Source organism: Subtercola vilae (assembly GCF_004923255.1).
Taxonomy (GTDB): domain Bacteria; phylum Actinomycetota; class Actinomycetes; order Actinomycetales; family Microbacteriaceae; genus Subtercola; species Subtercola vilae.
The window spans coordinates 1-91,877 of the sequence record NZ_QYRT01000014.1; the positions used below are offsets into that span (position 1 = coordinate 1).

Here is a 91,877-nt window from a genome sequence, read left to right on the forward strand (position 1 = left end):
GGCGGTCAGCGGGGGGTGACGGAGAAGCGGCGGAGGGCGAGGGCCGGGTTGGTGCGGCGGATGCCAGCGAGGCGGGCCGGGTCGAGGAAGGCCACGGCAACATCCGGCGCCGCCCCGATGGCCGAGAGAACGGCGCCCGTCGGGTCAAGAACCTGGCTGAGCCCCACCCCGCCGGGCGCGGTGTGGTCGGCAGCGGCCACAAAAACGGTGTTCTCGATGGCACGAGCGGCGAGCAGCGTGTTCCAGTGGCGCTCTTTGGTGGGGCCGGGAACCCACTCCGACGGTACGAGCACGAGGTCGACGCCGGCGTCGACCAGCCAGCGGGTGACCTCAGGAAAACGGAGGTCGTAACAGGTCTGCAGTCCGACGGTGAAACCTCCGAGCGTGAAGGTTTCGGGCGGCGCAACGGTGCCGGCGTGCATCCAGTCGCTCTCCCGGGCACCGAACGCGTCATACAGATGGATCTTGCGGTAGCTCGCGACGAGAACCCCCGCCGGGTCGAGGGCGACGAGGGTATTGAAGTAGTGGGATGCATCGCTTGACTCGATGACTCCGGCAACCAGGTGGATGCCCAACTCGGCCGCGATCACCCCGAGACCCTGCACGAACTCTCCGCCCCGCGGTTCGGCGGCGGCGAGCGCGCTCGGGCCGAGTGGTTCGGCGAAATGGGCGGAGTACTCAGGGAACACGACAAGCTGCGCCCCGCGCTCTGCCGCGGTGCTGGCGAGCGCGCGAATCGCGGTGAGGTTGGCGGCCTTGTCGTTGCTCGGGGCGAACTGCGCCACGGCGATCCCGAGCCGGCCAGAAGTATCGGAACTCATGGAGCAAGCCTAGGGGCGGGCGCGCGCGGTGGGAGTGGCCGCGGCCGGCGGGCGCAGGTACTGCGAGCGCTGCAGGTGGCAGGTGGCAGGTACGGGCGCGGGTGCGGGTAGCAGGCGCGGCCAGCGCGGTCTCGCCAGGCGGCGGAGACCCCGCGGCGCGCCGCGTAGAATCGTGTTCGGCCCCCTCCCGACGACGAAAGGCGCCATGATTCTCGACCGGCTCCCCTTCGAGCGCATCGACCGCCTGGCTGCGGGCCGAAACGCGGGCTACCGTATCGCCGACGATCAGCGGTCGCACCCGAGCACGCAGAAGGCCTTCACCGTCATCACGTGGCTGCTGGGCGCCGAGTTCGTGCTCGGTCTCACCGCGATGGCGACTGCAGCCATCTTGACGCTGAATCACGTCGACGTGCCGTGGCCGGTGTGGTTTCGCGGGCTCGTCGTGCTGGCAATCACCGTCACCCTCTTCTACTTCACCTGGCGGGCACGAGCCGGCTACTACTGGGCATACTCGCGACTGCGACTGTTCAGCAAGATCTTTCCGGTGGTGACGCTCGTCATCGCCGCGATTCCGGGGCTGTACCCGCTCTGGATGGTCACCGAACAGATCGTTTTCAGCCTGATTCTGTTCGGCATCGCCGAGTACCTTTCGAGTGATCACATGCGCGCCGCGTTCGTCAAGCCGTCTGCCGCCCGACTCTGAGCGGGCGCAGCCGGGGAATGACGTCGACGACCGGAGTGTTGGCTCTGTCATGAGTACGCAAACACTGACCCAAGAGAACCATGACAAGACCGTTGCCGACGGCATCGTTCTCATCGACTTCTGGGCTGCCTGGTGCGGCCCGTGCCGGCAGTTCGCCCCCGTCTTCGAGTCGACGAGTGAGAAGAACGCCGACATCACGTTCGCCAAAGTCGACACCGAAGACCAGCAGGCCCTCGCCGCGAGCTATGGCATCACCTCGATTCCGACGCTTGTCGTGTACCGCGACGGCATTCCCATCTTCGGGCAGCCCGGCGCCCTTCCCCAGCCCGCGCTCGAGAACCTCATCGAGCAGGTTCGCGGCCTCGATATGACCGAGGTTCGGAAGGAATACGACGAAGCCATGACCAAGCGCGCGGCCGAGTCGAACGGTGAGACCTCGACCGAAGTAGAGTAGTCGACAATTTCTCAGCTATGCTGGTGGATGCGTGCCCGGGGGTCATGCATTCATCCGCAAGCGAGAGAGATCAATGAAGATACCCACACCCGGGCAGTGGCGCACTGACGCGCAGCGCAGCCCGCAGCACAGCCCCCAACGCAGCCCGCACCGCAAATCACCGCGCATCGGCCGCCTCGGCCGCCGCATCGCCGTTCTCGGCGCCACTGCCGCGTTGGCGGCCGGCGTCATCACCCTGCCGAACGCGGCGCTCGCCTCCCCCGGTGACTCCCCCACCGTCGTGGCCATGGCCCGGCTGCAGATTCCCGACTGGCAGACGAAGGGCCCCGAGTGGCAGGCCTTCGTCAGGCAGCTCGACGAATTCAAGAAGATGGGCGGCACAGGAATCGAAGAAGACGTCTGGTGGGGCAAGGCGGCTCTCAGCCCCACCACCTACGACTGGGCGTACTACGACCAGACGTTCAGTGCGATCGTGGCCGCTGGGCTGAGCATCGTACCCATCATGTCGTTCCACTCGTGCGGCACCGGCGTCGGCGACTCCGGCGACTGCGCGACACCCATCCCCCTGCCCAGCTTCGTCACGGCACCGGTCAACTACGGCGGAATTCTCGGCACCCGGCCGGCCGACAACTTCTACCAGAGCGAGTACGGCAATGTCTCCACGCAGGCCGTCGCGCCCTGGGGTATGGCCGCCCCTCGGTCGTACCAGTACATGAAGAACTTCATGAACGCCTTCGAAGACCACTTCGGCGCCGGCTTCAGCACCAAGATCTCTGAGATCGCGGTGAGCACGGGCCCTGCGGGTGAATTGCGGGAGCCTTCGTACGACGCCCAAGACGCGGGTGTAGCGGGCACGCCCGGCTTCTTTCCGAACCGCGGAATCCTGCAGGTCTACAGCCCCGCGGCACGCGCGTCGTTCGTGCAGTGGGTTCTGGCGAAGTACGGTTCGGTGGCCGGTGCAGGGTCGGCCTGGGGCATCCCGGGCCTGACACTGTCGACCATCTCGCCGCCCGACGACCACGACCGCTTCTTCACGTCGGGGGCCTACCTGAATTCGAGTTACGGGCACGACCTCACCCAGTGGAACAACGAGTCGCTCGTGAACCACGGCCGCACCATTCTCGACGAGGCCATCGAGGCGTTCGACGGGTCGCTCGCCCACACCCCGCTCAGCATCAAGATTCCGGGCGTGCACTGGCAGACCATGGCGTCGAGCCCCATTCGCCGGGCGCCCGAGGTGGCAGCCGGGCTCATCTCGACGAATGTCGACGTGAACAGCGATGCCACCGGGCACGGCTACGACACCATTCTGAACATGGTGCACGACGCCGATGTGCACGGTGACGGGGTCAGCCCCGTCACCCACCACGTAGTGCTGCACTTCACCGAGCTCGAGAAGCCGAACATCGAGTGGGATGGTTCTGCGCACGCCTACTCGGCGGCGGCCGACCAGGTGGGGTGGATCGCCGACGCGGCGGCAGCCGAAGGAGTGCAGCTGAAAGGCGAGAACGCGCTCAACGGCGGTCTCTACAGCGACGGCGACGCCAGCTCACCGGGGTGGTCGCACATTCGTACCGCCTTCGACCGCGACCCCGTGAAGAAGTTCTCGGGCCTGACCGTGCTGCGGTTGCCCGACATCGCGAGCGGCGGTTTCGCCGAGACGGAGATGACCAACTTCATTCGCGACTACAAGTAGCCCACACACGAAGAAGCGGGCCCCGGATGACTCGGGGCCCGCTTCTTCGTAAAAGGTGTTCTGGGGTCAGGCGCCGTCGACGTGACGCAGAACCTGCAGCGGAATGAACACGCCCAGGCACACGGCCACGAGGCCCGACGAGAAGATGAGGGTGCCGAAGTCAGGAAACTGGAACGCCAGACCGAAAAGGTACATTCCGCCGATGAACAGCACCAGCGAGACAACGAGCGACACGACGGTCACCACACCACCGGATGACTGCCGAGATTCTACGGGGCGCTTACCTAGCTGTGACATGCCTCCATACTACGACAGAACAACTATTTCACCCGACGCTTGACACTACGACTCGCGCACAACGTCGCCCGGGGACTTGTCGGCGCGCCAGCCCCGCCAGACCGGCTGGCGCAGGTGCTGAGACGCGGTCCACTCGGCGAATTCGACCTCTCCGACAAAAGAAGGGCCATGAGAGGGGCCTCGAAACGGGTCGAGCCAGTGCGCGTCGGCTGCCACATCGCGCGGCACCTCGACGAAGGGGCTGGATGCCCGGCCTCTGCCCTCGAACCGCTCAGCCAGCCGCGTCACGTCGGCATCGCTGAACCCCGTGCCCACGCGCCCCACGTACTGCAGTTGCCCGTCGGAGCCCGGAATGCCCAGCAGCAGTGACCCGACCCCGCCCGCCCTGCGGCCTGACCCTGGGCGCCACCCACCCACGACGACTTCCTGCGTGCGGTGGTGCTTGAGCTTGACCCACGAATGGGAACGGCGCCCCGGGCCGTAGCTGCCGTCATGCTTCTTCGCCACAACACCCTCGAGGCCGAGCTGTTTGCTGCTGGCGAAGGCGGCATCGAAGTCTCCGGCAAACGCTGCTGGCACCACAACGAGTGAGCGGGCATCCGGAGTCACGGTGCTCTCGAGAAGGGCGCGGCGGGAATCGTACGTCTCACGCACCAGCGAGCGGCCGTCGAGGTGCACGATGTCGAACAGCACGAGGTGCACCGTGACGGCCGCGACGGCCCGCTTCACGTCGGCCTCGCCCTGCAGGTTCATGCGCTGCTGCAGGCGGCTGAAGCTGGGGCGGCCAGAGGGGTCGAACGCGACGATCTCACCGTCGACAACGGCTTCGTGCGAACCGAGGGCCGCGGCCAGCGGCACCGCCAGGTCGGGATACTGCGCCGTGATGTCGTGGCCGTTGCGGCTGGCGAGCCGCACACCGCGGGAGTCGAGCGTGGCGATGGCACGAATGCCGTCCCACTTCATTTCGTACGCCCAGTCGTCGGCGTCGGAGTGATCGGCGAAGTCGGCCGCCGCTCCCAGGGTGGCAAGCATGGGGGCGATCGGCTTCGCGGGCGTGTCTGCTGCCGCGAGCGCGGCGTTCAGGGCGGGCGCCTCGTCGTCGGGCTGCGGCGGGAGGTGCGCGTGGCGCTTCTCGCTCGCGGCGCTGTACTGGGGCTGCATCAGGTGGATCAACCAATTCTGCTCAGCCTTCGCGCCTTTACCGCTGCCGGTGTGGATGAGAGCGAACTTGCGATCGCCGCCGAGCCCGCCGGCCTTCGTGCCGTGCAGGGTGGCGATGATCTCGCGCCCGTCGCGCCACTTTTCGAGGTCGTAGGTTCCGGCATCCCAGATCTCGACCGTGCCGCCACCGTATTCATCCTTCGGGATCGTGCCCTCGAACGAGCCGTACTCGAGCGGGTGGTCTTCGGTCTGCACCGCGAGGTGGTTCTGCCCCGACTTGGTGGGCGGCCCTTTCGGAATCGCCCACGAGACGAGCACCCCGTCGTGCTCGAGCCGAAAGTCGTAGTGCAGTCGGGAGGCGTCGTGCTTCTGAATGACGAAACTGTTGCCGGCGGTGGTGGCCGGCCGGGCATCCGGAACCGGCTCAGGCGTCTTCGACGCATCTCGCATACTGCGGTAGGTGTGCAGACGGTCGGGCTGCTGGGCGTCGGGTACCGAGCCATCGACAGCGGGAGAGGCAGCACGCTGCTCCCCCAGCTGCTCCCCCAGCCCCTCGGCCAGTGGGTCGCCCCGCCGCTTCACCCTCGCGAGCACTTCGGTGTAGTCGAGCTGCGCGAGCGACGCCGACGCGAGCTCCCGCCACGTTCGCGGCGCCGCAACCGTCGGCCGCGAACGCCCCCGCAACGAGTACGGCGCCACCGTGGTCTTCGCGGCGCTGTTCTGACTCCAGTCGACGAGCACGCGGCCGACCCTCAGCGACTTCTTCATGTCGCTGACGACGAGTTCGGGATGATCGGCCTCCAGTACCCGCGCCAGCTCATGCGCCACGGCCGAGACCTGCTCCGAGCTCTGCGAACCGTCGAGCGCCGCATACAAGTGGATGCCCTTGCTCCCGCTCGTGACCGGAAACGGTTCGAGCCCCATGCCCTGCAGAATGGTGCGCGCGAACCGAGCCACCTCGGCGCATTCGGGCAGCCCCACGCCGTCGCCGGGGTCGAGGTCGAGCACGAGCCGGTCGGGGTTCAACGCAGCACCGGCCCGGCCGAACCGCCACTGCGGAACATGCACCTCGAGCGCGGCGATCTGCGCGAGCCAGGTGAGCGTGGCGAGGTCGTTCACCAGCGGGTACTCGTTGTCGTGGTCGGAGTGCGCAATAGTACGCCGCTTCACCCAGCTGGGCGTGCCGTCGTCGAGGTTCTTCTGAAAGAACATCTGGCCGGGGTGCGCCTCGGTGCCTACGCCGTTCACCCAGCGCTTGCGGGTCGCGGCGCGATCGCGCACGTGAGGCAGCATCACGTCGGCGATGGCCGAGTAGTACTGCAGAACATCCGCCTTGGTGGTGCCGGTCTCGGGGTAGAGCACCTTCTCGAGGTGCGTCAGTTTCAGCCGATGCCCGCCGACGCTGACGACGACCTCATCGCCCGCGCCCGCACTGGCACCGGCACCGCTCTTCTTCGTGGCCGCCATGGGCCCATCATGCCGCTGCCGGTTGTCAAGTCTCTAGCCTCTTGACACGCCGCGGGTGAACACTGGGCTCATGAGATCCATTTGGAAGGGCGCCGTCACGTTCGGCCTGGTGAACGTGCCCGTGAAGGTCTACAGCGCGACAGAAGATCACGACATCGAGCTGCACCAGGTTCACGACAAAGATGGCGGGCGCATCCGGTACCAGCGACGCTGCGACATCTGCGGTGAGGTCGTGACGTACGACCACATCGAGAAGGCCTACGACGATGGCGACAAGACGGTGATCATCACGCCCGACGATCTTCTGTCGCTGCCGGCCGAGAAGAGCCGGGAGATCGACGTGGTGGAATTTGTTCCGAGCGACCAGGTCGACCCGATCCGGTTCGATCGCAGCTACTTTCTCGAACCCGACTCGAAGTCGTCGAAAGCTTACGTGCTGCTGCGGCGCACGCTCGAAGAGACCGACCGCACGGCCATCGTGCACTTCGCGTTGCGACAGAAGACACGGCTCGCGGCCCTGCGCGTGCACGGCGAAGTGCTGCTGCTGCAGACGCTGCTGTGGGATGACGAGGTGCGCGCCGCGAACTTCACGGCACTGGATGATCACCCACGCGTCTCGGCGAAAGAACTCGAGATGTCGGCTCGCCTTGTCGACTCGTATTCGACCGACTTCGCGCCCGACAAGTTCAGCGACGACTATCAGGTGCAATTGCGTGAACTCATCGACGCGAAGCTCGCGAAGGGCGACTCGGTGAACACCGACGAGACGTTCGGTGAGGGCGACGAAGCCGGCAGCGGCGGCACCGACGAGAACGGCGGCGGCGAGGTTCTCGACCTCATGGAAGCGCTGCGGCAGAGTGTGGCGAAGAGTCGCGGGGCGAAGACCGGTTCGACGGAGGGTTCTTCGGCAGTTTCGTCGGCGCGTTCGCAGAGGAGTAAAAAAGGTGCCTAGTTGGTTGTCGCTCTAACGGTTTTCTCCCGGTTAACCTCACTACCCTGTGCATCGTGCCCCCCGAAAACAAGAAGACACTGACCGTCAAGCAAGAGCGAGAAGCGCGTCGCGCCGAGAAAGTCGAGGCGATGAAACGCGAGCAAGCCAAAGCTACTCGCAACCGCCGACTGCTTTTCGGCGGGGGGTTCGGGGCGATTGGCCTCATCATCGTGCTCGTGATCGTGTTTGTCGTCACCGGCGGAGGTTCGGCATCCGCTCCCGTAGCCACAAAAGCCGACGGGGTTCAGACTTTCACCGGGCTCACGCGCAATCATGTGACGGGCAGTGTCACCTACGCCCAGGTGCCACCGGTGGGCGGCAACCACGCGCCGGTGTGGCTGAACTGCGGCGTCTACGACCAGGCGGTTCCGAACGAGAACGCCGTGCACGATCTCGAACACGGCGCCGTGTGGGTCACCTACGACGCCACCCAGATCACCGGTGATACGCTGACGAAGCTGCGGGCAGAACTGCCGACCACCTACATTGTGCTGTCGCCGTATGTCGGCCTCCCCTCCCCCGTGGTGGCGTCGGCCTGGGGCGCTCAGATTCAGCTCACCGGCGTCGACGACACGCGCCTCGCCGACTTTCTGAAGACGTACTGGCAGTCGCCGAGCGCACCAGAGCCGGGCGCTGCCTGCACCGGCGGGGTGACTGCTCCCGGGCTGGTCTCGTGAGCCGGGCAGTAGACGGGTGGCGGATGCGCGTCGCGCTCGTTCTCGGAGCGGTGCTGCTGCTCGTGATCGGGCTGGTGGTGGGTCGGGTCACGACACCCGTGGTGACCTCGCCCAGTACGCTGAGCGCCGAGGCCGGGTTTGCCCGTGACATGCAAGTGCATCATCAGCAGGCGATCGACATGGCCCTGATCATCCGGGACCGCACGACCGACCCCGAGATTCGGCAGCTCGCCTACGACATCGCCACGTCGCAGGGCCAGCAGGCGGGGCAGATGTTCGCGTGGTTGAACCTCTGGGGGCTGCCACAGGTCTCACCTGTGCCCGCCATGACGTGGATGACCTTGCCTACGCTCGACCAATCGGCGGCCGGCCACGGGATGAACATGGGCACGGCAGCGGGCGCGACAGCGGTGGCGGGCGCGACGGCCGCTGCGAGCGCAGGCGCCTCGGCGCAAGCGGTCACCCCCGGGGCCGCCATGCCCGGGATGGCCACCTCAGCCGACCTCGCGAACCTGCAGACGCTCAGCGGAGTGCCGGCAGAGAAGCTGTTTCTCAGCCTCATGATCGCCCACCACCAGGGCGGGGTCGAGATGGCTGACGCGCTCGTGGCCCGCTCGACCAATTCAGACGTGCTGAGCCTCGCCAGCACCATCGTCACAGCCCAGACCAGCGAGATCGGCTACATGCAGCAGCTGCTCGCAGCTCGCGCCTGAGTCAGAGCCCTCCGAGGCGAACAGACGAACAACACGTAAACAGTGTGAAAACCCGCCTCGCCGGCTGCGACGCCCGACCGCGCATGACGCAGGATTTGGCAAGGGGCTGACATGCCGGTTCGGGGGTGATGCACTGTGATGATGATGATGGCTGCAGAGTGTTGGCGGGTGGAGCTTCGGGCTCGAACCCCGTGGGGGTGGCGCCGCGCCATCGGCTTGTCGCAGAGCCCCGCGTTCGACTTCTGCCGAGGCGCAACGGGCCTGTCTGACCTCATCTTCGTGTCGCTGGCCAACACGCGTGTCGCCCACATCGTGGCTGCCGGCGACGATGAGCAATCTGAGCGGATTCTCAGCACTGCGCGCCGGGAATTGCTGACGAGCTCGGCAGATGACTTCGCTCGCGAGTGGGGATTCCCCCCAGTCTCGTTCATGGAAGGCATTCGCAACCGCTGACCGTGGTTCCGTCTCTTTTCGGGGGCGGTTGTCTCTGCTTTGTAACCGATGGGGCGTCTGCCATTCATTCGGCGTTCGCCTTCGCTGAATAGGCTGTGATCGTGTTGAATGGCAACCCGACGCTGTCGGATATAGAACTACCCATCGCTGATGACGAGCAGGTCGAGTTTTGGACCAGCCACAATCGCTACGCACTGCGCAGCATTCAGGATGACTCGTGGCATCTGTTCAGGGTTGAGAACTCCGTTCAGCGCATCACGCATCATCTCCACGCTCGCGACAGGGAGTGGGTCGCCGCACCCACCGATGTGGGTCGAAACGTGCACGCCCCGAGCTGGCGGGATGCTCTTCGCCGCGTCGTGACCTAGCCTGCCGTGACGCGCTCGCTGAAACCTCGGTACACAGCGGTCTGCCGAGCAGCGATCGACTATTGCATGATGGTGGGCGCCGTGCAGTGCTACCGTAATCCCGAACGCGCTTCCCTAGACCCCGGCAGCCTGCCTTCGGAACAACTGCGGGGAGACGCATGCACACAGACACCACGGTGGCCACAGCGACGGTGAAGCCGCTGCCCGAGCACCTGGTTCGCCTGCCCGAAGATTGTTTCTGTCCCGAGGCGTGCCACGCCTTGGCATTGTTCGGGCATTCGCCCGACCCAGATCTTCGATTCAGCGAGGCCGCACTTCGCCGCTTCGGGCGACCGCGGCCTTCACTCAGTTTCGCCTCGGGTTCTTCGCTCGCACCATCGGGCATGCGGGTCTCATTCGACACACGCAGCTTTACTCGCCTCGAGGTGTTCTACGAACAGCCACGAAAGCGCTCCCGTGCACCAGCTGCGTCGATTCGTACCAGCCGCGTTCCTCAGCCGGTCGATGACGCGGCGTTTGCCGACCCGGGCCGATCGACTCTCACCGAGCATGCCGTCAGTTATCTCATTCGCAACGACATGCTCCCCATGAGGGTTCCTTCGCAGAGCGATCATCTCGACGCCTGGCACCGCGAGGTTCACCGGGCGACACACTATGTGTCTGACATGCGTCGCCGCGACAGCCACCTTGTGATCGACGGTGTCGAGCACCCCGTCACCCGAATCGAAGACCCGTTCGGCCGATGGGCTGCGGTCGTTTTCGAATACGGCCCCCACCGGGTCAGTATTGCCGGGGCATCACCTTTTCTTCGCCAGAATCTTCTGTCGATCAGCTCACGCCCACAATCGAATCGAGGAAATCTGTGAAGACGGTGGCGGTGTACAGCACAAAAGGCGGGGTCGGTAAGACGACGACGGCCGTGAACCTGGCATGGGAAGCATCTCAGGATTTTCGTGTTCTGCTGTGGGACCTCGACCCTCAGGGTGCCGCCACATTTCTCCTGCAGGTGAAGCCGAAGCTGAAGGGCGGCGTCGACGCGCTCATCGGCGGCAAGACCGGTGCCGCGAAGGCGATCAGGTCGACACGCTATGAGCGACTGGATGTTCTCCCCGCCGATGCGAGTTACCGCGACCTCGACCTGGTCTTCGATCACAACAAGAACTCGGTCGAACGCATAGCGAAGCTGCTCGAAACGATCTCATCTGACTACGACGTGGTCATCCTCGACTGCCCGCCCGGCTCGTCTCTGGTCGCAGAGAATGCTCTGCACGCCGCAGAGCTGATCGTGGTGCCCCTGGTGCCGTCGCCACTGTCGCTGCGATCGTTGGAGCAGGTCACAGAGTTCGTCTCGGAGTCGGCCAGCGCGCCGCAGGTCGTGGGCTTCCTGTCGATGGTCGATCGCCGAAAGACGTTGCACCGCGCCGCCGTCAGAGATCTTCCCCGGTCTTCTTCGACTGTCACCAACATTGTGGTTCCCAGCAGCGTCGTCATCGAACGGATGGGCACCGAACGCGCACCCGTCGGGGTCTATGCGCCCCGAACAGAAGCGGCGCACGCCTACAGCGAGCTGTGGGTGCGCGTGCAGTCGAGCATCAAGGCGAAGCAACGAAAACACCGCCACTGATCAGCTCTGGATGCCCATCCTTCGTTCATCTCCTGCTCACTTCACTCGTGAAGACTCTGTCTCATGATTGCAATGACGGGCACACTCCGCACGGCTGATGCGGTACACGCTATTCCCGAACTGGGGCAGACCCTCCGCCGAAACTACGAGCACATCTTGCTTCACACCGGGCAGATGCTCGTCGTCTTTCCGACGGTCGGAACAGTGCTGGTCACCGAGCAGACCCAGAAGATGAGATTCGATCTCGTCGCAGACTCCCGCATCGTCATCACGACCCGCATCAGCGCCCTCGAAACAGATCTCGCGAAACGCGCACCCGGCCAGACGCTTCGCCTGGAGTGGTGCCACTCTGGCGCAGTGCCCGTACCGTTTCGCTGACGTCAGCGTTTTCGGGTCGGGTCAGTTCTGGGTTTCGTTCTCACCCTGCTCGTACACGGTCGACGCCGAACCGATGATCTTCGCGTCGGGCTCGCCGACGATCGCGTGGTCTTTGTTCGCGTAGTCGAACAGCGAGAGCACGTGCCGCATCGCTTCGAGCCGGGCTCGTTTCTTGTCGTTGCTCTTCACCACCGTCCACGGCGCCGCAGTGGTATCGGTCTTCTCGAACATGGCCTCCTTGGCTGCCGTGTATGTGGCCCACTTGTCGAGCGACGCGATATCCATCGGTGACAGCTTCCACTGCCGTACCGGGTCGACCTGCCTGATGGCGAACCGGGTGCGCTGCTCATCTGCAGAAACCGAGAACCAGAACTTCACCAGGTCGATACCATCGCCGACGAGCATCTGCTCGAACAACGGCGTCTGCCGAATGAACTCGTCGTACTGATCGTCAGTGCAGAAACCCATCACGCGTTCGACGCCGGCCCGGTTGTACCAGGAGCGGTCGAACAGAACGATCTCGCCCGCGGCCGGAAGATGCTGCACGTAACGCTGAAAATACCATTGCGTCTGCTCGCGCTCGCTCGGCCTCTCCAACGCCACCGTGCGGGCACCCCGCGGATTCAGGTGCTCCATGAACCTCTTGATCGTGCCGCCCTTACCCGCGGCATCCCGGCCTTCGAACACCACGACGACGCGGCGCCCCTCTGACTTGACCCAGTTCTGAAGCTTCAGCAATTCGATCTGCAGCAAGCGTTTGTCGAGCTCGTACTCGGCACGATCCATGCGTGCGTTGTACGGGTACCCCTCCCGCCACGTGTCCACCACTGCACCGTCGCGTGCGACCAGCACGGGGTCATCGTCGTCGTCGTCGACAACCGTGTACCCGAGCACATCGTCGAGTTCGGGGGCCGCCGAGAAGAAGTAGTCGTTGTCCGTCACGATTGGGCATCATAAGCGGCCAAGACAACCAGAACATGAACAGCGAGGGTTGACTGTGAGAACCGCGAGACGACGCCTCGCCCTGCCCCTCAGCGCCGGCCTGCCAGGTGCAAACGGATCGCCCGATAGATCGCCCCGACGAAGACCACGATGACGCCCGCGAGTACGGCGCCCGGCGGCAGTGTCACGACGAGCGCAACACAGCCCAACCCGCCGAGAACCTGCAGCGCCCGCGGGTACCGGCGGCTGGTCTGAGTGAACGCAGCCACATTGGCGACGAGATAGTAGAGCAGCACCCCGAACGACGAGAATCCGATAACCGCTCGCACGTCGACCGTGAGCACGAGAACGCACACCGCTAGACCCAGAGCCAATTCGGCGCGATGGGGCACCCTGAATTGTGGATGCACCGCGGCGAACCAGTGCGGCAGATCATGATTTCGCGCCATGGCGAGACTCGTGCGGCCGATTCCGGTGATCAACGCCAGAAGCGCCCCGAGAGCGGCAATGGCTGCACCGACTCGCACGATGGGGGTCGCCCAGAACCACCCGCTCGCTGTCACGACGTCGACCAGGGGCGCGGCAGCCGACGCAAGCTGCTGGGGGCCGAGAGTGAGTAGTGCGACCACCGCGACCACGGCATAGACGACGAGGGTGCCCGACAGTGCAAGCAGAATCGCTCGCGGAATTGTGACGCTGGGATTCTTCACCTCTTCGCCAAGAGTGGCAATACGGGCGTACCCGGCGAACGCGAAAAAAAGCAAGCCAGCCGACTGCAGCACTCCGTACCAGCCGCCCGCGCCAACGTTCGCTGTCAGATCACGCAGTGGTTCTGCGTCTGTGGCCAACCCGGCGAGACCAGAGACGACGATCAGGGCCAACACGGCCAACACGAAGATGACAATGATGCGGGTGAGCTGCGCCGTGCGTGTGATACCGAAGTAGTTCACTGCCACGAGACCAAGAACCGCCAGAACGGCCACCGGCTTCTGCCACGACTCAGGAACGGCATAGGAGGCGAATGTCAGCGCCATCGCCGCGCAACTGGCCGTCTTGCCGATGACGAAGCTCCAGCCCGCCACGAACCCGGGCCACTCCCCCAGATGCTCCCGGCCGTACACATACGTGCCACCCGACGCCGGATGCTCCGCAGCAAGTTGCGCTGACGACGTCGCATTGCAGAACGCGACAACCGCCGCTATCGCGAGCCCGATCAAAAGCCCGGCACCTGCGGCAGCAGCAGCTGGCGCAAACGAGGCGAAAATGCCGGCACCGATCATCGATCCGAGGCCGATAGACACGGCGTCGACTGTTCCCAGTCGTCGAACCAAGGCCGGGCTGGCGGAGCTCGAACCGGTCGTCACTTCATACTCGATTGCACGGGCCGAACGTTACCATCCGAACAAAGACAGACCGCCGAAACGACAAAAGGCCCAGCCTGAGGGCCGAGCCTTTTGTCTTCTTGTTGCGGGGACAGGATTTGAACCTGCGACCTCTGGGTTATGAGCCCAGCGAGCTACCGAACTGCTCCACCCCGCGGCACAAGATGTAACACTACCAGAGGTTTTGCGTGCTCGTTACCATCCGGGCCTATTGGGCGCCCGAAGCTGCGATTGCGGCGGCCACAGCGTCTTTCAGCTGCTGGTCGGCGACGCCGTACGCTGTCCAGTCAGCGGCCTGAAGTGCCGCTGTGCGAGCCGTCAGCGCGGTCTGGGCGTCGCTGAGGGCCTTCTGGAGGGCCGCATTGTTCCCCGACGGAGTCGTGGTGGTGCCGCCGGTCGATGGCGTCGTAGGCGTCGTTGTGGTGGGGGTACCGCTGTCGCCGGCGGTCGCCCCGGAGTTTCCGCCGAAGAGATCGTCGAGTGCAGCATCCAGAGTGTCTTCGAAGGCGATCTTGTTACCGAAGCCGACGAGAATCTTCTGCAGCAGCGGGTAACTGGTCTCGCCACGCGACTCGACGTAGACCGGTTGCACGTAGAGCAGCCCCCCGCCCACCGGCAGGGTGAGCAGGTTTCCGCTCAGTACCTGGGTCGAGCCCTGTTTCAGAAGATTCAGAGCACCCGAGACGGTCGGGTCGGCGTTGAACTTGTTCTGTACCTGCCCGGGGCCTGGAACCGTGGCGTCTTTGGGCAGAGTAAGCAGCCTCAGCTTGCCGAAGTCGGCAGACTTCACCCCTGCCGTGTTTCCCGCGTTCGAGTCGACCGCCAGATACCCGTTCAGACTCTTGCTCGTGTCATCCCCGGTGAGGGGTATGAAGGTCGAGTACAGCGAGTACTCGGGCTGGTCTTGCCCGGGTACCTGCATCGTGAGGTAGTACGGCGGTTGCAGCGTGGGGTTCGCGGCCGTCGAAATCGGGTCGTTCGGCGTGGTCCAGGCGTCTTCGCGCGAGTAGAACGAACCCGAGTCAGTGACGTGGTATTGCCCGAGAATGGCCCGCTGCACCTTGAACAGGTCGGCCGGGTAGCGCACGTGCGCAATGAGCTGTGCACTCATGTCGCTCATCGGCTTGACCGTGGCCGGGAAGATCTTCTCCCATGTCTGCAGAATGGGGTCGGTGGCATCCCACGCGTAGAGGGTCACCTTGCCGTCGTAGGCGTCGACCGTGGCCTTCACCGAATTGCGAATGTAGTTGATGTTGTTGTCGACGGCGTACCCCGGCTTCGGCGTGTACGTGTCGGCAATCGCCGCGCTCAGCCCCTCTGTCTTCGAGTACGGGTAGTTCGACGACGTGGTGTACCCGTCGACGATCCACACGACGTGCCCGTCGACCACCGATGCGTACGGGTCGGAGTCGATCGTCAGGTACGGCGCCACCTTCGACACACGTGTCGCCGGGTCTCGGTCGTACAGAATCTGCGAGTTGCTGTTCACCGCCTCAGACAGGAAGATCTGCTCCGACTGAAACTTCAGCGCGTACGCGAGCCTGTTGAACACGTTGTCGAGCTTCGGGCCGCCGTCACCCGAGAAGGTCGTGTAGGTCTGGGATGCCCCACCGGTGCCCGACGGGTAGTCGAGCTCTGTCGGGCTGGTGCCCGCTGCGGCGCCCACAATCGAGTAATCGGGCGAATTCTCGCCGAAGTAGATGCGCGGTTCGTAGTCGCCGAGCACACCGGTCGACGGGATGCCCGATTCTGAGAACACCGGCTGCCCGTCTGCCGAGCGCTGGTTGCCGTAGGCGGCGACCACCCCGTATCCGTGCGTGTACACAATGGTCTGGTTGTACCAGCTCGCCGACGTGCCCAGCTGGTTCAGGTTCAGGTCTCGAACGCTGGTGACCATGTCTTGGGTCTTGCCGTCGATGGTGTAGCGATCGACGTTCAGTGCCTTCGGAAACTGGTAGTACTGCCTGAACTGCTGCAGCGCCGCGAACGTGCCGCTCACGAGCGCTGGGTCGAGAATGCGGATGTTCGACGTCGTCGCCGCGTCGGCACGAAGCGCGCCGGGCTCGGCCGTCGTGGTGGCGTTGTAGGGAATCACGTCGACGTTGCTGACGCCGTACGCGTCGCGCGTCAGGTCGATGTTGCGCTGGATGTACGGCGCCTCGAGGCTTCTCTCCGACGGCGCGACCTGGAAGCGCTGCACCACCCACGGGTAGAGCGAACCGAGTACCAGTCCGCTGACGATGAGCAGCGCCGTGCCGATCACGGGCAGGCGCCAGCGGCCGATGAAGGCCGCAAGGAGAAAGAGAACGGCCACGATGATGGCGATGCCCGCGAGAATCTGCAGTCCCGGGATGGTCGCATTCACGTCGGCATACGATGCGCCGGTGATCAGACCGCCGCTGTTCGACAGTGTGGCGAACTGGTCGAGCCAGATGCTCACGGCCTGCAGCAGCAGGTAGATTCCGGCGATGACGGCAATCTGCACGCGGGCGGTCTTCGACACGCGAACCTCTCGCTGGCCGAACCGGATGGCGCCGTACAGGTAGCTCGTGGCAACGGCGGCGATGCCGGCGATCAGCACGACGGCCGAAGCGAAGCCCACCACACCCTGCCAGAACGGCAGGTCGTACACGTAGAACGAGATGTCGAGGTTGAACTGCGGGTCGGTGCGCCCGAACGACGTGCGGTTCAGGTACATCAGGGCGACCTGCCAGCGCGACGCGCTCGAGACGCCCGCGAACAGGCCGAGCACAGCCGGAATACCGAAGGCGGCGAGGCGGCGCAGCGGCTCGACGACCTGTTGGTACCGGTCGAGTTGCGAGTTCAGCTTCGCGTAGACCGGCCGAAGACGAAACGCGATCTCGATGCTCGCGAACACCGGGATGGCCATCGCGAAGAAGCCGATGAAGAACATCACCAGGCCGGCGATCCACTGTGTGGTGAGCACACTCAGGAAGCCGAGCTGGTCGAACCAGAGCACTTCGGTGTACAGATTGGTGAAGACGAAGAACAGAATCGCGAGAACGGCGATGACCGCTATGGCGATCGCGATGACGGTTCGCGATCTTCTTGCGGGCTTCTGGGCTGTTGTAGAAGTCACGGTAAGCCTCTTGTGTTAGCTGTGGGTGTTCGCCCAATCTTAGACAGCCCACGCTGAGAACCCGCTGTCGGCAGCTATTTCGTAGCGGCCTGAACCGAGTCGCAGGTCGGCAGAGACCCCGTGTCACTGCCCGACGAGATGTCGGTGAGCGCGGTGATCGAATCGGTGAGGGTGCTCACAGCAAAAACGGTCAGCCCACTCGGAACGTGCCCCACGACCTCGTCGCAGTTCGAAGCCGGCGCGAGAAAATAGGTTGCCCCGCTCTGCTCGGCCCCGTACAGCTTCTGGCGGATGCCCCCAATGGCCCCCACCGTGCCATCGGCGCTGATCGTACCGGTGCCGGCCACCTTCTGCCCGCCGGTGAGATCGCCGGGGGTCAGCTGGTCGATGATGCCGAGTGCGAACATCATTCCCGCGCTCGGGCCACCCACGTTGTCGAGCTGAATATTCACGGTGAACGGAAACTGGTACGCCGCCGCTGCGGCGATACCGAGAAGAATCGTGCCGTCAGAGGCCTTCTGCGGCGTGATCTGCACGGTCTGCTGGGCGCCCGACCGCGTGATGACGAGCGTGGCCGGTGCGGCATCCCCGTTGGCCGTCACGGCCGCGCGCAGAGTGTCGACGCTGGTCACTGCAACGCTATTGACAGAATCGATGGTGTCACCGGCTTTCAGGATGTTCGTGGCCGGCGCGTCTGTAGCGACCTGTGCAACCGAAACCGTCGTGGTGAAAGCCGTGCCCATCTTGGTGAGCGCCGCGGCGATCGCCTCCTGCTGGCTGTTGACCATCTGCGCCTGGTTCTGCTGGTCTTGCTGCTCGACAGTGACCGTCGGCGGGTAGATCGATGCGACGGGAACCACCGCGCGGCTCTGGTCGAACCACGCCCCCACTATCTCTGCCCAGCTGGGCAGGCTTTCGGGGCTGCCTACTACCGAGACCGTGAGCATGTCGAGCGCACCCGAGGTGGGATAGGTGGTGGCGCCCGAGATGGAGATGAGCGGCACCTGGGTTCCGTCGTGGTCGCTGGTGCCGAGGGTGTTGAACACCGGCCCGGGCTGCTCGATGACATACGGCGAAGGAATGAAGCTCATCCCGAGCGCAAGCGCCAGCGCGGCGATGAGGCTGACCCAGCCGACTGTTCTGCGCTTCGAGCCGCGAGTGGATGCCCGTGCTGGCGCGGCTGGCGGTGCGGGCACAAGCACGGGCACTGGCTTCGCGGGCACGCCGGGCGTGGGCTGGTCGGTCTCGCTCACAAGAGCCTTTCACTGGCAGAAACGGAAGGGATCAGGCGTGTTCGCCACGGGCGCACGACCGAAGGGCCCAGCTTATGAGAAATCCCAGCTTCGAGAATGGGCCGGGGGCTAGCGTAGAACTCGATGCTGATAGGCATCATAGAAAGCGGTAAGACCGTGGGAGATGTGCGACCGTGAGTGACGAGCCAGACAAGAACCCCGAAGACGAATTCGCCGACATGCTGCGGCAGTTTCTGTCGGGCAACTCAGAGCTCGACCCGTCGAAGCTCGCGAGCGCGGCCGGGTTGCCCTCTGACCCCGCCGCGGTAGCCCAGCTCATGCAGCAGCTGCAGAACGCCATGCAGAACAGCGGCGACGGTGTCGACTGGAAGGTGGCACTCGATGCCGCCCAGCAGATCGCCGTACGCGAGACCTCGGTCAGCACGCCCGGCCAGCTGTCGGCCCTCGAGCAGGCGCTGCACGTCGCGGAACTCTGGCTCGACGAGGTGACCTACGTCGCCGAACTCGCCGCCACCCCCAAACTTCTCACCCGCAAAGAGTGGGTGACGGCAACGATGCCCGTGTGGAGCCAGGTTGCCGAGCCGGTCGCGCTCAGCATCGCCGATGCGCTCACCCGCGTGCTGAAAGACCAGGCTCCCGAAGAGCTGTCGGGCATGATGGCGAGCGCCAGCCAGTTGATGCGCAACATCGGCGGGGCACTCTTCGCCATGCAGCTCGGCCAGGTCGTCGGCCAGCTCTCCACCGAGGTCGTGTCGGGCGGTGACGTGGGCATCCCGCTCATGGGCGACCAGCAGGCGGCTCTCGTGCCCCAGAATCTCGCCGACTTCGGCGAGGGCCTCGACATTCCCGTCGACCAGGTGCAGCTGTACCTGTCGGTTCGCGAGATCGCGCACGCGCGCTTGTTCCGGCACGCCAAATGGCTGCGCCTGCACATGATCACTTCGATCACCGAGTTCGCCCGGGGCATCTCCATCGACACCGAGCGCCTCGAAGACCTCGCGTCGAGTTTCGACCCGTCGAACCCCGAAGAACTGCGCCAGGCCATGGTCAGCGGCGCGCTCATCCCGCCGAAGACCGAGGCACAGTTACAGGCCCTGGCTCGCCTCGAAACCACGCTCGCGCTGGTCGAGGGCTGGGTCGATGTGGTCACTGCCGCTGCTACCGTGCGGCTTCCCCGTCGCGACGCGGTGGCCGAGACGGTTCGCCGTCGACGCGCTACCGGCGGGCCGGCCGAGTCGGCCTTCTCCACGCTGGTGGGCCTTGAGCTACGCCCGCGGCGCCTCCGCGAGGCGGCGGCCATGTGGCAGGCCGTGACCGACGCAGTTGGCGCCGAGGGCCGCGACGCTCTGTGGTCGCACCCCGACGTCGTGCCGAGTTCTGACGACATCGACAACCCGCAGGCACTCGTTGCGCGGTTGCTCGCGGGCGAACCCGAGCCCGACGAGATGGATCTCGCGATCGCCGACTTCTTCCGCGCCGAAGAGGCCGGGCCCGTCGAGGGCGCGGCTGACGGGGCGATCGCCGACACCCTCGGCGATGCGCCGGCCGCTGAGACGAGTTCCGGTTCTGACCCTGACTCCGACCCGGCTGACCCCGACCCGGCTGATCGCGACTCGCGGGGCGACGACCGGCCCGATTCGGCGGCGCCGCCCGTCGTCTGACGCGGGTGAGTGGTGCGCGGGTGAGCGAAGCCGTGTTGGGTCGAGCGTGGCTGTGCTGCGCGAATCTGGGTTGTGGATAACTTTCTGAGCGATGCTCACCCAGCATGCATGATGGAGGTATGTTCACTCCTGCACTGCCCATTATTCTGAAACTCGACCCCCGCTATCCCGTCGTCTGGCGCTCCCCGACGGCCGTGCAGGTGGGTGTCGACCGCGCCACCGTACTGCTCGAGCACGTCACTGCGGCCGAAGAACGCATGTTGCACGCCCTCGGGCCGGGCGTCGGCCTCGATGGGCTCCGGATGATCGGCGAACGCGCCCGCGCAAGCCCCCGGGCCGTGGCGCGCTTTCTCGAGCGGGTCTCACCGGCACTCCTTGCGTCGCCCGGCCCCGTCTCTCGCCCGCTCACCGGCCAGCGCGTCCGCGTCATCGGATCCCTCTCGGCCTGCCGGCCCCTCCGCCAGCTTCTGGCACACCGTGGGGCTGAGCTCAGCGATGACGCCGGTGGAGCAGGTGACTCGGGCGACGCAGGTGAATCAGGCGACGCAGGCGACGCCGCGCCCATCGACCTTGCGGTTCTCGTGGCCGCGTGGGCAGTGCACCCGGCCGAGTCGGGGCGTTGGCTCCGCGCCGACATCGCTCATCTGCCCGTGGTGTTCGGCGACCGGGAGATTCGTATCGGGCCGCTCGTCGTGCCCGGGGCAGGCCCCTGCCTGCACTGCTGCGAGCGCGCGGCCATCGACGACGACCCGGCGTGGCCCGCCATAGCCGCTCAGCTGATGCGGCGCACCTCACCGCTCGACGAACCCTTCGCCATCGCCTCGATGCTTGCTCCGGCGGTGCGCGCCTGCATCGAAGCGATGGCAGGCAGCGCTCTCGAGGGCCGGGTACGTCACGTGCACCCCGATATCGGCCAGGTCAGCGAGAGCTGGCGGTTCGTGCATCCGGAGTGCGGCTGCCGAGCTCTGCCAGAAACCGGGAGGGCGCCCGAACCTGCGAGCGGCTCGCCCCCGTCTCGGCCCACGACAGCGCCAGGCGCTGGCGCGCCCGAGTGACCCCGACATAGAGCAGGCGTCGCTCTTCGTCGACCTGTTCGAGCGACGTGGCGTAGCTGATCGGCACGAGACCTTCGCTGAGGCCCAGCACGAACACCGTCGGCCACTCGAGCCCTTTCGCCGAGTGCAGCGTGGCGAGCGTGACGGCCGAGATGGTGGGTTCGTGCTGACCGGCCTGGCGTTCGAGCAACTCGTCGGTGAACACCCGGAAGGTGGTGCGCGGCGGCTGTTGTTCGGCGAGCCCCATGATGGCGTTCAGCGACTCCCACCGGTCACGGCCGGCACCGCGGCCTTCTGGCGGGCTCTGCGACCAGCCGAGCGAGCGCAGCACATCGCTCACCGACTTGAACAGCGGCTCGCCGGAGATCGAGACCGATGCGGCGCGCAACGACATCACGGCCTGCTTCACCTCGGGAAGGTCGAAGAAGCGCTGCGATCCGCGAATCTGGTAGGTCACCCCAGCCTCGGTCAGGGCTCCCTCGAGGGCTGCAGCCTGGGCGTTCATCCGATACAGCACGGCGATGTCTTCGGGTTTGGTGCCCTCGGTGATCAACCGCGCCACCGACGCGGCGACACCGCGCGCTTCGGCTGCTTCGGAGGGGTAGCCGGTGATGGCGGGCTCGAGGCCCCGCTCGATTCGACGGCCACCCTCGGGGGGCTCGGCGCCCTCCCCCGCCGCGCGCAGGTTGAGCGCGCCGGTGCGGCCGCGCATCAGCCGGTTCGCCGCATCGACAACTGCGGGGGTCGACCGGTAGTTCTGTTCCAGCCGCACCACCGTGGCGCTCGGATGCGCGGAGGCGAACGAGAGCAGAAAATCGGCTTTGGCGCCGGCGAACGAGTAGATGGTCTGGCTGGCATCACCGACCACGCAGAGGTCTTGACGGCTGCCGAGCCAGAGCGAGAGCAGGTGATGCTGAAGCGGCGAGACGTCTTGGTACTCGTCGACGACGAAGAACCGGTACTGCTCCCGTACCTGCATGGCCACCGAGGGTTCTGACTCGATCATGCCGGCCATCGACAGCAGCACATCTTCGAAGTCGAGCTGGCGTCGTTCGAGCTTGAGCGCCTCGTACCCGTTCTGAAGGTCGATCACCTGATCGACGCTCAGTGTGCCGGGCTGGCTGCGGGAACTCCGCGCGGCCACGGCATACGCGTCGACCGACATGTTCGAGATCTTGCGCCACTCGATCTCGGCAGCGAGGTCACGAAGCGAGGCAGTGTCGACCCGAAGTTTCAGGCCTTCGGCCACCTGCCCGAGCAACCGCGCCTTGCCTTCGAGCAGGCGCGGAACGTCGCCGCCCACCACCTGCGGCCAGAAGAAGTTGAGCTGCGCCAGAGCGGCACTGTGAAAGGTTCTGGCCGCCACACCGCCCGCGCCGAGCGGCCGCAGCCGCGAACGCAGCTCGGCCGCAGAACGGGCCGTGAAGGTGAGCGCCATGACCTTGTTCGGCGGGTACACACCGGTGGCGACACCGTACGCGATGCGGTGCGTGATGGCACGCGTCTTGCCGGTTCCGGCCCCCGCCAGCACACAGACCGGGCCGAGCAGCGTCTTCGCCACAACGCGCTGTTCGGCGTCGAGCGCCGAGAGCAGCGCCTCTGCTCCGGTTTCGGGCCCTGACCGGTCGTCGTCCAGCGCGCTCACCGAGACCGGCTGGGAATCGGGCCGCCGTACCAGTGCTCGAGAATCGCCCGCGCGATCGAAGCGGAGCCCGGCAGCAGAACACTCTGCTCGGGGTCGGCAAGGTCTTCGCGGCTGAACCAGCGAACATCCATGATCTCTTCGCCGTCAGGTAGCAGCGCGTCACCCGAGGTGGCCGGGTCGACACGCGCGAGAAAACCGCACATCAGCGAAGCGGGAAATGGCCAGGGCTGCGAGCCGAGGTACTGCGGCTCGAGAATGCGCACACCCGACTCTTCGAACACCTCACGAATGGCCGCTGCCTCGAGCGACTCCCCCGGTTCGACAAACCCGGCGAGAAGTGAGTAGCGGTTGGCCTCCCACAGCGCGTTCGAGCCGAGCAGTATGCGGTCGTGCTGGTCGACGATGCCCACGATGACGGCCGGGTCGGTGCGCGGAAAGATCTCGATGTCTTGAACCGGGCAGCGCCGCACCCAGCCTCCAGCCTCGGGAACCGTTTCGGCCCCACAGCGCGGGCAATGGGTGTGCGAACGGTGCCAGTTGAGCACACCGAGCGCCTCGGTGTAGGCGCCCGCATCGCGGTCGCTGAGTTCGACAGCAACGTTTCGCAGGTTCACCCAGTGCGTTTTGTCGGGGTCGAGGGCCAGCGCCGCCTCGTCAGAGAGAGTCACGGCGACCAGCCGGGTGCCGACGGGCTCTGCCGCATCGGTTGCCAGCGACAGACCGAGGTAGAGCTGTAACTCGACATCGGGCACGAGGGCAGCAGGTACGAATGCCAGCACCGGATGCTCAGAAGCACTGCCGCCCTCGCCCCGCGGCAACACGTCGCCCCAGTCGCTCGCACCCGCCTGCCCCGCGCTGAGCAGTGCCTGCCCGTCGTGAAGGGGAAGAACCCGTGTCGACTCGTCGGCCCACAGGCTCTCGAACAGGTTGGGTGTCAGCCGATAGGCATGATCGCGATCGATTTCATACCGTGACAGCGCGAGGGTGGGAAGCAAAGAAGAAGACATGGGTTGACCAATCGTGCGTGGCGAAAGCCGTGCTGCGAGGAAGCCGCCTTACCCTGTTAGGTATGGCCAGATCCTCTCTCACTCTAGCCGCGCTCGCCACTGCCGCCGTCGCTGGGCTCGACGTTGTTTCGACCACGCCGCTCAGCACAGGCCAGTCGGGCCGGTTCGACTCGGCGCTGCTCACCGTGCGCGGGGGTGACCAACTGGTCATCCGTGTTCCCGTCTCTCAGGAGGCCGAAACCGAGCAGTCGGGCGACCTCGTCGCGTTGCGCGCACTCACCGCCGGTTCCCGTGGGCGGTTGCCCTTTCAGGCCCCCGATTTTCGGGGCCAGGCACCCATCGGCGAGACCCGCGGCATGGTGTACGACTACATCCCTGGCTTCCAGGCGAACCTCGAAAGCCTCGACGCGAGCGTCGAACTGGCCGAATCGTTCGGGCGCGCGATCGCCGCCGTGCACTCGCTGCCCACCTCTGTGGTCACCGATGCCGGCCTGCCGGTCTTCAGCGCCACAGAGTCTGCACGGGCGGCCCGCACGGCGAAAGACCGCGCTGCGGCGACGGGCCGGGTGCCCACCGAGCTTCTGACGCGCTGGTCTGTCGCGCTCGAAGACAGCGCGCTGTGGCAGTTCCAGCCCACCGTCATCCACGGTTCGCTCGGCCCCGAATCGTTCCTGGTTGCGGGCGACCGCGTCACGGGCATCCTCGACTGGTCGAACTTCAAGGTGGGCGACCCCGCGAGCGACCTGTACTGGCTCAGCTCGGTATCGCGCGAAGAGTCGGCCACCCGGGTGTTCTCGGGCTACAACGTTGCCCGCTCGGGCCCGGTCGACCGGCAGCTGCGCAAGCGCGCGCGCCTCTACGCCGAACTCGAGATCGCAAAGTGGCTGGTGCACGGCTCCGAGCGGCGCGACGCCTCAATCGTTGACGACGCTGTGGGTATGCTGACGGCCCTCGCAAGCACGGCACAGGCCGACATTGTGAATCCGCTCTCGAGTGACACCGGGCGAGTGCTTGCGGTCGACGAAGTCGAGCAGATGCTCACGCAGACCCCTCGGTCAGACCCGATCGCCGCTCGTGACCACGCGAACGCGTCACGTATCTCCGACGACGACTGAGTTCCTACCGCTCACGCTGCCACTGCTCACGCTCACGCTGCCACTGCTCACGCTCACGCTCACGGTCCCATTGCTCATGCTCAGCTGCGGGCGACCCGCTGCCACAGCGTGAGCAGTTCGTCTTCGGAGTACACCCGAACGGGCGCGATCACCTCGTCGACGGCCACGAAGTAGAACACCGCGTCGATGAGGTCGGGGTCGATGCCCTTCCACCGCGCATACGCCAGACGGTAGAGCGCGAGCTGCAACTGCTTCACCTCGAGATCGTCGGCGTCGGCCGGGGCGCGCCCGGTCTTCCAGTCGACGATCTGGTACCGCCCGCCGCGCTCGAACACCGCGTCGATCTTGCACACCACGATGTTCTCGCCGAGCACGAGGTGAATTTCGACCTCCACCTCGGTGGGCGCGAGCCCGGCCCACTCCGAAGCCTCGAAGGTCGCACGCAGCTGGTCAAGGGCTGCCTCTTCGACGGCGTCGCCCGACTCGAGACCACCATCGAGATCGAAGTCGAGTTCACCGACCGCCGCGTCGAGCTGCTCAGAACCACCGATGATGCCGTACCGGTTCTCGACCCACGAGTGAAACCGGGTTCCGAGCCGCGTCTGGCGATAAGGGCGCTCGGGCATCGGGCGCCGAAGGCTCCGCAGCACGGCATCGGGGTCGGTCACATAGTCTTTGAACCGCGACGCGGCGACGCGGGTGGGAATGACGAGCGACTCGCCCGCGAGCGACGCCGCACGCTCGGCCAGGAGAAGGCTGATGGTGTGCGACCACTCCGTTTCTGCGGCGGCATCGGCGTCGAGCACCGCCTCGGCGGCGGCCGTCACGGCCGGGCGCCTCGAACCCAGCGCATCGAGCGGCCAGGGCACGAGCAGCTGCGACTGCGGCAGCGGATTCTCTTCACTCTCGGGGGCCTCGGGCAGGGCATCCGGAGCCAGCAGGCCGTGCTCGGCGAGCTCTCGCAGAAACAGGCCCGGCGCGCGCGGTTTCAGCTGGGCCGACCAGAACGAGCCGCTCAGCAGCAGGCTGTCGCGGGCACGGGTGACGGCCACATAGACCAAGCGGCGCTGTTCTTCTGCGTAACGGTCGACGATGTCGCCGCAGTAGACCTCTTTGGCCTTGGCGAATTCGGCCTGCGTGCTCGACGTGCGCCACGGCAGCACGGGTAGCTCTGAGGCGTCGCCCCGAAACTCGTAGGGCAGCTCGCCGAACGCCAGCCAGCCCTGCTTGCTCTGCGGCTTTCCGGGCAGCTCGTCTTCGACCATGCGAGGAACGCCCACGATGTCCCACTCGAGGCCCTTCGAGCCATGGATGGTCAGAATCTGAACCGTTCCCGGCTCTGGCTCGTCAGAGCGGGGGCTGAGCTTGTCGCGCTTCTCGGCCTCGGTCAGCCACGACAGAAAGGTGCCGAGGCCGGCGGTGGAGTCGGCGGCGAGAAACGAGCTGATCTGCTCGGAGAAAGCGTCAAGGCTCGCCTGGCCCAGATACGAGCGCTCGTTCGCAGCCACCTCGATGTCGAGCAGCAGTTGCTGCTTGACGAGGTTCACGAGGTCGAGCAGGTCAAGGCCCGTGCGTGTGCGGAGAAAGGCCAACTGCCTGCCGGCGAGGCGCAGGCGCTCGAGCCCCACCTCGGTGAAGCCGACGAGCGCACGATGACCATCGCGGGCCTCGCTCACGAAGTCGAGCGCATCGACCAGCGAGCGACCCTCGTCGGGCACCACCGAGCTGCGCAGCCGCTGCTTCACCTCGTCTTCGAGCTTCGCGAAGTGGTGGTCGCGCTCGGCGAGCCACGAGCCCACCCGGCTGAGGGCCTGGATGTCGCGGAGCCCCACCCGCCACCGGGCTCCGGTGAGCAGGCGCACCAACTCAGACTCGGCCGTGGGGTAGTAGATGACTCGCAGCGCCGAGACGAGGTCGGCCACGGCGGGCTCTTCGAGCAGCCCTCCGAGACCGAGCACGTGAAAGGGCACACCCTGCTCGGTGAAGGCGGTGGTGAAGGCGTCGATCTTCTTGATCGAACGGCAGAGCAGCGCCGCAGACTTCTGGCCGCCCTTCGAAGTCTTCTCGGCCAGCTTCTGCTTGAACCACGAGGCCACCTCGCGCGCTTCGTCGTTCACAGTCTCGCCGTACAGCGCGTCGAGTGTGCCGCGACCGGCATCTTGGCGGGGCTCGAGCCGGTGCACTTCGACGGGCGACGCCGCGCTGAGCGGGGCGACCAGGGTGTTGGCGGCATCGAGCACCCGTAGCGGGTTTCGCCAACTGGTCGACAGAGCAAACGCGAGCGCCCCATCGGGGTAGCCCGTGAAATCGGCGGCGAACGTGCCGAGGTTGGCCGCGCTGGCACCACGCCAGCCGTAGATCGACTGGTGCGGGTCACCCACCGCCATCACGGGCATGGCGGCGAACAGCGTCGACAGCAGGCGTGTCTGCACGACGCTCGTGTCTTGGTATTCGTCGAGCAGCACCACGCGGTACCGCTCTCGATACTCGGTGACCACGCGCGGCACTCGCTCGGTGATGGCCAGCGCGAGCGCGACCTGGTCGGAGTACTCCACGAACCCGCGGCGAACCTTCTCGAGCGCGTACTGGTCGGCGAGGTCGGCGAGCACGGGCAGCCCGCTCACGGTTCGAAGGGCATCCCGAAGCGACGCATTCACGTTCGTGACCCTGGTCGAACCGGTGGGCAGGTCGGCCAGCTGAGCGAATTCGACGGCCATGGCGCGCACGTCGGCCGAATCGACGACGTTCTCGCTGAGCGCGCGACTGAGTGACAGCACGGCGCTGGTGAGCGAATCGATGGGTTTGTCGAGATGCACGAGCCGGTCATCCGTGCTGTTGGTCACGATGCGACGGGCGAGCTGCCACGCCGACGCCTCACTCAGAATGCTCGAATCGCCCTCACGCCCGATAAGCAGGGCGTTGTCGCGAAAGATGCTGTTCGCGAACGAGTTGTAGGTGGCGACCGCGGGTGCGTCGAACGGATCGAAGTCGACGTCAGCGATTCCGGATGCTGCGAGCTGGTCGATGCGCGATCGAATACGTACCGCGAGCTCGCCCGCGGCCTTGCGGGTGAAGGTCAGCCCGAGAACCTCCGAGATACCCACGAACCCGTTGGCGAGCAGCCAGACGACACGGTTCGCCATGGTCTCGGTCTTGCCGCTGCCGGCCCCGGCGATCACAATGCTGGGTTCGAGCGGCGCCTCGATGACGGCCTGCTGCTGGGCCGTGGGCGGCGGCAGTTCGAGTGCGTGCGCAATGTCGAGCGCGCTGAGGGCGGGCCGGGGCCCGGGCCGGGAAGTGGTGGTTGGCGCGTCGATGTCGGGGCTCATTCTGTCGGGAGCGTTCACGCGGAGACCGCCTTCACAAGGTGGATGCGGTAGGCATAGCTGCCATGCGGGTCTCGTTCGTCGAGGCCCTCGCGGCCGGGAAACTCGGTGCCGGCCATGCCAACAGCGCCGGCCGTGATGCGCGTGCGAAAGAACTCGGCCGCTTCATCGTCGAGCGGGGCCTGCACAAGCAGCTTGTAGAGCACCTTGTTCGCACCGGCTCCCGAACTCAGAGCCACATAGAGCAGTACTGCTCCCCCGTTCTTGACCGGTTCGGCCACCCCGGCCACCGCGGTGACTTCAGTGGTGTGAGCGGTGTCAGTGGTATCAGCCGTGTCAGTGGTATCAGTGGTATCAGTGGTATCAGCCGTGTCAGCCGGGCGCTTCACACCGACGGCACCCGCCAGCAGGGCGAGCTGGTAGCTGCCGAGCTGGGCGTGCTCAACCACAGCAGGCCCGGTCGGTGCGTATGCGCCCGTCTTCAGGTCGACCACCGTGACGCGGCCGTCGGGCCAGCGCTCGAGCCGGTCGATCGTTCCGCGGAGGCGCGCTCGACCCACATCGAGCGTGAAGCTGTCTTCGCCGCCGAGCAGTTCGCCGCCCAGCCGCTCGAACTCCACCAGATACTGCGAGAGCCCTTCAACCCGGCGCACCGTGCGCAGGCGCTCGCGCTCCGCGAGCCAGGCCGACTCGAAGTCAAGTTCGCCCCAGCGTTCGTCGAGTTCGCTCCACAGCCCCGTCACACTGAGGTCGGGGTCGGGGCGCGCGGTCACCTCTTCCATGACGGAGTGCAGCAGCGTACCGATGCCGGCCGCGAGCCCCAGCGTGCCGCCAGACACCTTGTCGATGAACCACGCCAGCGGCGACTTCTCGAAGGTCTCGAGCTTCGACGGCGACACGTCGACCATGGCGTCGGGGTCGCCTTCGAGGTCGACCAGGGGTTCGGTGGTCGACGGTTCGAGCGTGCCGTACCAGGTCTCCGGATGCGCGGCCGGCACCCCCTCGACCGCCAGCAGTGCGAGCGCCGACGCAGCACCGGGGTCGCCCGTCTCGACGAGCCTGCGGCGCAGCACCCCCACCAGTCCACGCAGCGACAGCGGATGCCCCGCCACCCATCGTGCGCGCCCCGACCGCTCGACCGCGGCCGCCACGGGCGCAGTCACCGGCGGCACAGGCACCGGTGCCAGCCGCACGAACGGCGAGGGCTGTTCGTCGTCGTTCGCCACGGTGCTCAGCACGGTCTGCGTGCGGGCGCGCGAGACGGCGAGCGCGAACATCCGCAGCTCGTCGCCCATGACTTCGGCACGTTCGTCGACGTCGGCCACGGGGCGAGCCGCGACGACCGCACTCAGTCGGTCGGGGTGCAGCAGCGATCCGCGCAGGCGCAGGTTCGGCCACACCGACTCCTGCAGCCCCGCCACCACCACGACCTCGAATTCGGTGCCGATCACGCCGTTCGGCGTCGAGATGACCACCGCGTCGCTCACCGACCGCGGTGAGAGAGAGTCTTCGGGCACCTCAGACTCGAGGAGGTCGACGAGAAACTCGGTGGCCGGCCGGTTCGGGTACCGCTCGACATACCGTTTGGCCGAGGTGAACACGCCCAGCACGCCGTCGAGGTTGCGGTTCGCTTCGTCAGCGAGGATGCCCGAGCCCTTCGACTGCGCCAGCCACTGTTCGGGCAGGCCGCTGCCATTCCAGAGCTGCCACAGCAGTTCTTCGATGGTCGCCCCGCCCGCGTGCAGGGCGCGCACCGCCGCCAGGTTGTCGGCGAATCGCCCCACGCGCCGTGCCGGTGCCGAATCGATGGTCACGAGCCTCCCCGGCCCTTCGAGTGCGTCGGTGAGCAGCGCGTCGGCCGTGCGATTGCCGTCGCCGGCCAGTTCTTCTTGGCGAAGAGACAATCGCAACCGCCGAAGCGACACCGCGTCGAGCCCGCCGAACGGGCCGAGCAGCAGCTCGCGCGTGACGCTGTCGTCGAGAGAGCGCACCCCGATGGCCACCGCGATGGCCACGGCAAGGTGTCGGGCGGCATAGTCGTCGCGGAGCGCCCGGCCGCCCGTGAGTGTCTTCGTCGGAACCTCGGCCAGCGCCAACCCTCTCGCCAGCGACGAGATGAGCGCGCCCGAGCGCACCACGACGGCCAACTCGCGCCACGGCACTCCCCGCAACAGGTGGTGCTCGCGCAGCACCTGGGCAATGGCTGCCACTTCTGCCGCTGGCGTCGCCACCTGCAGCACCCGCACCTCGTCGACCGTCTCAGCCGCAGCCGCAGTCGCAGCCCCGGTCGCAGCCGCAGTCGCGGTCGCAGTCGCAATCTCAACCTCGGTCGCCGCCGTAGCCTCAGTCGCAGTCAGTGCCGCCACCGTCGCGCCAGCTGTGGCCGCGGCCGGATGCACGTGCGCCGCCGGCACGGGCCGGGGAGGCAGCACCGACCGCGCCGCGCGCTGCCGCCCCGCCGCGGCCGCGCCGACACGACCGGTCGTGCGATCGACGAGGCCCCGGATGCCCGGCCCGTGCCGGTACACGTTCTCGAGGTACAGCGGCTCGCCCACGGGCACCGCGAGCACCGAGCCGAGGCGCCCGAGCGCGTCTTTCTCGCCACCGCGAAAGCTCGTGGTGGCAACATCGGGATCGCCGAACGCAACGATCGCGACCCCTCGGCGGGCCAGCGTGGAGATGAAGTTCACCGCACCGCTCGACAGTTCGTGAAAGTCGTCGACGATGACGAGTTTCACCGCACCGAGCACCTCGGCACCGCCCCGCACGAGCACGAGCCGCGCCTCGGCGATGAGTTCTGCCGAATCGAGTGAGGCGTCGCGAAAGCTGGCGACGACCTGCTGGTACTCGTGTGCGAACTGGCCCGCGGCCACCCACTCGGGCACACCGTGGTGCCGGCCGAGCTCGGCGAGCGCCTCGGGTGAGACCCCGTCTTCGGTGGCACGCATCAACAGTTCGCGAAGCTCGGTTCGGAAGCCGCGGAGCACCCTCACGTCTGCGGTAAGGGGGTCGGGCCACGACGGCCCGCCGCCGTCGGCCAGGTGACCGTCGAGAAGTTCGGCGATGATGCGGTCTTGCTCGGCGCCCGTCAGCAGGGTGGGAGGCTCGGCGCCGGCCGCAGCCGCGGCGCCCTGCACGATGTGGAACGCCAGTGAGTTCACCGTGCGGGCAAGCGGCCCGTTGGTGGGCACGCCCAGGCGCAGCGCCAGCCGGTCGCGCAACTGGGTGGCCGCCTGCCGAGTGGCCGTGAGCACCATCAGTTCGCCCGGCGCATACCCGCGCACGAGCACCCGTTCGGCCACGAGCTCGACCAGCGTGCACGTCTTGCCCGACCCCGGTGCCCCGATCACCGCCACGCTCTCACCCTCGGGAACCCCCAGAACGGCGCGCTGAGATGCATCGAGCGCAGCATCGTGGCTGGCATCGAGCGCGCGGTCAGGGCCTGCGGCGGAGGCGGGAGTCGAAGTCACGAGGCAACGCTAGCGCGAGCCCCCGACACCCGGGTGTGTTCGCTCTCGGCGAGGGGCAAACGGCTCGAACGGGCTCTGCCGGGCATCCGGGCTGCCGTAATCTGGGGGTGTGGCAGAAGTTCAGCCCAACGCACAAATTCGAAAGGCACACCTGGTGGAAATCCGTATCGGCATTGCACAATCTCCTCGCGAACTCAGCTTCGAGACCAACCAGTCAGCAGAAGACATCGAGAAGACGGTTTCAGACGCCCTCGCCACCGGCACCGGCCACCTGTCGCTGAAAGACAACAAGGGCAAGCTCTACCTCGTTCCTGTTGCGAACCTGAGCTACGTCGAGATCGGCACCGAAGAGTCACGCCGCATCGGTTTCGTCGGCTAACCTACGAGCATGGAACTGCTCTTCATCGTCTTGGGTGGCGTTATTCTGGGCGCCCTGGCGCGGTACATCTTTCCGCTGCGCGACACCCACGGTTCGGTGCTGATGCCCGCTCTCGGCGCCGTCGTGGCTGCCGTGCTGTGGGAGGCACTGACCTGGCTCGGCCTCCGCTACGACGGCGGCTGGATCTGGGTCATCTCCCTCGTACTGACCGGTCTCGTCGTGGGCATCACCGATGTGGTGCTCGGTCGTCGCCGCCAGGCGAGAGACCGCGCAGAGCTCTCGTCGCTGCTCTCGGGCAAAGCCCGCGTCGCCTGAGCCGCGACGAACGATGCCCGCCACACCATTCGAGCGGGCGATCAGTCTCGACGCCGCCGACCCCCTCGCCGTCTATCGTGAGCGATTTGTCGGCAGTCTCGCGAGCAGCACCGAACCCGTGCTCGCCTACCTCGACGGCAACTCCCTCGGCCGCCCGCTGAAGAGTACGGCTGCGCGCCTTGCTGCCTTCGTCACCGATTCGTGGGGCGACCGGCTCATCCGCGGGTGGGATGAAGAGTGGCTGCAGTTGCCCACCACCATCGGCGACGAACTCGCGCGCGCCACCCTCGGCGCGGCGCCCGGCCAGACCCTCATCGGCGACTCGACGACCGTACTGCTCTACAAGGTGATTCGCGCCGCCCTCGACGCGCGGCCCGGCCGCACCGAGATCATCGTCGACTCCGACAACTTTCCCACCGACCGGTACCTGGTCGAAGGCATCGCCGCTGAGCGCGCACTGACCGTACGCTGGGTCGAGACCTCGCGCCGCTCCGGTCTCACGGCCGACCTGCTCGCGGCCGCCCTGAGCGAGCAGACGGCCGTAGTCGTGGCGAGCCACGTCGCCTACCGCTCGGGGTACCTCGCCGACGTACCCGCTCTGACCCGCCTCGCGCACGACGCCGGCGCGCTCATCGTGTGGGATCTCTGCCACTCCGCGGGCAGCGTCGAGACCCGGCTCGACGACTGGGGTGTCGACCTGGCCGTCGGATGCACCTATAAATACCTCAACGGGGGCCCCGGCTCCCCCGCCTTCGCCTATGTGCGCCGAGACCTGCTGGGTGAGCTCCGCCAACCGATCTGGGGGTGGCTGGGGCACGCCGACCCGTTCGCGATGGGCCCCGGATATACCCCGGCCCCGGGCATCCGGAGCTTTCAGAGCGGCACTCCGCCGGTGATCGGCATGCTCGCCATGCGCGACATGATCGCGCTGATCGGTGAGGTCGGTGTCGAGGCGGTGCGCGCGAAGTCGGTCGCACTGACCTCGTTCACCATCGAGTTGGCCGACGAGGTGCTCGCACCCTACGGCGTCGAGGTGGCGAGCCCGCGCGCTTCAGCCGAGCGAGGCAGCCATGTGACCCTCGATCACCCCGATTTTCGCGAGATCGTGGCCGAGCTGTGGCGTGGCGGCGTGGTTCCCGACTTTCGGGCGCCCGAGGGCCTTCGTGTGGGGCTCTCACCGCTCTCGACCAGCTTCACCGAGGTGGCCGTGGGCATCGCCGCCGTGCGAGACGCCCTCGAACGCCGCGCGGCCTGAGCCGATGAGCAGGCCGGCGGCCGAGTCGGCAGGCAGGTCGGCAGGCAGGCTGCTGGGCAGGTCAGGCGGTGAGGCCGAGGCCATCCATACGGCGGCTGTGCTTGGCGATGAGTTCAGTGAACACGGGCTCGATGCGCTGTTCGTCGGTGTAGACGTTTCCGCTCTGGTGAATAGCCGAACGCGCCACCAGCAGAGTGTCGCCCACGAGCCGGCGACCCCAGAGCGCCAGGCGCGAACCGAGCATGGGGTCGGCCGCGATGGCATCGGCCAGCAGCACAGGAATCACATCGCGTTTCGTGTCTGCCTCGATGATCTTCGCCGCCTTCGTACCTACGTCGCCCGGAATACCGGCCGCCAGCAGAACGAAGAAGTCGTCGAGGATGCCCGCGGTGAGGTAGATGCTGCTGAGCGACTCATACCAGTCGCCGCCCCGCACAACCGCCGCGTAATGGTCGATGGCCGGAGCAATGCCCTGCATCTGCGCAGCCGGATCATCGGTGACCTTGCCGAGTTCCACAACCAGGCGGTGGTGCTTGTCGAGGGCCTGCCCCGCGGCAGGGCTCAGCGACTCCTTCGCCCGAACCGACGGCGCCAACGTGGCCACCCGGGCCACCGACTCGAAGATCGACATCTGAATGTACGCAGCCTGGGCGAGGTACGGCTCGAGTTCGGGTGTCAGCTCGGCCAAGGCCACCCTCGGCACGGTGACGCCCGAGCGCCGCGGCCTCAGCCGCTGAACCTCTGTGCGCACCGGTGGGCGTCTGAAAACCTCAAACATTTCGCCGAGTCTACCGGTTGACCGGCACGCCAGAAGAACCCTCACAGCCCGCTTCTATTCCATTTTCGGCATATACCCGTTCGTCTGCAGAGCGCGGCGGCGAGGCGAAAACACCGGATGCTCAGCTAAACTACTCGCAGCCCTGACACGAATCGGGGCCTCTACGCCGCCGCCAGGCGCCATCGCCGGCCCCCGCTTCGCCGCTCTGCCCCGCACCTGCACCCGTACGTCGCGGCCAGAGATGTGCAGCATGATTTCTGATTCAGGCGTAGCCCACACATGACAGGGCATCCACTGTGACTTTCGATTCAACCTTTTCACCCACCGGCAATCCGAGCGATTCCGACGCCGACACTGACCTCGACCTCGACACCGAGACCCCGGTCATCGAGGTCATCGCGCCCGATCCGTTCGCGCCGACCGCCGAGCCCATCGAGGCGACCTTCGCCGACCTGAAGGTGGAGCAAGACCTCGTCGACGCTCTCGCGTCGCACGGCATCCTGCACCCGTTCCCCATTCAGACGCAGACCATTCCGCTCGGCCTCGAGGGCCAAGACATCATCGGCCAGGCCAAGACGGGTACCGGCAAGACCTTCGGTTTCGGTCTGCCGCTGCTGCAGCGCCTCGGTGCGAACCCCGAGCCGGGTGTTCAGGCACTCGTCGTCGTACCCACCCGCGAACTCGCCGTTCAGGTCACCGAAGACCTGCAGCTCGCCGCGGCGAACCGCCCCACCACTGTCATCGCCATCTACGGCGGCAAGGCCTACGAGGGCCAGATCGAGCAGCTGAAAGCGGGCGCGCAGGTCGTCGTCGGAACCCCCGGCCGCCTGCTCGACCTCGCCGGCCAGCGACTGCTCTCGCTCGCCAACGTCAAGGTGATGGTGCTCGACGAGGCCGACAAGATGCTCGACCTCGGTTTTCTCGCCGACGTCGAGAAGCTCTTCGCCCAGACCCCCGCCGGCCGTCACACCATGCTCTTCTCGGCCACGATGCCGGGCCCGGTTGTGGCTCTCGCGCGCCGTTTCATGTCGCGCCCCATTCACATTCGCGCCACCGACCCCGATGAGGGCCTCACACAGGCCAACATCAAGCACGTCGTGTACCGCGCACACAACCTCGACAAAGACGAGATCATCGCGCGCATCCTGCAGTCGGAGGGCCGCGGCAAGACCGTGATCTTCACCCGCACCAAGCGCGCCGCCGCCCGCCTCGTGGAAGAACTCGGCGACCGCGGCTTCAACGCCGCAGCCGTGCACGGCGACCTGAACCAGGAGCAGCGCGAGCGCGCCATGGCCGCCTTCAAGGCCGGCAAGCGCGACGTTCTCATCGCAACGGATGTCGCCGCCCGCGGAATCGACGTCAATGACGTGACGCACGTGATCAACCACACGATTCCCGAAGACGAGAAGACCTACCTGCACCGTGCCGGCCGCACCGGCCGCGCGGGCAAGACGGGTATCGCCGTGACCTTCGTCGACTGGGACGACATGCACAAGTGGGCGCTCATCAACCGCGCCCTCGACATGGGCCAGCCCGAGCCGGTCGAGACCTACTCGTCGTCACCGCACCTCTTCGAAGAACTGAACATCCCGGTGGGCACCAAGGGCCGCCTGAAGCCCACGCCTGCTGCCAAGGGCCAAGACGCCGCCGATCGCCCGCCCCGCGCCCCGCGCGAAGGCTCACGCGATGGCGGTCGCGACGGCTCACGCGACGGTTCACGCGACAGTGGCCGCAGCGGTTCGGGGCGCCCCGCCCGCGAGGGTTCGCGCGACGGCTCCGGCCGCACCGGTGGGCGTGACGGTGGCCGGGAAGGTGGCCGCGACGCTCGCAGCACCGACACGGCGATCGCTGCTGACGGCGTTGTCGCCGACGGCTCCGCGGCTCCCCGCGAGGGCGGCGACCGGCCTCCTCGCTCGCGCAACCGCCGTCGATCCGGTGGAGCCGGCACGGCCGGCGGTACGGGCAGCGCGGCGGGCGGCGAGAGCACGTCGAGCGATGCCACGTCGAGCAACATGCGCGGCGACACCACCGCGGTGAGCTTCTCGGGTTCGGGCGACGCCGGTGCGGCATCCGGCGCCTCGGTCGACCACCCCGAACAGCACGGCGGCCACGAGCACCACGACGGCAACAGCGCACCGCGCCGTCGCAGCCGGTCTCGCAACCGCGCACCGCGCGCGCCCCACGCCGAGTAGCGCGGCCCGAGGTGTCGGCGCTTTCGCCCCTCACCCCTGCTGAAGAGGTGAAACGCGGCGCCCTTCGCCGCATGAAGTTGCTCGCCACCGGCCTTCTGGTGCTGATGGCGGTCATCTTCGCTGTGTCGTTCGCGCTGCAGGCCCGCTACCCATGGCTTCAGTACGTACGCGCGGCGAGCGAAGGCGGGATGGTCGGTGCCCTCGCCGACTGGTTCGCCGTCACGGCGCTGTTTCGGCGGCCGTTGGGGCTGAAGATTCCGCACACCGCCATCATTCCCACCCGCAAGAACGAGATCGGCGAGAGCCTCGGCGAGTTCGTTGAGGAGAACTTTCTCTCTGACGCCGTTGTGCAAGAGAAGCTGGCGTCGGTCGGTGTGTCACGGGTGGTGAGCGGCTGGCTCAGCCAACCCGCGAATGCGCATCGGCTCACGAACGAGATTGCCGGTGGCCTCACCGGTGCGCTGTCGTTTCTGAGCGACGACGAGATTCGCAGCGTGATCGAGGGCCTCGCTCGCACCCACCTCGTGGGGCGCGACTGGTCGCCGCAGATCGGCGAGCTGGCCTCGAGCGTTCTCGCCACCGGGCACCAGCACATCGCGGTAGACCTGCTCGTCGACAAAGCCGAACAATGGCTGGCGGCGAACCCCGAATCGTTCACCGCACTCGTGTCGAAGCGGCTGCCGAGCTGGCTGCCGTCATTCGTCGACCGGCTCGTCGACGACCGCGTGTACCGCGAAGCGCTGAAGTTCGTGCAGTCGGTGCAGGCGAACCCCGGGCATCCGTTGCGGAAGGCCCTCGACGAGTACCTGTTGCGCCTCGCCGACGACCTGCAACACGACCCCGCCATGATGAAACGGGTCGAAGCTCTCAAAGAGCAGGTGCTCGACGACCCGCGGCTGCGCGAACTCGCCGCGCTGGCCTGGCAGGCGATCAAAGACGCCCTCACAGCCTCACTCGAGAACCCCGAGAGCGCACTGCGCCTGACGATCGAGTCGACCCTGGTCGACGTGGGTACCCGATTGGCTTCGGATGCCCGGCTTGCGTCGACCGTCGACACCTGGGTGGCGAACGCGGCGTCGCACCTGCTCGCGAGCTACCGTCACGACATCGCTGCCGTCATCTCTGAAACCGTCTCACGCTGGGACGGCAAGGAGGCCAGCCAGAAGATCGAGTTGCAGGTGGGGCGCGACCTTCAGTTCATCCGCATCAACGGCACGGTGGTGGGGTCGCTCGCGGGGCTGGCGATCTTCGCTGTGGCGCAGGGGCTGCTCTCCGCCTTCTGATCCGCGCCTCTCGCGGGCGCGCAACAGTAAGCGCGGAGCTACGCGGTCGGAGCCATTGCGCCGTACACGGGCGCCGAACCGGTGGCGCGGGCGATGAGCGCCGCCACCACCTCGGGCCGCGTGGTGTTCTCGCCGAGCCTGTTGGGCTTTCCCTCGCCGTGGTAGTCGCTCGAACCGGTGATCTGCAGCCCGAAGAGGGTCGCGAGCTCGTGCAACCGTTCCCGGCCGTCGGGCGTGTTCTGTCGGTGGTCGATCTCGAGCCCGAAGAGCCCGGCATCGACCAGCTCTCGCAGGGCGGCCTCGGGAATCACCCGGTCGCGCCCACCCGCTCCGGGGTGCGCCAGCACCGGCACTCCCCCGGCCGCCACTACGAGCTCGACTCCACGAAGCGGTGTCGGTGCGTAGTGCGGCTGAAAGTAGCCGGCCCGCCAGTGCAGAATGCCCTCGAACGCCTGGCTGCGTGTTGCTGCGAGCCCCTTGGCGACGAGCGCATCGGCGATGTGCGGGCGACCCACGGTGGCACCCGCGCTGGTGTGGGCCAGCACGTCGGCCCAGGTGAGGTCGTAGTCGGCCCCGATGCGGGCGACGATCTGTTCGGCACGCTTGAGCCGGGCATCCCGAATCGTGGTGGTCTCGGCCAGCAGGTCGGCGTTCAGCGGGTCGAACAGGTAGGACAGCAGGTGCACGCTCGCGTGGCCCTGGCGCGTGCTGAGCTCCATGCCGGGAATCAGGGTGAGTTCACTGTCGCGCGCCGCCTGCGAAGCTGAGGCCCAGCCTGCCGTCGAGTCGTGGTCTGTCAGCGCGAGCGCGGCAAGGCCGGCGCGCTTCGCCGCGACCACCACCTCGTACGGCGTCTCGGTGCCATCCGACGCGCTGCTGTGCGTGTGCAGATCTATGGGTGCGCGCAGAGCGGGCGTGGCATCGGGCATACCCCATCGTAAGCTCACCGCGTCGAGCGGGGGTTCACCCCGAGGGCCCACGCCCTTCGGCAAGACTTTCACGGCGCAACGCGCGACAATGGAGTCATGGCTGACACCACCGAAAAGACCCCCCGCGCCACGTCGAACCGCTCCACCACGCCCGGCTCCGACGCATTCAAAGATTACATTTCGAGCAACTGGGCTGAGCGAACGGATGCTCTGCCCCCGGCCCGCAACGAGGCCGCCTTCGCCGCCGCCCGCCGCACCCGCATCGGCGCGAAATACCCGGGCAAGCGCCTCGTCATTCCCGCTGGCCGCCTGAAGCAGCGCTCGAACGACACCGACTTCCCGTTTCGCGCCCACACCTCGTTCAGCTACCTCACCGGCTGGGGTTCCGACTCCGAGCCCGGCGCCGTGCTGGTGCTCGAGCCTGTCGAGGGCGGGGCTCACGTGGCCACCCTGTACTTTCGCGAGCGCGCCGGGCGCGACTCCGACGAGTTCTACGCGAACCCCGAGATCGGCGAATTCTGGATCGGCCCGCGCCCCTCACTCGCCCAGGTGGCCAGTGACCTGGCGCTCGAGACCCGTGCGATCGCCGAGCTCGACGACGTGGTCGACACCGCCGACGAGCACACGCTGATCGTGCGCGACGCCGACCCCGAACTCACCGCACTGCTCGACGAGAGCCGCAGCCACAGCGCAGCGGCGCTGAAGGCCATCGCCGAGCTCGACGCGGCCGAAGCGCTCACACCGGCCGGCGAGCCAGACCCCGAAGACATCATCGCGCCCACGCCGAGCGAGCCCGAACGCATCGAGCTCGACACGGTGGCCGACCGACACGCCGACTCAGACCTGCTCGAACGCGATCTCTCGGAGATGCGCCTCGTGAAAGACGAGTACGAGATCGCCCAGATGCGTCTCGCCATCGCCGCCACGGCCCGCGGCTTCGATGACATCGTCGCCGACCTCCCCCGCATCACCAGCCACGAACGCGGCGAACGACTCGTCGAAGGTGTCTTCAACGGGCGCGCCCGGGCCGACGGCAACGCCGTGGGGTACGACACCATCGCGGCGTCGGGGCCGCACGCGTGCATCCTGCACTGGACCCGCAATGACGGCCCGGTCACACCGGGCGACCTCATTCTGGTCGACGCCGGCGTCGAACTCGACAGCTACTACACCGCCGACATCACCCGCACCCTGCCGGTGAGCGGCACCTTCAGCCCGGAGCAACGGATGATCTACGAAGCCGTTCGCGAAGCAGCCGACGCCGCCTTCGCCATCGTGCGCCCCGGTATTCGGTTTCGTGAGATCCACGCTACGGCCATGTCGGTCATTGCGCGGAAGACCGCCGAGTGGGGGCTCCTGCCGGTGTCGGCCGACGAGGCTATGCAGCCCGAGAACCAGCAGCACCGCCGTTACATGGTGCACGGCACGAGCCACCACCTGGGGCTCGACGTGCACGACTGCGCGAAGGCGCGCCGCGAGATGTACCTCGATGGCGTGTTGGAGCCCGGCAACCTGTTCACGATCGAGCCGGGGCTGTACTTTCAGCCCGACGACCTCACGGTGCCGGAGTCGTTTCGAGGTATCGGTGTGCGCATCGAAGACGACATTCTCGTGACGGCCGATGGCGCAGAGAACCTGTCGGCGGGCATCCCGCGCTCGGCCGACGAGGTCGAGGCGTGGTTGGCGCGCTAGACGCATGGATGGGCCACTGAAGCCTGGTTGGCACACTGAAGCCTGAATGGGCCACTGAAACCTGGTTGGCCCACCGAAGCCCAGTCGGGCCGCCCGTCGACGAAGCGGCTGCCGTGAGCCTGGTCAGACGGCGCGCGGCGGGTCGCTCGGGTGCTCGGCGGGCGGGCTGAATGGGGGCGGCGTGGGTGCTGTTTCAGTGCCAGGCTGAGGCGCTGCTGAAGCGGCTGGCTGCGCCCACGAGCTGCCCGGCGCCACAATGTTTCGCGCCCGATTGGCCACGTCGCCGTCGGCGATGATCGAATAACTCGTGGCAATGACCTGCATCGTCGACGTGAAGTCACGTCGACGCCTGGTGACGGCGTGCGACACGATGCGAAACAGCATTCCGAACCCTGCACCGATGAGCAGCGCCGCGCCCACGAACTCGAATGACGTCGCCGTCGGCGAGAAGATGACGAGCAGCAGCCCGAAGAAGATGCCCAGCCACGCGCCACTGATGGCGCCCGACACGGCCGCCTTGCCATAGGTGATTGTGCCCGTGATGCTCTCGACGGTCTTCAGATCGCTGCCGATGATGGTCAGTTGGCTCACCGGAAAATCGGCCTGAGACAAGGCTTCGACCGCGGCTTGAGCCTCTTCGTACGTCTCGTAGGTCGACACGATCTCGCCGCGGGGAATACGAGGGGTGGCTCTCGGGCGGGGGCCGCCGAACGGCATCTGGTTGCTCACTCCCCCATTGTTCCACGCACGTCTCCCGGTGCGCCTTCGAGCATGCAGTGAGACGGTCTAAGTTAGAACTGTGAGTGCCACCAGAGTTTTCGTCGCCAGGCTGGCCGGGTGCACCGTTTTCGACCCCGCGGGCGACCGCCTGGGCAAGGTGCGCGACGTGCTGGTTGTCTACCGCTCCAACGATTCGCCGCGCCTCGTCGGCCTCATCGTCGAGATCCCCGGCAAGCGCCGCGTCTTTGTGGGCATCGGTCGTGTCACCAGTATTGGCAGCGGCCAGATCATCACCACGGGTCTGATGAACGTACGGCGGTTCCAGCAGCGCGGTGGCGAGGTTCGAGTGATCGCCGAGATTCTCGGTCGGCGCGTGGTGTTCAGCGACGGTTCGGGTGACGCCACCATCGAAGACGTCGCCATCGAGCAGGCCGGCGCGGGTGAGTGGAGCGTCTCCCAACTGTTCCTTCGCCGCCCGAAGACGAGCGCCAGCCCGTTCGGCAAGGGCCCCACCGTCTTCGCCACGTGGGGTGAGGTGGTCGAGAAAGGCCAGACCGGCCAGTCGCAGTCGGCCGAGCAGCTCATTGCCACTTACGGCGACATGAAGCCCGCCGACCTCGCGAACACGCTTCTCGATCTGCCTCAGCTGCGCATGCTCGAGGTTGCTGAAGAGCTTCCGGATGCCCGCCTCGCCGACGTTCTCGAAGAGATGCCCGAGAGCGACCAGGTCGAGATCATGAACCAGCTCGACGACACCCGCGCGGCTGACGTTCTCGACCAGATGCAGCCTGACGACGCGGCTGACCTCATCGCCCAACTCTCAGAAGCGCGTGGCGAAGAGCTGCTGAAGCTCATGCAGCCCGAAGAAGCAGACGACGTGCGCATGCTGCTCGCGTATGCACCCGACACGGCCGGTGGCCTGATGACCACCGAACCCATCATCGTGTCGGCCGACGCAACCGTGGCCGAAGGCCTCGCCCTCATCCGCCGTCACGAACTCGCACCGGCTCTCGGTGCCGCCATCTGCGTCACCCTCCCGCCGTACGAACCGCCCACCGGCCGCTTTCTCGGAATGGTGCACTTTCAGCGAATGCTGCGGTACCCGCCGCACGAGCGGCTCGGGTCGCTCATCGACGACGGCCTCGAGCCTGTCACGGCCGAGACGAGCGCGGCTGAAGTCTCGCGTATTCTCGCCAGCTACAACCTTGTTTCTGTTCCCGTCGTAGACGAGAACCACCGACTTGTCGGGGTGGTGACTATTGACGATGTTCTCGACTACCTGTTGCCCGACGACTGGCGAAGTCAGGAGGGCGATACCCGAACGCGCGCCCGTTCGGTGCCCTCACTGCAGACCAAGACCGGCACGATTCCGCTTGTGAACGCGGCTTCTGCCGCCCACGAAAAACCCTCACGCGGAAGGAGACTCGGCAATGGCTCGTAGTACCCCCACCCGGTCATCCAGCACCCGTCTCGACGGCCCCAAAGGCCTGCGCACCAACGTTCTGACCCCGCGCAACCGCCAGAACCGAACCAACCGCGACCGTTTCGGTCGCGCAACAGAGTCGATCGCCCGCGGCATGGGCACCCCGTGGTTTCTCATCATTCTGAGTGCGTTCGTTGTGCTCTGGATCGGGTTCAACACCTACGGCCCCGAGAACCTGCGTTTCGACTCGGCTGCCATCGGCTTCACCGCGCTCACGCTCATTCTGTCGCTGCAGGCCTCGTACGCCGCTCCCCTGATTCTGCTCGCGCAGAACCGGCAAGACGACCGAGACCGTGTGCAGATCGAGCAAGACCGCCAACGTGCCGAACGAAACCTCGCCGACACCGAATACTTGGCGCGTGAAGTGGTTGCACTGCGGTTGGCCATGCAAGACATGGCCAGCAAAGACTTCATCCGAGGCGAGCTCAGGGCACTGCTCGAAGAGTTGAGCGTCGCGCAGAGCAGCATCGAGCAGAACCGTGCAGAGCAGAACCGCGCCGGCGAGAGTACGGCTGCGAACCGTGTCGAGGCAAGACAACCCGGTGCCTGAGGTCGCGGCGGCCTCGGCCGTTCGGCTGGCCCTCTCCCGCGTGCTCGACCCGGAGATTCGCAAGCCCATCACCGAGCTCGACATGGTGGGCGACATCACGGTGAACGAGGTCGGCGAGGTGTCGGTGGGCATCAAACTGACGATTGTCGGATGCCCGGCCGCCGACACCATCGAACGCGACGTTCGTGCCGCAACACTCGGCACCGCGGGGGTGACGGCCGCGAGCATCCACGTCACTATCATGACCCGCGAGGAACGCGCCGCCCTCACCGAGAAACTGCGCGGCCCGGGAGGTGCCCGAACCATGCAGTTCGGGCCAGAGGCACTCACCCGCATCTACGCCGTGACCAGCGGAAAAGGTGGGGTGGGCAAGTCGACGCTCACCGCCAACCTCGCCGTGGCGCTGGCGGCAGAGGGGCTGAGCGTCGGCATCGTCGACGCCGACGTGTACGGGTTCTCGATTCCGGGCATCCTCGGCCTCGTCGTGAACGGTCAGACGCAGAAGCCCACCCGCGTCGACGACATGATTCTGCCGCCCGTTGGCTACGGAGTGAAGATCATCTCCATCGGCATGTTCGTCGATGACAATGCCGCCGTGGCGTGGCGCGGGCCGATGCTGCACCGAACGATTCAGCAGTTTCTCACCGACGTCTACTTCGGCGATCTCGACGTTCTGCTGCTCGATCTGCCGCCCGGCACAGGCGACGTGGCCATCTCGGTGGGGCAGCTGTTGCCGCACGCCGAGGTGCTCGTGGTCACGACTCCCCAGCCCGCCGCCGCCGACGTGGCCGAGCGCTCAGGCGTCGTCGCGCGCCAGACCGGCCAGAAGATCGTCGGCGTGATCGAGAACATGGCGGGCCTTTCCCAGCCCGACGGCAGTGTGCTCGAGCTGTTCGGGTCGGGAGGAGGGGCAGAGGTTGTTCGGCGGCTGTCGGCGGGTCAGGATGCCCCCGTGCCCCTGCTCGCCTCGATTCCCCTCAGCGTGGCCCTTCGCGCCGGCGGCGACGTGGGCGCGCCCATCGTGCTCACCGACCCGCTCGACCCGGCCAGCGTGGCGATCCTCCGCGTCGCGGCCCAGCTCGCCGCCCGCCCCCGCGGACTCTCCGGCCTGAAACTGCCCGTCACCCCCCGCTGACCCGCCGCTCTGCGGCCCCGGCACGACGCGACGCGCCGCGCGCGAGCCTTCGTCGCTCAGCCGGCGAGCCCGAGCCGCCCGCGCACGAAGTTCAGCAGCACCTCGCGCGCCGTCTCGACCGTCAGGCCCGACTCGCGGCAGTAGCACTGCACGGCCAGCCCGTCGACGATGGCGGCCGTCTCTGACGCGAAGGCCTGCGGGTCGTCGCAGACGAACGCCTCTGACGCCACGCCGTTCTCGACGATCTCCTGCAGCGCGTGCCGCCAGCCGGCGTAGTGGTCGTTCATCCACCGGCCGTACTCGTCGTCGCGCGCCGCAGCCGACCAGAAGTCGAACCAGATCAGCCAGTGCCGACGGGTGTCGGTGTCGGTTCGAAAGAGCCCGCCGAGCAGCAGCGTGAGCGCCGACACCGGGTCGCGTGCCTCACGGGCGCTTCGCTGCAGGGGCTCGTAGAAGTCGGTGGTCTCGCTCTTGACGACCTCCATCAGAACCTCGTCGAGGCCTTTGAAGTGGTACGTGATCGTGCCCGGAGACACCCCGCTCGCCCCAGAGATGTCACGAATGAGAACGTTGAACAGCCCCTTGTCGGCGATGAGGTCGCGCGCCGCATTGATCACCAGCTGGCGGCGAATCTCTGTGGGGTGCCGCTGCCGCTCTGTCGCCGTCTTCGCTCGCGGACGGTTCGCCTTCTGCTCGACCTGGGTCTCCATGTGGCTTTCGTTACTTTCGCTGTCTCGTCAGGCTGAGGTTCGCGGAATCGACGTGCGATACGTTCTCTCGAAGAATAGTTCGTCGCCTTCGAAAGTCGTCACGGTGCTCGCGAGTTCGAACGCGTGTCGTGTCGCCGTGATCACCGAGTGGGTGTGGATGCTCGTCTTCCACTCGCCCCGCTCGAGCGAGATTCGCCACTCCGACTCCGCGCGGGCTGTGAGCGGGTCGTTCTGCTCGATGAAGTAGGTCTCGAGCGCGTCTTCGCTGAAGTGCAGCCCGTCGGGAAAAATGCGGTTGCCGCCGTAGTTCGGGTCGACCGTCACCGTGTAACTCTCGGTCTGCGGCTCGTAGCGCACCTCGCGCTCGGGCCGAACGACGGGCGGCGGCCCAGCCGTCACACCCATCGGCGACGACTGCTCGGCCTCTTCGAAGCTCACGCGACTCGAACCGATCACGGCCGGGTCGAGGTCGTCGAGGGTCAGGATGCTCGCGGCCGCGTCGATCGAGACGGAGCCTCGTTCGCCGTGCGGCCAGATCCACGGCCAGTACGTGGTGGCGAGGGCCAGCCGCAGTTTGTGGCCCGCCGGCACGTGCCACGAGATGGCCGTGAACTCGATGGCCGCGTCGACGAACTCGCCCGGAATCAGTTCGTCGACGGCATCCATACCGTTGCGGTGCAGAAGGTTGATGGCGCCGCGCGTGATGAGGGTCGACGAGCCGTCAGGCGCCACGTCGCAGAGGCGCGCGATGACGGTCGCCCTGGCGGCCGTGCTGCTGACCCGCAGGGTGAGACGCGCGAACCCCAGCAGGTTGATGTCTGAGGTGAGTACCGGGGTCTCGAACACGACCGAGCGGCCGTCTTCGGCGCGCTGGTCGGGTGGCAGGTCAGAGAGGTTTCCGAACGGAAACCAGCGGGCGGCGTCGACGCCGTGGTGCTGCGGGGTGTCGATGAGGGCGACGTTCGAGGCGTCGGTGGCGAGGCTTCGAAGGTCGCTAGCCAGCGAGAAGGTCTTCGACGAGATGTCGGCCGAGGGCCACGACGACAGACCGACCCAGCTGCCCTCGCGCACCGGGTAGTGCGTGGCGGGGCGAACAGACTCCTGGTGGTAGAGACGGAGCGCCGGCTCGTCCATGACACCGGTGTCGATGCCCTTCAGCCAGTGATCCCACCAGCGGAGGGTCTCCTGCAGGAAGCCGATGGTCGGGCCCGGGGTGCGCTGGATGTCGGGGTACTGGTGCGACCACGGGCCGACAATACCCTTCACCGGCGCGTCGAGCTTGTCGACGAGACGCAGAACGGCGTTGCGGTACGGGTCGGCCCAGCCGCCCACCGCGAGAACCGCGGCCTCGATGGCGGAATAGTCTTCGTTCACCGAACCGTGGCGCCAATAGTCGTCGCGCTCCTGGTGCGCGAGCCAGATCTCGGAGAACGGCCGCAGGGCATCCAGTCTCGCCGCCCACATCGAACGCCAGGCGTCACCGACGTGCGCGGGGTCTGGCGGGCGGCTCTGGAAGGCGAGCATGGTGCCGGCCCACGCGCTCATGTCGATGCCGAGCATCGCGCCGCCGTAGTAGTGAACGTCGTCGGCGTAACGGTCATCGGTTGAGCACACCGTGACGATGGCCGCGAGGGCTGGCGGGCGTTCGGCCGCGAGCTGCAACGAGTTGAAACCGCCCCACGAGATGCCGAACATGCCCACCTTGCCGGTGCACCACGGCTGCGCTGCCAGCCACGCGATGACCTCGAGACCGTCGGCCTGTTCCTGCTCGTGGTACTCGTCGAGCATGAGGCCCTGCGAGTCACCGGAGCCGCGCATGTCGACGCGCACCGACGCGTAGCCGTTGCCAGCGTACCAGGGGTGGCGCTGGGCATCGCGCGGGCCTGTCCAGTCGCTGCGGCGGTAGGGCAGGTATTCGAGCAGCGCTGGCACCGGGCTCGCCTCGGCATCGTCTGGCAGCCAGATTGTGGCGGCAAGCAGCGTGCCGTCGCGCATCGGAATCGAGACGTCGGTGAGCACGGTCACGGTGCGGTCGAATTCGGTGCGGATCTTCATGGTGGAGCTGGCCTTTCAGGGTGGGGCGGGGGTGGTGCGGTGTGGCGGAGGGTGATGACTGCGCCGGTCAGGCGCGGGTACCGGATGCGCATGCGACCGGGGGTGCGGCGCTGCGGCCGCCGCGAGCGACAGGCTTCAGGCCGCGACGAACGCCGGCTCGTGGATGAGTTCGGGCAGTGTGGCGTGGCACGTGATGTGATGGGTCTCTGACACCGCGAGATCGGGTGGCGTCACCGTGAGGCACACGTCACGAACGATCGGGCAGCGGCTCGCGAACGGGCAGCCGTGCTCGGGCGGCGCCAGCGGCACCTCGTCTGCGACCTTCTCGAGCGTGTCGGAGTGCTCGTCACCGAGCTCGATCACCGCGTCGAGCAGCAGCCGTGTGTACGGGTGCGAGACGTTCGCGAAGATCTGCTCGACCGTGCCCTCTTCGACGATGCGCCCGAGGTACAGCACGATCACGCGGTCGGCGATCGCCCGCACCACCGCCAGGTCGTGGGTGATGAAGAGGAACCCGATCTGCTTCGACGTTGCGAGCGTGTCGACGAGTCGCAGAATCGACGACTGCACCGAGACGTCGAGCGCCGAGACGATCTCGTCGGCGAGCACGAGCTGCGGCTGGGCCGAGATCGCCCGCGCAATGCCGACCCGCTGGCGCTCACCGCCCGACAGCTGCCCGGGCAGACGCTCGGAGTACGACCCGGGCAACTCGACGTCGCTGAGGGCACCCGCCACACTCGCGCCGCGCACCTTGAACAGGTCGATGGGGCGCTGGATGGCCGCTTCGACACTCTTGCGCGGGTTCAACGAGGTGTCGGCATTCTGAAAGATGAGTTGCACGGCCTGGCGCTCGGCCTTGGAGCGCCGAGCCACCGTCGCCGCGAGCGGCGCACCGCCACCACGTGCAGCAGAACCGGCGCCACCGCCCGCGCCGGCCGCGCGACGGCCTGCACCAGCAGCAGCCCCAGCCCCCGCGAGCGTGATGCTCCCCGCCGCCGGCCGCTGCAACCCCGCGATGGTCGTCGCTATCGTCGACTTGCCAGAGCCAGACTCCCCCACCAGCGCGACGATCTCGCCCGCGGCGACATCGAAACTCACACCCTGCACCGTGGGCCCCGTTCCGGCCACAGGCCGCCGCCGGTAGTCGACCGACAGGTCGCGAACCGACAGCACCACGGGCGCATCCACCGGAGCGACGCGCAGCGTGACCTCGTCGCTCTGCACCCACTCGGCATCAGCATCGAGCGCCTGGTGGTCGAGGCTCGGCGGAATACCCGGTCGATCGATGCGCGGCACACTCGCGATGAGCCCTCGGGTGTAGGGATGCCCGGGCGAGCCCAGCACCTGTCGAACCCCACCGAACTCCACGATCTCTCCCATACGCAGCACCGCCACGTCGGAGCACATCTTGTCGATGACTCCGAGGTCGTGGCTCACGATCACCATCGACATGCTGCGGGAGCGCTGCAGGTCGAGCAACAGGTCGAGAATTGCCGCCTGGGTCACCACATCGAGGCCGGTGGTGGGTTCATCCAGTACCAGCACGGTCGGGTCGGAGGCGAGCGCGATGGCAATACCGATGCGCTGCTGCTGGCCGCCCGAGAACTGGTGCGGGTACCGGTCGAGCGCCGCCCGCGGGTTCGGCAGCCGAACGAGCCGCAGCAGTTCTTCTGCACGCTCGCGCTGGGCCCGCTTGTCGCCGCGGAGCCCGTGCAGCGACTCGGCGATCTGCTCACGGATCTTCATGGTGGGCGTGAGAGCATTGCCCGCATTCTGCGGCACCATCGCCACCTCATTGATGCGAAAACGGCGAAGCTCTGCCGAGCCGAGTGCGAAGACGTCGTTGCCGGCCACGCTCACAGTTCCGCCGGAGATAAACGACGTCGAACGCAGCGACCCGAGCAGCGCGCCAGCGAGGGTCGACTTGCCCGAACCCGATTCGCCGACGAGGCCGAGAACGCGGCCCCGCTCGAGCGACACAGACACGTTCTTCAGTACGTCGACCTGCCGGGCGTTCGCCCCGCTGCCGGTGCGATACGACACGGTGAGGTCGTCGACCCCGACAACCTGCTCTGTGGTGTTCATCAGCCGAGTACCTCTTTCATGCGGTCGATGCCGAAGCTCTTGGCGAGCCCGTCTGCGGCCAGGTTGAGCCCCACGATCAGGGTGGCGAGGGCCACGATCGGCGCCACCGTCGACAGGGGTGCGATGGCCATCAGGTTGCGGTTCTCCGCCACCATGAGGCCCCAATCGGGGGTGGGTGGGTTGGCGCCGAAGCCGAGGAACGAGAGCGAGCTGATGAGCAGCACGATCCACGAGGCTCGCATGGCGAATTCGACCAGAATCACGTCGAGCACGTTCGGGAACACCTCGCGCAGCAGAATCGAGAACATGCCCTCACCGCGGGCGCGGGCGGCCGTGATGAAGTCTTTGCTGAGCACATCGAGAATGGCGGCGCGAACCACGCGGGTCACACCCCCGGTGTAGACCACGACGGCGGCGAACACGATGACCCACTGGCCGCTGCCGAACACGGTGACGATCACCAGCAGCGACAGAATGGCGGGAATAGCGAGAATCGAGTCGAGCACCCGCGTGATGACCTCGTCGACGATGCCGCCTCGAAAGGCTGCGATGCCCGCGATGAGCGAACCGAGGGCCACCGTGATGACGGTCGCGGCGAAACTCACCGTGAGCGCGTACTGACCGCCGTAGAGCGTACGGGTCAGAATGTCGCGCCCGAGCGCATCGGCGCCGAGCAGGTGAGCACCCGACGGGTCGGCCAGCGCCGACATCGCGTCGTTGGTCGTGGGGTTGTACGGCGTCAGCACCGGCGCGAAGATCGCCAGAATGATCTGCAGAATCACCAGGCCGAAGCCCACCGTGGCGCTCTTCGACGAGAGAATCGAGCGCACTACCCGGCGAGCGGATGCCCGATTCTGTGTGAATCTGCTCGAAACTGTCACGGCGGTCATCGTGCGCTCCTTGAGTGCCTGAGGCGCGGGTTCAGCGCAATCGAAATGAGGTCGGCGAGCAGGTTGCACACCACGAACACCACCGCACTCAGAACGGTGATGAGAAGAATGACCGGCAGGTCGCGGGTCTGCACCGACTGGATCATGAGCGTGCCGATGCCCGGGTAGTTGAAGATGCTCTCGACCACCACCACACCGCCCACGAGCCACGCCACGTTCATCGCGATCACGTTGAGGGTGGGCAGCATGGCGCTCGGCAGGATGTGCTTGAACACGATGCGGCCGAGCGAGTTGCCCTTCAGCACCGCGGTGCGCACGAACTCGCTGTCGGAGACGTCGATGACCGAGGTTCGCATCATGCGGATGATGTAGGCGCTCAGCACGAAGATGAGGGCCACCGCCGGCAGCGTCACCGAGGGCAGAAGCTCAGCAATTGTCGCGTTCTGGCCGGCCACCACCACCGCGGGGAAGAACGGAATAGTGATGGAGAACAGCAGCACGAGAACCGTCGCCACCACGAACTCTGGCACGCTCATGCCCACCAGGGCGATGGTCGAGATGGCAACGTCTGGCCACTTGTCGCGCAGCAGCCCGGCCACCATTCCGAGCACGAGGGCGAGGGTGATGCCCACCACGATGGTGATCACGGCGAGCAGCGAGGTGTTGACGAGCGCGCGGCCCACCTCGGCTCCCACGCTCTGGTGCGAGACCAGCGACGTGCCGAAGTCGCCGTGCAGGGCACCGCCCAGCCATGAGAAGAAGCGGGCGATGGCCGGTTGGTCGAGGCCCAGCTGGCCGCGGAGGGTGGCCACGGCATCCGGAGTCGCATTCTGACCGAGGATCTGGGTCGCTGCATCGCCAGGCAGCAGTTGGATCGCAGTGAACACCAGCACCGTTGCGAGCAGCACGGTGACCACAGAAAGCGCAACGCGCCTGGCGATGAGCAGTGTCATCAGACGGCCTCGAAACCGATCTTTAGGTAGTCGAACTCGAAGCCGTGCTCGTCGTAGTTGACGATCTTCTTGCTCAGGCCCACGAGACGGTCGGAGAAGAACGGGGTGAGCGAGCCACCGTCGTCGATCAGAATCTTCTGAGCGTCTTGGTAGAGCGTCTTTCGTTTGGCGTCGTCGACCGTGGCACGGGCCGCGTCGAGCGTCTGGTCGAACGTGGGGTTCGAGTAGGCGGTCTCGTTGTACGAGGAGCCCGAGCGGAAGATCTGGTTCAGAAGCTGGTCGATGGGCCGCCCGGTGTACCAGTAGGTGGCCATCAGCGGCTTCTTCATCCACACATCGGTGTAGTACGAGTCGGCCGAGGCGTTCACCACGTTGAGCGTGATGTTCGACGGCGCCATCGAGCCCTTGAGGGCGAGGGCGAGCGGGGTGAGTACCGGGTCGTACGTCGAGGTGTAGATGTCGCTGGTGAACGAATCCATGCCGGCCTGCTTCAGCAGCGACTTCGACTTGTCGGGGTCGTAGTCGAGCCCGTAGTCGAGGTAATACGCCTCGGTCGGCGGCACCGGGTTGTTCTTGGCCACAGTTCCGTAGTTCTGAACCGAGAGTTGCAGCACCTCGGTGGGGTTGTACGCGTGGGCGAGGGCCTGGCGCACGAGCGGGTTCGAGAACTCGGCGCTCGAGTTGAGCATAGGCACCGGGTACCACTGGGCGTTCTTGATGGTCGACACGGTGACGGTCGTCGACGCGGTGACGAGCTTGGCCGAGGCGAAGTCGAGGTTCGTCTGGGCGATGAAGTCGACCTGGCCGGCGAGCAGCGCGTTCACGCGGGCCTGGGTGTCGGCGATCGATGAGAACTCGATGCTGTCGAGCATCGGCTTGTCTCCGAAGTAGCTCTCATTGCGGGCCACAGCGCCGGGGCCGGCTGCCGTGAAGCTCGTGAGCGAGAACGGGCCGGTGCCGATGCCGCTGGCACCGATGGTCGCGGCCGAGCCGGCGGGGATGATGTAGCAGTTGTACCCCGCGAGCAGGCTGGCGAACTCCGCGTTCGGTGAGCTGAGCGCGAAGACCACGGTGGTTGCGGTGGGCGCGCTGATCGAGCTGCCCGTGAGAAACGGGCTGAGCACGCCGGCCTGGGGTGAGGCGGTCGCCGGGTCGAGAATGTGCTGCATCGTGTAGACGACATCCGCAGAGGTGAAGGGCTTGCCGTCGTGCCAGGAGACATCGCTTCGCAGTGTGAAGGTCCAGGTCATGGCGTCGGGGGTCTGCTGCCACGAGGCGGCGAGGTCGGGCAGCAGGCTGCCGGAGGTCGAGAGCTTCACCAGGCGGTTGTACAGAGCGCCGAGGTACTCGTAGGCCGAGAGCGAGCTGGCCGGGTCGAGGGTCTCGGCCTTGGATGCCGGTGGCCGAGCAATGCGCAGAATGCCGCCCTTGGCAGCCGTACCCGTGCGCGGAGCCCCGATGGCGTTCGTGGTGGCGCCCCCGCCGCCGGTGCTGCAGCCGGCCAGTAGCGTAGGAACAATAACGCCGAGAGCCGCACCGAAGATGACGTTCCTCCGGCTCAGCTGGTGGCCCTTCACGGTGTCGAGTAGACGATCCATCGAGTTGTCACATCCTTTGAGTTATTTGGTTTGGCGCAATACTATTTGTTCTAGCGTACGAATAGCTCGCTTTTAATAACAATTCAATCGGCAGAATTTACAGGCCGGAAACACACCGTTACGGAGAACCGATTGAGGAGCTGGCTGCTCAGACCCGATGTACTGATGGTGGTCACATCGGCGCCGACCTACGTGGCTACAAGACAGGCCCTCACCGGTTTGTCACCGCAAGACCTCACGGCGGTGCGATTTCTGGGCGCCGCCGTCGTACTCGGCATCTTTCTGCTCGTGAGGCGGCAGAGCCTTCGCCTGCGCACCCGGCACCTGCCCCGCATGATCGCAACAGCCCTGCTCGGCTACGCCGGCTACGGGTTGCTGCTGAACGTCGGGCAGACCACCGTGCCCGCCGGAACGACGAGCCTACTGCTGAACATCTCGCCCGTTTTTGCGTTCTTCCTGGGCTTCGTGGTGCTGAAAGAACGAACCTCCCTGCTCGGCTACACCGGCATCGTGGTGGCCGTGATCGGCGTCGTCATCATCACACTGGGTGGCTCATCAGCCGTCGGCTTCAACATGAGCGCTCTCTACATCGTCGCCGCCGCGCTCGTGCTCGCAGTCTTCCTCATCGTGCAGCAGCCACTCCTTCGCGAGTTGCCGGCCGTCGAAGTGGTCTTCTGGGGCAGCGCCCTCGGTGGTCTCGCCACCCTGCCGGCCACCGACTTCGCGGGCGGCGTCAACCAGAGCCAGCTCGGCGTGGGCTTCTGGTTCGCCCTTCTCGTGCTGATCGTCGTCAGCACGTGCCTGGCATACGGGTTCTGGAACGTCTCACTCGCCCGCACCAGCGTCGCGCAAGGCGGTTCGCTGCTCTACGTCGTACCCGTGTTCTCACTTCTGCTCGGCTGGTGGTTGTTCGGCGAAGTGCCGAGCATCGCCGCCTGGATCGGCGGGGTGCTCGCGCTGGCCGGTGTGGTAGTGCTGTCGATTGCACGGCCGAGGGTGCGCTCCAGCGCGCTCCCGGCCGTGCAGGTGGTGCCGTGAATGCTGCCGCGCGCGGGCTGCATGGTGCCATGAAAGCGCTGCTGTGACCGGGCCCGAGGTACACGAGGAGAACGTGCGGGTCGAGCTGAGCGCTGCCGCAGAACGGATGCTCGCGGGGGTGTGTGGAGCGGCCATCCGGAGCCTCGGGGCAACCCTCGTGACCGTGTCGCTGTGGCGCCCCGAGCAGCACGATCTGGTGCGCATCGCCTCGAACCTGCCCGCGGTGTATCGCGTCGGAGGCATCTCGAGCGGGCTCGGGGCCGATTGGGTGCGCCAGTGCGTCATCGACCAGGTGTCGTTCATCGCCGAAGACGAGGCTGCCGTCACCTCTGACGCCTTCGAGCACCACGACGTACTGGCTGCGCTCAATCTCGGCGCTGCGATCAATGCCGTCATCGCGCGCAACGGGGTCTTCTACGGCTGCCTGAACGTGCTCGGCCCGGCGGGCAGCTTCACCGAGGCGCAGCTCATCGAGGCCGACGCACTCGCCGCCCGTCTCATCGACACGCTCGCCGGGTTGTAGAGCGACCTCCGGTGTGGTGGCCGCCCGCGGCCCGCACGACGGCACTGGCAGCTACAGCTACAGCTACAGCTACAGCGGCAGCCGCAAGCCTCAGTGGCCGCCGCCGCGCGGGCGCAGGCGGGTCTCCTCGAGATCGAGCATGGCCTGCGCCTCGGCGAGGATGCGCGAGGCGTAGTCTCCGCGGCTTCGAATGTCGAGCAGCGCCTGCCGCTCGGCCGCCACCACGGCGAGCCTCAGCTCGCGGTACACCTGGTGCGGGGTGTCGTCGGTGGTACCGGTGAGCTCTTTCGAGCGCTCCCAGGCCGACTCTGTGCGCAGGAACGACGACTGCCGAACACGCTCGATGACGTCAGGATCGACGGGGGTGGTCTCACCGAGGGCGGCGGCCGGGTCATCCAGAACCGTCAGCCCCTGCCCACTGATCTCGTCGATGAGCCGCGCCAGTTCGCGGCGATCGTCGGCCACGTCGATGCCCTGGATGCCCACCAGCCGGATGAGCCACGGCAGCGTTCCGCCCTGCACGACGAGCGTCGCCACGGCGACCGTGAAGGCAATGAGAATGAGCTGGTCGCGGTAGGGCGTCTCTTCGGGCAGCGATTGCGCCGCGGCGAGCGTCACCACGCCGCGCATGCCCGACCAGCCGAGCACGACTCCCCCGCGCCAGTCGACGCCTTCACGCCGCAGCTGCTGCAGGTCGGCACGCTGCCTCGCGTACGTTCGCTCAGCGAACCGTCGCCGCCGGGCCTGCCGAGGGCCGGTGACCGGCAGAGTTCTGACGTAGTCGAGGGCCAGCCGCCGGTTCAGGGTCTTCTTCTCGGCGTGCTGGGCGCGCCGCTGCAACCCGAGTACCAGCGGGCCCGACCAGACGAACCGCAGCACAATGAGAGCGACGGTGGCGATCAGGCCGATGCTCACCGACTCCCACACCCCGATGGCCGAGGGGTGCTCGTTGACGTTCTCGATGAGCGTGCGAATCTCGAGCCCGATCAGCAGAAAGACGCCGTTCTCGAGAAAGAACTGCACGGTTCGCCAGTTGATGCGGTCGCTGATTCTCGACTGGGCCGAGAAGTGGCTCGGCGCCGCGTGGCCGGTGTAGAGGCCGGCGACGACGACGGCGAGAACTCCGGATGCTCCCAACGCCTCCGCCGGGGCGAACGCGGCAAAAGGCACCACAAACGAAATCGCAGTGTCGAGTACCGGGTCGTTCAGCTTCGACCTGACGAACACCGTGACGAACCCCACCGCCAGCCCGATGACGATGGCGACGACTACTGCGTAGAAGAAGTCGGCCACCCCCGCCCACGGGCTCGCCAGCGCGCCAACAGCGGCGGCCGACGCCGAGCGCAGCAGCACGAGGGCTGTTGCGTCGTTGACGAGGCCCTCGCCTTCGAGCACGGTGAGCAGTCGCGGCGGCAGCCCCAGCCGGCGGCCAACCGAGGTGGCGGCCACGGCGTCGGGCGGACTGATGATGGCGCCGAGCGCGATGGCAGCTGCGAGGTTCAGATCGGGCAGCAGCGTGTACAGCAGAAACCCGGTGCCGAAGGCGGTGATGAGCACGAGCACCACTGACAGGCTGGTGATCGTGCCGAGATTGCGCCGAAAATCGACCACCGGAACCGCGATGGCGGCGGCATAGAGAATCGGCGGCAGCAGCCCGTCGAGCACGTACTCGTGCGGAATCTCGATCTCCGGCACCCCTGGCAAGTACGACAGACCGACGCCCACGACCACCAGAATGATGGGCGCCGCCACCCCGAGACGCTGAGCGAACGCGGCAACGCCAACGATCACCGCGACCCCGACCACGGCGTAGATCCCGAGCTCCATACCCGCCAGACTATCGGCAGGCTTTCGTTTGGGCAGGCATAGGCTGAAAGCATGAAACACATCACACTGGGAACAGACGGCCCCGACGTTTCACGCCTCGGCCTCGGCTGCATGGGAATGAGCGACTACTACACGGGCAGCGGCACTGACGAGGCGGGGTCGATTGCGACCATCCATCGGGCCCTCGAAATCGGCATCACCTTCTTCGACACCGCGGAGATCTACGGCCCGTTCGTCAACGAAGAGCTGGTGGGCCGCGCCCTTGGCAACCGCCGCGGCGAGGTCACTCTTGCCACCAAGTTCGGCTTCGTGCTGCACCGCGGTGACGGCAGCCGCGGGCTCGACGGCAGCCCCGAGAACGCGCGCCTGGCGCTCGAGGGCTCACTGAAGCGGCTCGGCACCGACTACATCGACATCTTCTACCAGCACCGCATGGATCCGAAGGTGCCCATCGAAGAGACCGTCGGCGAGCTGGCGAAGTTCGTCGAAGAGGGCAAGATTCGCTACATCGGCCTGTCGGAGGCCGCGCCGGAGACCATTCGCCGGGCTCACGCCGTGCATCCGGTGACCGCGTTGCAGACCGAGTACTCGCTCTGGAGCCGCGACCCCGAGGCCGAGGTTCTGCCGACCGTACGCGAACTCGGAATCGGGTTCGTGCCCTACTCGCCGCTCGGGCGCGGGTTTCTGACCGGAACGATCCGCTCGGTCGACCAGCTCGACGCGAACGACTTCAGGCGCACGAGCCCGCGATTCGAAGGCGACAACCTCGAAGCGAACATCCGCATCGTCGAACAGGTCGATCTCGTGGCGGCAGAGCTCGGCGCGAAGCCCGGCCAGGTCGCGCTCGCCTGGCTACTGGCGCAGGGCGACGACATCGCACCCATTCCCGGCACGAAGCGTGTGAGTTACCTCGAAGAGAACGCGGCGTCGGATGCCCTCACGCTGACAATCGAACAGCTGGCCACTCTCGACGCCGTCGCTGCCCCCTCGGGCGAGCGTTACGCCGATATGTCGTCGGTGAACCGCTAGCGGCAGGCCGACCGCGAATCAGCTCAGGTCGCCTCGGAGTCGTGCGGGGTGACCTGGGCGGCTTCGGCACGCTCGGTCTTGCTACGGGTGAGGTAGGCCGGTTCGGGCGGAGACAGGTGCGACCCTGTGAAGGGCTGGTCGCCAGCGAGCGGGTCGACAGGCAACTGATTCACCGGCAACTGGCTCGCGATCAGAGGGTCGACCGATGCGGCAGCCGCTGCGGCCGGCGCCATGGGTGCCGTTGTGGGCTTCACCGGCACCGCCTCGGGGTCTTCGAGAAGCGCATCGCGAATGATGCGACGCGGGTCGTACTGCCGGGGGTCGAGCTTCTTCCACTCGATCTCGTCGAAGTCGGGCCCCATCTCCTCTTTCATGCGCGTCTTCGCACCATTGGTGAAATCACGCAACTGGCGCACGAACTTCGCGAGCACCGAGGCATAGTGGGGCAGGCGCTCTGGGCCGATCACGAAGGCCGCAATGACGCCGATGATTATCAGCTTCTCAAACGTCAACCCGAACATGCGTAAAGACTACCCTGTGTTGCCAGAGATACTGCGAGCCTTCCCTCACCTACCGCTGGCGGTGTCTAAGCTGACCTCCGGAGGCAATACCTGTGTCAAAAGAGACCAACTGGAAGTATGCAGAAGACATCGTCGCTGAGCCGGCGGTGATAGCGCTGGCACGCGCCCACTCCATCGAGTTGGGGGTCGAAGCAGTGTCTCCCGGCATCGGTGCGCAGCTTGCAGTCATTGCCGCGGCGACGGCCGCGAAGTCGATCATCGAGGTTGGCACCGGAGTGGGGGTTTCGGGGCTCTGGCTGCTCGCCGGCGCACCCCTGGCCACCTTCACCTCGATCGACACCGAGGTCGACCGGCAGCAATCGGCCCGCGCCGCGTTCATCAGCCAGGGCGCAGCGGCCAACCGTGTTCGCCTGATCACCGGCCGTGCCAACGACGTGCTCCCGCGCATGAACGAGGGCTCGTACGACCTGGTTCTGATCGACGCCGACCCCGAGTCGGTGATCGAGTACGTCGAGCACGGCCTGCGCCTCGCCCGTGTCGGGGGCACCGTACTCGTGCCGCACGCACTCTGGCGCGACCGCGTGGCAGACCCGGTGCAGCGCGACGACACCGTGGCAGACTTCCGCTCCCTCATCAGCGAGATCACCCAGTCGAGTGCCGTCATCACGGCACTCTCGCCCATTGGCGACGGGCTGCTCCAGATCACGAAACTCCTCGGCTGACTTTCTGCGCCGAGACGAACGAATGCCCCGGGCCGCGGCCCGGGGCATTCGTCATCTGTAGAGGTCAGGCAGCGGTGACAACGCCGGCGAGGGCGTCGTGCAGTTCTTTAGCCTCGGCGTCGTTGACAGAGACCACAAGCCTTCCGCCTCCTTCAAGAGGAACGCGCACGATGATGAGGCGCCCTTCTTTAACAGCCTCCATCGGGCCGTCTCCGGTCCTGGGTTTCATGGCGGCCATGCGGCATCCCCTTTCGTGGTGTCGTACATCTATTATCGTTCATGAGCGGCCCGGGAGAAAACTCCGCCCGCCAGAGGCGTAACACCGGGCATCACGGCGGGGTCCAGTCGGCGCCGTCGACGCCCCAGCAGAGCAGCAGCCAGCCCCACTGCGCGGCGAGGAACAGCAGAACGACGAGAACTCGGTAGATGCGCGACTTCGGCAGAGCGATGACACCGAGCAGCGGGAAGAGGGGCATCAGCAGCCGAAAGACGCTCGATTGAGGAAAGAAAACGGCCAACAGGTACAGTGCGTACGCGATCACCCAGAACCGTAGATCGAGCGAGATGCGCCGCACACCCTTGGTGAGCATGAACAGCGCGAAGGCGACGACGAGCAGCACCACCACCACGGCACCCGCCGGTGCGCCCAGCCACCAGTTGCCGCCCTGGATCCACGATGTGAATGGCACGAGGTGCGAATACCCGATGTACGACGCGCGCCACGCGAGTTCGGTCTCGGTGTAGGCGGAGAAGTACCCCGTTCCGATCCACGCGATGATGCTCCACGCCAACCCCATGACGCCGCTGAAGACCGTTGCCGCGACGGCGAGAACCCGCTGGCCGGTGGGGAACGGATCGCGCTCCCGCACCCACCAGCGATGAGCGATGTGGATGGCGAGAAAAAGAGCGAATGCCAGCCCACTGGGCCGCGTCAGCGACATCACGAGGATGATCGGAAACAGCAGCACGTACCGCCGGGTGACCACGAAGTAGAGCCCGAGCATGAGCAGGAACGTGTACATCGACTCGGCGTAGGCCACCTGAAACAACGGAGACACCGGCGAGATGCAGAACAACAGCACAGCGAACAGCGTCGTACCGGCCGGCAGCGTGAGCCGCATCAGCTTGTAGAACACCAGTGTCGCACCGAGGCCGAACACGAATGAGATCGCGACGGAGGTGTACTCCCACGGCACGCTGGTGACCTCGGTGACCCCGCGCACCAGAAACGGGTAGCCGGGCAGGAACGCCCAGGCGTTCTGGCTCACATGCCCCGACGTGCTGAGGGGCAGTTGGCCGGGGTAGCCCCAGTAGGCGATGATCTTGTACCAGGTGCCGTCCCAGATCGAGGCGTAGTCCCAGTACGAGGGGCTCGCCCCCGTCCATGGGTTCTTACCCTGCACGCTCGCCAGCGCGAGCAGCATCACGGTGGTGACCACCCGCGCCGCGAGATACACGAGCGTGACGGTGAGCCACCAGGGGCTGCTGAACCGCCGGCTCCGGATGCCCGGCCCCCGGTCATCCGGAGCCGGCGTCTCTGCTGGCAGAGCCCTGTCGTCGAGCGCCTGGGTCATCTGCCTACTCTTTCGAGAGCCACAGGCGAAGCGCCCGCTCGCAGTCGATGATCTGCGAGGTGAGCACCCGCTCGTCGTCGGCGTGCGCCTTGAGGGGGTCGCCGGGGCCGAAGTTCACCGCGGGGGTGCCGAGGGCCGAGAAGCGGGCCACGTCGGTCCAGCCGTACTTGGGTTTGGCCTCGCCGCCGACGGCCGCGAGAAACTGCTGGGCCAGAGGCGCGTCGAGCCCGGGGCGGGCACCCTCGGCGAGGTCGACAACCGTTATCTCGTACTCGCCGAACAGTTCATGCATGTGCGCGATCGCCTCGTCGGCCGAGCGGCTGGGCGCGAAACGGTAGTTGATGTGCACCATGGCCTCGTCAGGAATCACGTTGCCGGCGACGCCGCCCGAGATGCCCACGGCATTCAGACCCTCGCGGTAGACCAGCCCGTCGACCTCGACCTCACGCGCTCGATAGGCCGCAAGCGTGTCGAGAATGGGCGCGATGCGATGGATGGCATTCGTGCCGACCCACCCGCGTGCCGAGTGCGAGCGCAGGCCGAACGCGCGCACCTCGATGCGGAGGTTGCCGTTGCAGCCGCCCTCGATCTGACTGTTGCTCGGCTCGCCCAGAATGGCGAAGTCGCCCTCGAACAGGTCGGGGCGGTTCGCTGCCAGTCGACCGAGGCCGTTCAACGCTGCAGACACCTCTTCGTGGTCGTACCACATCCAGGTGATGTCGACCGTGGGCTCGGTGAGCTCGGCGGCGAGCTTCAGCTGCACGGCGACACCCGCCTTCATGTCGACCGTGCCGCGGCCCCAGAGGTACTCGAGCCCGTCGATGGTCTCGAAGCGGGTGGGCAGGTTGTCGTTCAGCGGAACCGTGTCGATGTGCCCGGCGATCACCACGCGCTGCGATCGCCCGAGGTTCGTACGGGCCACGATCGTGTCGCCGTCACGGATGATCTCGAGGTGCCCGAACCCGGCGAGGGCGGCCTCGATGGCGTCGGCCAGCGGCTTCTCGTCGCCCGACACCGACTCGAAATCGCAGATCTGGCGAGTGAGTTCGACCGACGAGGCGGCAAGGTCGAGCACGTTCTGGGCGCGGGGGTCGGTCAGCATTGCTCAAGTTTATGGTGGCCGAACCGAACCCCAGCACTGAACTACCCTTGAATCATGAGTAATGCATGGGGCTACGGCCTCGCCACGATCGCCGGCAACGGAACAGTTCTCGACACGTGGTTCGCCGCGCCCCGCCTCGGCCGGCTCTCGGAGGAGACCGAACCGTGGGTGATTCCCGCCGAACTCGAAGAGGCGGCCGGGGCCGATGAGCGCCGCAACGTGCGGCTCGAAGTGGTGACGGTCGAGATCGACCTCGCCGCGGCGCCGCTGACGACCAGCGATGCGTACCTGCGCCTGCACCTGCTCTCGCACCTGCTCGTGAAGCCCAACACCCTCAACCTCGACGGCATCTTCGCTCACCTGCCCATCGTGGTGTGGACCAACGCCGGGCCGGTGCTGCCCGCCGACTTCGACCGCCTGAGGCTGTCGCTGCAGCGCCACGGAATCGCCGCGCACGGCATCGACAAGTTCCCGCGCCTGCTCGACTATGTGAGCCCCGACCGTGTACGCATCGCCGATGCGTCGCGGGTTCGGCTCGGCGCGTACCTCGCGCCCGGCACCACGGTCATGCACGAGGGTTTCGTGAACTTCAACGCCGGCACGCTCGGCACGTCGATGGTCGAGGGTCGCGTATCACAGGGGGTCGTCGTCGGTGACGGGTCGGATGTGGGCGGTGGGGCATCCATCATGGGCACCCTCTCGGGCGGCGGCACGCAGCGGGTATCGATCGGCGAGCGCGCCTTGCTCGGCGCGAACTCGGGCATCGGTATCTCGATCGGTGATGACTCGGTCGTCGAGGCCGGTCTCTATGTGACGGCGGGCACGAAGGTCGTCGTCGTGGGCTCAGCGCCCCGGGCCGACGGATCGGCGCAGACCGTCAAGGCCGTCGAGCTGTCGGGCGTGCCCAACCTGCTGTTTCGGCGCAACTCGCTCTCGGGCGCGGTCGAAGTGCTCTCGCGCGCCGGCTCTGGTGTCACGCTGAACACCGTTCTGCACGCCTGACCCGCTGCGCGCCCCGCCTGACCCGCTGCGCGCCCCGCCTGACCCGCTGCGCGCGCCGACTCCCCGCTGCGCCCCCGCCTCCCCCGCTCGCCGCGGCCAAGGTGGTGTCAGCGCGTCGGGAAGTCGCGCATGGGGCTGCCCAGGTAGAGCTGCTGGGGGCGCCCGATCTTGGTGGCCGGGTCGGTCTGCATCTCACGCCAGTGCGCGATCCAGCCGGGAAGCCGGCCGATGGCGAACAGCACGGTGAACATGCGGGTGGGAAAACCCATCGCCTTGTAGATGACACCCGTGTAGAAATCGACGTTCGGGTACAGCCGGCGCGAGATGAAGTAGTCGTCGGCCAGCGCGATGGCTTCGAGTTCTTTGGCGATGTCGAGCAGGTCGTCTTTGACGCCGAGCGCCGCGAGAACCTCGTCGGCCGCCTCTTTGACGAGCTTCGCCCGCGGGTCGTAGTTCTTGTAGACGCGGTGGCCGAAGCCCATCAGGCGAACACCCGCCTCTTTGTTCTTGACGCGCTCGACGAACTTCTCGACGCCTTCGCCGGAGTCGCGAATCTGCGCGAGCATGGTGAGAACGGCCTCGTTCGCGCCGCCGTGCAGCGGGCCGTAGAGCGCGTTGATGCCGGCCGAGATCGAGGCGAACATGTTTGCCTCGGTCGAGCCCACGAGGCGAACCGTCGAGGTCGACGCGTTCTGCTCGTGGTCTTCGTGCAGAATGAGCAGCCGCTCGAGCGCCTTCGACAGCACCGGGTTGATGACGTACGGCTCGGCCATGGTGCCGAAGTTCAGCCGCAGAAAGTTGTCGATGAAGCTCAGGCTGTTGTCGGGGTACAGAAACGCCTGGCCCAGGCTCTTCTTGTGCGCATACGCTGCCATCACCGGCAGCTTCGCCAGCAGGCGAATCGTCGAGATCTCGACGTGCTCGGGGTTACGCGGGTCGAGCGAGTCTTGGTAGTACGTCGACAGGGCTGAGATGCCTGCCGAGAGCACCGACATGGGGTGGGCGTCGTGCGGCAGCGCATCGAAGAAGCTCTTCAGGTCTTCGTGCAGCAGCGTGTGGTGCCGGATGCGCGTGTCGAAGTCTTCGAGCTCCGTCGGTGTCGGCAGTTCGCCGTAGATCAGAAGCCAGGCGGTCTCGAGGTATGTCGACTTCTCGGCGATCTGATCGATGGGGTACCCGCGGTAGCGCAGAATTCCCTTGTCGCCGTCGATGTAGGTGATGTTCGAGCGGGTCGCCGACGTGTTCACGAAGCCGTAGTCGAGCGTTGTCAGCCCCGTCTGCCGTGTGAGGGTGGAGATGTCGATCGACGATGCCCCGTCGACACTCGTCAGAATGGGGAACTGCGCCGTTCCGCCCGGGAAGTGCAGGGTTGCAGTGTTCGGTTCAGCACTGGCGGTCACGTTCGCCTCAGCAGCTGTCGCCTCGTTCAAATCGCCCACAGCGCCTCCTTGAGATATATGGGATTGCACACTCAGCCTAAAGGACGCACGGCTCCGAGCCGAACGGCCGCCTCCGCGATGCGCTCGTCTGTCGCTGTGAGTGAGAAGCGTACGTGCTCGGGGTAGTGGCTTCCGTAGAAATGACCCGGACCGGCCACGATACCGAGCTCTGCCAGCTCTGAAATGGTCTGCCAGCCGTCGACACCGGCGGTCGCCCAGAGATAGAGCCCCGCCTCGCTGTGATCGATTCGCAGCCCCCACGCCTCGAGCGCCGCCTTCAGCACGTCGCGGCGTGCGCGGTAGAGCGACTTCTGGCGTGCCACATGCTCGTCGTCGCCGAGGGCGAGCACCATCGCGGTCTGAACCGGTGACGGCGGCATCATTCCGGCGTGTTTGCGCACGGTGAGCAGCCTCGAGATGAGGGCCTCGTCGCCGGCCACGAACGCGGCGCGGTAACCGGCGAGATTTGATTGCTTGCTGAGCGAGTAGGCCGCGAGAATGCCGGTGAGGTCTCCCCCGGTCACGCGCTCGTCGAGCACGCTCGGCACGGGCTCGGTGGCCCACCGGCCATCCCAGCCGAGTTCGGCGTAGCATTCGTCGCTCGCGACGATGGCGCCGAGCTCACGGGCGCGATTGACCGCTGCCCGCAACGCCTCGACATCGAGCACGCGGCCGTCGGGGTTGCCGGGTGAGTTCAACCAGACGAGCTTGGTGTCGGCCGGCCAGAGCGCGGGGTCATCTGCCGCAACCGCCCGGGCTCCCGCCAGCGTGGCTCCCACGGCGTAGGTGGGGTACGCGGCCAGTGGATGCACGACCGCATCTCCCTCGCCGAGACCCAGCATGAACGGCAACCAGGCCACGAGCTCTTTCGACCCGATAGTGGGCAGAACCTGAGCCTCGCTGAGCCCGGCGACCCCGCGACGACGCGCAAACCAGGCCGCGATCGCGCGTTGCAGAGCGGGGGTACCCGCCGTCGCAGGGTAGGAATGGGCATCCGTCGCCGCAGCGAGCGCGCCACGGATGAGCGGCGGCGTGGGGTCGACAGGCGAACCGATCGAGAGGTCGACCAGCCCGCCCGGGTGCTCTGCGGCACGTTCGACGAACGGCACCATCTGATCCCACGGGTAGTCGGGCAGCGGCCCGAGGCTCACGCCGGGGTCACTTGGGGCGGCAGAGCCGAAATGACCGGGTGGTCTTTGGCGATGACGCCGACCTTCGCGGCCCCACCGGGCGAACCGATGTCGGTGAAGAACTCGACGTTGGCCTTGTAGTAGTCGGCCCACTCGGCGGGCAGATCGTCTTCGTAGTAGATGGCCTCGACCGGGCACACCGGCTCACACGCACCGCAGTCGACGCACTCGTCGGGGTGGATGTACAGCGATCGTTCACCCTCGTAGATGCAGTCGACGGGGCATTCGTCGATGCACGCCCGGTCTTTGACATCGACACACGGCAAAGCGATGACATAAGTCACAGTGGTGAAATCCCTTCGAAACGGCAGTTTTATTCTAAGCGTCGGCTGAGGTGCGGCGAACCGGCCTCTTCGGCCACGCGAGAATGACGAGCGCCACAATGGTGGGCGCGAAGGTCCACACATAGCCCTGAGGTGTGGCCGGAATGAGCACCGAGCCGCCGCGACTGGGCAGGCTGAGCAGCGACACCATGCCCACGAGACCCACCGCCGCCAGAATGGCGACCGTGCGACTCGGCAGTACCAGACGGAGGCCGAGCAGCAGCAGCGCGCTGGCCAGAACGGCCATGATCACGCCGATGGGAACGTCGAACAGACCGAAGAAACTGAAGCTGGCCTGGTTGACCACCGTGCCGAGCATGGCGAACACCGCACCGAGCAGCAGACCCACGACCCAGCTCGCCACCCGCACGAACCACGACTCGCCCACTGCAGCGGGCTCACTGTACGACATCACGATTGCCTTTCGTTGTTGCGCTTCAATTTAGCGACCCAACCTGAACGCTGTACCGTGTAAACGGCGATGGAGCCGTGTTCTGTAGAGCTTCTGTTTCGAATCGACCACGAGGAACCTGTTTCGTGAAATCCACACCTGGCGCACTGGCTCTGGCCGTCGTCATCATCGCACTCGCTCTCACGGGGTGCGCCCGAAGCACGACCGGCACCACTGGCGCCCAGGCTCAGACCGTGCAGTCGGAGGGGTTCGTCGCCCTGCAGCTGCGCGAGTCGAACAACGACTTCGCGCTCTACGCCCGGCAACAGGCCGAGCAGCTGCAGACCGCCACCGACGAGTTCGCGGCCGCATACTCCTCCGGCAACGATGAGCTCGCGCGATCGCTGTATGCCCCGTCGCGCATGTTCTACAACCGTCTGCTGGCCGTCTCAGATTCGTTCAGCGACCTCACGGCGCGGCTCGACCTGAGGGCATCCGATCTCGCTCCCGGTGCCACCCTCACCGGCTGGCACGCTGTAGAGCAAGACCTGTACCCGCCGGCCGGCACAGTGCCGCTCTCCGCGGCCGCACGGTCGAGCCTCGCCCGCCAGCTCTCTGACGACACGTACGCACTCAACCAGCGCATCATGGCGCTTCGCCCCTCGGTCGACCAGCAGACCACGGGGGCAGCGACGCTGATGCTCACACTCGGCCTGAACGCGGCGAGCGGCACCCAAGACGCGGCCTCGCACACCGATCTGAACGATCTGCAGGGCTACCTCGACGGCGTGCGCGTGGTGTTCGAAGGAATTCGCGACGTTCTGGTCACGCAAGACGCAGCTCTGGCCACCACCCTCGACCACGAGTTCGACGGGGTGCAGGGGTCGCTGAACGCTGAACGCAGCGGCGTTCTGATGAAGACGTTCGACGCCGTCGCACCCGCCGACCGCGCCTCTCTGCAGTCCAAGGTCGCAGCCCTGGCAAGTTCGCTCGCCCAGATCACGCCCACCATGGGCGCGGTCACCGGCGCGTCGCAGTAGCGCACCGCACTGCACTGCACCGCACTGGCGCCGCGCAGTACCGCCCCGCAGTGCCGCACCGCAGTACCGCACGTCGCAGCCGTCAGGCGAACAGCGCCTTGCCGAAGTAGTCGCCGGCCGCACTCAGGCCGGGCGGCACCGCGAACACACCCGATCCGACGTGGCGGATGTACTCGTTCAGCCGGTCGTTGGCGCCCAGCTTCGACTGCAGCTGTGAGAACTGCGCCGGGTCTTTCTGGTACGAGATGAACATGAGCCCGGCATCCAGTCTCCCCACACTGTCGATGCCGTCGGTGAAGTTGTAGCCGCGACGCAGAATCTTGGTGCCGTTGTTGTTCTCGTGCGCTGCCAGTGCGACGTGCGCGTTCACGGGAATGACCGGCGTGCCATCGGCGGCCTTCACCGCGAAGTCGGGCGTGTCGAATTCGCCCGTTCCGCTGAGCGGTGCACCCTCAGCCTTGGTGCGCCCGAAGACCGCGTGCTGGTCGCCGATGCCGTCGGAATCCCACGTCTCGATCAGCATGTGGATCTTGCGGGCAACGAGGTACGAGCCACCGGTCATCCAGCTCTGGTCGCTGTCTGCCCCCACCCACACCTGCTGCGCGAAGTCGTCGTCGCTTGAAATGTTGCGCGTGCCGTCTTTGAAGCCCATCAGGTTGCGCGGCGTGGTCTGGCCGGTGCCTCTGGATGCCCTCCCGAACCCCTGCACCGTCCACCGTGTCGTCGCGGTGGTTCTGGCCATGCGCGCAAGGTTGCGTATCGCGTGGTACGCCACCTGCGGATCGCTGGCACACGCCTGCACACAGATGTCGCCACCCGTGAAGGCTGGTGTCAGGGCATCGCTCGCAAACGCAGGCAGGTCTTTCAGCGCCGCGGGCTTGTACTTCGCCCAGCCGAACCGACCATCGAACATCGACGGCGCGAAGCCAACCGTCACCGTCAGCTGGTTCGCTCCCATGCCGGCGGCTTCGCCCGTGTCACCGGGCACCGCCTGGGCTCGGTCGGGCTCGACCGAGCCCACCGCAAGGCCCTGGGTGTACTGCGCAATGGCGGCAGACCACTTCGCCAGCATCACCTGCAACTCGCTGGCCGAGGTGGTGGTCACGTCGAACACCATGAACACGAGGTGGTCTTGTGGGGGCGTGGCTATGCCGGCCTGGTGCGCCCCGTAGAACGGGTACACCTCGTCGGCAGCTGCGACGGCCGCCGGGCCGGTGCCGCTCGCGGCAGCACCGCTCAGCCCGGTCGCCACCACTCCGGCAGCGGCGCCGGCCGCAGCACTCGAGACGGCGCCCGCGAAGAACGCCCGACGGGAGAACCCGCGAGGCGCCTCTTCGCTCGACCCGTCGTCAGACGTTTCGCCAGAACTGCGTTGTGTCATCGGTTACGCCGTCGCCACCTTTTCGCTGATCTGGCTGAGCGGCTGCTGCAGGGCCTGGATGGCCTGGGTGAGCTTCGTGGCATCAGATGCTTTGAGCGCCTCGGTGTACAGGTCGTAACCGCCGAGAGCGGAGGCATCCTTGTAGGTGGCCAGCAGCGCGTTCACGGAGTCGAACTGGGTGCTGATCGATGCCGTGAGGTTCGCATCGATCGTGCTGAGCGCGGGCTTCAGATACTCGAACGCCTGCTCTGACCCTTCGACGTTGGCCGCGAAGTCGACGAGGTCGATGTGGCTGTAGGCCTCTTCTTCGCCGGTGATCTTCGACGACTGAACCTCTTCGAGCAGACCCGAGGCGCCGTTCGCAAGCTCTTCGGGCTTGTATGTGAGGCCCTTGGTGAGGGTCTGCAGCTGCGCGATGTCGGCGACGAGCTTGGTGCTCAGCGTCTTGGTCGATGCACTGATTGCGCCGGTCTCGAAGAGGTCTTTCTCGATGGGGTGAAACCCCGTCCACTCGGTACCGGGGTCGACGTCGGCGACGCGAGCATCGACCTCAGGGTCGAGGTCGGCGAAGCTCTCGGCAACCGGCTCGATGCGCTCGTAGAACGGGCGGGCGACGGCGTAGGCCTTCTGGGCCGCAGCGACATCGCCTGACTGGATCGCGGCATCCAGAGCGGCCACGGCGGTCACGAGAGCCGCCGACTGGTCTTCGACATAGGCGCCGTAGCCGGTCGTACCGGTGGTGAGCAGCGTCTGCACGTCACTGGCGGTGCTTGCCGCAGCGCCGGTGACAACGAAGTCAGTGTTCTCGGCCGAGGCACCCGGGCAGTTCAGCTGGTAGGTGCCGCCGCCGAGGGTGACGGTGAAGGTGGCGGGCTGCAGGCCCGCGACGATGTTCTCCCGCTCGCCCAGAATGCGCTTGTCGCTCATCAGCTCGACCTCGCTGAGGCCGGCCGCGTCGGTGTTGGTCACGGTGAACGTGACGGGGCCGGCGGGTGCCGTGGCGTAGTCCATGGCGCAGCTCGAACCGCTGAGGGTGACCTTGATCTGCGTGGCACCGTTGGCGACGGGTGCGGTGCCGCCAGCCGAGGCGGTTGAGCCCGCAGTGGTCGACCCCGCGCTACAACCGGCGAGCAGCATGCTTCCGGCGACGAGGCCGGTCAACAGGGCGAGGCGGGCGGCGCGGCGGGTGGCCGGGCTATTTCGTGACGACGTCATGTAGGTCGAGCTCCTTGAGATCAGAATCGGGCGAGAGAGAATCGGGGGCGCCGGATGCCCGGGCAGCGTCGCCCGCACCGCCGGGCTCTGGCAGGGCGGTGCCGCGTCGCCGCGAGGCGCGAAAGCCTCTGAGGCCGGCGAGCAGCAGCACGAGGGCGGCCACTGCGAGCACGGCGGGCAGGGAGGTCTTGAAGAGCTGCGTCTCGGCGACATCGGATTGCCACGCCGAGAGCTCAGCCGCGACCGCTTCGGTGTGTTGGCTGTCGAGGCTCCACGAAAGCGACTCGGCCGCCGTGTCGCCCGCTGTCACCGTGACCGTGCGAGCGGCCGTGAGACCGCCGCCGGAGAGAGCGAGAGTGGTGACCGTCGACCGCGAGGCGTCGAGGAGGGTTGTGCCGACCGCCCAGACGTGCTCAGTGACGCTCACCTTCCAGGCGGCGGTGAACGGGCCAGGGTTGGTCTGCCGGTTGATTCCGACCGGGGTGCGACCACCGTTCAGCGTGTCGAGGTCGGCGAGCGTGAGGGTGGTGGGAAGCGTGGTGGGAGTGACCGTGGAGTCGAGTGACCAGGTGCGGGCATCCTGACCCAGATGCGTGTCAGCGGTCGACGCCGACGACTCGAGGAGGGTCGAGGTCGAATTGGCGAGAACTGTTGTTTCAAGAGCGAGGCGTGCATCACTGCCGGTGAGCTGGGCCGTGCCTAGCTGGCGGCCATCGGTGCCGGTAAGGGCGGCGGGGCCCGTGCCGAGAGTGGGCGGGGCGGGCGCGGGAACGGCGACCACCAGGACGAGGGCGGCGATCGCGGCGGCACCGGCGAGCGAGAACTGCACGCGGTAGGCGTGGATGCCCGGGCGAAGCTTCACGGGCCACAGCACGAAGAGCAGAACGGGCACGAGGTACAGCGCCCAACCGAGCACCTCGATGACGCGGGGGTCGGCGGGGATGCCCAGAACGCCGGTGATGAGGGCGGCCTGAACCGAGCCACCGGGAGCCAGCCAGGCCAGGTCGACGGTGGTGTTCTGGCCGACGACGATCCAGCCGGCTTCATGAGCCGTGCGGAGGGCGCTCATCACGAGGCCGGCCGCGACGAACACCAGGAAGACACCCGTGACGGTGAAGAACTTGCCGAGGTTCAGCCGCACACCGCCGCGGTAGATGCCGTAGCCGATCAGAACAGCGAGCAGCAGGCCGAGGAGAGCGCCGAGGCCTGCGGTCAGCGGGCTCACCGACGATTGGAACGCCGCCAGCATGAAGACGGAGGTCTCGAAGCCCTCGCGCAGCACCGCGAGGAAGGCCATGCCGGCCAGCGCGAGAACCGAACCGTTCTTGATGGCTTCGGTGGCGGTCGACTCGAGTTCGCGGCGCATGGTGCGGGCGTGCTTGCTCATCCACACGATCATGGCGGTGACCATGACCACGGCCACGGCGCCGATGATCGATTCCATGCCCTCTTGCTCAGCCTGGGGTAGGCCCACCGAGATGACCTCGAGAATCGCGCCGACGGCAACCGAGAGCACCATGGCGGCGATGACGCCGATCCACATCGACTTCAGCGAGTGGCCGTTGCGCTTCAGAAAGGCCGCGATGATTCCAACGATGAGCGCCGCCTCGAGGCCTTCACGAAGGCCGATGACGAACGTTGCAAGCACGAAGAAGCTCCAGCGGTGGGTGCCCGCAGAGGTGCCGCGGGACGGTTGTGATGAGAACGCCTGAATCGGCCGAACAAAGGTAAGCCTACACTTAGTAAGGTTCGGCTGTGCTAACCAGAATTCGCGCTCATCCGAGTTCGAAGCTGGCGCTCAGGTCTCGCAACGCCCCGGCCCGCGTGCGCGCGGTGCGGCCCTCGTCGGGGAGAATAGACGCTGTGTACGTCGTTCTCTCCGAATCCCCCCGCGGCGTCTTCACCCTCACCTATCTCACCGACAGCGGCGAGAACGACCCCGAGCAGCCGAGCGAGACGTACGAAGAGGCAGAGCTCGCGGGCGCGGTCGAAGCACTGGAGCTCGAACGCCCGCGTTGGGTGTGGGCCGACACGGGCATCCGGTACCCGGGCCTGCTGGCGCACGGAGTTCGGGTCGAACGTTGCCATGACCTGCGGCTGACACACGCCATTCTGCGGGCGTCGAGCCTCACGGCCGCGTCTGCGTTGGCTGCGGGGCCGCGCTCGGCGTGGGATGCTCCGCTCATGCCGAGCGATGGTGTGCCTGGCTCGGCGAGCAGCCGGGCCGGGCAGACGGCGCTGTTCGACGGCATTGGTGGGGCTGTGCCGCAGGCGGGCGGCGTTCTGAGCGGCGGCGGCGGAGGGGTCGGCGATTCTGGGCAGGAACCCGACGCCGTGGGCGCGGCCGAAGTGAACCGGCTGGTGGCGGAGTTCAGGCTGCAACTCGATGCCATCCGTACCGCCACCGAACCCAACCGGCTGCGGCTGCTGCTCGCCGCTGAGTCGGCCGGCGCACTCATCGCGGCTGAAATGTCGCACGCCGGGCTGCCGTGGCGCGAAGACGTGCACGACGCGCTGCTGACCGAACTGCTCGGCGAACAGGTCGCACCGGGGCTTCGCCCTGCTCGCCTCGAACAGCTCGCCGTCGCGGTGCGCGCCGCGCTCGGCACGCCCCAGCTGAACCCCGACTCCCCCGCCGACCTGTTGCGGGCGCTGCGTTTTGCCGGGCTGATGGTCACCACCACCCGGTCGTACGAGTTGCAGTCGATCGAGCATCCGGTCATCGCGCCCCTGCTCGAATACAAGAAACTCTCGCGCCTGCTCAGTGCGAACGGATGGTCATGGATGGCCTCCTGGGTCACCAATGGTCGATTCTCACCCGACTACGTTCCGGGCGGCGTGGTGTCGGGGCGCTGGGCCACCCGCGGGGGCGGGGCGCTGCAGTTGCCCAAGCAGGTTCGGCGCGCGGTCACTGCCGACGACGGATGGGTGCTCGTGGTGGCCGATGCCGCCCAACTCGAGCCGCGCATCCTCGCGGGCGTGTCGGGCGACACCGTCATGGCGGCGGCCGGCCGGGGCACCGACCTCTACGCCGGAATCGTCTCGGCGGGCGCACTCGAAACCCGCGCGCAGGCCAAAGTTGCGATGCTCGGAGCCATGTATGGTGCCACCACCGGTGAGAGCGGGCGACTCTTGCCGCGGCTGGCCCGCGCGTTTCCCACCGCTTTGCGTTATGTCGAAGACGCCGCCCGTGCCGGCGAACGGGGCGAAGTCGTGACGTCGCGATTGGGGCGCAGCGCACCGCGCCCCAACGAGGAATGGTGGGAGGCCCAGGCGCGGGCTTCGGAGGGTACCCCCAACGAGCGCGCCCAGCAGTTCGCCCGCCAGCAGGCTCGCGACTGGGGCCGCTTCACGCGCAACTTCGTCGTGCAGGCGAGCGCCGCCGACTGGGCGCTCTGCTGGATGGCAGACCTGCGGCGACGGCTCGCCGACCTTGCGCCCGCAGACGACGCGGCGCTCGACGAGCCACTGCTCGATGATGCGCCCCTCGCCGACGCGGCGCAGGATGCCGAGCTTTCGTTCGACGATGCAGCCCCGGATGCCGTCCCTTCGCTCGACGCCACCACACCACACGCCGACCCCTCGCTCGACGGCATCTCCACGGCCCCGACTGCAGCTGCGGGCAGCGACGACGCCGTCACCCACGCGCTCGAACTGCTCACCGGCGACAACTCTGCCGCTTCGCTCGACCCTGTCGCCGCTGCCGCTGCCGCGAAGGCGCTCGAATCGGCGCGCCGGGCGGCCGTCGAAGCGGAGATCACCGAACGCGAGCGTCGCATCGCCGCCCCCTCTCCCTTCAAGGCCGCCGACCCGGTTGCCGACATGGCCAGGCGCCTCGCCGAGCTGCGCTCCTCCGGCGCGAGCGTTCGCCCGGTCGCCCTCCACTCCGAGCCCGCTCCCGTCGTAGCCCCAGCCCCTGCCGTAACGGCACCGCCGTCAACCAGCACTCCGCGAACTCCCCCGAGGCCCCCGTCTGGCCCGTCTGGCACGTCTGGCACGTCTGTCCCGTCTGGCCCGTCTGGCCCGTCGCAGGCCCGGCCGACACCACCCGTCATTGACGTGCCACCGTCGGGCCGACCCGTCTCAGCTCCCACGACCACTGCGGGCCGGGCCGCCAAGCCGTTCACTCACGCCCCGCACCTCGTGTTCTTCCTGCACGACGAACTCATCGTGCACGCCCCCGCTGAACTCGCCGACGCGGTGGCGGATGCTCTCCGCGACTCAGCCGCAGCCGCCACCCGCCTGCTCTTCGGCGCGTTCCCCCTTGACGTTCCGCTCGACGTCTCCATCGTCGCCAGCTACGCCGACGCCGACTGACGCACCCGCTAGCCCACCAACTCAGCCAAGTGCCTGCTTCACCGAATAATCGGCCGAAACTATGTCGTTCGGGTCGGCACCAACTTTCACGAGCACAGTCAAGTCACCCTTTTCGAAACCAGTCACGTCACCACCGATCACAGTGAACGCTGTGCCACCGAACGAGAAGAAACGTTCTCCGGTAAAGTCCGTGGCAACGAACCCGGCCGCCGTGAATTGCGAGTTCACTTGCGCATTCGCTTCGTCAACGCTCATCGCAGGTAGCACCTGCACCGACCACGTCACCTCGTGCTTACTCGACTGCGTCGATGCGTTCAGAATCCTGGCACCGAGCACAGGCACCACTTGTCGACTGATAATGCCCCGGCCCCGAATCATCCCCGTTCGCGTTGAGCATCGTCATGACCGGGCCAGCGAATGCAGCCACCAAGATGATGCCGATGACCACTGTGAACGCCACGACTACGCCGACGATAACAACAGCGGGACTCGTGATTGGCCTTCGACCTGGCGCGCCGTTCACACAAAGCTCTTCTCTGCCACGCCGGCAGCGGCAGGCGCGGCAGGGTCGCTTGCCGAGGGGGCGTACCGGGTGACCTCGTACGCGGCGATGGTGCGGTGCTGGTGGTCGACGCCGATCACGAGGATGATCTGGTCGTCGCCGCGCGTGAAGCCGAGGCCGGCGCCGCCCACGATGTCGAACTGTTTGCCGTCGAACGTGCCGAAGCGATTGCCGGCACTGTTGAGGTCGGACTCGGTGAACCCGGCCCCGGTGAGCTGGCTCACGACGGCGTCGGCATCGGTGGCGTTCGGGAGCACCACCGCGATCACCCAATCGGTCTCGACGTCATCGGAGTCGGTTGTACCGGCGAGGATCTTGCCGTCGGCGATGGGAATGTCGGAGGGAAAGTTGCCGGGCAACGCCCCCACGCTCACGTGTCCGCCCGATGTGAGCCCGACGATGCTGTTGATCGGGTTTGAACACCCGGTCGCAACCCCGGCCGTCACCAGCGCAGCCAGCACCGAGAGAACGATGTGGGCGCGGCGGCGGGCGGGTCCGCGCAGGCGGCCCTGCCTAGAGGCGCTCACGACGAGGCCTTGTCGATGAAGTAGACCGCGTCGGTGTTGCCCTTGTCGTCAGTGCCGACGCCGACCATGACAGAGTAGGCACCTCGAACGTAGCCAGTCGCCTGCGCGCCGACCACATCGAACGCTGTTCCGTCGAAGGTACCGAACCGATTGCCCTGGGAGTTCAGATCACTGGCCACGAAGCCCGCGGCAGTGAGCTGAGCGTCGATAGCGGCTACGGCGGCAGCGGCACTGGGAATCGCTGCACCCGGCGCTGACGCTGACGGCAGCACCGCGCATCCGGTCAGAACCAACGGCGCCAGGCCGAGCCCGAGGGCCGACCCGACGTTCAGCCGATGAGCACGCGCGATCGGCGTGCGAACACATTTCGGCCCCTTAGGCCGACGTTTACTGAGAATCACTCACTCACTCTACGCCGCGCGTCTGCACGTGACAACTGCTCAGCTATCACGCCGGCCGGGCCTGTACAACGACAGACCCCCGCCGCACGAGCCGAAGCGCGTGGGGCGGGGGTCTGGTGAAGCGGGGCGGGACGCGCTACGCGTTCGCGTTCTGCGACTTGACGCGCGACGCGCTCCGCTGGCGAGCCTGCGCGGAGAGCTCGACCTTGCGGATGCGAACCCATTCGGGCGTGACCTCGACGCACTCGTCTTCGCGAGCGAATTCGAGCGACTCTTCAAGTGTCAGCTTGCGCGACGGCGTCATGCGCTCGAACGTGTCAGAAGTGGACTGGCGCATGTTGGTCAGTTGCTTCTCTTTGGTGATGTTGACGTCCATGTCGTCGGCGCGCGAGTTCTCGCCGATGACCATGCCTTCGTACACCTCTTGGGTGGGCTCCACGAAGAACGACATGCGCTCCTGCAGGTTCACGATGGCGAACGGCGTGACGACACCCGAGCGGTCGGCCACGATCGACCCGTTGTTGCGGGTGACGATGGCGCCGGCCCACGGAGCGTAGCCGTGTGAGATGGCGTTGGCGATACCGGTACCACGCGTGGTGGTGAGGAACTCGGTGCGGAAACCGATGAGCCCACGCGACGGAACGATGAACTCCATGCGAACCCAGCCGGTGCCGTGGTTCTGCATGGTCTCCATCATGCCCTTGCGGGAAGCGAGAAGCTGGGTGATGGCACCGAGGAACTCTTCGGGCGCATCGACGGTCAGGTGCTCGAACGGCTCATGCGTCTTGCCATTGACCTGCTTGGTGACCACCTGCGGCTTGCCGACGGTGAGCTCGAAGCCCTCGCGGCGCATCTGCTCGACGAGGATGGCGAGAGCCAGTTCTCCACGACCCTGCACCTCCCACGCGTCGGGGCGACCGATGTCGACGACCTTCAGCGAGACGTTACCGACCAGCTCGCGGTCGAGGCGGTCTTTCACCATACGGGCCGTGACCTTCGAGCCCTTGGTGCGGCCGATCATCGGCGAGGTGTTGGTACCGATGGTCATCGAGATGGCGGGGTCGTCGACCGTGATGATCGGCAGCGGCCGAACATCGTCGGGGTCGCTGATGGTGTCTCCGATGGTGATCTCGTCGATCCCCGCGATGGCCACGATGTCGCCGGGGCCAGCCGTCTCGGTCGGGAAGCGCGTGAGCGCCTTCGTGATCAACAGTTCGGTGAGCTTGACGTTCTGAACCGAACCGTCGTGGCGAACCCAGGCGACCTGCTGGCCCTTTTTGATGTGACCGTTGAAGATGCGCAGCAACGCGAGGCGGCCGAGGAACGGCGACGCGTCGAGGTTGGTGACGTGCGCCTGCAGGGGCAGATCGTCGTCGTAGGTGGGAGCCGGAACGTGCTTCAAGATCGCTTCGAAGAGCGGCTCGAGGTCGTCGTTGTCGGGCAGCGTGCCGTTCTCGGGCTTGTTGTTCGATGCGGCACCGTTACGCCCGGAGGCATAGACGATCGGCACGTCGAGCACCTTGTCGAGGTCGAGGTCGGGGTGGTCGTCAGACATGTCGCTCGCAAGGCCGAGCAGAAGATCTTGCGACTCTGCGATGACCTCGTCGATGCGGGCATCCGGCCGGTCGGTCTTGTTGACCAGCAGGATGACCGGAAGGTTCGCCTCGAGCGCCTTGCGCAGCACGAAACGCGTCTGCGGCAGCGGGCCCTCAGACGCATCGACGAGCAGAACGACACCGTCGACCATGGAGAGGCCGCGCTCGACCTCACCACCGAAGTCGGCGTGGCCCGGAGTGTCGATGACGTTGATGACAATGGACTTGCCATCGGCGTGCTTGCCGCTGTAGAGCACCGAGGTGTTCTTCGCGAGGATCGTGATGCCCTTTTCGCGTTCAAGGTCATTCGAGTCCATCATGCGGTCTTCGCCCTCAAAGTGGGCGTCGAACGAGTTGGTCTGCTTGAGCATCGCGTCGACAAGAGTGGTCTTGCCGTGGTCGACGTGGGCAACAATCGCTACGTTACGTAGGTCATCGCGGGTGGCTGACGCCATGGATGATCGTCCTCAAAGTAATGCGGACTCAATCTGTAGGCGAGCCCGACGAAATAAACGGGTGGGGGCAACTACGCCCGGGTTGCCGACGCAAAACTTAGACCCCCAGAGCAATACCAGCCCCGGGAATCGCATTCAGCAACTCTTTAGTGTATTCCATACGCGGGTTGTCGAACACCTCATCGGTCGTAGCGGTCTCAACGATCTTGCCGCGCTGCATGACACAGACGTTGTCGGCGATCACCCGCACGACCGCGAGGTCGTGTGTGATGAAGAGATACGTGAGGTCGAGTTCGGTCTGAAGGTCTGACAGCAGCTGCAGAATCTGAGCCTGAACGAGCACGTCGAGAGCCGAGACGGCCTCGTCGAGAATGACGATGTCGGGCTTCAGCGCGAGCGCACGAGCGATGGCAACGCGCTGGCGCTGCCCTCCGGAGAGTTCGTTCGGGTACCGGCTGGCCAGGGCCCGCGGCAGTGAGACCTGTTCGAGAAGCTCGAACACGCGGTCGCGGCGCGACTTCTTGTCGCCCACCTTGTGGGTGTTCAGCGGTTCACCGATGGTGTTGCCGATGTTACGCAGCGGATCGAGCGAACCGTACGGGTCTTGGAAGACCGGCTGCATCTTGCGGCGCAGGTCGAGCAGAGCTTTACCCTTCAAAGGTGCCGTGTTCGTTCCGTCGATGCGGATCTCGCCGTGCGTGGCGTCTTCGAGCCGCAGCAGCATCTTCGCCACAGTCGACTTGCCAGAGCCGGACTCCCCCACCAGCGCCGTTGTGGTACCGCGCTGAATACTGAACGACACGTCGTCGACGGCCGTGAACGCCTCTTTGTTGCCGCGGATCTTGTAGACCTTGGTGAGGTGCTCGACGACGATGGCGTCTTCGCGCTTGGGCGCAGCTGCCAGCTGGCCGGCCCGCGCCTCTGCCGTCTCGATGAGGTCGAGACCCTCGGTCACACCGGTGGCCGAGTAGTCGAGCTCGGTGAGCTTGTGGGCCGACGACTGGATGCGCCGCGAGGCGAGGCTCGGAGCCGCGGCAACGAGCCGCTGAGTATAGGGATGCAGCGGGTTCGCCAGAATCTCCTTCGACGGGCCCGACTCCACAACCTGGCCCTTGTACATCACCACGAGGTGCTCGGCGCGCTCGGCGGCCAGACCCAGGTCGTGGGTGATGAACAGCAGTGCGGTACCCGTGTCACGGGTGAGCTTCTCGAGGTTGTCGAGAATGGTGCGCTGCACCGTCACGTCGAGAGCAGACGTGGGCTCATCGGCTATGAGCAGCTTGGGCCTCGACGAGAGACCGATACCGATGAGCACGCGCTGACGCATTCCGCCGGAGAACTGGTGTGGAAACTGCTTCAGGCGCTTCTCTGCGTCACCGAGGCCGGCTTCTTTCAACACCTGGATCGCGTGCTTCTTCACGTCGGCCCGGCCTTGTGCGATGCCGTTGGCCCTGATGGCCTCCTGCACCTGAAAACCGACGCTCCACACCGGGTTGAGGTTCGACATCGGGTCTTGCGGCACAAAACCGATGAGCTTGCCCCGCACCTCCTGCATCTGCTTCTGGGAGAGCTTCGTGAGGTCTTGGCCGTCGAAGAGAATCTGGCCGCCCATGATCTTGCCGGAGCCGGGCAGCAGGTTGATGATGGCGTGCGCGGTGGTCGACTTGCCTGACCCCGACTCGCCCACGATGGCCAACGTCTCACCGGCGTGCAGAGTGATGTTCGCCCCGCGCACCGCCGGAATGACACCGCTCTGCGTCTGGAAACCGACCTGCAGGTTCGTGATCTGAAGCAGTGGCACCCGGGCATCCGTACCGGAGGAATCAGGCGTTCTGGGAGAAGGGGTACTCATCGAAGGGCTCTCGCTTTCGGGTCGAGTGCGTCTCGAATCACTTCACCCATGAGGATGAACGCGAAAACTGTGATCGACAGAGCAAGCGACGGGTAGATCAACGTCTGCGGGTTGGTGCGAAGGTCACGCTGGGCCTGGTTGATGTCGTTGCCCCACGACATGATCGAGCTGCCGAGACCGACACCCAGGAACGACAGGGTGGCTTCGGCGACGATCGCTGCGGCGAGGGAGATGGTCGTGATGGCGATCACCGGGGCGATGGAGTTCGGCAAGACGTGTCGAAGCAGAATGCGAAGGCTCGAGACCCCGAGGGCCTCGGACGCCATCACGAAGTCGGCGTTCTTGACACGGAGTATCTCTGCTCGAAGCACACGGGCAGTCGCCGGCCAGGCGAAGAGCCCGATGGCGAGTGAGATGGTCCAGACGCTGCGGTAGTTGACGAGCACCGACATGATGACCACGGCGGCCAGGATGTAGGGAATCGAGAAGAAGATGTCACCGATGCGCGAGAGCACGGCGTCGACGACTCCGCCGTAGAACCCGGCGAAGGCTCCGAACACCAGACCGAGCACGGTGGTCAGAACGATGACGATGATGCCGACCGACAGCGACGTCGAAGTGCCGTTGATGATGCGCGAGTAGACGTCGCAGCCCTGCTTCGTGAAGCCGAGTGGATGCCCGGCGGTGGGCCCACCGTTGCTGTTGAGCAACTGGCAGTCGTTGTTGGGCAGCACACTCGTGAACAGCCACGGAAAGAGCGCGACGACCACGACGAGGATGATCAGGGCACCCGAAACCCAGAACGTGGGGCGGCGCCGGGCGTCACGCCAGGCATCGATCCAGAGGTTGCTGGGCTTGTCGGCGACGTTGACGACGTCGATGGCGACGAGAGGCGTCTCTTCGAGCGGCGCTACGAAGTGCGAGGCCCCGGGCTCGGAGGCGGTCACGGGGTGTTCGAAAAGGTCATTTGACATAGCGGATCCTTGGGTCGAGCAAGCCGTAGAGCAGATCGACAATGAGGTTGACGATGAGGTAGAGCAACACCATCACGGTGACGAACGAGACGACCGTGGGGCCTTCGCTGCGGATGATCGCCTGGTAGAGCGTGTTGCCGACGCCCGGAACGTTGAAGATGCCCTCTGTGACCGTTGCCCCGACCAGCAGAACACCGAAGTCGGTGGCCAGATAGGTGACGACGGGAATCAGAGAGTTGCGCAAGATGTGCACCGGAACGATGCGATTGCGACTGAGGCCCTTGCTGTACGCCGTACGAACGAAGTCGAGCCCCGATGTCTCGATCACCGATGACCGAGTCAGGCGCACGATCTGCGCGAAACTGATGCTCGCCAGCACGAGCGCCGGCAGGATCAGGTCTTGAACCGGCGCTCCGGTTCCGACGGTCGTTCTGGCCCAGCCGAGCTGCACCCCGAACACATACTGCCCGACGAAGGCGATCACGAAGATCGGCAGCGAGATCAGGATGAGGCTGACGACGAGCGACGACGCATCGAAGAGCTTGCCTTTGCGAAGGCCCGAGATCAGGCCGACGACGATGCCGAACACCGTCTCGAAGAACAGCGCGATCACAGCGAGCCGAAGGGTGACGGGGAACGTGCGGAGCAGGATGTCGCCGACGGGCTGGCCCGAGTACGAGATTCCGAAGTTGCCCTGGAAGATTCCGCCGATGTAGATCAGGTACTGAACGATGAAGGGCTGATCGAGGTGGTACTGCGCACGGAGCTGGGCGACGAGCGCCGGGCTGGGTGTCTTGTCGCCGAACAGGGCGAGGATCGGGTCTCCCGGCATTGCGAAGACCATGAAGTAGATGAGAAACGTTGTTCCGAAGAAAACGGGAATTGCCTGCAACAGGCGCCTGAGAATATATCCGGCCATAGAAGTTCAGCCTCGAGACGAGAGGTAAGTGCGCATACGGGTAAGTAGACCTTATCGAGAGTCAAACCAAAAGGGGCGACAGCGTGAAGCTGCCGCCCCTTTCGGTTGGCGGGAGAGACTAGCCCTTGGTGATCGCGTAGTACAGCGGAACTGAGTTCCAGCCGAACTGAACGTTCGACACGCCCGTGGCGTAGCCGCCCGTCACGTTCGAGTACCAGAGCGGAATCGCCGGCAGGTCTTTGAGCAGGATGACCTGAGCGTCTTGGTAGTCCTTGATCGCTGCGTCTGTCTTAGTCTCTGAAGCGGCCTTCGTGAAGAGGGCGTCAACGGCCGGGTCGCTGAAGTGACCGTCGTTGGAGCTGGCACCGGTCGCGTAGAGGGGCGTGAGGAAGTCGCTGACCGCCGGGTAGTCGGCCTGCCATCCGGTGCGGAACGCGGTCTCGATCGGCTTGGTCTTGTCTGTGACCAGCGAACGGAACTGGGCGAAGGTCGGAGTGGGCGCGCCCGCTGCGTCGATGCCGAGAACGTTCTTGACGCTGTTCGCCACGGCGTCGACCCAGGCCTGGTGAGGCCCATCGGCGTTGTAGGCGAGCTGGAACGTACCTGACCACGGCGAGATGGCGTCAGCCTTGGCCCACAGCTTCTTCGCGTCGTCAGCATTGTAGGTCAGCACCGAGTTGTTGCTGAGCGAGTCGGTGTAACCATCGAGCACGGGCGACGTGAAGTCTTTCGCCGGGGTGCGCGTGCCGTTGAAGATCACCTTGGTGATCGTAGGGCGGTCGATGGCTTCAGAGATCGCCTGGCGGCGGAGCAGGCCTTCTGCACCCTGGAAGTGCGGAGCCGAGGTACCGATGGTGAACGACTGGAACACGGCTGAAGGCTGGTTGATCGCACGCGAACCGAGGTCGTTTGTGAACGTCGAGATGGCCGAGTCGGGGATCTCGTCGATCACGTCGACGTTGTTGGCCTGCAGGTCGGAGTACGCGGCGTCGGCCTGAGCGTAGAACTTGAAGGTCACCCCACCGTTCTGAGGCTTGCGACCACCGGTGTAGGTGGTGTTCGGAACGAGATCGATCTGCACGTTGTGCTGCCATGCCGAAGCAGAAGCCAGCTTGTACGGGCCGTTGCCGATCGGGTTCTGGCCGAACGCGGTCATGTCTTTGAATGCGTTGGCCGGCAACGGGTCGAACGCCGTGTAGCCGAGCTGCAGCGGGAAGTCTGACTGCGGAGCCGAGAGCTTCACGGTGAAGGTCGTGGCGTCGACGACGGTGAGGCCGGTGAGGGGGCTGCTCGCCGCGTCGTTGTAGCCCTCGATCGGTGCGAAGAACGACTGGTTGACCTGGGCGTTGCTGGTCAGGGCGCCGTACTGCCAGGCATCGACGAACGACTTCGCGTCGACCGCTTCGCCGTCGCTGAACGTCTGGTTGGCCTTGATCTTGATCGTGTAGGTCTGCGAGTCGTTCGTGGTGATCGAGTCGGCCATGTCGTTGATCGGCTTGCCGGTTGCGTCGTAGTACACAAGCCCAGCGAAGATGGAGTCGACGATCTTGCCGCCACCGGTCTCGTTGGTGTTGGTGGGAATCAGCGGGTTCTGGGGCTCAGAGCCGTTGGTCGTGATGATGGCCGTGGTGTTCGCGGTGCTCGCAGGCGTGCTGCTGCCTGACGAGCATCCGGTGAGTACGAGTGCGCTGGCTGCGGCCAGGGCGACTGCGCCCACTCCAATACGTCTGATTTTCAAGGTTTCCTCCTGTGCAAACTGGGCAAATCAAAATCACGACTTGTGGCCGGGAAATCGAATCGAATGTGTCGCTCGCGACGCGTGTGAAAGCACCGCAAATCGCGCACGCCGAGATGATCGGAACGCACGATGACTACGGAGTACCCTAAAAGGGGGCGCAGTGCTTCACCAAATGCGTGTGAAAAAAGTTACATACTAGAAACTAAAATCACCGAATTGTTGTGCTCTATGCACAATCTTTGTGCATTCATAAGTTTCAACGCAAGAAAGCAGCGCCATGACCGAGACCCCCTCACCGACCTCTGCATCACTCGCAGAGCAGCCGATGAGCCGTGGCCAGGTGGGCTTCGAAATCTTCATCGTGCTCGGTCTGTCGCTGGGCGCATCAGCGGTCTACGCGGTCGTTCAGCTCATCGATCTACTGACCCGCGCCAAACCTCTCGGCTCCCAGTCGACCGCGCTGAATGGCGACCTGAACGACCGTGCCGGGTTCGATCTCACCTATCAACTGCTCGGCATCTTCTTCGCGATTCTCCCGGTGGTGCTGGCGTTCTACCTACTGAAGCTCTCGGGCAGCAACCCGTTCGCCCGCCTCGGCTTCACCGCCAGCCAGCCTCTCTGCGACCTCCGCCGCGGGCTGCTGCTGGTGGTCGTCATCGGCGTGCCGGGCCTCGCGTTCTACCTGCTCGGCCGTGCCGTGGGCATCACGGTGAACGTGACGACGCAGCCCGAGAGCACGTACTGGTTCACGATTCCGGTGCTCATTCTGTCGGCCCTGCGGGCGGCACTCACCGAAGAACTCATCGTTGTCGGGTTTCTCTTCGAGCGCCTCGGCCGGCTCGGCTGGCACAAATGGGTCATCATCGCCAGCACAGCGGCCCTCCGGGGCAGCTACCACCTCTACCAGGGCTTTGGGCCGTTCGTGGGCAACTTCGCCATGGGGGTGCTGTTCGGCTGGCTCTACACGCGCTGGGGCCGCACGGTTCCGCTGGTGATCACGCACTGGATTCTCGACATCGCGTCGTTCGTCGGCTACGGGCTCGCCGTGGCCCTGCTGCCCGGCCTGTTCACGGCGTCGTAGGTTCAACGGCGTCGTAGGTTCAACGGCGTCGTAGGTTCAACGGCGTCGTAGGTTCAGTCGCGCTTGCCGCGCACTCCCCGTACCACCAGCGCCACCACGCCCAGCACGATGACCGCCGCCGCGCCCACGAGCAGCAGCGAGAGCGTCTGCATACTGGGCCCCTGTGCGGCGGGGGCCGACGCCGAGGTGGCGCTCGGCTGGGGCGTGAATACCGGTACGGGAGGCGCGCTCGTGGCGGTATTGGTCACCGAGATCTTCACGAGTACCGTGGCCACCTCGTTCGGCCTCGACGAAGCGAACGAACAAACCAGACCGGTCTGGCCGAGGGGGAACACCGCGGTTGCATCGACCTGCTCCCCCGCGATGCTGCAGCCTGTCATGGTGAGGCCTTTCGGCAGCACGGGCGTGAGGCTCACGGCCGTGCCCGCCGTCGTGGCGGCCACGGCGTCGACGGTGGGCGGCAGGATGCCCGCGCCGGTGAAATCGGCCCCCACGATGCGTGTGCCGCTGAAGTCGGCCCCCGTGATGACGGCCCCCGCGAATGTCGACGCCTGAACGTCGGCTTTCGCGAAGTTCGTACCGGTGAGGTTCGCCCCGTCGAAGTCGGACTGCGCCAGGTGCTGCCCGCTCAGGTCGACACCAGGGCACTGGCTGCCGCCGGCAACCGGCCCGTTGGCGCTGCGGTTGATGATGCAGCCGTCGTGCGAATAGACGGGGTCGGCCAGCATCGGCCCAGCCAGCGCGCCCGCCGCGAAAGCGGGCGCGCCCCCGAACAGCACGAGAACAAACGCGGCGGCGATGCCGGCGAACAGTGTGGTGCGCCTGGTGCGGCGAGAGTGTCGAGTCATCACACTCAATGATAGAGGAATGATTTTTTCTCGTTTGCGTTTTATTCGAAGGCCTCCGGCGGTGGGCACGCGCAGAACAGGTTACGGTCGCCGTAGGCCTGGTCGATGCGCCGCACGGGCGGCCAGTACTTGCTCCGCACCAGGCTGCTGACGGGGTACACAGCGGTCTCGCGGCTGTAGGAGTGCATCCAGTCGCCCACCACCACCGATTCGGCCGTGTGCGGGGCGTGCACGAGCGGATTGTCGTCTGCCGGCCACTGCCCGGCAGCGACGGCGTCGGCCTCGGCCTTGATCGCGATCATCGCGTCGATGAACCTGTCGATCTCGGCCAGGTCTTCGCTCTCGGTCGGTTCGACCATCAGTGTGCCCGCGACCGGGAAGCTCATGGTCGGCGAGTGGAACCCGTAGTCGACGAGTCGCTTCGCCACATCGTCGACCGTGATGCCGGTGGCCTCGCGCAACGGCCGCAGGTCGAGAATGCACTCGTGCGCCACCAGACCGTTGTCGCCCGCGTACAGCACGGGGAAGTGCTCGCGCAGCCGGGCCGCGACGTAGTTCGCCGCGAGCACCGCCGCAGCCGTGGCGTCTTTCAGGCCCTCGGCGCCCATCATGCGAACGTACGCCCAGCTGATCGGCAGGATGCTCGAACTGCCGTACGGTGCAGCCGACACGGCCCCGCCGCCGTGCACCACACTCGAGCCGCCCCTGGCGGGATGCTCGGCGTTCTGGGCGAACGCGTGCCCGGGCAAGAAGGGCGCGAGGTGCGCCTTCGCGGCCACCGGCCCGACACCGGGCCCGCCGCCGCCGTGCGGGATGCAGAACGTCTTGTGCAGGTTCAGGTGCGAGACGTCTCCGCCGAACTCACCGAACCGCGCGAACCCGAGAACGGCGTTGAGGTTCGCGCCGTCGACGTAGACCTGGCCCCCGGCCTCGTGCACCAGCCGGCAGATGTCGACCACGTCGTGCTCGTACACCCCGTGGGTCGACGGGTAGGTGATCATCAGGGCCGCGAGCGTGGCCGAGTGTTCGGCGATTTTGGCTCGCAGGTCATTACCGTCGACATTGCCGAGTTCGTCGCACGCGACGACGACGACCTTCATGCCCGCCAGAACGGCCGAGGCGGCGTTCGTGCCGTGGGCGCTCGAGGGAATGAGGCACACCGTACGAGCATCGTCGCCCCGCGAGCGGTGGTAGCCGCGGATGGCCAGCAATCCCGCGAGTTCGCCCTGGCTGCCGGCGTTGGGCTGCAGCGACACCGAGTCGTACCCGGTCACGTCGGTGAGCCACGCCTCGAGCTGGTCGATGAGGGTGAGGTACCCCTCGACGTCGTCGCGCGGGGCGAACGGATGCAGCCCGGCGAACTCGGGCCAGCTGACAGCCTCCATCTCGGTAGCCGCGTTCAGCTTCATGGTGCACGACCCGAGCGGAATCATGCCGCGGTCAAGCGCGTAGTCGTAATCGGCGAGCCGCTTCAGATAGCGCATCATGCTCGTCTCCGAGCGGTGCGTGTTGAAGACCGGGTGCGTGAGGTACTCGCTGGTGCGCCGAAGCGCGGCAGGCAGGCGCGTGAGCGATTCATCGGGTGCCTGGCCCGGCGACGCGGTGATGCCGAAGGCTGCGCCGGCAGGGGCTCTATCGCCGACAACGGCACCCGGCGACGCAGCAACACCGAACGCCTGCGCAACCCGGGCGATGTCGTCGGCAGTGGTGGTCTCGTCGACCGAGACGCCCACGATCGACTCGTCGACGAGCAGCAGGTTGACGCCGAGCTCCCGTGCGCGTGCCACGACTGCGGATGCCCCCGCCTCGGCCACTCGCACCTGAACGGTGTCGAAGAACTCGTCGTGCACCGGGGTGAAGCCGCCGCCCTCGAGCAGCCGGGCGAGCTCGGCGGCCCAGGAGGCCGTCTGCCGGGCGATGGCCTTCAGCCCCTCGGGGCCGTGGTAGACCGCGTACATGCCGGCCATGACGGCGAGCAGAACCTGAGCCGTGCAGATGTTCGAGGTCGCCTTCTCGCGGCGGATGTGCTGCTCGCGGGCCTGCAGGCTGAGACGGTAGGCGCGGTTGCCCACCGCGTCGACGCTCACGCCGACGAGCCGGCCGGGAAGCTGGCGCTCGAGCCCCTTGCGCACCGCCATATAGCCCGCGTGGGGCCCGCCGAAGCCCATGGGCACACCGAACCGCTGGCTGGTGCCCACTGCGACGTCGGCACCGAGCTCGCCCGGGGAGGTGACCAGGGTGAGCGCGAGCAGGTCGGCCGCCACAACGGCCAGCCCTCCCCCGGCGTGCACCTTCGCGATGACCTCGGCCGGGTTCCAGATGCGCCCCGAAGCCCCGGGGTACTGAATGAAGACGCCGAACGCGTCGGGCAGGCCCTCTGGGTCGGCCGCTGCGAGGTCGATCTCGACGAGGTCGATGCCTACAGCTTCGGCGCGCGACGCGAGCAGTGCCTTGGTCTGCGGCAGGGCATCCGCATCGACGATGAACGGCGAGGTGGGCGACTTGCTGGCGCGCCGGGCGAGCAGCATGCCCTCGACGACGGCCGTGCCCTCGTCGAGCATCGAGGCGTTCGAGGTGACGAGGCCAGTGAGCTCGGCGACCATCGTCTGAAAGTTGATGAGCGCTTCGAGCCGGCCCTGCGATATCTCGGGTTGGTAGGGCGTGTACGCCGTGTACCAGCTCGGGTTCTCGAAGACGTTGCGCTTGATCACGGCGGGCGTGATGGTGTCGTAGTAGCCGAGCCCGATCATCGAGCGCTTGACCGAGTTCTGGTCGGCGAGCTTTCGAAGCTCAGCCGACACCTCCCGCTCGCTGGCGGGCGGTGGGATGATCGAGGCCGGCCCGTTCGCATCGACGAGAATCGACGGCGGAACAGCGGCCTCGACCAGTTCGGTCACCGACGTGTAGCCGAGGCGCTCGAGCATGACGGCCTGGGCGGCCTGGTCGGTGCCGATGTGGCGGGCCTGAAAGGGAATGCTCATCAGTGTGCAGACTCCTCGTCGCCAAGCAACGCCTGGTATGCCGCGTAGTCGAGCAGTTCGGGCAGCGCCGTGAACTCGACCCGAATGAGCCAGCCCTCGCCGAACGGGTCGCTGTTCACCAGCTCAGGCGCGTCTTCGACGGCCGGGTTCTTCTCGACGACCGTGCCGTCGACGGGGGCGAACAGCTCGCCGACCGACTTGGTCGACTCGATCTCACCCACGATGGCGCCATCGGCGATCACGGTTCCCGCGTCGGGCAGGTCGACGTAGACCACGTCTCCCAGCTTGTCGGCCGCGTACGAAGTGATACCGATGGTGGCGGTGGGCGCCGCGCCGTCAGCGGCCGGTTCGAACCGAACCCACTCGTGCTGCGCCGTGAACTTGAGGTCGGAGTAGTCGGTCACGATAGGTCTCGCTTTCTGCTGTAGAACGGAATCTCGGTGACGCGGTAGGCGAGGCGCTTGCCGCGGATGTCGATGCTCAGAGGGGTGTCGACACCGGCGAAGGCCGGGTCGACGTACGCCATCGCGATGGGCACGCCGAGCGTCGGTGACAGGATGCCGCTGGTGACGACCCCGATCGGTGTACTCGCCGCGTCGCTCTCGAACAGCTCGTAGCCGGCGCGCGCGGCCCGTTTGCCCTCGGCGATGAGGCCGACCAGAACGCGGGAGGCTGTCGTGCCGGCACCGGCGCCGGGCTCCGGCGTGCTCTCGAGGGCCGTGCGGCCGACGAACTCGCCCTTCGTGAAGTTCGGCACACGGCCGAGCCCTGCGTCTGCGGGCCTGGTCTCGAGCCCGAGTTCGTGCCCGTAGAGCGGCATGCCAGCCTCGAGCCGCAGAGTGTCGCGGGAGGCGAGGCCCGCGGCGACCATTCCAGAAGACTCACCGGCATCGACGAGTGCGGCCCACAGCTCGGGCGCGGCGTTCGGCGCGATGTACAGCTCAAAACCGTCTTCACCGGTGTAGCCGGTTCGTGCGACGAGTACCGGATGCCCGCCGAAATGCGCCTCGACCGACCAGTAGTACCGCAGGGCATGCAGCGGCTCGACATCGAGTACCGCCTCGACGATGCCCCGCGACAGCGGGCCCTGAACCGCGATCAGCGCGGTCTCGTCACTCACGTCACGAACGTCGACGTCGAAACCCGTGGCCCGCTCGCTCAGCGCGGCGACGGCCGCCTCGTGATTGCCGGCGTTGGCGACCACCAGAAAACGCTCGTCACCCGTTCGATAGACCACGAGGTCGTCGACGATGCCGCCCTGCTCGGTGAGCAACAGACTGTACTTCGCCTGACCGAGCTTGGTGGCAGAGATCTTGCCCGCCAGGGCGTAGTCGAGAAACCGTGGGGCGTCGATACCGGAGACGAGAATCTCGGCCATGTGCGACAGATCGAACAGGCCGGCGGCCGTGCGAACGGCATGGTGTTCAGTCAGATCGCTCGAGTACCGAACCGGCATCTGCCACCCCGCGAAATCGGTGAAGCTCGCGCCTGCCGCGACATGTTCGTCGTGAAGTGGCGAGAAGAGGGGGCCAGCGGTCATGAGTTCTCCTGATCGGTGCCGACCTGTGCAACAACAACGTTGAGCGACAGGCGGCGATAGGTCACAGGCTTCGAAACGAAGCCCGAGAACTCTCCCTCTGTCATGGTGCCTGAGAGTTTCACCGGCCACCCGCAGGGTGAACCGGCTTTCACCGTGGGCGAGCCTCGTCGCTTCAAGCGACGTGCTTCTTTTCAGAGTGGCCAGTTCAACGCGGTACACGAACCTGAGAGATTATTGGAGAGAATTGCTCCTTCGGTGCCCGGCGACTGGTGCCAGGCTCTCCCGCGCCGACCTAACGGCCAACAGTATTCAGTTGTGCAGTGCAACTCAAGCCTAGCGGCCCCGGCCGCTGAAGTGGTGATTGCGCAGTCGCCGGGTCACCCAGACGACGAGGGCCGAGAGGGCTGCGAGGCCCCCAATGGCCACCCCGACCGCGACCGGCAGAGCCAGGCTCGAGTGGTCGGTCGCTTCGGCGGGAACAGCCGAGAGAATGGTCATGGTCGGCCGCGGCAGTGCGGTCGCACTGCCAGCGGGTACCGGCGCGTCTGACGCGAGCGGCGCAGACTGACCCGAACTGCCGGCCGCGGCGCCGGTTGAGGCAGACCCAGTCGAACCAGCGGAGTCGGAGCCTGTCGAACCGGTCGGGTCGGTGCCGCTGGCGCCGCTAGGAGAACCTGCTGCAGCGCTCGAGGTCGTGCCAGACCAGTCGTCGCCGCACCCTGGAGCCTCCGCAAGCGAGGGGGCTGCCATCGTGACGGCCGACGGCTGCCAGCTGAACGTGAACGCCCCTTCGACCGGATGCCCGTCAGATGACACCACGTGCCAGAGCACCGAGTACACCCCTGCTTCGCCCAGCGCGACACTCGTGCTGGCTGCCGCACCGTCTGTCGTCACGCAGCCGGATTCGTGGTGGCCGCCCGAGGCATCCGTGACCTGGATGAGCGCGTTCTGCACCCCACCCACCGAAGTCAGGTCGTCGCTGAACGTGATGTTCACCGCACTCAGCGAAGTCGTCACAACTTCACCCGCAGCCGGCGTCGACGACTCGATGGTGTCGTGCGCGAAGGCGGGGGCCGCCTGTGCCCCGGCGAAGAGAACACCTGCCAACAACCCCACGACGACCAGGCGCCGCGAGTCGAGGGAGTAAGTTCGCACGTCTAAAGATAACCGCCCGCACCCGGCACAGAAGGGCCGATCGGGCAGACACTCAGCGGACTGGCGGCTGGGCGAACACCCTCACACTTCTTCGTCGGGCCAGGTGATGTTCAGCGCTTCTTCTGCGGCGATCGTGAACTCGATCAGGTCGGTGAGCAGCTGCTCGGCGGTCTCCGCACGCAGCAGCGCGATCTGGTCGATCGGGCCGAGGGGCGAGATTCCCGCGAGTTGCCAGACGGCCGCCACCGGGTCTTCTGAGAGAACGAGGTCGGGCGGCCACTGCTGCAGGCTGTACTCGGCGGCGAGCGCAAGGGTACGGCGCACCACGAGCTCGGCGTCGTCGCGAAGCGACTCGAGTGCGGCATCCCACTGCAGCTCGGGCAGTTCGCGCACCGTGGCCGCGGGGTACGGGTCTTCAGCGAGCCACTCACCGACGACCACCCGTCGTTCACCGACGGCTACCAGCGTGACGAACCCCTCGTCGGTGTCGAGTTCGATGATCTGGGCCACGGTTCCGGTGCTGAAACGCTGCTCACCGCCGCCCACCTCCTGCCCGCGCTCGATGAGCACGACGCCGAACTCGGCGGGGTCGAGCTCGAGAATGTGCGACAGCATCGTGAGATATCGCTCCTCGAACACCCGCAACTGCAGGGGCATGAAGGGGAACAGTACCGACCCGAGCGGAAACATCGGCAGGGTCGGCTCGCTCATGGGCCTATCGTACGTCTCGTGCCCGCAGCAGGTCAGGGGGCCACGATCATTTTTCCTACGTTCTCACCGTGCATCATGCCGAGGAACGCCTCGAAGGCGCGGTCGATGCCGTGCACCACGGTCTCGTCGTAGACGATCTCGCCGGCAGCCAACCACGGCTGCATCTCAGCCGCGAAGGCAGGCGCCAGGTGGTAGTAGCTCGGCATGGTGAAACCCTGCAGCGTAAGGCCACGCGTGATGATGTTCGTCAGGTGCCGCACGCCCGGGTCGTCGCCGACCGAGTTGTAGCCGCCCACCGAGCCGCAGAGCGCCGCTCGGCCGCCGTCGTTGAAGACCCGCAGTGCCGCCTCGAGGTGGTCGCCGCCCACGTTGTCGAAATAGACGTCGATGCCGCCGGGAGCTGCGTTCTTCAGCTGGCCGGCCACATCGCCGTCACGGTAGTTGAACACGGCGTCGAAGCCGTACTTGCCTTGCAATAGCTCGAGTTTGGCCGCCGTGCCCGCGCTGCCGATGACGCGGGAGGCGCCCTTCAGTCGGGCGATCTGGCCCACCATCGTGCCCACTCCCCCGGCGGCGCCCGAGACGAACACCACGTCGCCCTCCCTCACCTTGGCTATCTGGGTGAGGCCCACCCAGGCGGTGATGCCGGTGAGGCCGAGTGCTCCGAGGTACACCGAGAGGGGATGCCCGGGCACCGGCGGCGCCGCCCTGAACTCCCGCTCGGGGCCCTGCGCCACATCGCGCCAGCCGAGCTGGTGCTGCACGGTGTCGCCGACGGCGAACCGCTCGGAGCGCGACGCGGTCACCCGGCCGACGGCGGCACCGGTCATCGGCTCGCCGAGCTCGAAAGGGGGCACGTATGACCGGCCCGCGTTCATCCGGCCGCGCATGTACGGGTCGACCGAGAGAAACTCGTTGGCCACGCGCACCTCGCCCTCGCCGAGCTCGGGCAGGTCGACGGCGACGCGTACGACGTTCTCGCCCGTCGGTTCGCCGCTGGGGCGGGAGACAAGGTGCCACTGGGTGCTGGTGTTGCTCGTGCCGGTGTTGCTCGTGCCGGTGTCGTTGTTGCTCGTGCTCGAAGTCATGCCTCAAGTATCCTCCCGCGCCCCACCCACTCGATGGGTGGGGGTGGGGTGGGGT

General features: G+C 66.4%; 77 protein-coding genes, 1 tRNA gene and 2 riboswitches. Of the genes, 30 read left to right on the forward strand and 48 right to left on the reverse strand.

From position 1 onward, the window contains the following. Positions 1 to 5: 5 nt before the first annotated feature. Positions 6 to 821: a carbon-nitrogen hydrolase family protein gene (locus D4765_RS09085; protein ID WP_136641989.1), complete on the reverse strand. Its 816-nt coding sequence runs from the start codon at positions 819 to 821 to the stop codon at positions 6 to 8. Positions 822 to 993: 172 nt separating this feature from the next. On the opposite strand from D4765_RS09085, the gene D4765_RS09090 reads away from it, so the two are divergent. The 3 genes from D4765_RS09090 to D4765_RS09100 all read left to right on the forward strand — a co-directional run bounded on the left by D4765_RS09090 (position 994) and on the right by D4765_RS09100 (position 3,674). Next, entirely contained in the window at positions 994 to 1,524 is a 531-nt protein-coding gene (locus D4765_RS09090; protein WP_323513258.1) for a hypothetical protein, read from the forward strand. Positions 1,525 to 1,573: 49 nt separating this feature from the next. After that, the gene (trxA, locus tag D4765_RS09095; protein WP_136641990.1) at positions 1,574 to 1,978 is read left to right on the forward strand and encodes a thioredoxin; all 405 of its coding nucleotides are present in this window, start codon (positions 1,574 to 1,576) and stop codon (positions 1,976 to 1,978) included. A gap of 73 nt (positions 1,979 to 2,051) precedes the next feature. Continuing rightward, positions 2,052 to 3,674 (forward strand): family 14 glycosylhydrolase, encoded by a 1,623-nt coding sequence (locus tag D4765_RS09100; protein WP_136641991.1) that lies wholly within the window; start codon positions 2,052 to 2,054, stop codon positions 3,672 to 3,674. 66 nt (positions 3,675 to 3,740) lie between these two features. Here D4765_RS09100 and D4765_RS09105 read toward each other — a convergent pair whose 3' ends face one another. Together D4765_RS09105 and D4765_RS09110 are read right to left on the reverse strand one after the other, a co-directional pair. Continuing rightward, positions 3,741 to 3,971, reverse strand: a complete 231-nt coding sequence (locus D4765_RS09105) for a hypothetical protein (RefSeq protein WP_136641992.1) — start codon at positions 3,969 to 3,971, stop codon at positions 3,741 to 3,743. 45 nt (positions 3,972 to 4,016) lie between these two features. Then, entirely contained in the window at positions 4,017 to 6,599 is a 2,583-nt protein-coding gene (locus tag D4765_RS09110) for an ATP-dependent DNA ligase (RefSeq protein WP_136641993.1), read from the reverse strand. A 70-nt stretch (positions 6,600 to 6,669) separates the two neighbouring features. On the opposite strand from D4765_RS09110, the gene ku reads away from it, so the two are divergent. The 8 genes from ku (at position 6,670) to D4765_RS09150 (ending at position 11,803) form a co-directional block, all read left to right on the forward strand. Then, positions 6,670 to 7,551: a non-homologous end joining protein Ku gene (gene ku / locus D4765_RS09115; protein ID WP_136641994.1), complete on the forward strand. Its 882-nt coding sequence runs from the start codon at positions 6,670 to 6,672 to the stop codon at positions 7,549 to 7,551. Positions 7,552 to 7,604: 53 nt separating this feature from the next. After that, positions 7,605 to 8,267, forward strand: a complete 663-nt coding sequence (locus D4765_RS09120) for a DUF3105 domain-containing protein (protein WP_237280335.1) — start codon at positions 7,605 to 7,607, stop codon at positions 8,265 to 8,267. Beyond that, positions 8,264 to 8,980, forward strand: a complete 717-nt coding sequence (locus tag D4765_RS09125; RefSeq protein ID WP_237280336.1) for a DUF305 domain-containing protein — start codon at positions 8,264 to 8,266, stop codon at positions 8,978 to 8,980. Before D4765_RS09120 ends, D4765_RS09125 begins: the two co-directional genes overlap by 4 nt. A 168-nt stretch (positions 8,981 to 9,148) precedes the next feature. Then, complete coding sequence (locus D4765_RS09130; RefSeq protein ID WP_136641995.1) at positions 9,149 to 9,433, forward strand: hypothetical protein; 285 nt, start codon at positions 9,149 to 9,151, stop codon at positions 9,431 to 9,433. Between the two features lie 101 nt (positions 9,434 to 9,534). Continuing rightward, positions 9,535 to 9,801 carry a hypothetical protein gene (locus D4765_RS09135; RefSeq protein ID WP_136641996.1) on the forward strand — a complete coding sequence of 89 codons (267 nt, stop codon included), beginning with the start codon at positions 9,535 to 9,537 and terminating at the stop codon, positions 9,799 to 9,801. Positions 9,802 to 9,959: 158 nt separating this feature from the next. Further along, on the forward strand, positions 9,960 to 10,667 hold the full coding sequence (locus D4765_RS09140; protein ID WP_136641997.1) for a hypothetical protein: 708 nt from the start codon (positions 9,960 to 9,962) through the stop codon (positions 10,665 to 10,667). Between the two features lie 11 nt (positions 10,668 to 10,678). Then, entirely contained in the window at positions 10,679 to 11,425 is a 747-nt protein-coding gene (locus D4765_RS09145) for a ParA family protein (RefSeq protein WP_201799271.1), read from the forward strand. A gap of 63 nt (positions 11,426 to 11,488) precedes the next feature. Then, a complete protein-coding gene (locus tag D4765_RS09150) occupies positions 11,489 to 11,803 on the forward strand; it encodes a hypothetical protein (protein WP_136641999.1) in 315 nt (104 codons plus the stop codon). Between the two features lie 21 nt (positions 11,804 to 11,824). On the opposite strand, the gene ppk2 is transcribed toward D4765_RS09150, so the two are convergent. From ppk2 to D4765_RS09175, 5 genes are all read right to left on the reverse strand, one after another. Then, a complete protein-coding gene (gene ppk2 / locus D4765_RS09155) occupies positions 11,825 to 12,745 on the reverse strand; it encodes a polyphosphate kinase 2 (protein WP_201799272.1) in 921 nt (306 codons plus the stop codon). 89 nt (positions 12,746 to 12,834) lie between these two features. Then, the gene (locus D4765_RS09160) at positions 12,835 to 14,109 is read right to left on the reverse strand and encodes an APC family permease (protein WP_272898616.1); all 1,275 of its coding nucleotides are present in this window, start codon (positions 14,107 to 14,109) and stop codon (positions 12,835 to 12,837) included. 101 nt (positions 14,110 to 14,210) lie between these two features. Beyond that, a tRNA-Met gene (locus tag D4765_RS09165) sits at positions 14,211 to 14,284 on the reverse strand. 51 nt (positions 14,285 to 14,335) lie between these two features. Further along, positions 14,336 to 17,227: a UPF0182 family membrane protein gene (locus tag D4765_RS09170; protein WP_136642000.1), complete on the reverse strand. Its 2,892-nt coding sequence runs from the start codon at positions 17,225 to 17,227 to the stop codon at positions 14,336 to 14,338. Positions 17,228 to 17,301: 74 nt separating this feature from the next. Next, positions 17,302 to 18,480: a YlbL family protein gene (locus tag D4765_RS09175; RefSeq protein ID WP_136642001.1), complete on the reverse strand. Its 1,179-nt coding sequence runs from the start codon at positions 18,478 to 18,480 to the stop codon at positions 17,302 to 17,304. A gap of 173 nt (positions 18,481 to 18,653) precedes the next feature. On the opposite strand from D4765_RS09175, the gene D4765_RS09180 reads away from it, so the two are divergent. Continuing rightward, positions 18,654 to 20,141 (forward strand): zinc-dependent metalloprotease, encoded by a 1,488-nt coding sequence (locus D4765_RS09180; RefSeq protein WP_201799273.1) that lies wholly within the window; start codon positions 18,654 to 18,656, stop codon positions 20,139 to 20,141. Positions 20,142 to 21,059: 918 nt separating this feature from the next. On the opposite strand, the gene D4765_RS09185 is transcribed toward D4765_RS09180, so the two are convergent. Both D4765_RS09185 and nudC read right to left on the reverse strand, forming a co-directional pair. Further along, a complete protein-coding gene (locus tag D4765_RS09185; protein ID WP_136642053.1) occupies positions 21,060 to 22,832 on the reverse strand; it encodes an ATP-dependent helicase in 1,773 nt (590 codons plus the stop codon). 5 nt (positions 22,833 to 22,837) lie between these two features. Next, a complete protein-coding gene (gene nudC / locus D4765_RS09190; protein WP_136642002.1) occupies positions 22,838 to 23,848 on the reverse strand; it encodes an NAD(+) diphosphatase in 1,011 nt (336 codons plus the stop codon). Between the two features lie 62 nt (positions 23,849 to 23,910). On the opposite strand from nudC, the gene D4765_RS09195 reads away from it, so the two are divergent. Continuing rightward, entirely contained in the window at positions 23,911 to 24,963 is a 1,053-nt protein-coding gene (locus tag D4765_RS09195) for a phosphotransferase (RefSeq protein ID WP_136642003.1), read from the forward strand. A gap of 80 nt (positions 24,964 to 25,043) precedes the next feature. Here the strand turns inward: D4765_RS09195 and D4765_RS09200 are convergent, their stop codons facing one another. Both D4765_RS09200 and D4765_RS09205 read right to left on the reverse strand, forming a co-directional pair. Beyond that, entirely contained in the window at positions 25,044 to 28,292 is a 3,249-nt protein-coding gene (locus D4765_RS09200; protein ID WP_136642054.1) for an ATP-dependent DNA helicase, read from the reverse strand. Between the two features lie 14 nt (positions 28,293 to 28,306). Beyond that, complete coding sequence (locus D4765_RS09205; RefSeq protein ID WP_136642004.1) at positions 28,307 to 31,759, reverse strand: ATP-dependent DNA helicase; 3,453 nt, start codon at positions 31,757 to 31,759, stop codon at positions 28,307 to 28,309. A gap of 154 nt (positions 31,760 to 31,913) precedes the next feature. On the opposite strand from D4765_RS09205, the gene D4765_RS09210 reads away from it, so the two are divergent. The 3 genes from D4765_RS09210 to D4765_RS09220 are packed head-to-tail and all read left to right on the forward strand — an operon-like array spanning position 31,914 to position 33,708. Next, the gene (locus tag D4765_RS09210) at positions 31,914 to 32,138 is read left to right on the forward strand and encodes a DUF3107 domain-containing protein (RefSeq protein WP_136642005.1); all 225 of its coding nucleotides are present in this window, start codon (positions 31,914 to 31,916) and stop codon (positions 32,136 to 32,138) included. A gap of 9 nt (positions 32,139 to 32,147) precedes the next feature. Next, positions 32,148 to 32,453, forward strand: a complete 306-nt coding sequence (locus D4765_RS09215) for a hypothetical protein (RefSeq protein ID WP_136642006.1) — start codon at positions 32,148 to 32,150, stop codon at positions 32,451 to 32,453. 13 nt (positions 32,454 to 32,466) lie between these two features. After that, positions 32,467 to 33,708 carry a kynureninase gene (locus D4765_RS09220; RefSeq protein ID WP_136642007.1) on the forward strand — a complete coding sequence of 414 codons (1,242 nt, stop codon included), beginning with the start codon at positions 32,467 to 32,469 and terminating at the stop codon, positions 33,706 to 33,708. 61 nt (positions 33,709 to 33,769) lie between these two features. Here the strand turns inward: D4765_RS09220 and D4765_RS09225 are convergent, their stop codons facing one another. Next, positions 33,770 to 34,486, reverse strand: coding sequence for a ferritin-like fold-containing protein (locus tag D4765_RS09225; RefSeq protein ID WP_237280338.1), 717 nt, complete (start codon positions 34,484 to 34,486; stop codon positions 33,770 to 33,772). Positions 34,487 to 34,917: 431 nt separating this feature from the next. On the opposite strand from D4765_RS09225, the gene D4765_RS09230 reads away from it, so the two are divergent. Continuing rightward, the gene (locus D4765_RS09230) at positions 34,918 to 36,678 is read left to right on the forward strand and encodes a DEAD/DEAH box helicase (protein WP_237280345.1); all 1,761 of its coding nucleotides are present in this window, start codon (positions 34,918 to 34,920) and stop codon (positions 36,676 to 36,678) included. A gap of 11 nt (positions 36,679 to 36,689) precedes the next feature. Then, on the forward strand, positions 36,690 to 37,961 hold the full coding sequence (locus D4765_RS09235) for a DUF445 domain-containing protein (protein WP_237280339.1): 1,272 nt from the start codon (positions 36,690 to 36,692) through the stop codon (positions 37,959 to 37,961). Between the two features lie 38 nt (positions 37,962 to 37,999). On the opposite strand, the gene D4765_RS09240 is transcribed toward D4765_RS09235, so the two are convergent. Beyond that, positions 38,000 to 38,890, reverse strand: coding sequence for a PHP domain-containing protein (locus tag D4765_RS09240; protein WP_136642008.1), 891 nt, complete (start codon positions 38,888 to 38,890; stop codon positions 38,000 to 38,002). A 96-nt stretch (positions 38,891 to 38,986) separates the two neighbouring features. Here D4765_RS09240 and D4765_RS09245 point away from each other — a divergent pair, with 96 nt between their 5' ends. Then, positions 38,987 to 40,582 (forward strand): aminopeptidase P family protein, encoded by a 1,596-nt coding sequence (locus D4765_RS09245; RefSeq protein WP_136642009.1) that lies wholly within the window; start codon positions 38,987 to 38,989, stop codon positions 40,580 to 40,582. Positions 40,583 to 40,705: 123 nt separating this feature from the next. Here D4765_RS09245 and D4765_RS09250 read toward each other — a convergent pair whose 3' ends face one another. Then, entirely contained in the window at positions 40,706 to 41,311 is a 606-nt protein-coding gene (locus D4765_RS09250) for a YflT domain-containing protein (RefSeq protein WP_237280340.1), read from the reverse strand. Between the two features lie 70 nt (positions 41,312 to 41,381). On the opposite strand from D4765_RS09250, the gene D4765_RS09255 reads away from it, so the two are divergent. The 3 genes from D4765_RS09255 to D4765_RS09265 are packed head-to-tail and all read left to right on the forward strand — an operon-like array spanning position 41,382 to position 44,470. After that, on the forward strand, positions 41,382 to 42,743 hold the full coding sequence (locus D4765_RS09255) for a magnesium transporter MgtE N-terminal domain-containing protein (protein WP_136642010.1): 1,362 nt from the start codon (positions 41,382 to 41,384) through the stop codon (positions 42,741 to 42,743). Then, complete coding sequence (locus tag D4765_RS09260) at positions 42,733 to 43,335, forward strand: DUF1003 domain-containing protein (protein WP_136642011.1); 603 nt, start codon at positions 42,733 to 42,735, stop codon at positions 43,333 to 43,335. Before D4765_RS09255 ends, D4765_RS09260 begins: the two co-directional genes overlap by 11 nt. Next, positions 43,307 to 44,470, forward strand: coding sequence for an Mrp/NBP35 family ATP-binding protein (locus tag D4765_RS09265; protein ID WP_237280341.1), 1,164 nt, complete (start codon positions 43,307 to 43,309; stop codon positions 44,468 to 44,470). Before D4765_RS09260 ends, D4765_RS09265 begins: the two co-directional genes overlap by 29 nt. Before the next feature lie 56 nt (positions 44,471 to 44,526). On the opposite strand, the gene D4765_RS09270 is transcribed toward D4765_RS09265, so the two are convergent. From D4765_RS09270 to D4765_RS09295, 6 genes are all read right to left on the reverse strand, one after another. Then, positions 44,527 to 45,180 (reverse strand): TetR/AcrR family transcriptional regulator, encoded by a 654-nt coding sequence (locus D4765_RS09270; protein WP_136642013.1) that lies wholly within the window; start codon positions 45,178 to 45,180, stop codon positions 44,527 to 44,529. Positions 45,181 to 45,207: 27 nt separating this feature from the next. Then, positions 45,208 to 47,235: a CocE/NonD family hydrolase gene (locus D4765_RS09275; RefSeq protein WP_136642014.1), complete on the reverse strand. Its 2,028-nt coding sequence runs from the start codon at positions 47,233 to 47,235 to the stop codon at positions 45,208 to 45,210. A 135-nt stretch (positions 47,236 to 47,370) separates the two neighbouring features. After that, on the reverse strand, positions 47,371 to 49,320 hold the full coding sequence (locus tag D4765_RS19960; RefSeq protein WP_136642015.1) for an ABC transporter ATP-binding protein: 1,950 nt from the start codon (positions 49,318 to 49,320) through the stop codon (positions 47,371 to 47,373). Further along, positions 49,320 to 50,210, reverse strand: coding sequence for an ABC transporter permease (locus tag D4765_RS09285; protein WP_136642016.1), 891 nt, complete (start codon positions 50,208 to 50,210; stop codon positions 49,320 to 49,322). The genes D4765_RS19960 and D4765_RS09285 overlap by 1 nt, the downstream gene beginning before the upstream one ends. Continuing rightward, on the reverse strand, positions 50,207 to 51,163 hold the full coding sequence (locus D4765_RS09290; protein WP_136642017.1) for an ABC transporter permease: 957 nt from the start codon (positions 51,161 to 51,163) through the stop codon (positions 50,207 to 50,209). Before D4765_RS09290 ends, D4765_RS09285 begins: the two co-directional genes overlap by 4 nt. Continuing rightward, positions 51,163 to 52,761, reverse strand: coding sequence for an ABC transporter substrate-binding protein (locus D4765_RS09295; RefSeq protein ID WP_136642018.1), 1,599 nt, complete (start codon positions 52,759 to 52,761; stop codon positions 51,163 to 51,165). The genes D4765_RS09290 and D4765_RS09295 overlap by 1 nt, the downstream gene beginning before the upstream one ends. A gap of 165 nt (positions 52,762 to 52,926) precedes the next feature. Here D4765_RS09295 and D4765_RS09300 point away from each other — a divergent pair, with 165 nt between their 5' ends. Together D4765_RS09300 and D4765_RS09305 are read left to right on the forward strand one after the other, a co-directional pair. Beyond that, the gene (locus D4765_RS09300) at positions 52,927 to 53,799 is read left to right on the forward strand and encodes a DMT family transporter (RefSeq protein ID WP_136642019.1); all 873 of its coding nucleotides are present in this window, start codon (positions 52,927 to 52,929) and stop codon (positions 53,797 to 53,799) included. Positions 53,800 to 53,842: 43 nt separating this feature from the next. Then, positions 53,843 to 54,322 carry a hypothetical protein gene (locus D4765_RS09305; protein ID WP_136642020.1) on the forward strand — a complete coding sequence of 160 codons (480 nt, stop codon included), beginning with the start codon at positions 53,843 to 53,845 and terminating at the stop codon, positions 54,320 to 54,322. A gap of 90 nt (positions 54,323 to 54,412) precedes the next feature. On the opposite strand, the gene D4765_RS09310 is transcribed toward D4765_RS09305, so the two are convergent. Then, on the reverse strand, positions 54,413 to 56,149 hold the full coding sequence (locus tag D4765_RS09310; RefSeq protein WP_136642021.1) for a cation:proton antiporter: 1,737 nt from the start codon (positions 56,147 to 56,149) through the stop codon (positions 54,413 to 54,415). A 51-nt stretch (positions 56,150 to 56,200) separates the two neighbouring features. On the opposite strand from D4765_RS09310, the gene D4765_RS09315 reads away from it, so the two are divergent. After that, positions 56,201 to 57,178: an aldo/keto reductase gene (locus D4765_RS09315; protein ID WP_136642022.1), complete on the forward strand. Its 978-nt coding sequence runs from the start codon at positions 56,201 to 56,203 to the stop codon at positions 57,176 to 57,178. Between the two features lie 23 nt (positions 57,179 to 57,201). Here D4765_RS09315 and D4765_RS20135 read toward each other — a convergent pair whose 3' ends face one another. Next, positions 57,202 to 57,699 carry a twin-arginine translocase TatA/TatE family subunit gene (locus D4765_RS20135; RefSeq protein ID WP_416351990.1) on the reverse strand — a complete coding sequence of 166 codons (498 nt, stop codon included), beginning with the start codon at positions 57,697 to 57,699 and terminating at the stop codon, positions 57,202 to 57,204. A gap of 92 nt (positions 57,700 to 57,791) precedes the next feature. Between D4765_RS20135 and D4765_RS09325 the strand changes: the two genes are divergently transcribed. Further along, positions 57,792 to 58,421, forward strand: a complete 630-nt coding sequence (locus D4765_RS09325; protein WP_136642023.1) for an O-methyltransferase — start codon at positions 57,792 to 57,794, stop codon at positions 58,419 to 58,421. Positions 58,422 to 58,485: 64 nt separating this feature from the next. Here D4765_RS09325 and D4765_RS09330 read toward each other — a convergent pair whose 3' ends face one another. From D4765_RS09330 to dapE, 3 genes are all read right to left on the reverse strand, one after another. Beyond that, positions 58,486 to 58,659 (reverse strand): DUF3117 domain-containing protein, encoded by a 174-nt coding sequence (locus tag D4765_RS09330; RefSeq protein WP_136642024.1) that lies wholly within the window; start codon positions 58,657 to 58,659, stop codon positions 58,486 to 58,488. Between the two features lie 91 nt (positions 58,660 to 58,750). Beyond that, a complete protein-coding gene (locus tag D4765_RS09335) occupies positions 58,751 to 59,995 on the reverse strand; it encodes a hypothetical protein (RefSeq protein ID WP_237280342.1) in 1,245 nt (414 codons plus the stop codon). A gap of 4 nt (positions 59,996 to 59,999) precedes the next feature. Continuing rightward, a complete protein-coding gene (gene dapE, locus D4765_RS09340) occupies positions 60,000 to 61,097 on the reverse strand; it encodes a succinyl-diaminopimelate desuccinylase (protein ID WP_136642025.1) in 1,098 nt (365 codons plus the stop codon). Between the two features lie 54 nt (positions 61,098 to 61,151). Between dapE and dapD the strand changes: the two genes are divergently transcribed. Next, positions 61,152 to 62,099 (forward strand): 2,3,4,5-tetrahydropyridine-2,6-dicarboxylate N-succinyltransferase, encoded by a 948-nt coding sequence (dapD, locus tag D4765_RS09345; RefSeq protein ID WP_136642026.1) that lies wholly within the window; start codon positions 61,152 to 61,154, stop codon positions 62,097 to 62,099. 107 nt (positions 62,100 to 62,206) lie between these two features. On the opposite strand, the gene D4765_RS09350 is transcribed toward dapD, so the two are convergent. From D4765_RS09350 to D4765_RS09365, 4 genes are all read right to left on the reverse strand, one after another. Next, the gene (locus tag D4765_RS09350; RefSeq protein ID WP_136642059.1) at positions 62,207 to 63,499 is read right to left on the reverse strand and encodes a citrate synthase; all 1,293 of its coding nucleotides are present in this window, start codon (positions 63,497 to 63,499) and stop codon (positions 62,207 to 62,209) included. Positions 63,500 to 63,570: 71 nt separating this feature from the next. Next, the gene (dapC, locus tag D4765_RS09355; protein WP_136642027.1) at positions 63,571 to 64,689 is read right to left on the reverse strand and encodes a succinyldiaminopimelate transaminase; all 1,119 of its coding nucleotides are present in this window, start codon (positions 64,687 to 64,689) and stop codon (positions 63,571 to 63,573) included. Continuing rightward, complete coding sequence (gene fdxA / locus D4765_RS09360) at positions 64,686 to 65,012, reverse strand: ferredoxin (RefSeq protein ID WP_136642028.1); 327 nt, start codon at positions 65,010 to 65,012, stop codon at positions 64,686 to 64,688. The genes dapC and fdxA overlap by 4 nt, the downstream gene beginning before the upstream one ends. A 34-nt stretch (positions 65,013 to 65,046) precedes the next feature. Continuing rightward, positions 65,047 to 65,463, reverse strand: a complete 417-nt coding sequence (locus D4765_RS09365; RefSeq protein WP_136642029.1) for a hypothetical protein — start codon at positions 65,461 to 65,463, stop codon at positions 65,047 to 65,049. A 125-nt stretch (positions 65,464 to 65,588) separates the two neighbouring features. On the opposite strand from D4765_RS09365, the gene D4765_RS09370 reads away from it, so the two are divergent. After that, entirely contained in the window at positions 65,589 to 66,482 is an 894-nt protein-coding gene (locus D4765_RS09370; protein WP_161580401.1) for an EfeM/EfeO family lipoprotein, read from the forward strand. A gap of 82 nt (positions 66,483 to 66,564) precedes the next feature. Here the strand turns inward: D4765_RS09370 and efeB are convergent, their stop codons facing one another. From efeB to efeU, 3 genes are read right to left on the reverse strand one after another with little or no spacing between them, the layout of a single operon-like run. Beyond that, positions 66,565 to 67,863, reverse strand: coding sequence for an iron uptake transporter deferrochelatase/peroxidase subunit (efeB, locus tag D4765_RS09375; RefSeq protein WP_136642031.1), 1,299 nt, complete (start codon positions 67,861 to 67,863; stop codon positions 66,565 to 66,567). Between the two features lie 3 nt (positions 67,864 to 67,866). Next, on the reverse strand, positions 67,867 to 69,078 hold the full coding sequence (gene efeO, locus D4765_RS09380) for an iron uptake system protein EfeO (protein ID WP_201799274.1): 1,212 nt from the start codon (positions 69,076 to 69,078) through the stop codon (positions 67,867 to 67,869). Next, entirely contained in the window at positions 69,059 to 70,726 is a 1,668-nt protein-coding gene (efeU, locus tag D4765_RS19455) for an iron uptake transporter permease EfeU (RefSeq protein ID WP_201799275.1), read from the reverse strand. Before efeU ends, efeO begins: the two co-directional genes overlap by 20 nt. A gap of 215 nt (positions 70,727 to 70,941) precedes the next feature. Here efeU and D4765_RS19670 point away from each other — a divergent pair, with 215 nt between their 5' ends. Then, positions 70,942 to 73,395, forward strand: coding sequence for a bifunctional 3'-5' exonuclease/DNA polymerase (locus D4765_RS19670; RefSeq protein ID WP_237280343.1), 2,454 nt, complete (start codon positions 70,942 to 70,944; stop codon positions 73,393 to 73,395). A 21-nt stretch (positions 73,396 to 73,416) separates the two neighbouring features. Here D4765_RS19670 and D4765_RS09400 read toward each other — a convergent pair whose 3' ends face one another. The 8 genes from D4765_RS09400 to D4765_RS09435 form a co-directional block, all read right to left on the reverse strand. Further along, positions 73,417 to 73,680, reverse strand: coding sequence for a hypothetical protein (locus D4765_RS09400; RefSeq protein WP_136642032.1), 264 nt, complete (start codon positions 73,678 to 73,680; stop codon positions 73,417 to 73,419). A 234-nt stretch (positions 73,681 to 73,914) separates the two neighbouring features. Continuing rightward, positions 73,915 to 74,484 (reverse strand): hypothetical protein, encoded by a 570-nt coding sequence (locus D4765_RS09405; RefSeq protein ID WP_136642033.1) that lies wholly within the window; start codon positions 74,482 to 74,484, stop codon positions 73,915 to 73,917. Then, the gene (locus D4765_RS09410; RefSeq protein WP_136642034.1) at positions 74,481 to 74,885 is read right to left on the reverse strand and encodes a hypothetical protein; all 405 of its coding nucleotides are present in this window, start codon (positions 74,883 to 74,885) and stop codon (positions 74,481 to 74,483) included. The genes D4765_RS09405 and D4765_RS09410 overlap by 4 nt, the downstream gene beginning before the upstream one ends. A 136-nt stretch (positions 74,886 to 75,021) precedes the next feature. Then, positions 75,022 to 76,935, reverse strand: coding sequence for a translational GTPase TypA (gene typA / locus D4765_RS09415; protein ID WP_136642035.1), 1,914 nt, complete (start codon positions 76,933 to 76,935; stop codon positions 75,022 to 75,024). Between the two features lie 97 nt (positions 76,936 to 77,032). Then, positions 77,033 to 78,787 carry a dipeptide ABC transporter ATP-binding protein gene (locus tag D4765_RS09420; RefSeq protein ID WP_136642036.1) on the reverse strand — a complete coding sequence of 585 codons (1,755 nt, stop codon included), beginning with the start codon at positions 78,785 to 78,787 and terminating at the stop codon, positions 77,033 to 77,035. Beyond that, complete coding sequence (locus D4765_RS09425) at positions 78,784 to 79,761, reverse strand: ABC transporter permease (protein ID WP_136642037.1); 978 nt, start codon at positions 79,759 to 79,761, stop codon at positions 78,784 to 78,786. The genes D4765_RS09420 and D4765_RS09425 overlap by 4 nt, the downstream gene beginning before the upstream one ends. Next, the gene (locus D4765_RS09430) at positions 79,751 to 80,680 is read right to left on the reverse strand and encodes an ABC transporter permease (RefSeq protein ID WP_136642038.1); all 930 of its coding nucleotides are present in this window, start codon (positions 80,678 to 80,680) and stop codon (positions 79,751 to 79,753) included. Before D4765_RS09430 ends, D4765_RS09425 begins: the two co-directional genes overlap by 11 nt. Positions 80,681 to 80,798: 118 nt before the next feature. Continuing rightward, the gene (locus D4765_RS09435; RefSeq protein WP_136642039.1) at positions 80,799 to 82,418 is read right to left on the reverse strand and encodes a peptide ABC transporter substrate-binding protein; all 1,620 of its coding nucleotides are present in this window, start codon (positions 82,416 to 82,418) and stop codon (positions 80,799 to 80,801) included. 277 nt (positions 82,419 to 82,695) lie between these two features. Here D4765_RS09435 and D4765_RS09440 point away from each other — a divergent pair, with 277 nt between their 5' ends. After that, positions 82,696 to 83,499: a CPBP family intramembrane glutamic endopeptidase gene (locus tag D4765_RS09440; protein ID WP_136642040.1), complete on the forward strand. Its 804-nt coding sequence runs from the start codon at positions 82,696 to 82,698 to the stop codon at positions 83,497 to 83,499. Positions 83,500 to 83,552: 53 nt separating this feature from the next. Here the strand turns inward: D4765_RS09440 and D4765_RS09445 are convergent, their stop codons facing one another. From D4765_RS09445 to D4765_RS09475, 7 genes are all read right to left on the reverse strand, one after another. Further along, positions 83,553 to 84,347 (reverse strand): pentapeptide repeat-containing protein, encoded by a 795-nt coding sequence (locus D4765_RS09445; RefSeq protein WP_136642041.1) that lies wholly within the window; start codon positions 84,345 to 84,347, stop codon positions 83,553 to 83,555. A gap of 41 nt (positions 84,348 to 84,388) precedes the next feature. After that, positions 84,389 to 87,328, reverse strand: a complete 2,940-nt coding sequence (gcvP, locus tag D4765_RS09450; protein WP_136642042.1) for an aminomethyl-transferring glycine dehydrogenase — start codon at positions 87,326 to 87,328, stop codon at positions 84,389 to 84,391. Further along, positions 87,328 to 87,732 (reverse strand): glycine cleavage system protein GcvH, encoded by a 405-nt coding sequence (gene gcvH, locus D4765_RS09455; protein ID WP_136642043.1) that lies wholly within the window; start codon positions 87,730 to 87,732, stop codon positions 87,328 to 87,330. Before gcvH ends, gcvP begins: the two co-directional genes overlap by 1 nt. After that, positions 87,729 to 88,868 carry a glycine cleavage system aminomethyltransferase GcvT gene (gene gcvT / locus D4765_RS09460; protein ID WP_136642044.1) on the reverse strand — a complete coding sequence of 380 codons (1,140 nt, stop codon included), beginning with the start codon at positions 88,866 to 88,868 and terminating at the stop codon, positions 87,729 to 87,731. Before gcvT ends, gcvH begins: the two co-directional genes overlap by 4 nt. A 93-nt stretch (positions 88,869 to 88,961) precedes the next feature. After that, positions 88,962 to 89,067, reverse strand: a riboswitch (glycine riboswitch). 2 nt (positions 89,068 to 89,069) lie between these two features. Then, positions 89,070 to 89,163, reverse strand: a riboswitch (glycine riboswitch). Between the two features lie 38 nt (positions 89,164 to 89,201). Continuing rightward, positions 89,202 to 90,023: a copper resistance CopC family protein gene (locus tag D4765_RS09465; protein ID WP_161580402.1), complete on the reverse strand. Its 822-nt coding sequence runs from the start codon at positions 90,021 to 90,023 to the stop codon at positions 89,202 to 89,204. An 81-nt stretch (positions 90,024 to 90,104) separates the two neighbouring features. Next, entirely contained in the window at positions 90,105 to 90,734 is a 630-nt protein-coding gene (locus D4765_RS09470) for an LON peptidase substrate-binding domain-containing protein (protein WP_237280344.1), read from the reverse strand. A 32-nt stretch (positions 90,735 to 90,766) separates the two neighbouring features. Then, entirely contained in the window at positions 90,767 to 91,822 is a 1,056-nt protein-coding gene (locus tag D4765_RS09475; protein ID WP_136642046.1) for an NADP-dependent oxidoreductase, read from the reverse strand. Positions 91,823 to 91,877 lie beyond the last annotated feature (55 nt).

Coding starts and splice junctions, on each gene's coding strand:
- ku (WP_136641994.1), top strand. CDS start 6,670: ATGAGATCCATTTGGAAGGGCGCCGTCACGTTCGGCCTGGTGAACGTG.
- D4765_RS09295 (WP_136642018.1), bottom strand. CDS start 52,761: ATGGATCGTCTACTCGACACCGTGAAGGGCCACCAGCTGAGCCGGAGG.
- D4765_RS09470 (WP_237280344.1), bottom strand. CDS start 90,734: ATGAGCGAGCCGACCCTGCCGATGTTTCCGCTCGGGTCGGTACTGTTC.
- D4765_RS09430 (WP_136642038.1), bottom strand. CDS start 80,680: ATGGCCGGATATATTCTCAGGCGCCTGTTGCAGGCAATTCCCGTTTTC.
- D4765_RS09100 (WP_136641991.1), top strand. CDS start 2,052: ATGAAGATACCCACACCCGGGCAGTGGCGCACTGACGCGCAGCGCAGC.
- D4765_RS09085 (WP_136641989.1), bottom strand. CDS start 821: ATGAGTTCCGATACTTCTGGCCGGCTCGGGATCGCCGTGGCGCAGTTC.
- D4765_RS09110 (WP_136641993.1), bottom strand. CDS start 6,599: ATGGCGGCCACGAAGAAGAGCGGTGCCGGTGCCAGTGCGGGCGCGGGC.
- gcvP (WP_136642042.1), bottom strand. CDS start 87,328: ATGAGCATTCCCTTTCAGGCCCGCCACATCGGCACCGACCAGGCCGCC.
- D4765_RS19960 (WP_136642015.1), bottom strand. CDS start 49,320: ATGAACACCACAGAGCAGGTTGTCGGGGTCGACGACCTCACCGTGTCG.
- D4765_RS09290 (WP_136642017.1), bottom strand. CDS start 51,163: ATGACACTGCTCATCGCCAGGCGCGTTGCGCTTTCTGTGGTCACCGTG.
- D4765_RS09285 (WP_136642016.1), bottom strand. CDS start 50,210: ATGACCGCCGTGACAGTTTCGAGCAGATTCACACAGAATCGGGCATCC.
- D4765_RS09440 (WP_136642040.1), top strand. CDS start 82,696: ATGACCGAGACCCCCTCACCGACCTCTGCATCACTCGCAGAGCAGCCG.
- D4765_RS09365 (WP_136642029.1), bottom strand. CDS start 65,463: ATGTCGTACAGTGAGCCCGCTGCAGTGGGCGAGTCGTGGTTCGTGCGG.
- nudC (WP_136642002.1), bottom strand. CDS start 23,848: ATGTCTTCTTCTTTGCTTCCCACCCTCGCGCTGTCACGGTATGAAATC.
- D4765_RS09315 (WP_136642022.1), top strand. CDS start 56,201: ATGAAACACATCACACTGGGAACAGACGGCCCCGACGTTTCACGCCTC.
- D4765_RS09225 (WP_237280338.1), bottom strand. CDS start 34,486: ATGTTTGAGGTTTTCAGACGCCCACCGGTGCGCACAGAGGTTCAGCGG.
- D4765_RS09195 (WP_136642003.1), top strand. CDS start 23,911: ATGGCCAGATCCTCTCTCACTCTAGCCGCGCTCGCCACTGCCGCCGTC.
- D4765_RS09240 (WP_136642008.1), bottom strand. CDS start 38,890: ATGCCCGATGCCACGCCCGCTCTGCGCGCACCCATAGATCTGCACACG.
- dapD (WP_136642026.1), top strand. CDS start 61,152: ATGAGTAATGCATGGGGCTACGGCCTCGCCACGATCGCCGGCAACGGA.
- dapE (WP_136642025.1), bottom strand. CDS start 61,097: ATGCTGACCGACCCCCGCGCCCAGAACGTGCTCGACCTTGCCGCCTCG.
- D4765_RS09330 (WP_136642024.1), bottom strand. CDS start 58,659: ATGGCCGCCATGAAACCCAGGACCGGAGACGGCCCGATGGAGGCTGTT.
- D4765_RS09200 (WP_136642054.1), bottom strand. CDS start 28,292: ATGAGCCCCGACATCGACGCGCCAACCACCACTTCCCGGCCCGGGCCC.
- D4765_RS20135 (WP_416351990.1), bottom strand. CDS start 57,699: ATGTTCGGGTTGACGTTTGAGAAGCTGATAATCATCGGCGTCATTGCG.
- D4765_RS09260 (WP_136642011.1), top strand. CDS start 42,733: ATGGCTCGTAGTACCCCCACCCGGTCATCCAGCACCCGTCTCGACGGC.
- D4765_RS09140 (WP_136641997.1), top strand. CDS start 9,960: ATGCACACAGACACCACGGTGGCCACAGCGACGGTGAAGCCGCTGCCC.
- D4765_RS09215 (WP_136642006.1), top strand. CDS start 32,148: ATGGAACTGCTCTTCATCGTCTTGGGTGGCGTTATTCTGGGCGCCCTG.
- efeB (WP_136642031.1), bottom strand. CDS start 67,863: ATGACACAACGCAGTTCTGGCGAAACGTCTGACGACGGGTCGAGCGAA.
- D4765_RS09420 (WP_136642036.1), bottom strand. CDS start 78,787: ATGAGTACCCCTTCTCCCAGAACGCCTGATTCCTCCGGTACGGATGCC.
- D4765_RS09300 (WP_136642019.1), top strand. CDS start 52,927: ATGGTGGTCACATCGGCGCCGACCTACGTGGCTACAAGACAGGCCCTC.
- D4765_RS09275 (WP_136642014.1), bottom strand. CDS start 47,235: ATGAAGATCCGCACCGAATTCGACCGCACCGTGACCGTGCTCACCGAC.
- D4765_RS09310 (WP_136642021.1), bottom strand. CDS start 56,149: ATGGAGCTCGGGATCTACGCCGTGGTCGGGGTCGCGGTGATCGTTGGC.
- D4765_RS09335 (WP_237280342.1), bottom strand. CDS start 59,995: ATGACCCAGGCGCTCGACGACAGGGCTCTGCCAGCAGAGACGCCGGCT.
- D4765_RS09270 (WP_136642013.1), bottom strand. CDS start 45,180: ATGGAGACCCAGGTCGAGCAGAAGGCGAACCGTCCGCGAGCGAAGACG.
- D4765_RS09425 (WP_136642037.1), bottom strand. CDS start 79,761: ATGTCAAATGACCTTTTCGAACACCCCGTGACCGCCTCCGAGCCCGGG.
- gcvT (WP_136642044.1), bottom strand. CDS start 88,868: ATGACCGCTGGCCCCCTCTTCTCGCCACTTCACGACGAACATGTCGCG.
- typA (WP_136642035.1), bottom strand. CDS start 76,935: ATGGCGTCAGCCACCCGCGATGACCTACGTAACGTAGCGATTGTTGCC.
- D4765_RS09105 (WP_136641992.1), bottom strand. CDS start 3,971: ATGTCACAGCTAGGTAAGCGCCCCGTAGAATCTCGGCAGTCATCCGGT.
- D4765_RS09220 (WP_136642007.1), top strand. CDS start 32,467: ATGCCCGCCACACCATTCGAGCGGGCGATCAGTCTCGACGCCGCCGAC.
- D4765_RS09475 (WP_136642046.1), bottom strand. CDS start 91,822: ATGACTTCGAGCACGAGCAACAACGACACCGGCACGAGCAACACCGGC.
- efeO (WP_201799274.1), bottom strand. CDS start 69,078: ATGACGTCGTCACGAAATAGCCCGGCCACCCGCCGCGCCGCCCGCCTC.
- D4765_RS09245 (WP_136642009.1), top strand. CDS start 38,987: ATGGCTGACACCACCGAAAAGACCCCCCGCGCCACGTCGAACCGCTCC.
- trxA (WP_136641990.1), top strand. CDS start 1,574: ATGAGTACGCAAACACTGACCCAAGAGAACCATGACAAGACCGTTGCC.
- D4765_RS09150 (WP_136641999.1), top strand. CDS start 11,489: ATGATTGCAATGACGGGCACACTCCGCACGGCTGATGCGGTACACGCT.
- D4765_RS09445 (WP_136642041.1), bottom strand. CDS start 84,347: ATGACTCGACACTCTCGCCGCACCAGGCGCACCACACTGTTCGCCGGC.